This window comes from Enterococcus sp. SMC-9, from assembly GCF_021011285.1.
Classification (GTDB): Bacteria; Bacillota; Bacilli; order Lactobacillales; family Enterococcaceae; genus Enterococcus_C; species Enterococcus_C montenegrensis.
This window is the reverse complement of the sequence record NZ_JAILYE010000003.1, coordinates 57,672-173,014: the sequence shown is the minus strand read 5'-3', so window position 1 is coordinate 173,014 and position 115,343 is coordinate 57,672. Positions and strand designations below refer to the sequence as shown.

Sequence of the window (115,343 nt, the reverse complement as noted above, 5' to 3'; positions counted from 1 at the left end):
ACCGATGAGCAATTGGCTCAAGTCGTGACAAAAGTGGATGTTTTTGCCCGTACTACGCCTAATCACAAGTTGCGTATTGTCACGGCGTTACAAAATAATGGTGAAGTTGTGGGGATGACCGGTGACGGGGTGAATGACGCGCCGGCCTTAAAAAAAGCGGATATTGGGATTGCAATGGGGATCAAAGGAAGTGAAGTCACAAAGCAGGCCGCGGATATGGTTTTAGCAGATGATAATTTCCATACGATTGCCAAAGCAGTAAAAGAAGGACGCCGTATTTTTGATAACTTGAAAAAAACCATCAACTTTTTCTTACCATCGGCCTTATCACAAGGGTTGATCGTCGTCATTGCTTTATTATTAAATCAGCCGTTACCGCTGACACCCGTACAGATTTTATGGGTCAATATGGTGACAACCATCACCCTTTCGTATGCATTAGGTTTTGAAAAAGCCAGCAAAGACACGATGAATCGTCCGCCGCGAGCAGCAAATGAAGGCATCTTAAATGGTTACAGTCTGTTTCGAATTGTGTATGTTTCCTGCGTGATCGTCCTGCCAGCCTACTTTATTGCTTTGCAATTTGAAGGGACCGCATTACAGCAGACGATTTTATTACAAACGATTGTCATGTCACAGGCGGTATATATGTTAAATTGCCGCGAATTGTTAAATCCGGCCATTAATAAAAGTATGCTGCAAAATAAAGCGTTGTTTATTTCGCTAGCCCTCTTGTTGGTGTTGCAAACAACCGTGGTCTTTGCACCATTTGCGCAGAATTTAATCGGTACAACCAGCTTGAATTTAACCCAACAATTACTCGTCTTAACAAACGTCGCTGTTTTATTTGGGATTGTTGAAGTAGAAAAGTGGCTGACCAGGCGCTGGGTTAAAAGTTTCGCTGTTCAAGACGTAAGCTAACTATAAATAACTTTCATAAGTGAGCTCGGCTAATTGGCGGAGCTCATTTTTGGTTGGGGTAGTTGAGATATAAAAAACCGGCAGTGGCGCTTTATCTAAAGGAAAGTTAGAAACAATCAAATCTTTAATCCCAAAGTTTAAGATCTTTAAATCTGTTACTTCAATGGTCTTTAAAATAATACGCTTGCCTAAATAGTCATTGAGTTCTTGTTCCACAAAGGTTTTCCAAGCCGGCTCACTTTGGAAAAGAAAATAAAGCGTTCGCGTTTTTTTATCCAGTGAAAAAAGAGCCTGCTGTTGCAAAAGGGCCATTAAATGAAGCAGGTAGGCCGGTTCTTTTTTTGCGGGCAATCCATTTGTGTGTTGGTGTAGCAAAGCTAAATTTTCTTGGTACAAATTAGTAGTTGCTGTTATTTGTTTTGGCAGTGCCTTTTGATAATCTGATTCAAACTGAGCGGATAATTCAGGGGACTCATCATATTTTAAAAGCAATAGTAGCAAGTTTTCTGCTAATAAAGTATCTTTTAGGGATGGTTCTTGTAATTTTAAGGCTAATTGCTGCACGAATTCTTTTATAGTTGTTCTTAAATTCGCGTAGTTTTCTTGCAATGTTTTCTTTAGTTTCACACCAAAGGTATTGTTATAATTCCAGCTTTCCAAAAAGCAGAAAAAAGCAAAAAATAATTCATTTTGTTGCAAATAGACCCCTTCTTTTTGATAAAGATCTTTTAACAAGGGGATATAAAGGGAAAATAAGGGATCGGTTTGAAAAGAAATTTGATTAATGGCACAGCCCGCTTTATTGCGAATTGTGTTAATGAAAAACCAACAAACACCAAAAATTTCTTCTGTTTCAGCCTTGATCTGGGCTTTTGAAACGTGATTTAAAAAATCAAAATAATGACTTTCGTGGACAGCATAATCGACAAAGAAATAATTATTATGGGTAAAAGGGACTAAGAGACGGTGATAAAAAAGGCGAATACTACTTTCTGCTCCCAGAAAAGTGGCCTGTGTACTAGTCAATTTAATTTGTAAGTGATAATCCTTTAAAGCGGTGTTTACTTTACGCGTATGACGTTTTAGCGTTTCATAGGAGACACCGGTCTGGCGCAAAAAAGGTTTGACGGCTAAATCAGGCTGAAACAACAGTGCTTTAATGAATTGCACACTAATGGAATGGGGCAAGAAAACCTCCCACAGCTCATTAGTTAAGGCGTCTTTTTGAGGTTTTAAGGCGATGCCTGCACTATCTGTTTCAATTTGCCAATTGGCCGGTAAATTTTCCCGCATGATTTGTAAATCGGCAAAAACAGTTCGCTCAGTCGTGTCAATGTGATGTGCCAATTTTTTAGCAGTGACTTGCGGCTGCTGGAGTAACTGCTCCAATAGCCGAATTTGGCGGTGCAAGTCCTTTTCAGTAATAATCTTTTTTAACATCGAATACATTTTCTCCACCTCCTTTTTTAAGCATACGGAGAAAAAAATGCTGCGTCAAGGTAGAGCAAAGAGAAGTAAATACCGCAGGGAAATCATTGTATAAATCTTCACAAACAAAGAAGAAAATCACTTGTTTTTTTATTAGAAGAAAAAAAGTTTAATGAGATTTTTGCTATGTGTAATTAAGGGTAATTTTCTGAAAGTTTTCTAGGACAATGACGTAAACTGATTTACTTTAAAAAACAAAACCTAACATGGAAATGTCAGAAGCGCCTTGTTTTTCTGCCAAATAAGGGTAAAATCTTTTAAAAATCCCACGCACCTTCAGCCGTTTATGGCGCGGTAGAAAAATAATGATGTGAAAAAAATTGGCAGCGGTAAAACGCCACAAATTTTTTTTGCCCAAAATTCCTTCTACTGTCGTAAATAAATGCTAAATGTCAGCGTCGGATTTAAGAAAGGTGTTTTTTATGTCAAAATATCAACGAAAAGTATTGGTTTCTACCTCAGCGGGGATTGCCCTAGAAAACATGGATATCATGTTTTTATCCTTCTCCTTGTCGACTATGATTACAACTTTTGGCATCACAGGCACCCAAGCTGGCTTTATCTCTACGATTACCAATCTTGGTATGTTAGTAGGGGGCATTATTTTCGGTATTTTAGCCGACAAATTTGGTCGCGTTAAAGTTTTCTCGCAAACCGTCATTATTTTTTCATTAGCTTCGGTATTAATGTTTTTTGCTTCAAATATTTATCTCGTTTATCTTTTCCGTTTTATTGCCGGCATTGGTGCCGGTGGTGAATACGGCGCTTGTATGTCACTTATTTCAGAGACTTTTTCAAAGAAACATCTGGGACGCGCAACCTCAACAGCTGCAATTGGCGCGCAAGTAGGGGCTATTTTGGCCGCCGTTTTAGCTTCTCTTATCATTCCGCTACTAGGTTGGAAAATGCTATACGTGATTGGGGTTATCCCTGTTCTTTTGGTTTTGGATATTCGCAAAGGGCTAAAAGAACCAGAATCATTTGCGGCGAGTCACAAAGATAAAAGCGCAGGAAAATTCTCACTTCTTTTTGCTGACAAAGCAACAGCCTGGCAAACAGTTGGTTTAAGTTTAATGGTCACAGTACAAATTGCTGGTTATTTTGGTTTAATGAACTGGCTGCCTTCTATTATGCAAAAGCAGCTGCACTTGTCTGTTTCTGGTTCTTCTTTGTGGATGATTAGTACAATTTTAGGCATGTGTCTTGGGATGATGACCTTTGGCACGGTGATGGATAAATTAGGGCCGCGTTTAGCCTATGGTGTATTTTTGATTTGCTCGTCTGCTTCCGTCTTTTTAATTGTTTTAGCCCACGATAAATGGACGCTACTAGCAGCAGCGGTAATTGTCGGCTACTTCATTAATGGCATGTACGGCGGTTATGGAGCGATTATCAGTAGCTTATATCCGACCACGATTCGGGCGACAGCCAATAATTTCATCATGAATGTAGGGCGGGCAATTGGTGGTTTTTCATCGGTTGTAATTGGCTTTTTGATGGATCACTATTCCTTGGTGACCGTGATTATTTTCTTGTCGGTCATCTATTTGCTTAGTTTAGCCGTGATGCTGACGTTACCAGGCTTAAAAGTCATGCATTCACAAGCAACAGCACCAGAACATTAAAATAAATAGTCCGGCGTATCTGTCTACTTCAATAGTCAGCACGCCGGTTTTTTTATTCAGATTTTTTTTATTTTTTTAAAACGAAGCACAATTAAAGAACAAAAACTAATCGCGGCGACAATAAAGAAAATCGTTACCTGTTCCCTGTGACCGTGAAATGTAAAATACCAATCACTCCATTTAAAATGGAGGTCAAACCACCACCAAATCGTATCGAATACATAGCAGATAATTGTGACAGCTAATAAAAAGTAGTCTATTTTTTGAAAGGGAACTTTCCAGGTCAGTCCCAGTAAAAATCCCATTCCCACTAAAGTAATAAAAATCACAAATAGGCCTTCACTCACAGAATATGTCATTTTATTTCCTTTCTTATGCTTGTTAGTAAGAATTTGTTACGTTTAAGAGACAATGTTTCACATGAAACAATTGTAACCTCTTTTGTCTGCGATTACGAAAATTAGAAAAGATATCGGTATTATTTTTAAAATCTGATTAAAGAAATTTATTGCTGAATTTTATTTTGTTTGCGATTAAATCAATATTTTTTATTTTATTTAAAATTTTGACAGCTAACAAATGAATTTAAGATTAGAAAAAATCTAATCTTTTTGCTACAATAAATGAAGATGAATTTAAAAGTGAAAGGGGTGGTAGCATGAGTAAATTGTTAACGAGTTTTTTAGTGCTTTTCGCATTGAATATTGGTGGGAATTTTGTTATCCCAACCACACAAGTGCTACCACAAGCTACGGTGTTAAACAATACAGTAGAAAATACTACTAATCCGACACTTAAGACGCCACCGGTTTTATCCCCCCACGTTGAACCGAACCTAAATCAAAGAGCAGGCAGTAAATTTACGGGCAAAAGTTTGCGTAATATTTTTGCTTTTGGCTTAGGCAGCATTCTGGCATTATTAGCAATTTGGCGACAACGTAAAAACTAAATTTTACCCCAGCAAGGCAAAGAATTCGGGGGAAACAAGGCAGATACGTTATACTCTGGCTAAATAATATTGGCTTGAAGGGTTAGTTGGGTCAAATAGAAAAGAGCTGCTGAAATGGATACGTTATATCAAAAATTAATTCAAATTATTGAAGAAGAATTGCAAGAAAAAGGTAAAACATACACCGTGGGCAAGTTTACTGGTTTGGGCTGGCTATTTCCGCTAAAAGCTGATGGCGTACCTAAAGTTTCTTTAAAACAGTATGAAAAGACGGTAAATTTGTATTTATTCCCTAAAGAAGCGGGGGAACCCTTATTACCCAAATATGAGGATGTCTTTAAAAAAAGCAACATGGGTAAGAGTTGCTTGCGCTTAAAAAAATTGGATGCAAAAAAAATCGCAGCCATTCGTAGCTTGTTGCAAAAGGTTTAAGCTTGAATTTAAAAATTAAAAAACACGAAAAATTTGTATCATACCCGCAAAAATCAGCCTTTAAAGCTCACTTTTTGAAGGATAGTACAATTTTTTCGTGTTTTTTGTTGAAAGTCACAGGATTAAACTTAATACTTGCGGACTAAACGCGTTTGTCTTGCTTTCTGATATAGCTTTTCAAACGAACTTCCTGCGGCCTTAAGCTAAACACGTTTGAAAAGCTTTTTTATGTCTAGCAATACAAACTAGTCCTCTGCGGTATTAAGTCAAAATCTGAAGAAATCTGATAAGCGATTTATTCAGATTCTGCCTTAATACTTGCAGACTAAACGAGTTTGTCTTGCTTTTCTAATCTAGTTTTTTAAACGAACTCCCTACGGCATTAAGTTAAAATCCCAAGAAATTTGAAGAACAATTTATTGGAATTTCATCTTAATGCTTGGCAGTTAAGCACGTTTAAAAAGCTTTTTTTATTCCCGGATTTGGCCGTCGCCGTAGATGATGTATTTGGTAGAGGTTAACTCTTCTAAGCCCATTGGCCCGCGGGCGTGTAGTTTTTGGGTGGAAATGCCAATTTCAGCACCAAAGCCAAAGACAAAACCATCGGTAAAGCGGGTTGAAGCATTCACATAAACTGCGGCTGCGTCTACTTCGTTTAAGAATTTTTGGCTAGCGAAGTAATTATCCGTGATAATTGCTTCTGAGTGTTTGGTATTGTAGCGATTAATATGATCAATGGCTTCATCGATGGAATCTACGACTTTAACAGCCATAATGTAGTCCAAATATTCTGTTGACCAGTCTTCTTCTTTGGCCGCAACGGCTTGTGGTAAGTAGGCGATTGCTCTTTTATCAGCGTGTAACTCAACGTTATGTTCTGCTAATTTGGCCGCAATTTTTGGCAAAAATTCGGCGGCAACGTCCTGGTGAATTAGTAAGGTTTCAGCAGCGTTACAAACAGAAGGTCGTTGTGTTTTGGCGTTGTCGGTAATTTTTATCGCCATTTCCAATTGCGCATCTTTATCCACGTAGATATGATTGTTTCCAGTGCCAGTTTCGATTACGGGTACTGTTGCTGTTTCTTTGACGCGGCGAATGAGTCCTGCGCCGCCACGAGGAATCAAAACATCTAAGTATTCGGTTAGCCGCATCATTTGGTTGGCGACATCATGGCTTGTGTCAGAGACAAATTGCACTGCATTTTCATCAACGCCAGCACTTTTTAAGGCGTTTTGTAACACAGCTACTAAAATCTGGTTGGAATAAAAGGCTTCTTTGCCACCACGTAAAATCACAGCGTTGCCGGTTTTAAAACACAAACTCGCTGCATCGGTGGTCACATTTGGCCGTGATTCGTAAATGATGCCGATGACCCCTAAAGGCACTTTTTGACGCCCAATCATCAAACCATCCGTGTTTTTCCACATTTTTTCCACTTCACCAATTGGATCAGCCAATGAAATAACTTGGCGGATGCCGCTCGCCATTTCCTCAATACGCTGGCTAGTTAAGCGCAAGCGATCTTGCATCACAGCTGAGATACCGTTATCACTTGCGTTGTCCAAGTCTTTTTGATTGGCAGCTAAAATATCTGTCTTATTAGCCAAAAGCGCTTGTGCCATTAATTCCAATAATTCATTTTTGCGTGTTGTGGACATGAGTGCCAATTGCCGGGAACTTTTTTTAGCCTGTTGCCCTAAAACGGTTAAATCAAACATGTTTTTCCTCCTTTTAGCGTTTTTACAGCATGCCTTTTTATTTTTGTCACGTAGATAGTCAAACTGTTTACTCGGTTGCCATTATTATAGAACCTTTTATGCAAAATGCGAGCAAGTTTACTTGAAAGCTTAAGTTCTAGTAAAAAGAAAGTCGCAAAGGTAGTGTTACTAGCAGGATATTTTAGTTAGCCAATAAAGGTTAGGCCCGGCAAAAAAGCGTACCGATTTGCTTGCCGGCTAAAATATCGAAAATAACTTGTGGTTTCTGGCCATTAGCCAAAACCATGGCACTGTCAGTGGCTAAAATTCGCTTTGCAGCATTTAATTTACTGATCATACCGCCAGTGCCGAATTTCGAGCCCTTATCACCAGCGAAATCCCAAATTTCCGGTGTTATTTCGTGGATGGCATGAAATAAAATCGCGTTTTTATTTTTGGCAGGGTTGCCAGAATAAAATCCGTCAATATCAGACAGCATCACCAATAAGTCCCCTTTAACAAGCTGGGTTACAATGGCTGAAAGCTGGTCGTTATCGCCAAATTTGGTTTGATGATCCAATTCATCAATAGCGACAGTATCGTTTTCGTTGATGATGGGAATAATCCCCATTTTTAAGAGCTGTTCCAAGGTGTTGACCACATTTTTGCGACTTTCGGGAAATTCGACAATGTCTCGGGTTAGTAACACTTGGGCGGTCTGCTGGCTGTAGGTCAAAAAACGCTGATTGTAAATGTTCATCAATTCTGCTTGCCCCACCGCGGCTGCGGCCTGTTGTTCTGGAATTGTGGCGGGGCGTTCTTTTAGGTGAAGCTTATTCATCCCCACGCCGATTGCGCCAGAAGAAACCAAGACGACTTCTTTGTTTCTATTTTGTAAGTCCGTTAAAACAAAAGCCAATTGATCAATGCCAGCTAAATTAATATTGCCGTTGGGATAAATCAGGGAGCTGGTACCGATTTTAATGACAATCCGCTGAGCGGTTTTTAAAAATTCACGTTCCATATCATTACTCCTTGTGAAGTTGTAGGTAAAGGCAGTGTAGGAAAAAATTTTTGATGCGTCTGCGTTGCGCTCTTATTTTAGCAACAACCAATTGCAAGTAGACGTAAGTTTGATTTAAAATCCTAATTTACCGCTAGTTTTTATTCATTGTACTTGGTTTTGTTAAAAATTTCACCTGTTGTTTTCCTAAAACGATCGTCTTTATGGGTCGTTTTTGTTTTTTTCTCTCGGGATAAAAGTTAAATTTTACGATCTTAAAAAACGAATTTTTACGGATGAAAAATAAGAAAGAAATAAGTTTAAAGACTGATTTTTGAAGATTATATGGAATTTGCGAAATTTTTCGTATTATTGTTTTGAATTCATAAAAAAATGCGCTAATTATGCTAAAATAACGTTATGTAAAATAAGCAGATTTGCAAGAGGTTGGGACAGAAGGGTTCAGCTTTTAAACCAAGACGGGGGTTTTTCAAAAATTGTTCCACAAATTTTTGTGAAATTTCCTCTTGTTGCCAAAAAAGCTATTTCTGGACCACCGTTTATCCGTAAATAGGGGCTGTAATTATATTAATGTCACAGCTTCCTGTAAAGATTAAAAAAATATTTTTCATTTGATTGCAATTTTAGGAGGTACTCATTTGCGTACACGAGGTTTTGAAGTAGTTTCACATTTTTTAGATCAAGATATTTCCTTGCCAAAGCGGGCAACCAATCATGCGGCAGGTTATGATTTTGAAGCGGCCCAAGATGTTGTCATTCCAAGTATTTGGCACGAAGGTTTAGTAAGCGGGCTAAAAGCCTTGAAAGCTGCTAAAGATGGCGGCAAATTTTTGAAGCCTGTTTTAGTTCCGACCGGAATTAAGGCTTACATGGGACAAGAAGAATTTTTACAGTTGGCTAATCGTTCTAGCAATCCGTTAAAACGCTTTTTGGTTTTAACCAATGGTGTCGGGGTTATTGATAGTGATTACTATGATAATCCTGATAATGAAGGGCATATTATGTTTCAATTCACTAACTTTGGTCTATCAGATGTCGTGATTAAAAAAGGCGAGCGAATTGGGCAGGGGATTTTCTTGCCATTTCTAAAAGCTGACCAAGATGACACTGCAGCTGTGCGTACGGGTGGTTTTGGTTCATCAAATAAGTAAAAAGACACGTTTAGTACAGGGGGAATGCCTCTGGTATGCTAAAATAAAATGGAGGGATGATTGTGGCTAAAAAGCCAAAAGTCCAATTTGAATGTCAACATTGCGGCTATATCTCACCAAAATATCTCGGTAAATGTCCCAATTGCGGTAGTTGGAATTCAATGGTGGAAGTGGTCATCCAAGATACAACAGATCGCCGCGTACGTACCAGTTTAACTGGTGAGAAAACGAAACCTACGAAAATTGCCGATGTTATCCCGAAAAAAGAACCACGGGTTAAAACGAAATTAGCAGAATTAAACCGTGTTTTAGGTGGCGGTGTGGTGCCGGGCTCGATGGTGTTAATCGGCGGGGACCCCGGCATTGGGAAATCAACGTTGCTCTTGCAAGTTTCGCAGCAGTTGGCAGAATCAGGTGGAAAAGTGTTATATGTTTCCGGTGAAGAAAGTGCCGAGCAAATAAAAATGCGGGCCGAACGTTTGGGCTCCATTAACACCGAATTTTATTTGTACGCGGAAACAGATATGCACGAAATTTCCCGCGCGATTGAAAATTTAGCCCCAGATTATGTCATCATCGACTCGATTCAAACCATGACACAGCCCGACGTGACCAGCGTGGCCGGAAGTGTCTCACAAGTGCGGGAAACAACGGCTGAATTGTTAAAAATCGCCAAGTCCAATGGTATTGCTATTTTTATTGTTGGTCACGTGACAAAAGAAGGCTCCATTGCCGGGCCCAGAATGTTAGAGCATATGGTGGATACCGTTTTGTATTTTGAAGGCGAAAAGCATCACACGTTCCGCATTTTGCGGGCCGTAAAAAATCGTTTTGGTTCCACCAATGAAATTGGTATTTTTGAAATGCATGAAGATGGCTTGCATGAAGTGGCCAATCCTTCCCAAGTTTTCTTGGAGGAGCGTTTGGCGGGCGCCACAGGTTCTGCGATTGTGGTAGCGATGGAAGGCAGTCGCCCAATTTTAGTTGAAATTCAAGCACTGGTCACACCGACGATGTTTGGCAATGCCAAGCGCACCACTACCGGACTGGATTTCAATCGCGTTTCCTTAATCATGGCTGTTTTAGAAAAACGCGCCGGACTATTGTTGCAAAATCAAGATGCCTACTTGAAAGCCGCCGGTGGTGTGAAATTAAATGAACCAGCCATTGATTTGGCTGTTGCAGTAGCAATTGCATCTAGCTACAAGGAAAAAGGCACCAGCCCAACAGAATGTTTTATTGGTGAGATTGGTTTAACCGGTGAAATTAGACGGGTATCTAATATTGAACAGCGGGTCAAAGAAGTACAAAAGCTGGGCTTTACCAAAGTTTACTTGCCTAAAAATAATTTAAGCGGTTGGGATGCACCAAAAGGTATTCAAGTTGTCGGTGTTGCAACACTGGCAGAAACATTAAAAAAAGTTTTTAGTTAAAAATTGTTATATTCTTCTTTCTGGCTGCAAGTTAAGAAAGTCGCACTGATTTTGAAAAGGTAAGCAGATGAGATCGCTTTTTCATCTTTTTATCTTTTCTAATTCAGTAGCAAAAAAATCGGAGGAGTTTTGTTATGCAACGACGGATCATTATCTTATTAATGGTCGTAGCTGGCGCAAGTTTGGGAGCTTCATTTTTACCCATGGCGTGGGATACGATCGGAATGACCGGCAATCAGTGGCTAAACAATCCCTTTACCAACATTTTGATTGGCGCAATTATTTTCTTTTTATTCGCGTTGGTATTGGAGCGTTATATTTCTGCTGGCTTGTCTTATATTGAGAAAAAATTAAGTGAAATTAGTCTAACCTATCTGCTTTTTGGTGCGATTGGGACGATTATCGGCTTGATGATTGGGATGATTATTTCAATTCCTTTGTACAATTTGAACATTCCTTTTGTGACGAGTTTCTTGCCGTTTTTCGTGATGATTTTACTGGGCTATTTTGGTTTTCAAGTGGGGGTAACACGAATTGACGAGTGGAAGAAAATTTTCACACCGAAATCCAAGAAAACTGAAGAAACCCAACAACAAATTTTAGAACGTAAAGCAGGGGATACTTTTCACCGCTATAAGATTTTGGATACAAGTGTCATTATCGACGGTCGCATTTACGACATTGCCAAAACCGGCTTTTTAGAAGGGACACTTTTAATTCCTAATTTTGTTTTATACGAATTGCAATATATTGCCGACTCTGGTGATAGTCTAAAACGGGTGCGGGGACGCCGCGGCTTGGATATTTTGAATGCTTTACAAAAAGAAGAAGATATTTCAGTTGAGATGTATGATGGTGACTTTGAAGATATTCAAGAAGTTGACAGCAAATTGATTAAACTAGCTAAACTTTTGGATGGGGTCGTAGTCACAAATGATTACAACTTAAACAAAGTCGCTGAGTTTCAAAATGTGCCGGTTTTAAATATCAATGCGTTGGCCAATGCGGTTAAACCAGTCGTTATTCCTGGGGAAACAATGGATGTCTTGTTAGTTAAAGCCGGCACTGAGCGCCAACAAGGGGTTGCGTATTTAGATGACGGCACGATGGTTGTCGTAGAAGATGGCCAGCACTATATGAATGAACGAATCAAAGTCGTGGTCACAAGTGCCTTACAAACGGCCGCTGGTCGCATGATTTTTGCTAAACCGGCACATTCTGGTCGTGGTATTGATGACGTGAAGCCAGAAAATGCAGACGCGGCAGAAGATGCAGCTAATACGAATAACAATCCGACAAATAATGGCAATCAAAATCAAAACAGTCAAAATGGCAATCAAAAAAATCGGAATAAAGGCCGCAAAAATGCTTAGAATTGGGCAGGGGTATGATTTACATCCCTTGGTGAAAGGACGGCCGTTAATTTTAGGTGGTATCCAAATTACCCACCCGCAAAAGCTCGGTTTAGCTGGGGTGACCGATGGGGATTGTTTGACCCATGCGATTATTGACGCACTTTTAGGAGCGACAGGTTTAGGCGATATCGGTCAGATGTTTCCTGCTAGTGATCCTACAGTAAAAAATGCCGCTTCCACCAAACTATTGACGATAGTTTTGCAAAAAGCGTGGTCGCTTGGCTTTACTATTCACAATATTGATTGTACAATTCTAGCTGAACAGCCGAAACTTGCGGACTCTATTCCCCAAATGCGGCAAGTGCTTTGTGAAATTTGTCAGTTAGAAGAAAATCAGCTTAGTATTAAAGCCACAACAATGGAACAATTAGGGCCTGTTGGTCGCAATGAAGCGATTGCGGCGTTGGCTGTTACCCTACTTGAAAATAACTCGAAGGAAGCGATTAGATGACTAAAATCCGCGTGCGTTACGCACCAAGCCCAACTGGACACTTACACATTGGTAATGCCAGAACAGCGCTATTCAACTATTTATTTGCCCGCCATAATGGTGGAGACTTCATTATCCGCATTGAAGATACCGATACAAAGCGTAACATTGCAGACGGCGAAAAAAGCCAATTGGATAATTTAAAATGGTTGGGAATGAACTGGGATGAATCTCCAGCAAATCCGGGGGAATACGGCCCTTATCGTCAATCAGAAAGAGCCGATATTTACCAACCGCTAATTGATCAATTACTTGCTTCAAACCGGGCGTATAAATGTTACTGTACCCCTGAAGAATTAGAAGAAGAAAGAGAAGCGCAACGTGCTCGTGGCGAGATGCCTCACTACTCTGGTAAATGTGCAAACTTAACGCCAGAAGAACAAGCAAAAAAAGAAGCAGAAGGTTTAAAACCAGTTATTCGTTTCCGCGTACCAAAAAATACTGAATATCAATTTCACGATATGGTGAAAGGTGAAATCACTTTTGAATCGGATAATGTCGGCGGCGACTTTGTTATTCAAAAACGTGATGGCATGCCAACTTACAACTTTGCCGTTGCTGTGGATGATCATTTGATGAAAATCACCCACGTTTTACGGGGGGATGATCATATCGCCAACACACCAAAACAATTAATGATTTATGAAGCATTTGGCTGGAAAGCACCAGAATTTGGCCATATGACCTTAATTATTAATTCTGAAACTGGTAAAAAATTAAGCAAACGGGACGAATCGATTCTACAATTTATCGAACAATACCGTGAATTAGGCTACTTGCCAGAAGCTATGTTTAACTTTATTGCTTTATTAGGTTGGTCACCAGTAGGCGAAGATGAAATTTTTAGCCAAGACGAATTGATTAAAATGTTTGATCCAAATCGTTTGAGCAAATCGCCAGCAGCATTTGATGCCAAAAAATTAGAATGGGTCAACAACCACTACATTAAAGCAATGGACTTAGACGTTTTAACAGATATGTGCCTACCTTACCTTAAAAAAGCTGGACGTATAGCAGAAGATTTATCTGTTGAAGACATGGAACGGGTGAAAAAAATCGTAGCCTTGTATCAACCACAAATGAGTTATGCTGCGCAAATCGTTGAATTGTCTGAATTGTTCTTTACAGAACATCCTGTTTTAGACGATGCTGCAAAAGAAGTTTTAGCAGGAGAAACAGTACCACAAGTACTGACAGCCTTTAAAGCAAAACTTGAAGCAATGGCTACTGTGGATGCACCAAGTGTCAAAGCAGCAATTAAAGAAGTACAAAAAGAAACTGGTGTAAAAGGTAAAAATCTATTTATGCCAATCCGAGTTGCCGTTTCTGGTCAAACACATGGTCCAGAATTACCAGATACTGTTGAACTTTTAGGTAGAAAAAAAGCGCTAGCACATTTACAACAAGTTTTATAAAATAAACTTTTAGCCTGCGGGATGCAACTAGTTAATCCCAGGCAGGAAAGTGCTCGTTTCAGTTGAATAATAGTGCGTTGATCAGACGAAGTACTGCGGAATTTTCTAAAGAGAGGCTACAACTGGTGGAAAGTAGCTGAAATGAGGCAGGAAATGCACCTGGGAGCAAGCTTTAAGCCGTTTTGTGGACGTTACCCACCGATGAGGAACAAAGTGTAGGCATTCCTTTGTTCAAATGAAAGTGGAACCACGCCAAAAGCGTCTTTTAAGTAAGGAAACTTATTTAAAGGGCGCTTTTTTTACGATAAGAAAAGTATAAAAATTTCAGTTGGCTCATTTTCTAAACGAGCTATTAAAACATCTAACGAAAACGAGTTTTAAACAACCTGCCAGCTCGGCAGTAAGAAAAATAGTTTCAATGATAAAAAGCATCATTGCATCTATTTTGCCTTACTGCTCGCTAGCAAACCAGTTGTTTTAAACATCTTACAAGTCGAGTTTTAGCAGCTAGAAAAATCGACAACAAGAAAACAATCGCAAATGACAAAAAGCATCATTCACGTTTGTTTGCCTTGTTGCTCATTTTCTAAACGAGCTGCTAAAACATCTAAAAAACGAGTTCAAAATGATTTGATAGTTCGGCAATAAAAAAAGTGTCTTAAGTGACAAAATACGTCACTCAGCCTATTATCTTATTGCTCACTATCAGCCCAATCATTTTAAACATCTTAACGAAAACGAGTTTTAAACAACCTGCTAGCTCGGCAGTAAGAAAAATAGTTTCAATGATAAAGAGCATCATTGCATCTATTTTGCCTTACTGCTCGCTAGCAAACCGGTTGTTTTAAACATCTAAATTAGGAGGGAACATGATGGGGTGGGGGAGACGTGCGATTCAAGCGGCCAAGGAAAATGATCCGGCGGCCCGACACACATTGGAAATTATTTTGACATATCCTGGGATACATGCGCTGTTTTGGCATCGCTTTGAACATTTTTTGTACAATCACAAGCTGTTTTTATGGGCACGGCTAAGTTCTCAATTTCAGCGTTTTTTAACGGGGATTGAGATTCATCCAGGCGCTAAAATCGGTCAGGGTGTTTTCATCGATCATGGTATGGGCGTGGTGATTGGTGAAACAGCAGAAGTTGGCGATGATGTGGTATTGTTTCATGGTGTCACTTTAGGTGGTACAGGGAAACATGGTGGAAAAAGACACCCCACGGTAAAAACTGGTGCGATGATTTCCGCCAATGCTCAAATTTTAGGCCCGGTGACAATTGGTCAAAATGCAAAGATCGGTGCTGGTGCCGTCGTTTTAAAAGACATTCCAGATGAAGCAACAGCGGTCGGAGTCCCGGCCAAAGTTGTTCGAATTGCAGGAAAGAAGGTTGAAATATGATAAAGATTTACAATACAATGACGCGGGAAAAAGAGATATTTAAACCAATTGAAGCAGATAAGGTTCGTATGTATGTCTGCGGGCCAACGGTTTACAATTATATTCATATCGGCAATGCTAGAAGTACGATTGCTTTTGACACAATTCGCCGTTACTTTGAATACCGCGGCTTTCAGGTGAATTATGTGTCTAATTTTACAGACGTTGATGATAAAATTATTCGCGCGGCGAAAGAACTTGGGGTAACAGCACCAGCAGTGGCGGAGCGTTTTATTCACGCTTTTGAAGAAGATACCAATGCTTTAAATGTTAAGCCGGCAACGCTACATCCGCGGGTAATGGATCATATTGTTGACATCGTTGATTTTATTAGCGTCTTAATAGAAAAAGGCTACGCCTACGAAGCAGGTGGCGATGTGTATTATCGCACCCGTAAATTTGAAAATTACGGCAAGTTAAGTGATCAATCAATCGATGAATTAGAAGTAGGGGCGAGCCAACGAACGGGCACCGAACAAAATATTAAAGAAGATCCATTAGATTTTGCTTTATGGAAAAGTGCAAAGCCAGCAGAGATTTCTTGGGATTCACCATGGGGAGCTGGACGTCCGGGCTGGCATATTGAATGCTCTGTCATGGCCACCAAACACTTGGGTGATACCATTGATATTCACGGTGGTGGCCAAGATTTGGAATTTCCGCACCATGAAAATGAGATTGCGCAAAGTGAAGCAAAAACAGGCCATACCTTTGCAAATTATTGGATGCATAACGGTTATGTGACAATTGGTGAAGATGATGAAAAAATGAGTAAGTCACTAGGAAATTTTGTAACTGTTCATGATTTGATTCAAAAAGTTGAGCCCCAAGTTTTGCGTTTCTTTATGGCGACAACGCAATACCGCCGCCCGATTCGCTACAGTGAGCAAACTTTAAAAGATGCCGCTAATAATTTGCAACGCCTAAAAACAGCAAGTGAAAATGCGAATTTCCGTCTCAAAGCAGCACAAGACACCTTAGCAGATGATGACGTGAAATTAGCGGAGTTACAAGAGTTGGAAAAGCGGTTTGTCACTGAGATGGATGATGACTTTAATGCTGCTAACGGCATCACAGTCGTTTATGAATTAGCAAAATGGCTAAACACCTATGCCGAGCAAAGTGACGTTTCACAAGTTGTTTTACAGGCTGCGATTGAAAAATTCCAAGCGTGGTTGGCAGTCTTTGGGATTCATTTTATCAGTAATGAATTATTAGACGAAGAAATCGAAAAATTGATTGCCAAACGAATTGAAGCGCGTCAAAATAAAGATTTTGCCCGCAGTGATGAAATTCGCGATCAATTAAAAGAACAAGGGATTATTCTAGAAGATACCGCGCAAGGTACCCGTTGGAGACGAGAAGCATGAGAGATTACACACAATTAAATGGTTTGGCACTAGCTTATGTGGGAGATGCGATTTACGAAGTTTATATTCGTGATTATTTAGTGTCTACAGGTCAAAGTCGTCCTAATCAATTACACAAACAAGCAACCCACTACGTTTCAGCCAAGGCGCAAGCTTTTTTAATGAACGAAATGTTAGCTGCCAAAATTTTAACAGAAGAGGAAGAATTGTTCTATCGCCGTGGTCGCAATAGTAAAAGTCATACCAGTGCCAAAAACGCCGATGTTACCACGTATCGCATCGCGACAGGCTTTGAAGCATTGATGGGTTATCTTCATTTGCTAAATAAAAAAGAACGCTTAGAAGAGCTGATAGACTGGTGTATCAAGAAAGTAGGTGAAACAAATGGCAAATAAGCGAGATGACAAGCTGCAAAGAAATCAAAACCGCGCAAGTTATGGCACAAAAGATAAAAATAGACGTGGAAAAAACTTTGACGACAAAGGAAATTTCCGTCATAAAAAGTCAGCTAATTTTAAAGCAGATAAAAAACTCAGCGATGCAAATAACAGTCAAGAAACCGAGGTCAATGAAAATTTTGTCTTTGGTCATCATGCGGTAGTGGAAGCTTTAAAAGCTGGCCGCGGTAACAAATTATTTTTAGCAGAAGATGCTCGTGGGGATAAAATCGAAGGCTTAAAAACTTTGGCCACCGAACAAGCAGTCCCGGTTAAATGGGTGCCTAAAAATAAATTAGATACCATGAGTGACAGCGGGGTTCACCAAGGAATGGTGTTGGCGATTACACCTTATGAATATCTCTCCTTAGCTGAGTTGCTGGAAACAACAACGAAAGAAAATCCTTTTTATCTGATTTTGGATAATCTAGAAGATCCCCATAATTTTGGTTCGATTTTACGTACTGCCGATGCTGCCGGCGTTGATGGAGTCATTATTCCTAAACATCGCGCCGTGGGAATTACGCCGATTGTGGTGAAGACATCAACAGGAGCAGTAGAACATATGCCAATTGCCCGCGTGACCAATTTAAGTCAAGCTGTTCAGCAGTTAAAAGATGCTGGCTTTTGGATTTTTGGTACCGCCATGGAAGGCACAGATTATCGCAAGTGGAATGCCAAAGGGAAAATTGGTTTGATCATCGGCAATGAAGGCAAAGGGATGAGTGCCGGTTTGATGAAATCAGTGGACGAACTGCTGACCATTCCTATGGTCGGACACGTTCAAAGTTTAAATGCCAGCGTAGCCAGTGGCCTTTTGATGTATCAAGCCTTCAGCCAACGGGCAGGTGAATAGGGTGAAAAAACAACTATTAATTGTCGATGGCTATAACATGATTGGTGCTTGGCCAGAATTGGTTTCACTAAAAAAAGCCGAGAAATTAGAAGACGCAAGAGAAACACTGCTGAATTTGTTGTCAAATTATGCCAAATATGAGGGCTTAGAAATCATTGTCGTTTTTGATGCCCAATTTGTACCCGGTATTACCCAACGCTATACGAAATATCAACTGCAAGTAATTTTCACTGAAGAAGGGGAAACAGCCGATAGTTATATTGAGCGGGTTGCCGGCGAGTTAAATAATGCCTTAACCCAAGTCACAGTAGCTACGAGTGATTTGGCTGAGCAGTGGGTGGTATTCTCCCAAGGTGCGTTACGGACTTCTGCTCGTGAGTTGTACAAAGCAGTGCACAAAACCAACAAATTGATTTCAGAACACCAAGAAGATTTGAAATTTAGTAATTTTCGCCGCAATTCGCCTTGGAATGATCTGCAACTTTCCGAGTTGCAGCAAAAGTTACAAGAATTAAGCAAAAAGAATTAAAAATTCCCCAACGCTAGATTAGCCCGCCGGATGAAACTGGTCGGGCTTTTTTTCGTGGTACAGTCAAAAAGCAAGAGAATTTGGGAGGAGGCATTAAAATGATGAGAACAGATTTTAACCCCCAAGTAGTTTTGAGACACATGGAAGTTTTTGAAAAGCTCTTTTTTGATTATCGACCGGTTATTTATAAAGTGATGGGACGCTATTATTTGCGAGATTTCGATTACGACGATTGGTTACAAGAAGGGCGTATCAGTTTTTTTTATTCTTTATCTTGTTATGAAACGTGTCGTGGTGTTTCTTTTGGTACCTTTTTTAGAAACAACTTTGAAAATAAAATAAAAAGCGAGTTGCGAAAACAAGGTGCCTATAAAAGAAAGGGAATGGTAGAAGCCATCTCTTTAGAAGAAAAGATAGCAAAAGAAGGGGCAGACTTTTTAGTGGCCCATAATCAAAGTGTCGTTTTCGCCGAAGAACAACTATTATTAGAAGAGAAGTTGCGGGTGGCTTTTTGCTTATTATCAAGGTTGGAAGCGGATGTATTGCAGGCTTACTTAAGAGGAGAACAGGTGGAATATTATGCCTATCAACGTGCCATGAGTCAGCAAAAAATTGGGTGTGCCTTAGAACGGGCGCGCAGGAAAATCCGCAAGGAAATGAAAATGAGCTCTTGAAATTTTTTTGAAAATAGAACCTTTTAAAAAGGAAAAAAATAACGCGAAATTCAGTATTGAAACGACAAAAAATTTATGATAAACTTGAAATTTTCAGAAAAATGTGATAAGATGGCAAGCGAGGTGAACGCGATGCCAACAACTTTAGCTTCTATCAAAAAAGATTTAGAATGTCGCATTGGCAGTGAAATTATGCTGGTGGCTCAAACTGGTCGTAAACGTCAAACCGAACGCAAAGGGATTCTTACAGAAACATACCCTTCTGTCTTCGTAGTCGATTTAGATCCAGAAGAAAATTCTTTCGAACGAGTTTCCTACAGTTATTCCGATGTTTTAACTCGCACTGTCGAAATCGAATTTTTAGGTGATGCAATATAAAAAATTACGAAGGCTCAGCTGGGCTTTCGTATTTTTTTAATATTTAGCTAGAATTTACCACGTATTTATCGTTCAACCTGAGGAGGTAGAAATGGAATATATTGTAAAAAGTTTTGCTGAATTAACGACCAAAGAGTTTTATCAAGTGGCAAAAGAGCGGGTCGCAGTTTTTGTCGTAGAGCAGAATTGTCCCTATCAAGAAATTGATGAAACCGATGAAGTGGCACTACACACGTACTTTGTCACAGAAGATGGACAAATTGCGGCGTATACCCGAATTTATGAAGAAGCAAAAGCGGTGCATTTTGGCCGGGTGCTCGTGAACAAAAATTTCCGTGGCACAGGCTTAGGAAAGAAAGTTGTTGCCAAGACGCTTGCTGTTATCAAAGAAAGATTTCCGAGTAAAAAAATTGTCATTGGCGCTCAAGCTTATCTGCAAGATTTTTATGCCAGCTTTGGCTTTAAAGCCATTTCTGAAATCTATTTAGAAGACGATATTCCCCATATCGATATGCAGCAAGAAGCACTTTAAAGAGTCTCTTACACCAATTATTATAAGTTGGTGTAAGAGCTTTTTTTGTACTATCAGGACTAGAAATATATCGTACAAATCAAGAATGTAAAAAGAGCAGCCTTAAGTAAAAGAAGCCAAAAAAGACATTAGAAAAGTGAATTCTTTTATCTTTTTTTAGAAAATTAATTTTAAGGGAGGATTTTTACATTTTTTGCTGTATATATGTGTGAAGTGGAGGAGATAACTTGAAGGATAAAGAAATAGCTGCAGCTATTACACTTCGTGACGAAGTGGCCTTTAATCGACTGATCAAAGAATATTCGAAATTATTATGGGCGGTGGGTTGGTCGATTATCGGCAAACAAGGTTCAGCAGAAGATTTAGAAGAATTAGTGAGTGACGTCTTTTTACGTTTTTGGAATCAGCCAGAAAAATATGATGAAAAGAAAGGTTCGCTGAAAAATTATTTAGCATTAATGACAAAAAGCATGGCCTTGAATCGATTGAAAGCACAACAAAAAATAGTGGAGACCGATGATGCTTTTTTACTTGAGACAATCCCTGAAAAAGAGCAGGCAGACGACGCCATTTGGCGGGCTTTTTTTCAAGCGATTGAAACATTAAGCGAACCGACCCGAACCATTTGCTTTCAACGTTTCTTTTTAGAATGGAAGCCGGCATTTATCAGTGAAAGGTTACAGTTGAGTGTCGATGAGGTAAATCGGCGTTTGTATCGCGGGAAAAAGAAAATTCAAATTGTAATGGACAAATTACTTAAAGAAGGTGCAATAAATGACTAAAAAATACGAGAATAACCCCTTGTCCCATTTAGATGATGCGCAATTGACTAAATTATTGCAAGATACGGGGATGCCCTTTGATGACATCAAGCAAGAAAAAATTATTCGTAATATAAAGAAAAAGCAGCGGCCAACAAATAAAAACAAACGCTATAAAAAAATCTTAATGGGAATTGCCGCAGCAGCAATTCTAATTCCAACGAGCGCTTTTGCGGCCAATAAAATATGGGAAGTCACGACCAAAAAAGATGGCTTTTTAACGACACTATTTGTACAAAATGAAGCAGAGGACACAGCGTATTATCGTGTTGACGCAACCTATGTTCCCAAAGAACTTACGGCGATTCCCCAAACTCAGAATATGAAATATTGGCGAAAAGAAACTCGAGATGGTGGGTTTTCGCTAGCGCTTATTAAACCAGAAAAAAATCAAAAACTAACAGTCCCTAACGCAGTAGACACGGTAAAGTCAACCAGTGGGCAACATGATGTATATACAGTGAAAAGACAGGGAAATGGCAGCTCTTATGATACGGTTTCTTATTTGATGCTACCAGAAGAAAACCGCATTTTGCAGATTATGTTTGATCATACTGTAAATAAAGCACAGCAAGAAAAAATCATTGCGGGTTTGCGCTTGGAAAAGGTGACAGCCCAAAAAGCAACCCCCGTTACACCACTAAATCAAAATGAGGACAAAGCAAAAGAAAGTTATACGCCACTTCAGGAAAATCAAAAAACAATTTACCATGAAAATGAAGCCTTTCAAGCAAGTTTTGGTGATAAAAAAGACGCTTTGAAAATCCAAGTAAAAGAAAATGCGTCCCAAAAACAACTCCCAGATTACGCCAAACGTGCATATATCGGGCAGGTAGAAGAATTTGCCAAAGCCGGTCTAATTGATAAAGCTGGCAATCTAGGTACCTATGAAGGCAGTAGTTATCAACGTGGTGATGGCGTCAAGACGATCGATCAACTACTAGCCAAACAAAAAATTCAACCGCAGTATCGCGAAATGACCATCACCATCACCAATCAAACTGCAAAAAAAGTGAAGGACTTGTATTTTGCGCCACAATTACAATTAATGAACAAAGGAAAAGCTGGTTATCAGTTTGACGAGGCGACTTATTTACAACCTTTTGATCACGATGGGGAACCTGTTTTTATTAGTGAACATGGCGAAGGGAAAAGCTATTACAATATCGGAAATTTAGCTGCCCATGAAATGAAAAAAGTAACCATTGGTTATATCGTGATTAACCCAGCTAAAAAAGCAGAATTTTTACAATTCAACTTAACAGGAACAGGAAGTATGGACTTGAATAATTCTGCCTTTACGTGGGTTTTGCTAGATGAATAGTAGGTGAGATGATGAAAATCAAACGCATCTTCTTTGGTGTTCTTGTCTTAGGTGCATCTTTATTGGGCATTTCAACAGTCTATGCTAAAATGCAGCCGGTCTTAAACCAAAAAACCGTAACAATTCAAGTGCCCCTGGAAAATCAAAATGAAGAAAAAAAGCTCGGAAATGGCTGTGAAATTACGGCACTATCGATGCTGTTAAACTATTATGGCTATCAAACTACAAAAAATAAGTTAGCAGAAAAATTAACTTATGTTCCCGTTTGGGTCAACGACACGCTTCATGGCGATCCACAAGATGGATTTGTCGGGAACATCAATGGAGGATTAGAGGCGATGGGCGTTGGGGTTGAACCGGTGGCCCAAGTAGCACAACAGGTGGTGCAATCTGATGTTGCTGTTCATGCAAGCCGTAATTTGGATTTTGCTGAAATTGAGTCTTTAGTTAAGCAGGGGACACCTGTCTGGGTGGAAACAACAACAGACTTTAGACTGCCAGCTAAAGGTGAAATAAAAACGTGGCAAACGCAACATGGCACAATTAACGTAGTGACATTATGCCATGCCGTCGTGATTACAGGGATTAGCCAAGATTGGGTCTATGTTAATGATCCTTATGGCCACAAAGATCGGCAGGTGGAAAAAGCCCGCTTTATCAAGACCTACCAAATAATGGGAAGTCAGTCGCTGTATTTAGCGTAAAAAATATAATTAGCAAAAAAGAAGCTGAAAATACAAGTTAGCACATTTCTTTTAGTGCAGTAATTTCTGTATCTGTATCGCAAAAAGGCTCTGGGACAAAAGTCAATTGACGTTTATCCCAGAGTCTTTTTTAGTATTCTGAATTATTCAAATCTTCCCGTGCTTTTTTTGTGGCAGGTCCACTTTGTGCTTCCAACAAATCGCGAATATCTTTTAAGTAGTCTTCAGCTGTAATTTCTGGTTCTTCTTCGACTTCTTCTTTTTTGCGTAAATCTTTCGCGCGGTTGGCGAATTTTACGATGATGAATAGTACAAAACCAGTGATGATAAAGGTGATAATAGCACTTACGACATTGCCAAATTCAAATTTGACACCGTTAATTTTAACGTCCAAAACGTTCATGGCGGAATCTAAATCGCCTTTTTTAGTGAACAATGACACGATAAGTCCAATTAAAGGTGTGATCAAACCTTCCACCACTTGATTGACGATGCTCGTAAAAGCACCCCCGATAACAACCCCAACGGCTAGGTCTAAGACGCTACCCCGCATTAAAAACTCTTTAAATTCTTTAATCATTTTTTTTGCTCCTTTCTTTTATTTCCCGCATTGAAAATGAAAGTGAAAAACCTTCAGCTATCATGAAAAATCTGCATTAAAATGCGGATTGCTAAAAACAGTATAACGAAGATTTTTAAATATTTGAAATAATATGAAACAAAATCGCAAACAGGCGTAAAATCAATCTTTACTACAGGGCTATGCTATAATTAAAGTGATGTTGTTTTAAAATGAAAACGAGTGGCAAGTACACATAACGACAGGATTTAGCTTTAAAAATAAGAATTTTATCGCGCCTTTTCTTTATAGCCAAAAAGGGCGCGAAATTCTTCACGAGAAATTGTAATTTTACCAGCTTTTCTAAAGGCAATTTGCAAAGCTTTTCTGATAAAGCGGCGGTAAGATTCAAACTCTACTAGGAGCGCTAAGAGTGCCCAAATTTTTGCATAAAACGCATATGAAGTGCAATACAATTTATTGTAGCGACAACTTTTCTTTGAGAAGTTGAAATTATTTGATGAGGAGCATGTATATGTCAGTTGAATTAGGCCGTGGTATCAACCTTGAAGTAATACCCACCAAGAAATATAAGACAACGCGGATTTTAATCCGTTTTTCGGCCCGCCACAGTGAAAAAACGGCGGCGGCCCGCACGTTATTAACGAGTTTATTAGAAACAAATAGTTTGAATTTCCCCACTCAAAATGAGTTAAGTACCCGTTTAGCAGAACTTTACGGGGCAGGCTTTGGCGTTAGTGTTGCTAAAAAAGGCAATATCCACCAAGTCAACGTTGGGATGTCCATCGTCAATGGAAGCTATGTAGGTGAAGAAGATTTATTTGCACAAGCTGTCGCCTTTTTGCAAGAGATTTTATTTGCCCCTAATGTAAAAGACGGGGCCTTTGATGAAAAGACCTTTACGACTGAAAAAGAGAATTTAATCGCCTATTTAAAGAGCATGAAAGAAGATAAGCAGACTTTTGCCTCTTTACGCCTACAGGAATTGTTTTTCCAAAATTCTGCCGATCAAAAGGTGCCAAGTTTTGGTACTGTGGCGACAACAGAAGGTTTAACAGCCGAAGAATTGGTAGCTGTCTATCAAAAAATGATGACAGAAGATCACATTGACATTTTTGTTATTGGCGACGTTGAAGCCAAGCCGGTTAGTGAAATTTTGGCGCAATTACCTTTTGAAAAAGGTGAGCGGGTGAAACCAGAAATATTCTTTGCGCAAAATCACAGCAATATTATTAATGAGCAAGTGGAATACGACCAAGTGGTACAGGCTAAATTAAATTTAGCCTATCAAATGGATACCTATTACGGCGATGCCGACCGTTTTGCTTTACTTGTTTTCAATGGCCTATTTGGCGGTTTTCCTCATTCCAAGCTCTTTATGAATGTAAGGGAAAAAGAAAGTTTGGCCTATTATGCCTCTTCTTCTTTTGATTCTTTTCGCGGCATGTTAAAAGTGCAGACAGGTATCGACCAAGAAAAAAGAGAAGCTGTGTTGCGTTTGATTAACGAGCAGTTGGAGAGCTTAAGAAAAGGGGAAGTTTCTACCGAAGAGTTGGCACAAACCAAAGCGATGTTAAAAAATCAGTTTTTATTGTCTTTAGATAATCCCCAAGCCTTGATTGAAAATGCGTATTTAGACTTGTGGCTACCACAGACGAAAACATCTGAGGAAGCCTTTCTTAAAGGTGTTGACGCAGTAACAATCGACGCGGTGAAGAAAATGGCGTTATCAGTAGAATTAAAAGCCATTTACTGCTTGGAAAGGAGCGCCTCATAATGAAAAAAGTGTACGAAATGGTAAACGAAACCTTATACAGCGAAATTTTACCCAATGGCTTAACGGTCTACTTACTGCCAAAACCCGGGTTTCATAAAACTTATGGGTTATTTACAACCGATTATGGCTCCATTGACAATCGCTTTATTCCACTAGGGGAAAAAGAATTTATTACTGTGCCAGATGGAATTGCGCACTTTTTGGAACATAAAATGTTTGAAAAAGAAACAGGAGATGTTTTTCAAGATTTTGGCAAACAAGGCGCATCAGCCAATGCCTTTACCAGCTTTACGAAAACCAGTTACTTGTTTTCAGCAACGGATAATATCGATTTAAACGTGACGACTTTACTGGATTTTGTGCAAGCCCCATATTTCACAGCAGAAAGTGTGAATAAGGAAAAGGGAATTATCGGTCAAGAAATTCAAATGTATCAAGATGATCCGAATTGGCGGCAATTTTTTGGCATTATAAACAACTTATATCCAGAGCATCCCCTACACATTGATATTGCCGGAACGGTGGAAAGTATTGCTGAAATTACAGCTGAAGATTTATACACCTGCTACAACACTTTTTACCATCCTAGCAACATGAAATTATTTGTGGTGGGCAACATTGATCCAGATAATATGATGACGCTGATTAAAGAAAATCAAGCGGGCAAAAAATTTGCAACACCACAACCGATAAAACGCGAATTTCCCGCCGAAACGCTAACAGACATTAAAAAAGTCGATCACTTAGAAATGCCTGTGGCCCGGGCTAAAGGCATTTTGGGAATTAAAATGTTGACGGCGGATCTTCCGACAGACAACAAGGATTTATTACGTTTCAAAACAGCCGCTAGCTTGTTGTGGCAGCTGCTTTTAGGTACCACTTCTAAAAATTATTTGCGCCTGTATGATGAAGGGGTTATCGATGATACGTTTGGTTATGAGTTTAATTTGGATCGCACCTTTTGCTTTGCTGATTTTGGCGGCGACAGTGACAAGCCGGCTGAACTTACCAAAGCCGTAAAAGAAATCTTACTCCATTACGGTGAGGATGAAGAAATTAACGAAGCCAACTTATCTTTATTGAAAAAACGGATGCTAGGGAAATTCTTCCAGTCTTTGAATTCCTTAGAATATATTGCCAATCAATTCAACCAAAATTTATTTGGTGAATTGACGTTGTTTGATTTGCCCCAAATTATTCAGTCGATAACCTTAGAAGATATTTATACTTGTGGCCAGCGGTTAATAAATGCAGACGCTATGAGTGAATTTTTCATGTATCCTAAGGGGGAGTAAGCATGAAAAGTGCACTTGTAATGGGGGCTAGCGGCGATATTGGTGAAGCGATTTGTCGCGCTTTAGCCAAAGACGGCTGGTCGTTATATTGTCACTATCATCGCAATGAAGAAAAAGTATTAAAATTTGTTAGCGAGTTAAAGGAAACCTATCCCCAGCAAGATTTTTTTATGGTATGCTTAGATATGCTAGAAACCCCCGATATTCCGTCATTTTTGGCGGGTTTGTTTCAAGTGGATGGCATTGTTTTTGCCGCCGGTTTTACCAAATATGGTCTGCTTGGTGAACATACACAACAAGATATGCGGCGTCTGTGGCAGCTGCATTTGGAGACACCGCTGCTGATTTTGCAGGGCTTGGAGGAAAAATTGCGGCGTTCTAGCCAAGCAAGAATTGTTTTTGTCGGCTCTGTTTATGGTTTAAATGGTAGCAGCCTAGAAACTGTTTACAGTGCGGTTAAAGGCGGGCAGCAAAGTTTTGTCAACGCCTATGCAAAAGAAGTGGCCGCTAATGGCTGTACGGTTAATTGCATTGCACCAGGAGCAGTTGCTACGAAGATGAATGAAGATTTCACAGCAACTGAATTAAAACAATTAATAGAAGAAATCCCGCTAGGAAGACTAGCATACGCTAAGGAAATCGCGGCAGCTGTAGCCTTTTTATTTCAACAAGATGCGCAATATATTACCGGTGCGACAATTCCTGTGACAGGAGGCTGGCTGCATTAAAGACTGGAGAGAATGTGTAAGTGGCAAATGAAGCAACAACGATCGGCACAAGATTACGGCAAGCCCGTTTAAATAAAAATATTTCACTGGATGAATTACAACAAATTACCAAAATTCAAAAACGCTATTTAGAGGCAATCGAAAGCGGCGAATTAGATCTGTTGCCGGGTTCTTTTTACGTGCGGGCTTTTGTGAAGCAGTATGCCCAGGCAGTCGGAGAAGATGGAGACAAATTAGTCGCCGTATTAGCAGGCAAAGAAACGCTAACGCCGCCACCGCCAAAACGGCCGCAGCCAGAAACCATCCAAGGCTCTAGAAAATCGTTGCACGTAGAAGAAAAAACCGGCAACCCGGTTATGCGGTTGTTACCGGTCATTTTCTTTGGGTTGGTTGCGTTGGTTATCGTCGTGATTGTATTTTACATGACGTGGCAAGATCGCAATAATCAAACGCCAATGATTGCGGACAATTCTTCAGTGGTAGTGGATCAAGCAACAACTACCACGAGTAAAGTAGCTGAATCTTCCACCAAAGAATCAGAAGCAAAACCAGCAGAATCCACGAAAGAATCTGAGAAAAAAGAAAAAGAAATGGCGGTAAAACTAGATAGCAATACGCAAACAGAAGCTGTTTTTAGTTTGAGTGATGCCAAAGGTCCAATTAAATTGGATTTTGTTGGCAATACCAATGGTCCTTGTTGGATTGGGGTATTAGTTAATAATGGCTATGTTTACCAATATACATTGCAAGCAGGAGAAACACAGTCAACGACTTTACCTGAAGCTGTGACCAATGCGACCATCGTTTTAGGTGCAAGTGGCAACTTAAGTATCAAAGCCAATGGCAAAGACTTGAATTATACGGATCCTAATATTCCGGCTTTACGGAAAAATGTAACATTGGCAATTAATTATCAAACGGCTGAATAGACGGTTTTAAGTAGAAAAGGAGATTTTTTCAATTGAATTTACCCAATAAGTTGACGGTTATTCGAATCTGTATGATTCCACTTTTTATTTTGATTTTGGTGCTGCCTTTTAATTTTGGCACGCTAGTACTCGGAACAACTGAACTACCCATTACCCATTTAGTCGCAGCGATTATTTTTGCTGTCGCAAGTTTTACCGACTGGCTAGATGGTCATATCGCCCGTGCTCGCGGCTTAGTTACAAACTTTGGTAAATTTGCGGATCCACTAGCAGACAAAATGCTCGTTATGACAGCTTTTATCTTGTTGGTTGACTTGAACAAAGCTCCTGGTTGGGTTGTCGCAATTATCGTCTGTCGTGAATTAGCAGTAACAGGATTGCGTTTATTATTAGTCGAAGGCGGCGAAGTGATGGCTGCCGCATGGCCAGGCAAAGTAAAAACAGCTACTCAAATGCTTGCGATTATTTTCCTATTTTTAAACAATATGCCCTTTAACTTAATCGGGCTACCTGTTGATCAAATTTTACTTTATGCCTGCCTGATCTTCACGATTTACTCAGGTGTTGATTATTTTGCTAAAAATACCGCGGTCTTTAAAGGCTCGATGTAAAAATCAAGGCTTTTCACACTTGCTGTGAAGCGATTTATTCATGTGGAATTTTTATAGTTAAATAAAACAAGTGGGGATTTTTTACTTCATAACCCCAGCTAAGAAATGAGGTGCTGTAAAATGAAATTATTTTGCAGGACCTCATTGTTTTTTTTACAAAATGCGTATATGAAAGTGAGGAGCTAGTATGAAAGCAGAAATCATTGCAGTGGGAACAGAAATTCTATTAGGCCAAGTCGTCAATACGAACGCGACTTTTATCTCAGAAGAATTGGCGGACCTGGGAATTGAGGTCTATTATCATAGCGTGGTGGGGGATAATCCCGCCCGTTTAGAAAACTTGCTGCAGATAGCAGATGAGCGCAGTGATCTTGTGGTGTTATGTGGTGGTTTGGGTCCGACGACTGATGATTTAACAAAAGACGTGGTCGCAAAACACGTTGGTCAAAACTTAGTCGAAGATTACGCTGGTCGCAAAGAATTAGATGCTTTTTTTACGAAAGCCAAACGGGAAATGACACCGAATAATTTAAGACAGGTACTCATTTTTGAAGAGGGAATTGCCCTACCAAATGAAACGGGTCTTGCCATTGGCATTTTTTATCAAAGTGCAACGACAGCCTTCTTACTTTTGCCCGGCCCACCTTCAGAATTGCGTCCGATGTTTTTACACCACGCTAAACCGCTTTTAGAAGAAAAATTTTCTCAAACAGACCAACTGATTTCGCGGGTATTGCGATTTTACGGAATTGGGGAATCTAAATTGGTGAGCCAGTTAGCTGATTTAATTGAAAAACAAACAAACCCCACGATTGCGCCTTATGCCAAACCTAATGAAGTTACGCTGCGACTGACAGTTAAGGCATCTGATAAAGCAATGGGCATGAAATTATTAGATGAAACAGAAGCTGCAATCAAAAAGGAGGTGGGGGAATACTTTTACGGCTACGGTGAAGAAAATTCATTGGAAGCAGTGGTCGTAAAATTATTGCAGGAAAAAAATTGCAGTATAACAGCAGCGGAAAGTCTAACGGCAGGACAATTCCAAGCAACCCTCGCCAATATCAGCGGCGCTTCGAAAGTTTTTGCTGGTGGTTTTGTAACTTATGCAAAAGAGCAAAAAGAAAAACTCCTGCAAATTGATGCAGCGCTATTGCAAGAGTACGGTGTGGTCAGTGAAGCCTGCGCCAAAGCAATGGCTAAAAATGCCCGAAAAATTATTGGTGCGGACTACGCATTAAGTTTTACTGGTGTGGCAGGACCAGATGAGCTGGAAGGTCAGCCAGCTGGAACAGTTTGGATTGGTTTGGCAAGTGAAACAGAGGTTACGGCCCACTTGTATCACTTCACCCGTGATCGCGCCTATGTACGTCATAGTGCAGTTATGGCGGGCTTAGATTTATTGCGGCGTGCAGTTTTGTAAATAATTTGCCAAAAGCGAACAAAAGATTAATATCTTTTAACATGCGAAAATACGTTCGCTTTTTCTTGCTTTTTTAATTTAGAAAGGCTATTATTAAAGCTGTGATAAGGAGTTGTTTTTCCTTACCAGTTGCACAAGTTTTTATGTTTGGTTACAAGTTTCGCTTCAAAAGATGAAGCTTTTGGTAAATAGATGACAAGATAATGGAGGGAATTCATTTGGCAGACGATCGCAAAGCAGCCTTAGATGCTGCGTTAAAGAAAATTGAAAAAAACTACGGTAAAGGCGCCGTGATGAAATTAGGAGAAAAGGCAGATCAACAAGTTTCCACTATTCCAAGTGGTTCGCTGGCTTTAGATGTAGCCTTAGGTGTTGGCGGTTATCCTCGTGGCCGAATTGTTGAAATTTACGGTCCTGAAAGTTCTGGTAAAACAACCGTTGCGCTACACGCGATTGCGGAAGTGCAAAAAAATGGCGGGACAGCTGCTTTTATCGATGCAGAGCACGCGTTAGATCCGTTGTATGCACAAAAATTAGGCGTCAATATTGACGAGTTACTATTGTCACAACCAGATACAGGGGAACAAGGATTGGAAATTGCGGATGCTTTGGTTTCCAGTGGTGCCATTGACATTGTTGTTATCGACTCGGTGGCAGCTTTAGTACCCCGGGCAGAAATTGATGGTGAAATGGGGGATGCCCATGTTGGTTTGCAAGCGCGTTTGATGTCACAAGCATTGCGCAAACTTTCAGGCTCCATTAATAAAACCAAAACAATCGCAGTCTTTATTAACCAAATTCGTGAAAAAGTCGGCATTATGTTTGGTAACCCCGAAACAACACCAGGTGGACGGGCGTTGAAATTCTACGCAACGATTCGTTTAGAAGTTCGTCGTGCAGAACAATTAAAATCTGGGACAGATATTATTGGGAACCGGACGAAAATCAAAGTTGTTAAAAACAAAGTAGCGCCACCTTTTAAAATAGCTGAAGTCGACTTAATGTATGGTCAAGGTATCTCGCAAGAAGGAGAGCTTTTAGATATGGCGGTAGAACAAGATATCGTTGATAAAAGCGGTGCTTGGTATTCTTACAAGGGCGATCGTATCGGCCAAGGTCGTGATAATGCCAAAAACTACATGAAAGAACATCCTGAAATGAAAGCTGAAATCTCAACGCGTGTCAGAGAAGCATATGGCATCGGAGATGGTAGTGAAGTAACTGTTGAAGAAGCACAAGAAGAATTACCTTTAGATTAATTTAAACAGGACAAAATCCCCGCGAAAATTTTTTCGCGGGGATTTTTTGTCTTATCTCACCAAAACAGCAAGCCGGGAAACATTATAGGCTGTTTCAAAAGATTTTCCAGCAATCCAACCGGGGCCAAAAACAGGATCGACCACGTGATAAAAGCCATCTTTATAACCGTCTAATGTTACGACATGACGATTCCAAATGGCATCGCCCCAAAACATGCGTTTGTGTTCTGCTGGTGCAAAAGCATAGGTAACCCAGGTTACAACAGGATTGCCCTTGGCTATTTCACCTTTTAAAGTTTGAATAGTAGCACCGGAAATATTTGTGAGTTTGCCACCGTTTTGATTGCCCCATTTAACGACAGGACTTGGATTCATTCCTTGGTAAGTTCCGTTGACGTTATGGCGCCATTCACCAGAAAAGCCGTTATTGGGATTATTATTTGGTGATAAGGGCATCGATTTAACGAAGGTCATCAAATTTTGATTGGTTGCAATTTTTTTGTAATGGAGGGCTTGTAAAAGTGAAGTGCCTTCACATAACATCGTATTGCCTTGGCTAATAAAAGGCACACCTAACAAAATCGTTTTATTTGGTTTTGGTGCAGCACTAATTGCTGTAGCACCACTATTAATATAGCCCAACCAGGTTCCTTTTTGATTGTAAAGGGAGTAATAAGTAGCGCCGTTAAAATGTTTATAATAGCCCTTGGCTAAAATGGGTTGGTTGGCAATGCTTGTGGCAGAGCTTTTGAATTGCCAATTAAAATTTCGCCAGACCGACCAATTTTTTGTAATTTTAACGTATTTGTTAAAGTTGTGATAATAACCTTGGGCAGCGACTTCTTTTACCCCACCAGCATTCAAATAGCCAAGCCATTTGTTTTTATTATCATAAAGAGAATAATAAGTGGCGCCATTAAAGTGAGTGTAATAGCCGGTCACTTTAACTACCCGATCACTTAATGTTGCAGCTTTGTATTTTGCTTTGCCGGCAAAATTATTCCAAATAGTCCAAGTCGGTTGGGAAATGGTGACATATTTTTGAATTTGGTGCCAACTACCTTGAATGGGAGTTGTTTTAGTTGCTGCGGCATTTAAATAGCCCACCCATTTGTCTTGATTATTGTATAAAGAATAATAGTTCGCGCCATTTTGATGGGTGTAGATGACCTTTACGTGAAGTAATTTCATATAATAACGGGAACTAACAGCGCGCTGTTGCCAAGAAAAGTTTGACCAGATAGCGTAATTTTTATTGGTAATTTGAACGTAAAAATTTGCCCCTTTAGCTTTAACCGGACTAGCGACTGCTGGTTTTTGGCTAGCAGATTTTACAGGAGTCACTTGTTGTGAGGTACTTTTAATTTTAGCCGCTGTTTTTACTTGGGGCATAACTTGTTCTTTACTGATTGAATTTGGTGTAACTTGATTGGTGGTAGTGGTAGTAGTTTGCTCTGTGGAAATTGCAGCGCTATTTTTACTAGTTGAAACAGATTCAGACAGGACAGCAGTTTGACTACTATTTTCAGTAGAGGTCGGCATTGTCGTATCTGAACTATCCTGCGTAGCTGCGATTGTTTTTGCTTGTGTTGGGAGGCTGCCAATGCTTAAAGCTGCTAAAAGCGCTAAGCTTGCAAACACTATTTTTGTTTTCTTCATTTTCTTAACTCCAAACGTCACTTTATTTCTCAAACAGCTGTTATTATACACCAGTGGTAAAAATACTGGAAATAATAATTGTTATCTCTTAGTTATAAGTGCAGTTTAAAAGAATATATCTTTAATAGTAGACAAAGTAAAATTAAGGATAATTTTTGTTATCTTAAAATAAAAACAGGTCTGCAGTTAAGGTTCCTAGCATATTTTAAATGTGAACAAAATATGAAAAAAGATATACCATTTCTAAAATTTGTTGCATTTTATCTAAAGTTTGTTCCTTACCTCTTTGTTTTGAAAGCGGTATTATTACTACGTCAGGAAGGCCCGTAAGATTAAAAAGGCCGTGATGCAGAAAAATATAAGGAGGTTTAAAGATGAAGAAAAAGAAAAAAGCGAGCTTTTGGCAAAATGTGTGGCGCTATAAAGCTTTGATTTTAATGGCGTTACCAGGATTTGTCTGGTTTATCTTCTTCTTTTATATACCAGTATTTGCCAATGTGGTGGCTTTTAAAGATTTCCACATTTCGCCAAATGGTTTTATTGATAGCTTGATGACGAGTAAGTGGGTAGGCTTTGATAATTTCAAATTCTTATTTGCTTCAAAGGATGCTTGGTTAATTACCCGCAATACAATTGCCTATAATGTCGTTTTCTTAGCCTTTAACTTATTCTTTGCGATTGCTTTTGCAATTATTATGAGTGAATTACGCAACAAAAAATTGGTGAAAGTTTATCATACGATGTCACTTTTACCTTACTTTTTATCTTGGGTTGTAATCGGTTACTTTGTATATGCCTTCTTAAGCCCAGACAAAGGGATCTTCAACTTATGGTTAACCAATAACGGTAAAAATCCGATTAACTGGTATACCGATCCAACTTGGTGGCCGTTGATTTTTGTTGTGATGAACGTTTGGAAGAGCTTAGGTTACAACAGTATCATCTATTATGCTTCTGTCATGGGGATTGACCCAACATATTATGAAGCGGCAATGGTAGACGGTGCTTCAAAATGGCAACAAATTAAAAACGTCACGATTCCGCAAATCGTACCAATGATGATGGTCTTATTGATTTTAAACATCGGGGGGATTTTTAGAGCAGACTTTGGGATGTTCTACAACTTGCCACGTAATAATGGGGCCTTGTATCAAGTGACGTCTGTTTTAGATACGTATATTTATAACGGCTTAACGGCAACTGGTGATATCGGGATGTCTTCTGCTGCTAGTTTATACCAATCTGTTGTTGGGGCGATTTTATTATTAGGAACAAACTTCGTGGTTCGTCGGATCGAACCAGATTCAGCATTATTCTAAGGAGGAGCGACACATGCGTAAAAAAGAAAAAGTCTCAAAAGTGGAAATTCGTTCCTTTAGTCCCACTGTTAACATTATCTTCAATATCGTCATTGCATTATTTGCGATTTCGTGTGTACTACCATTTATCTTTGTGGTGATGATTTCTTTGACAGAGGAACATTCATTAGCGGAGTTGGGTTATCGTTTTTGGCCTAAAGAATTTTCAACGGCTGCTTATTCTTATATCTTTGCCGGTAAAATGAGTGGAAAAATCTTCCGCGCTTTTGGCGTAACGATTTTTGTAACGGTGTTAGGAACTGTGGTGAATGCGACGATGACATCGCTTTATGCGTATGTAATTTCTCGTTCTAACTTCCCATTTCGTCGCTTCTTTACTCTTTTTGCCTTAGTTACAATGTTATTTACCCCAGGGATGGTAGCAACTTATTTAATCGTCAGCAATATGCTTTATTTGAAAGATACAATTTGGGCGTTGATTTTGCCAATGGCATTGGGGCCGTTTAATATTTTAGTGATGCGAACCTTCTTTATTAAAACAGTACCAGATAGTATTATTGAGTCGGCTCGGATTGACGGTGCTACAGAACTACGGATTTTTACGAAAATCGTTTTACCTTTAGCAGTACCAGGGATTGCCACGATCAGTTTGTTTGCCGCATTAGGTTATTGGAACGACTGGTTTAATGCATTGCTTTATATTCAAAATGACAACTTGGTACCATTGCAATATTTATTGATGAAAATCCAAAGCAACTTGGATTTTCTAGCCAAAAATGCTGGGATGGGTGCGCAAATCCAAGGTGGACTTGCTGCGTTACCGTCTGAATCAGCTCGCATGGCAATCGTTGTGGTTTCAACATTACCGATCGCATTGACCTATCCGTTTTTCCAAAAATATTTTGTCGGCGGATTGACAATCGGCGGAGTGAAAGAATAAAAGAGTGGAGGAGAAGTAATGAAAACGTGGAAAAAAGTGCTAGGTGTTAGTGCATTGGCATTAATGACAGCAGGGTTAGCAGCTTGTGGCAACCAAAAAGAAGCTTCAAAAGACTCAGAAGCAAGCGGCGACTCAAAAACATTATTAATGTATCAAGTAGGGGACAAACCTGAAAATTACGATGAATTAATGAAAATCGCCAACAAACGCATTAAAGAAAAAATTGGTGTAACCATTGATTTACAATATATCGGTTGGGGTGACTGGGATAAGAAAATGCCAACCATCATCAACTCTGGTGAAAGCTATGATATTGCCTTTGCTTACCAATATGTGGCAAACGCACAAAAAGGTGCTTTTGCTGACTTGACTGAATTATCACAAAAATATGCCAAAGATTACATGGATCAACTACCTGAAATGTACAAAAAGGGAAATGAAGTTGATGGTAAATTATACGCTATCCCAGTTTACGGGAATGCTTGGGCACAACAAGTATTAACTTTCAACGATCAATACGTGAAAAAATACAACTTGGATATTTCAAAAGTTGACGGTTCTTATCAATCAGCGACCGAAGTTCTAAAACAATTCCATGAAAAAGAACCAAATATTGCTGCTTTTGCAATTGGTCAAAGTTTTAATGCTTCTTCTAATCTAGACTTCCCATTAGGAAAAGATTATCCTTTTGCAGTTCGTTTAGATACAGATGGCGCACCAAAAATCATCAACCAATACGAAGATAAAGAATTCCAAAACAACTTAAAAACATTGCATGAATGGTACAAAGAAGGTTTGATTCCAACGGATGCTGCAACCAACACAACTGGTTTCCCATTAGAAGGAAACACTTGGTTCATGCGTGAAGAAACACAAGGACCAATGGATTACGGCGATACAATTTTACGTAATGCAGCCCAACAAGATTTAACTTCTCGTCCGTTAACAAGCCAATTGAAAACAACTAGCCAAGCGCAAATGGCAAACTTTGTTGTTTCAAACACTTCAAAAAACAAAGAAAAAGCTGTTGAATTCTTGAACTTGTTAAACACGGATCCTGAATTATTAAATGGTTTAGTTTATGGTGTTGAAGGCAAAGCTTGGGAAAAAGTTGGCGACGATAAATTGAAATTACTAGATGGTTACAAACCAAATGAACACATGGCGGCTTGGAACACTGGTAACAACATGATCTTATACACTCAAGATACAATTACTGACGATCAAATCAAACAAAGAGATGAAAGCATTGAAAAAGCACAAACTTCTCCAATTTTAGGTTTCAATGCCAAAACAGATAATTTCAAAACACAATTATCTAGCATCATGAATGTAATGAATCGTTACAAAGCTAACTTAAATACTGGTTCAATCGATCCTGAAAAAACAGTTCCAGAATTAGTTTCAGAACTTAAAAAAGCTGGTTGGGACGATGCCCAAAAAGATATGCAAAAACAATTGGATCAATTTGTCAAAGACAATAAATAATTAATTGAAACGTATTCTCCTTTAGAAATCGTCAGTGGTGGTAATTATTTGCTACCACTGGCTTTTCTCTTAAGGGAAATGTGGTAAAATTTGGTGGTTAAAGCTGAGAGAAGAAGGAATTGTTTTTTCAGCTGTAAGTATCAAAGCAACCGAACTTTTAAGTTGAAAGATTTTTTACAGTATTTTATAAAGGAGTTTTTTAGATGGTAAGTAGTGGGATTCAGCGACTATTTTATGTAGTCTGGATGATTATTAAATTAAACTTATATTTTGTGTTGTTTACCTTGATGGGAGGCGTGATTTTTGGTGCAGGCCCAGCTTTTCAAACCATGACGGATTTATTGATGGAACACGGTATTGATTATCAACAAGTCACTTTCAAACGCTTCATGACCCATTGGAAAGCCAATTTTAAACGCAGCAATGTTCATTTTTTGATTTTTGCAGGCATCAGCTTTTTCTTAGGGTACAATTTGTATTTGTCAGCGCAAATTCAAGGCTTGTTATGGCTGGTTATTGATTTTATCTTAGCCTTTGTGTTGCTGTTAATTGCCGTGTTATACCTTTATGTGACCCAATATGAAACCAAGTATGAGATTTCCCATTTCAATTTGTTTAAATTAGCCTTTATCAGTGTCTTTTTAAACTTTGGCGCTTTTTTGAAAGTACTCTTTGGCTTAGTTTCGATCTTTGTTTTGACCTGGTTTTTCAAAGGGTTATTCCTTTTTGCTACGTTTTCGTTAATTGCCGTCTGGAGTGGTTTTGCTACCAAGGATAATCGCTTTATGGTGGCAGGAAAGCTGGCGAGACATGGCTAAATTTTTAGCACGCTTTTACAAAAGAAACTATTTAATGAATCGCTTGATGCAAATTTACAGCCTTCTGTTGGTGGGAGTTATCCTGCTGACGGTGGCTGCTTTGTGCGTTTATACGGCCGATAGCAATTACCGCAAAATGACGAGTGATTTAGCGGGATTGGAAAATCGAATTATGAATTCAGTGGAAGACAACAATGATACGCTGAGTTTTATCTATATGGAATTAGCTGGTTCCAATGCGGCCATTGATAATGTGCGGCAGTATTTGAATTTATCTGCGGCAGATTATTTTGAATACACGCAAGATTCCTGGCAAGCGTATCAGCGGGATACGCGTATTTCAGAGACCATCAATGGTTTTTTTAATGCCTTTAACGACTTGGATCAACTTTATGTCACCTTAGATGGTTCAAAAGACTATTTAATGGCGGATAGTTACAATCATAATGGTCGCAAGCTACAGGGCAAGATGCCTGCAAAAAGCGGCTTTGTGATTACGCGTCCGATTGTAGATCAATATGGTTCTCAAATGGTTGGCGAGATTTCAGCGGTCTTTTCTCGGGCGGCAGTGCTGGGAATGTTGGAAAATTCGATGGTGGAAGATGGCATGGATGCCTATATCTTTGATAATGCGAATAATCCGATGTTTACGACCCACAACCAGCTTAGCAATAAAGCGTATCAAAAGTTGGTGTATGCTATTGAAAATAAACAACCATTGCCTAAAAAAATCACAGATAAATACTATGTCCTACAAAAGAAAACGAGTCGGGATCTTTCGTATGTTTTATTAGCCAGCAAACAGGTTTTGTGGCAAAAAAATCTCCGAACCTTTGCAATTGCTATTTTGGTAGGCAGTGGGTTGGCGGCAATTTTGTTAATCACCTTGAATCGAACCTTTAAGCGTTATTTTCAGCAAATTGAAACCATTGTGGGCATCACCCATAGCGTAGCAGAAGGAAACTTGCAAGAGCGCATTGACGTCAATAAAGTCCAAGATGAATTGTACGACTTATCTGAAGCCATCAACTTTATGATTGCAAGTCTGGATCAATATATCCGCGATAATTACGAGCTGGAAATCAAGCAAAGAGATGCCCATATGCAGGCCTTACAGTCACAAATTAATCCCCACTTCTTGTACAATACGCTGGAATATATTCGCATGTACGCTTTAAGTAAGCAGCAAAAGGAATTGGCGGATGTCGTCTATGCTTTTTCTGCACTTTTGCGTAATAACACGACCCAAGAAAAAACAACGACGCTAAAAAAAGAACTTTCTTTTTGTGAGAAATATGTTTATTTGTACCAAATGCGTTACCCAGATCGCGTGGCCTATAATTTTGTTATTGCGCCGGAATTGGAAAATTTGATTATTCCCAAATTCACAATTCAGCCGCTAATTGAAAATTATTTTGTCCACGGAATTGATTATACGAGAAATGACAACGCGATTAGCGTGAAGGCCAATTTTGACGCGGATGCTATCGTGATTTCTGTTATTGATAATGGCAAAGGGATGACCCCAGAGCGCTTATCAGAAGTTAGGGACAAGTTGAAACAAACAGAAAATGAAGCGCAAAACTCAATTGGCCTGCATAATGTCTATGCGCGTCTGCAAAATACGTTTGGCGTAGGCTTTAGTATGACAGTAGCTTCCCAATTGGGTAAAGGCACCACTCTGACGATTAAAATCAAAGGAGGGCATAATTTTGTATAAAGTAATGTTAGTTGATGATGAATATATGATTTTAGAAGGCTTAAAACAAATTTTGCCTTGGGGTGATTTGGGTTTTGAAGTCGCAAAAACTGCCCGGACCGGCTTAGAGGCACTGGCTTATTTGAAAAACGAGTCGGTAGATTTGGTCATAAGCGACATTACCATGCCGGAAATGACCGGTATTGCGATGATTGATGCTGCTTATAAACGTGGGGATAAGTTTGCAGCAATTTTTTTATCAGGTTATCAAGAATTTGAATATGTTAAAGAAGGTATTCGGCTGGGGGTCAAAGATTATTTGGTAAAGCCGGTGGACCAAGAGGAGCTATTAGCCATAGTCAAAAAAATCAAAGAAGAATTAGATGAAGCCGCACATCGCCAAGAACAAGAGCAGCTGGTGTTGGAAAATAGCTTGAGCCGCTGGTTAAACGATGAGTTAAATGAATCGGACTTTTTTGAATTAATGGACCACTTTCAGACAAATCCAGCTGGCCCGTTTACGGTGATCAAAATTTTAAGTGATTCCGCTATTTTGTTAGAAATTGCAAAAGAAGCCAAAAAAAGTGGACAGCCCTTGTTGATTGCTGGCGGACCGCAACAACATCAGCAGATTACGTTGATTTTCACCGGGTTATCTGAGAAAGTATTACCTTTTTTGGCCTATTTAAAAAGACAGTATCCCGGCTTATTGAAAATATTTGTTGGCGAAACCATCAAAGAATGGGAAAATTTATACGAAAGCTATGAAAAAGTCTTGCAGATGGAAGAGTTAAATAATTTTTATCCGGATTTGTTGCCCACATCGCCGGTGGATTTGGCAGATGAATTAGGGGAAGGAGAATTTTCCTTTTTAGCTTTCAATAAATCATTAATGATTGGCGATCAAAAAACCATTCAACAGGAATTGGATGCTATTTTTGACGATGCAGTGGCACGCCAATTGCAGCCAGAAAACGCGCGTTACATTGCTTTTTTACTCTTTACCGATATTTCCCGGCAATATCCAACCGCAACCAAAGATATTTATGAAGCCACAATTGAAAAAATCCGTCATAGCCATACCGTCTACCAGCTTAAAGCGTTGTTAGAAGACGTTTTACAAATGGCAGATCGCCAACCGCTGGAAAAACAATTTTCCGAAATGACACAAAGAGTAATTGAGATCGTACAAAATAATTATCGGCAAGATTTAACTTTAAAATTAGTCGCCGACGAACTGCATTTAAACGCAGTGTATCTCGGTCAAGTATTTAAAAAAGAAATGCACAATAGTTTTTCCCAATACTTAAATCAAATTCGCATTAAACGCGCGCAACAATTACTGCTGCATAGTAATCTAAATATTAATGAGATCGCCGATGAGATTGGCTATAACAATACCAACTATTTTTCAAAAATGTTTAAAAAGTTAAATGGGATTACACCAAAAGAATTTCGGGAAGCCTATCACGGTGATTATTCTGATTTACAAAGTTAAGTAAAGTCGCAGCAGATGAAAGAAATTGTTTCATTTGCTACTTGCACCAAGCAAAATAAGGGGGAAAAGAATATGACAACAAAACAATTTCCAAAAGGTTTCTTATGGGGGGCGGCGACTAGTGCACCCCAGACAGAAGGCCATAGTTTAGAAAATGGAAAATCAAAAACAACGTGGGATTATTGGTATGAAACTTCACCAGAAAAATTTAATGATGCCCAAGGCCCAAAAAATACTTCTAATCTATATGAAATGTATGCTGAAGATTGTAAACGGATGCAAGAAATCGGGTTGAATTCTTACCGGACATCGATCGCTTGGGCCCGCTTATTGCCTGATGGGAAAACTGTGAATGAAGAAGCAGTTGCATTTTACCGGGACTATTTCAAAAAAATCAAAGAAAATGGAGTGGCACCCATTATCAATTTGTTCCACTTTGATATGCCAATGTGGTTAATGGAAAAAGGCGGCTGGGAAGCGCGCGAATCTGTGGCTGCTTTTGCCTTTTATGCTAAAACTGCCTTTGAATTATTTGGTGATTTGGTGACAGATTGGACAACCTTCAACGAACCGATCGTCCATGTGGAGATGGGGTATTTATACGGCTACCACTATCCGGCAATCGTTGATTTCAAAAAAGCTGTTCAAGTCGGGTATCATACGCTTTTGGCTCACGCGGCCGCAGTAAAAGAATTTCGAGCAGTTTTGCCAACCGGAAAAATTGGGATTATTTTAAACATTACGCCAACTTATACCCGCAGCACAGATTATGCAGATCAAAAAGCAGGTGTGGCTTCTGATTTATTAAACACGAAAAGTTTCTTAGATCCAGCAGTTCATGGTAAAGTTCCGCAAGAGCTGATTGATTTATTGGCTGAAAATCAATTGACACCAAAAACCAAAGAACATGATAAAGAACTGCTGCAAAATACGGTTGATTTTATCGGGCTGAATTATTACCATCCTCATCGCGTAAAAGCACCGCAAAATCCTGCCGTACCAGCTAAAATGCCAGAAGATTTATACGAACCTTACGACTGGCCAGAAAAACGAATTAATCCGTATCGCGGTTGGGAAATTTACCCAGAAGCTTTGTATGACGTGGCTATGATGATGAAAAACGAATACAACAATTTGCCGTGGTTTGTCTCTGAAAATGGAATGGGTGTCGCCGACGAAGAACGTTTCATGGATGAAAAGGGCATGATCCAAGATGACTACCGCATTGAATTTATGGTGGAACATTTAAATTATTTGCACAAAGGCATTGAAGCAGGTAGCAACTGCTTTGGCTATCATACCTGGACATTTATCGACTGCTGGTCATGGCTAAACGGCTATCGCAACCGCTACGGTTTTTACCGCGTTGATTTAGAAGATCACTACAAACGCAGCTTGAAAAAAAGCGGCCTGTGGTTTAAAGAAGTCAGTCAAAATAATGGTTACACAGATGCAAGTTCAACTTAATGGTATCTATTTAGTTGAACTGTATGCGAAGCAAAGCGGAGCTTTTGCCTTGTTGCTCATTTTCTAAACGAGCTGCTAAAACATCTTAATGAAAACGAGTTTTAAATGATTTGATAGTTCGGCAATAAGAAAAGTGTCTTAAGTGACAAAATACGTCACTCAGCCCCTTTATCTTATTGCTCACTATCAGCCCAATCATTTAAAACATCTAGCAAAACGAGTTTTAAACAACCTGCCAGCTCGGCAGTAAGAAAAATAGTTTCAATGATAAAGAACATCATTGCATCTATTTTGCCTTACTGCTCGCTAGCAAACCGGTCGTTTTAAACATCTAGCAAAACGAGTTTTAGCAGCTAGAAAAATCGACAATAAGAAAACAATCGCAAATGACAACAAGCGTCATTGCAAGTTCAACTTAATGGTATCTATTTAGTTGAACTGTATGCGAAGCAAAGCGGAGCTTTTGCCTTGTTGCTCATTTTCTAAACGAGCTGCTAAAACATCTTAAATAGGAGGTAAGGATATTATTATGGTACTTGCGGTTTTTGATATTGGTGGTTCTGCTGTGAAGTATGGAACGTGGAAAGAAAAGGCGTTATCCAATCAAGGAAGTTTTAAAACGCCAGCTACGTTTTCTGAAATGGTAGCAGAAATGAAAGGAGTTATTGCAACAATTGGGGCAATTGACGGGGTAGCAATTAGTTCGCCAGGGGCTGTGAATGTGGCAAAACGCCGAATTGACGGTATTAGCGCAGTGGAATATTTACACAATCGACCGATTTTTGATCAATTGGAAGCAGCGTTCGGTGTGCCCGTGACAATTGAAAATGATGCCAATTGTGCTGGTATTAGTGAAATTGAATTAGGAGCTGGGACAAAGGCGCAAAATGCAGTGTTTGTCGTGATTGGAACCGGGATTGGTGGTTCAATTTTTATTAATCGAAAAATTTATAAGGGCAGTCATTTGTTTGGTGGCGAATTTGGCTTAATGAAACCTTTTGGTAAAAGTATTTTAAGTCCGATTGGTACGGCGGTAAACAAAGCGCGGGAATTTTCTGAAGCGACAGGTCGTCAGGTAGATGGTCGCATGTTGTTTGAATTAGCAGATAATGGGGATGAAATGGCGCAAAACTATCTAGCCCAAATGTATGATGCATTGGCTCTTTCTTTATATGACATGCAAGTTTCTATTGATCCGGAAATTATTATCATTGGCGGCGGTATCTCGGTTAGATCAGACGTGATTGAAAATATTAAAGGGCGTATTTTTGATTTACTAAAATCAGAAGGCGTTGAAAGTATCATGCCAGAAGTTGTTGCTTGCGAATTTAAAAATGATGCCAATTTAATTGGTGCAGCTGCCAATTTTGAAGTTTTACAAGGCTAAAAAAAGGCCAATCAAGTACATTTAATGACTTGATTGGCCTTTTTTTTAGCTGTTTTCTCCGATGATTTCTTCATAAAATTCTTGTAATTCTTGGGCTTTTTCACTCATGCCAAATACGTTTAGTCCAGCGTAAAATTCAGTAAAATCGACTGTTGCCGCTTTTTTTGCATTGCGGGCTTGCAGTAGTTTTTCAAAATAAGTGGCCATCATTTTGGCGTACATGTATTTTGGTTTTTTTGCGACAGCCTGTAAGCCAGATAAAAATTGTACTAAAATATGATCATTTTTTCGTTGGAAACCAAGGATAATGCCATTAATAAAAAAAGTCGTCATCAGGGAAGTGTAGTAAGGGTTGGTGGCATTTTTAGTCAAGGTTTCTTTGGAGCTGTCAAAAAGAGCTAAAATCATTTCATCTGAAAAAGCGAACATTAAATTCATAAACGTCGTCAGCTCAAAGTGTTGCCAAACTTCCACTTTAAATAAATAGTCACAAATTTTAGTAATTTCTGCTTCATATTTTTTAGCGTCAAAGTGATTATTTTTATAAGCTAAAATCGTTTTTGTTTCAAACCACAAAATATAAAAATAGAAATCGTGACTTTCTAAATAAGCTTGCCAAATCTCTGCTTGTAAGCTGGGAGTGAAAGCGCCGGTATAGTATTCTTTGACAAATTGATCGGCCAATCGCCTTTTAGCAGAAATTTCCTGTTCCTCTAAAAGCAGCTGGTATTCCTCGACCCGCAAATTCATCCGGTCTAAATATTGAAATAAAATGCCACTTGAAAGCTCAGTTCCGCGATTTTCAAAGGAAGAAAGCGTCGTGCGGGAACTAATTCCTTCGCAAAGTTGCTTTTGCGTATAGCCTCTTTCGGTGCGTAATTTTTTGATTAAGTGTGCTTGGTCCATATCTACTCTCCTGTGACGCATTTTTGTACAAAGATATTATAGCCCGAAAAAAGTGATTATACTAGAGCAGTAAGAAAAAGCGAAATGAATTGTAGCTTAAAAGAGGAGTGACCGCGATGTATCCTAATTCACCATGGGAAGTCGAAGTGTTCTAATTAAAAATGAAAAAGTAGGGTTTTAAATCAGCAATGCAAAAGGGGAATGCAAATAAAGCTGATTCATTTTTTTAGCGGAAATAAAAATAAACGGACTTTTATTTTAGCGTGTCATTTGTGCTGACGGATTAAAGTAAAAGTCAAAATTTCATACATAAGGTTGCAAAATAGTTCGCCGTTTTGTCCATAGCGTCTTGCGCATTTGTCTTTTTTCTATATGAAAAAAGAGTTCAATAATAGCTCCCTTTATTTTGGAGTATTGTCTATATTTATAAAAACAAGCAACTTTAATCTTATGTCAGCATCTGCTTACAACAGGTCGCAAAAAGCCGTCCAATTTTGAAATACACTAGTTTTGGTGCAATTTCAAAAGACGGCTTTTTGCGATTTTTTAAGTTGGAAATAAAGTAGCAGGTGATCTTATTTTAATGCCAACCTCTTATTACCAATAATAGAAAAGCTAAACTATTTAGCAGCACTTAAGGAAAAAGGCAGTTTGTCTGGGGTATGTTCTTTTGGATTTGGAACAATTCCCAGCTTAAAGTCGATATTTCCGCCGGCTGCTAATTCCTCATGGGTGAAGAATAATTTTTCTTGTAGATTTTGATTTCGTGTTGTCTCTTGGACAAATAGCTGTTGCGGATGATTTGGTGTAGCGTTAATTGTCAGGGTGTTCCCACTGGATAATTTCAAAGTAGCTTTTTTCACCAGTGGCATACCAATGACGTATTCGCCAGTTCCCGGACTAACAGGATAAAAGCCTAAGGAGTTAAAGATATACCAACCCGCCATGCTGCCGTTATCCTCGTCACCAGGGTAACCATCAACAGCTGCAGTAAAGCATTCTGTCAGCAAGCTCTTAATTAACGGCTGCGCCATTTCTGGTTTGCCAAGATAGCTAAAGAGGTACGGATAATGGAAACTAGGTTGATTGGAAATCGCCAATTGGCCAAACTCAATGGCGGCCATTTCACTCATCTCATGAATTTCAAAACCATAGCCTTTGACATCAAAATCGGGTGCTTGGTTGCAAAGTTCAATTAATTTTTCCATAAAGGCTTTTCTGCCACCCATTTGGTTAATCAATCCTTGGAAATCTTGGTAGACAGCAAAACTACTTTGCCAGGTGCTCCCTTCGGCATAGTCTTTGCCCCAACGAATCGAAGAAAAATCTGCGCGGAAATCACCGTTAGTATCTTTTGCCCGCATAAAGCCAGTTTTTTCATCAAAAATATTTTGGTAATTTAACGCTTGCTGGCTATAATATGTCGCTGTTTTGTCATCGCCTAGAGTTTTGGCCACTTGGCTGATGCAAAAATCGCTATAGGCATAGTCTAATGTATGGTTGACGGATTCGTGATAGTTGCTTGGGACATAGCCGTATTTGAGATAATCTAATGTTCCTTGGCGACCATAATTTGATTTGTCACTTTGAACAGTAGCGCCTTTTTTCATAGCTTCTAAAAGACGCGGCATTAAATCTTTGCGGATACCTTTGACAGCAGCGTCGGCTACGACAGCGTCAATTAAGGTGCCCGGCATTAAGCCCCGCTCGTCTGGTGATAACCATTTTGGTAAAAAGCCGGTTTCTTCATAACTCGTTAAAAAGCCTTCCAGCATCTCTTCGTATTTTTCCTTGGCAACAAGAGAATAAAATGGATAGACCGTTTTATATGTGTCCCAAAATCCGTTGTTGGTGTATAAAATTCCTGGTTTTACGGCTTTATTATACGTATCGTAATGAATTTTTTCGCCATTTTCATTTAGTTCATAAAAAGTTTGTGGGAATAAGAAAATACGATACAAATTGTGATAAAAAGTTTTCGTATGTTCAGAATTTGTATGTTCTACTTGAACGCGGTCAAAATAGTCTTCCCAAGCACTTTGACTGGCGCTACGAAAATCAGCTACGCTCATAGCTTGTTCCCGGGTGCGATTTAAGTCGGCTTGGGAAAAGCTGATAAACGAGGTGCCTAAATGAAGCGTTTGCTTTTTCACGTTACCAAAATCTAACAATACAAAAGTTTTTTCCCCATCTACTTGTTTCAGATTGTGAATTGGGTTTTCAAAATGCAAAGACAGATAAAACGTGAAGTCATCGTCTTCTGCACCAGAAAAATTCACGACACTGACGTGTAATTCATGGTCGCTAATCTGGGTGATCTCTTTTGCGCCAGGCAATGTTAACATTAAGCCATTTTGGTCTTTTTCATAGTTTACTGCCAGAATACCGCCATACATGCTGGGAATTACAGTGGAGGAGATGTTGTAACGTAATTGCCGAATTGAAAGTTCATAAGGGCGGAAAATAGCTTCTTTAGGCCGATAAGAGCTTTGCGCATGGAATAACGAAATATCAGATAATTCACCACTAATTGGCGTAAAAAGAACGTGGGAGAAATCTCCCATCCACGGACTTGGTTGATGCGTAATGCGATAACCTTGGAAGGTGTGATCTTCAGGGTGGAACCACCAGCTGCCATGGGCGTCATTTGTTTGGGCTGCAAAATAGTTCATCCCAAAAGGTACGCCGGTATAAGGCAGGCAGTTTCCATTTGAAAAGCTGTGTTGATTTGCAGTACCGTGGCGTGTGTCGATTGTTTCAATCATGATTTAATCTCCTTTGTTGATTCCCGCACAAATAAAGTGACGGGAATTTTTTGACTGTTTGGTTTTTGACCAGTTTTTATCCAACTTAATAAAGCTTCACCGGCAGTTTCACCGATGGCTTTAAAGTTTTGCGAAATGGTGGTGAGGGGTGGATCAACGAGTGCTGCTGCTTGAATATTATCAAAGCCCACAACGGAAATATCTTGTGGGATGGCTAGACCAGCCTGGCGCAATGTTCGCATGGCTTGAATGGCGGTGATATCATTTTCGCAAACAAAAGCAGTAATTTGATTTTGCTTCACATAGCGTAATAAGTGGTCTTCGCTGGTTGTATCTTCTTCAAAAGAAGTATGAAAATCAATTTGATGTTCCATCAAACTTTGGATATAGCCTAAATAACGTTGGCGCGTCGATTGGGGATGATGACGGTCGCCAAATAAATACGCAATGCGTTTGTGCCCGGCTTTGACAAGATAATCACAGGCTTTTTTGCCCCCGGCTAAGTTATCAGATAAAAAAGAAGGCAAACTTAGATCAGGCACCTCTTTATCTAAAAGTACGATGGGAAAGTCCGCAAAAGATAATTCAAACAATAGATCCAAATGTTGATTTTCAGCTTCGGTGTAATAAATCAACCCATCAAACTCGGCTTTAATATCTTGGGGAGTGTGAGTATTTAAAAAGTCATAAGTGGCAATCATCAATTCATGCTGTGCATGTTGCATCACAGGTAAAACACTGCCAGATAGGTTTCCAATGGCGACATCGTCGGTAAAAGGCAATAAAATCAATACGCGATTTGTCGCAGCCGTAGTTTTTAATTTCCCCGTTACAAAACTACCCTTGCCACGAGTACGTTCAATCAAGCCTTTTTGTTCCAATTCATTTAGTGCCCGCTTTGAAGTGATGCGGCTAACGCTGTATTTTTCAGAAAGTTCTTTTTCAGTGGGTAATTGATCGCCGGCAGCTAATAAACCACTGGTAATATCGGCTTGTAAGTCCCGTAATATTTTTAAATATAAAGGTTCCATTTTTTTCTCCTTCAATTGGTATATCATATACAGTAGTTTATCACATATTTTGCTGCTGTAAATAAATAAAAAAACTTTTTTGAAAGCGTAGACATCTAGGTTAAAGTGCTATATAATCAAACAAGAATTAAAGATATATCATTTAGCGGAGGCGACGAGGGAAATGACTTATAAAGATATACCAAAATCAGTACAACAATTTATGGATGATATTACAGCAAAATGCGGGAGTGAACATGCCGACTGGGCAGAAAACTTTAACGCAGCTTTTGCCAATACTTTATTAACAACAGTAAAACGTCACGAAGACGGCACGACTTTTCTATTAACAGGTGATATTCCAGCCATGTGGTTGCGGGATTCAACCGCCCAAGTACGCCCGTATCTTGTCGTTGCCAAAGAAGACGAAGATTTAGCGGCGATGATTTCTGGCTTAGTCAAAAAACAATTTTACTATATTAATATCGATCCTTATGCCAATGCTTTTAACGAAGAAGCAAATGGTGCCGGTCATCAAAGTGACCACACAGAAATGAACCCGTGGATTTGGGAGCGAAAATATGAAATCGATTCCTTATGCTATCCAGTCCAATTGGCTTACTTGCTTTATAAAAACACTGGGAGAGCTGATCAATTTAACGAAGATTTCATTACAGGGGTTAAAAAGATTTTGACCGTCTTTACTACCGAGCAAAACCATAGCGCATCACCTTATACTTTTGTCCGGGATACCGATCGCTTGGAAGATACGTTAGTCCGTGAGGGTAAAGGGGCAGAAGTTGTGCCAACTGGGATGACCTGGTCTGGTTTTCGCCCAAGTGACGATGCATGTAAATATGGCTACTTGGTACCGTCCAACATGTTTGCCGTCGTTATTTTAGGTTATTTAGAAGAGATTTTTAGTAACGTTTTAAAAGATGAAGAGATTGTAGCAAGCGCTCACCGATTGAAAGTCGAAATCGAAGCAGGTATTAAAGAACACGGGCGTACAACTAATAAGGCAGGAGAAACGATTTTTGCCTATGAAGTTGACGGCAAAGGCAATGGGACAATTCAAGATGACAGCAATGTGCCTAACTTAATTTCAGCGCCTTATCTAGGCTATGGCAAGATGGATGACACCCAATATTTGGCAACCCGCAAAACCTTATTAAGCAAAGAAAATCCTTATTTTTACGAAGGTAAATTTGCTAAAGGTATCGGCTCTTCCCACACACCAGAAAATTATGTTTGGCCGATTGCGATGGCAATGGAAGGGATGACAACGGCTGATAAAAAAGAAAAAGAGCGCATTTTAAATCAATTGGTGGCAACAGACGCGGGAACGCATTTAATGCACGAAGGGTTTGATGTGGATGATCCCAACCAATATACAAGAGAGTGGTTTTCTTGGGCTAACATGATGTTTTGTGAGTTGGTTATGGACTACTTTGATATTCAAGTGAAAAAATAATAACAGCTTGGGGCAAGCTATAATGTATCGGTTGCCACAAGATTTATTTAGGAGACGACAAACATGAAGAAAAAAGTATATATTATTTCCCACAGTCATTGGGATCGCGAATGGTACATGGCCTATGAACAACACCATATGCGCCTTGTTACTTTGATGGATGACTTATTGGAATTGTTTGAAAAAGATCCAGATTTTAACAGCTTCCACTTGGACGGCCAAACGATTATTTTAGATGACTATCTTCAAGTTCGTCCGGAAAAACGTGAAGCCATTCAAAAGGCGATTGACGCTGGCAAACTACGAATTGGACCTTTTTATATTTTACAAGATGACTTTTTAACTAGTTCAGAGTCAAATGTGCGCAATATGCTGATTGGCATGGAAGACAGTAAAAAATGGGGCACACCGGTGATGTTGGGCTACTTCCCAGATACTTTTGGCAATATGGGACAAACCCCACAAATGATGAAGCAAGCCAATTTACAAGCAGCGGCTTTTGGTCGCGGTGTGAAACCAATTGGCTTTGACAATCAAGTTTTAGCCGATGACAATTACACTTCGCAATATTCTGAAATGAATTGGATTGGCCCAGATGGCACGGATATTTTTGGCTTGTTATTTGCTAACTGGTATTCAAACGGTAATGAAATTCCCGCTGAAGAAAAAGCAGCCCGCGCTTTTTGGGATCAAAAATTAGCGGATGCTGAAAAATTTGCCTCCACCAATCATTTGTTAATGATGAACGGCGTTGACCATCAACCTGTTCAAAAAGATGTTGCCAAAGCAATAAAATTAGCCAACGAACTATACCCAGATTATGAGTTTGTTCATTCTAACTTTACTGATTATTTAGCTGCGGTTCAAAATGACTTGCCAGCAGATTTAGGTGATGTAAATGGCGAATTGACCTCACAAGAAACAGACGGCTGGTTTACCTTAGCTAATACAGCTTCGGCGCGCGTATATTTAAAACAGTGGAATACGCGCGTTAGTCGCCAATTAGAAAATATAACCGAACCACTGGCGGCGATGGCGTATGAAGTTTCTGGCGAATATCCTTTTGATGAATTGGATTACGCTTGGAAAACATTGATGCAAAATCATCCCCATGACAGCATTTGCGGCTGTTCTGTCGATGAAGTCCATCGGGAAATGATGCCGCGTTTTGAAAAAGCCAATGAAGTCGGCAAGTACTTGGCTGATGAAGCGTGCGCGCAGCTAACAGCGGCTATTGACACGTCAAAATTTCCAGCAGATAGTTTTCCATTTGTCATCTTCAATACAGCCGGCACTAAAAAAAGTGGTGTCGCCCAAGTTGATATTGAAGTAAAACGGGTAACTTTTGCCGAGCTTTATCCTTCTGATGGTTATGACAAGCTAGCCGCAGAAGCTGCGCAAAGTTATTATGTTATCGATCAAAATGGCAAAGTGGTGCCAGCAGTAATTAGTGAAGAACAAATTCGTTTTGATTACGACTTACCAAAGGATCGTTTCCGTATTCCTTACATGGAAAAATACGTAACCGTAACAATCGACGTTGCCGCAATGGCAGGTTATGCCTGGGATAGCTTTGCTTTAGTGGTAGGAGAGGCAAAAGAGCTTCCGAATTCTTTAGTCGCTAAGCATGGCCGCATTTTGGAAAATGATTTTATTAAAGCTGAAATAACATCAGATGGTAGCTTAAGTGTCACCAACAAGGAAACCGGGAAAACATTAAACAATTTGCTTGTTTTTGAAGATGTGGGAGATATTGCCAATGAATATATCTTTAAACAACCTAAAGGTGATCACGCGATCTTATCAACGTTCTTTCCTCATCAAGTTGAAGTGTTAGAAGACAATGGCTTAGTGGCTAAAGTACGCTTAACTCATGAAATGGAAATTCCGAAGTCCGCTGAAGATCTACTGGATTTGGAACAAAAGAAAGTCGTGGACTTCCGCTTCCGTGACGCAAGTCGCAGTAAAGAAACAATTGCTTATCCAATCGTAACGGAGATCACTTTAAATAAAAATAGTAAAATGGTGGAATTTGCGACAACAGTCAATAACCAAGCCAAAGACCATCGCTTACGGGCGTTATTTCCAACAACTTTAGATGTGGCCACGCATGAAGCAGACAGTATTTATGAAACCGTGATCCGGCCAAACCAAGTTTCCAAACACTGGGAAAATCCAACGAATCCCCAGCATCAACACGCATTTGTCAATTTGCATGCGGAAGACTTTGGATTAACGGTATCTAACTATGGTTTAAACGAATATGAAATCGTCAATGATACCATTGCGTTAACTCTATTACGTTGTGTCGGCGAATTAGGGGACTGGGGCTACTTCCCAACACCAGAAGCACAGTGTCTGGGCGAGCATACGTTTAATTACGGCATTGAACTTCACGGTGAAAAAGAAACGCGTTTTGACAGCTACAAACGTGCCCACAGCGCGCAAGTCCCACTGAGCGTGAAGCAAACAGATATCCACCACGGCAAACTGGCCCCACAAGATGTTTTTGTAAAAATTACGGGTGAAAAATTTGAACCAACTGCCTTAAAACGTCGTAAAGACGACCAGGCGTTAATTCTAAGAGGGTATAACTTAAGTGGCGACAAAGATGCTTTGGTACTGAAAAAAGACGACCAGGCGCCAATTAAGACTTTAAATCTATTAGAAGAACCTTTAAAAGACTATGAAGATACATTACAACCTTACGAAATTCGCACAGTAGAATTTTAAAAAAGTAGACTTTACGGCAAGTAAATAAAGATACCCGAGCTTAGCATGCCTAATCCCAAATGCAGCCTTGTCGGCAGTTGGAATACGTCAGCTTAAGCTACGGGTATTTTGTTTTGAAAAAAAGGAGTTAATAAAATGACCGAAATTTTAATTGGCTTTCAAACAGCCACACCTAAAGCAGCACAAGTCGCAGAACAAGTAGCGCAATTATTCAAAGCATGCGGCTATGAATTTTCATCAGAAACTACACGTAAAATTGAACTGGTATTAGTGCCTTCTTTAATGCAGGAGTTTACTTATGAGGAAAATGAACATTCCCAACTTTTAGCAAAAAACGAGGCGGGACTGTTTTATGGCGCAGTTCAGTTGGTTTTACATGAACTTTTTAACGAAGAGTGGCGTATACAGTTACCACAAATGAAAGAACGCTGTTTAATGATTGATATTGGCCGCAAGTTCTATCCCTTAAAAGAATTAAAGCGTCTGGTACGCAGCATGGCTTTGTTTAATTTTACACACTTACAATTGCATTTTTCAGAAAATGAAGGCTTTCGGATCGAGTCAAAAAAACATCCGGAAATTGTTTCAAAACAACACTTAACCCAAGCAGAAGTAAAAGAGCTGATTGCGTATTGTCAAAACTTTTATATTGAAGTAATTCCAGATATTGACAGTCCTGGACACTTAGAGCGGGTGTTAGAAACTTATCCGGATTGGCGGTTAAAAAAATCCGTAGCAGGAAAACTAGTGGCGGATGTGCGGGCGCTTGATATTTTAAATCCGGCTGCGGTAGATTTCGTCTTTGAAATTTATCAAGAATACGCGACACTTTTTAAAAAAAGTCAGTATTTTCATATTGGCGCGGATGAATTCATTGATTTTGACCAAGTGGAAGTATATCCGACCTTGCAAAAAGCTGCCTTAGAAAAGTTTGGTCCAAAGGCGAGCGGAATTGAGATCTTTACTGACTATGTGAATAATTTAGTCGCAAAAATCAGTGACTTAGGCTTTGTCGTTCGCGTTTGGAATGATGGTTTTTATCGCTTGAATCGGCAAGAACAATTGACCCTTTCTAAAAATTGTCAGATTTCCTATTGGACCCGTTGGAATAAAAATATGGCGCCAGTGGAGACATTTTTTGAAGCGGGATATCAAGTTGTGAACCATAATGATAATTATTTTTATTATGTTTTAGGGGAGATGGCAGGATACAGCTATCCGACCTATGAAAAAATCCAACAAGGCTTTACATTGGACTTATTTGCCAACGATCAACTTGTTGCCGCAAAATATTTAGCCCAAACACCCGCTGTCGCCTTGGCGATTTGGGCCGATGATCCCAATGCTCAGACGGTAGCTGAGGTAATTGATGCCGTCTTTTACTTACAAGCAGCCTTAAATGAAAAAGTCAGTCAGCTAACTCGGACTAAAGCGCACTATCACACACTTTTTGAGCACTGGCAAAAATAAAAAGCGCGAGTATCTTGAAACTATGGCACCTAGGATACAAACACAACCTATTAAAAATGCGGGTAACCTATTGGTTGGCAGGACTTTTTATACTAGCGATAAAAAAGCACTACTAAATAGACTGAAATTTTTCCAAAAGTTACAGCCAACTCTTGATAGTTTCTGAAAATTTCACGCTTATTTTGGTGAAGACCCCTCATTTTTATCCGCTTTGCTCAGGTGAGTTTTACAAATAAAAAAACGAAATAAATTTGTTACTTCCCTGCAATTTTTTCAATAAAATTAGAAGAAAAATAACGCTCCTTTATAAGAAGTACTTTTAACTTTTATAAGTTGACAGCCCTTACGACAAACATTAGAATAAAGTTGTGTCTAAAACACATATGCATGTAGGCATATTGATAATTTCAGATTAAAGTTTATCAAAAAACTACGAACAATAATTGAATAAGATAGTACGGAGGTGGATCTATTGACTTTAATGTATATTCTCCTCGCTATCATCGGTTTAATTGTCGGTGTTTTATTAGGGCTATTCGTTGCTAAATCTCGTCACGAAAAAGAGATCGCAGGGGCGCAAAGTTCTGCTCAAGGGATTTTGACCAGTGCGCAAAAAGAAGCGGAAACTCTAAAAAAAGAAGCCTTGTTAGAAGCTAAGGAAGAAAATCAGAAGTATCGTGCAGAAATTGAAAGTGAGTTGAAGGAAAGCAAACTTGAATTAAAAACCCAAGAAAATCGCTTGCTCCAAAGAGAGCAGCTGCTTGATCGCAAAGACGACTCAATTGAAAAACGCGAAAACTCACTGGAAGAAAAAGAAACAAAACTTAGTGCGAAACAGCAATTAATTGACGAGCGAGAAAATGAAGTCGAAAAATTAATCGAAGGACAACAGCAAGAGCTTGAAAAAATCGCTGCTTTGTCCCGTGATGAAGCCAAAGAGATCATCATGAAATCAACAGAAGAAGAGTTGAATCATGAACTGACCTTAATGGTGAAAGAGTCTGAGCAAAGAGCCAAGGAAGAAGCGGACAGAAAAGCCAAGAACTTATTGTCCCTAGCCATCCAACGCTGTGCTGCAGATCAAGTTTCCGAGATGACAGTCTCTGTTGTTTCATTGCCAAACGATGAAATGAAAGGACGAATCATCGGTCGTGAAGGCCGCAATATTCGTACCTTAGAGACTTTGACAGGGATTGATTTGATTATCGATGACACACCAGAAGCAGTGGTATTGTCAGGGTTTGATCCAATCAGACGGGAAATTGCCCGCATGACATTGGAAAAACTAATCCAAGATGGTCGTATCCATCCAGCTCGTATTGAAGAAATGGTGGAGAAATCTCGTAAAGAAATGGATGAACGCATCCGTGAATACGGGGAAGAAGCCGCATTTGAAGTTGGCGCCCACACCTTGCATCCTGATTTAATTAAGATCTTAGGACGCTTACATTTCCGTACAAGTTATGGTCAAAATGTCTTGAACCACTCCATTGAAGTTGCCAAGTTATCTGGTATCTTAGCCGCTGAACTAGGTGAAGATGTACAACTTGCTAAACGAGCAGGTCTCCTTCACGATATCGGTAAAGCGCTAGATCATGAAATCGAAGGCTCTCACGTGGAAATCGGTGCGGAATTAGCCGCTAAGTACAAAGAAAACCCAGTTGTGATTAACGCCATTGCATCACACCATGGCGATACAGAAGCAACGTCAGTTATCTCCGTCTTAGTTGCGGCCGCAGATGCACTATCTGCTGCTCGCCCAGGTGCCCGCAGTGAATCATTAGAAAACTACATCAAACGGTTGGAAAACTTAGAGAATATCTCCAATAGTTTTTCTGGTGTAGAATCAAGCTTCGCTGTCCAAGCCGGTCGCGAAGTACGGGTAATGGTTAAACCAGAAGAAATCTCAGACTTAGAAGCGGTTCGCTTAGTGCGAGACATCCGCAAAAAAATTGAAGACGAACTGGACTATCCAGGCCATATCAAAGTAACTGTGATTCGGGAAACCCGCGCCACAGACTACGCCAAATAATTTTGAAATCAAACACCCCGCTGAATTTAGTCAGCGGGGTGTTTTTGAGTTAGGGGGAAAGGAAGAAATATAAATAAAACAATCGAAACTATTGCGTACATATCAAGTGAGTATCGCGTATAAACTTAAGCGAGATTATTAAATTATTTCTGTGTCTTGTTTGTAAAAAGCTTTATGTCTGACTTAAAATAATGTACTAACTTTTCAGAAATAAGCCAATAAAGCTGCCCAAGTTTGTCTAGCTTTTATAGTTGTCTAGCTATTCAAACTAGCTTTATCGGCAATAAGGCAAAATCTTGAGAAATTTGAGGAGCAATTTATCAAGATCCCGTCTTATTACTCAAAAGCTGCCCAAGTTTGTCTAGCTTTTATTATTGTCTAGCTATTCAAACTAGCCTGCTAAGAAATAAGGCAAAATTTTCAAAAATTTGAGGAACAATTTTCAAAAATCCTGCTCTTATTTTTTGCCGGCTCCCCAAGTTTGTCTAGCTTTTATTATTCCCAGTTGATTTTTAATAGTTCATTCATTTCGTGGTAGGCGGTTTCGATTCGTTGGCGTTTTGTTTGGGAGACGGTATGGGCGTATTTGCCTCCGGGCAGATAATTTTCGGCTAAAAAGACTTGGTAGTCTTGGGATTGGACGGTACCGTACTCGGGATGCTGATAGGTACGGCCGGCAATGGGTTCTTTGTCTACCCAAGTTGGGTGAGCTGTGACTTTTTCAATGACAGTTTTATCTTTTTCTTTTTTGATAGCGACTTCCATGACTACGCCTCGTTCGGTCCAGTAATTTTGTAAGGATTCGTAGCGTTGGTCTGAAATCAAGTTACCCATGGAATAAATAATGAATTTTTTATCGCCATCTTTTTTTATTGTCTCTGTCGGTTCTGCAACGTGGGGATGCCCACCAAAGATAATATCTGCCCCTAAATCGACCATTTGGCGGTATTTTGCTCGTTGTTCTTCAGTTGGTTCTAAAGCGTATTCCACGCCGTCTTGGGGCATGACGATCGTAATATCGGCAATTTTTTCTGCTTTTTTCAAATCGGCCGCGACTTTTTCCATATTTAAATCTTTTAAATGACTGTCATATTCTTCTTTGGTTAAACTGGCTTCGATGCCATTAAAGCCATAGGCATAAGCCAATAAAGCAATTTTAATCCCGTTTATTTCTTTGACTAGAATATCTTTGGTTGTCTTGGTTTTTACTCCGATTGTTTCCATCCCATTTTTTTGAAAAGCAGCAACAGTTGAATGTAAGCCTTCTAAGCCGGTGTCTAAGATATGATTGTGGGCCAAGTCGACAACATCAAAGCCCGCTTTTTTTATGCTGTCGGCTACTGCTTGTGGTGCATTGAAAATGGGATAGCCAGTTAGTTCGCGCTTTGGGTTGATTGTCCCTTCGAAATCTCCCAAGGAAAGATCTGCTTTTTTCAGTAATGGTGAAATTTGCGCGTAATCATTAGCCAGATCATACTTATTGCCATCATAAGCACTGCGGTACAAGATATCATGGTATAGCATATCACCACTGGCTGTAATCACAGCTTTTTTGATTGTAGTATCAGGTTTTGTTTTGTTTTGCTTTGGAGTCTTTTGTTTACTATGTACAGCTTGTTTTACTTGTGCTGTTTCCTGGCTATTTTTGGCTGCGGATTTTCCTGTAAACGCTTTTAAAAAGATGCAGCCAACAAGTGCTAGAAAAAGCAGACTCATCACTAAGATAAGGTGACGTTTTTGTGCGGCTTGTTTTTCTTTCATTTTTTCTAAGCGAGACTTGGTCATAATGCCCTCCTGAAAATAAAATTTGTATGACGTTTCTCTAATAGTTTACTTGCTTACGAAAAGAAAAGATAGTCGATTTCGCGGGAATTCACGTCTTTTTTGCCGCAAGTATTCTTATTTTCTAAATGTAGTAACATAGTTGGTAAAAAAACGCCATTTAGGCTACCATAAAACTAACTACATAAGTTAAAATCAGAAGTTGAAAACATTGGGAATAAAACAGCGTTCATTTTAGTGACAACAAGCAAATGATAGCAATAAAAGTGTGTTTAGCACTTGAGATAGGAGAAAACTTCATGAAAGAGAAACTAAAGGGATTCGTGGGTGTAATAAAAAACCACAGTCTCTTGTTACGCCTGATTTTCTTTGGCTCGATTTTAATTTTCGTTGCCAATCAAGTGGCCAATATTGCCCACGGCATGAGTTGGGCACAAGTGGCCCAAACAATGGGCAAGCAAGATACTAGTACACTGATTTTAATGGCATTGATGGGCTTTATCGGCGTTTTGCCGATGCTTGGTTATGACTGGGTAACAATTTCTGTATTAGAAAAATCAGGCAGAGAGAAGATGCCTCGCGGCAGTTGGTTTATTGCAGCGTGGACCACCAATACTATCAATAATTTAGCAGGTTTTGGGGGGATTGTTGGGGCCAGTCTGCGGAGTAATTTTTACGGGAAAGGTTTTGATCGTAAAAAAGTTTTAGCAACTGTTTCAAAAGTCGCCTTCTTTATGTTTAGCGGTTTATCCCTTTGGGCGTTGTGGTTATTAATCGACATTTTCCTCCTCCACAATGCCAGTCACTTCCGTCATTATTGGATTTGGCTGGTAGGCGGCAGTTTATATGCACCGGCACTATTCACATTAACGTATTTGCGACGTAAAAAACTGTTTGCAGATCTTTTTCCTAATCGGGTGATTCAACTGGCAATCACTTCTTTTTGTCAGTGGGGAGGAGCTTTGGCGGTCTTTTTAGGAATAGGTTATCTTATGCAGTTACAGGTTTCCTTTGAACAAGTTTATCCGATGTTTTTAATTGCTACATTAATCGGGATGCTGACGATGGTTCCAGGGGGCATGGGAACCTTTGATGTCTTGATGATTCTAGGAATGGGGCAAGTGGGCTTATCTCAAAATCAAACGGTAGTCTGGTTATTGTATTACCGTCTTTTTTATTATTTGATTCCCTTTTTAAGTGGTCTGATTTTATTTATTTCCCAAACAGGGGTGAAATTCAATCGCTTTTTTGATAACTTACCACGCCTTATTTTACAGCGAATTGCTCATTTAATTGTCGTAGTGGCAGTATATTTTGCCGGTATTATGATGGTACTGCTTTCGACGGTGACCAATTTATCAAATCTTAGCCAAATTTTTGAGTTTTTATTGCCATTTTCATTTAACTTTTTAGACCAAACCTTGAATTTACTAATTGGTTTTGTCTTATTAGGGCTCGCTCGTGGTCTATACGGCAAAGTGAAAAAAGCCTATGTTCCAACTTTATTTGTCTTAGTTTTTGGGATTGTAAATACGATTTCTCGGACCCAGTCACTACGCCTAATCATTGTTTATTGTTTGATTTTACTGGCAGTATGGTTATCTCGTAAAGAATTTTACCGGGAAAAATTTGTCTATTCTTGGGGTGCGATTATTTTTGATGTCGCTTTATTTGGAACGTTATTAATTGCTTACGCAATTGCCGGGTTCCACAGCGGCCAGTGGTGGAATACCAACTTAATGGGTGGACAGTTTGTTTTATTTCCTTCTGACGATGTATGGATCTCTGGCATGGTCGGCTTAGCGGTTGGCGCTTTGACGTTGTTGTCTTTGCAACAGTATTTAAGTCGTGGTCCTGCGCATTTGGGTGAGAATTTTGACCGGAGGCGTTTTGAAAAACTACTGACCCGCTACGGTGGAACCAAATCTAGTCACCGCCTAGAATTAGCAGGTTATCGTTATTATTACTATCAAGTCAATGGTCAAGATCGCGTTGTTTTTGGCTATCAGATAAAAAGCAATCGCTGCTTTGTTTTAGGAAATCCAATAGGAGATGAAACACTCTGGCAGACAGCAACGCTTTCTTTTATGAAAGCAGCCGATAAACTGGGCTATCAACTGGCGTTTTACAAAATCAGTGAAAAATATGTCGTCCAGTTACACGATTTGGGTTTCCAATTTGCCAAAATTGGTGAGACCGGTACCGCCTATCTAGACCACCAAGAAGACTATTTGCAACAAGAAGTTTATCGCAAATTAAGTGTGCAAGGTTATACGTTTAAAAAATATGAAACACTGCCGGCTGAGCTTTTGCCACAATTAGCTGCTGTTTCGCAAGACTGGTTAGATGGTAAAGGAGAAAAATATTTTGGCAATGGTCGTTTTGATGAAAGCTACATTCTAAACAGTCCCGTTGCAGTTGTGCGCAACAATGAAAATCAACTGGTGGGCTTTATCACAGAGCAGGCTATTTCGACTGAGTGGGTTTCTTATGACTTATTACGGATTAAATCAGATGCTCCCAAAGAATTAGCTAATTTTTTAGTCTTAGGGATGTTAGATAGTTGGAAAAAAGCAGGCTTTAAAAAAGTCGATTTGGGCATGGCGCCACTGGCTAAGGTGGGAGAAGGTCCGTTTGCTTTTTTTGAAGAACGGATTATGAACATCATTTACAATTATGGCAATGCAATTTATAACTTCCAAGATAATTTCAGTGGCAAACAAAAATACGTGACCCGCTGGGAAGGCTGTTATTTTGCTTATCTGAAAGGGAGCAGTTTTTATTTGGCTTCAGCCCAACTCCTGCGGCTAATTGGCCGCGGTAAAAACAAAGGGCCAACACTGGTAGAAGAAGTAATTTTGGAAGAGTAGGAAAAACGTAAAAAATAGGCTGCTATAAAAGTCATTCTAACTTTTATAGCAGCCTATTTTTAAACTGCAAGGAATAAAATTTTTCACTAAGCTTTTCGGCGCCGGGCGAATTCCAAGAAGCGAAATTTATCTAGTTTGTGGATGGATTCAGTGTACTCAAAGCAACGGGTATCTTCCAAAAATACTAAGCTGCGAACAAAGACCGCATGCTGTTCTTCCATGGATAATTCCATCAGTTCGCGGATTTCTTTGTCGACAGGTTCTACGGTAATCTCCTTTTGTGCATAGGCGATTACAAGCCCCAAGTCATTTTCTAAATAACCATAAAGCGAGTCTTCGGCTTTTTTAACTGGTAGTTCTGGAATAATAGTCATGGCTAAATAGTCTCGGTCCAAAATCGCAACTTCACCGTCGATTTTTCTTTGTCGCACGAGCTTCCAAGCTTCGCTTGCGACTGGCCAGTCAGTTTTTTGACTAAGGCTAGGAGAGACGGCAACTTTTTTTAGTTCCACAACTTTGGTTTCATTTGGAATGTGTTGCGCTTCTTGTAGCTCTTTAAAACTGGTTAGACCAGAAATAGGAAAGTCAAAGCGGTTAATGTCTAAGACGATTGAACCTTTCCCTTGTTTTTTTTGAATATAACCAGCATCTTTTAATAAATTTAATGCTTTGCGGACAGTTTCCCGTGAGACATTGTATACCTTAATCAGTTGATTTTCACTTGGTAACAATGATTGTGGGGGATATTCACCATTTAGAATCTTTTGTTCCAAGTCTAAAAAAATCTCCCGAAATTTATTCATTACGTCCCCTCCCAGTCCTCATTGTAAAAAGCATTTGTGTAAAAAGCAACTTACTTTCGCAAAATCTATCTGATTTGGCGTATATTTTCATGAAGTGCTAAAATTATCAGCGCTGGTAGGCACCCATTATTTTTGTAAGAGCTCATCGATGTTAAGTTCGGTTAATTCATGGCAAGTCAAGTCAGCACCGTGTAAAGGTTCACCGGATAAAACACCCACGGCGTACATACCACAAGCTTTAATTCCGTCAATACCAGCTTGAGCATCTTCAAAGCCGACTGCTTCTTCTGGTTTAATGTTTAAAAGTTCAGCTGCTTTAATGAAAATTTCTGGATCAGGTTTACCTTTGTGTAAAGTTGCTGGATCAACGATACCGGCAAATTGATCTTTCACTCCTAATTTTTCTAAAATAAAAGGTGCGTTCTTGGAAGCAGAAGCAATAGCACAGGGAATTTGTTTGGCATTGGCAGCGTCTAAAAATTCTTTGACACCTGGTAATAGGTCTTGTGGCGTTAAAGATTGCAATAGTTCAACATAATGAGTATTTTTCTTAGCGGCTAATGCTTCTTTTTGATCCATTGTAAAGTCGTTTTCTTTGCCACCGTGGGCCAAAATGCGGTCCAAAGAGTCCATCCGGCTGATTCCTTTTAACTGTTCATTGAATTTTAAATCAACGCCCACTCCAATTTCAGCACCTAAATCGCGCCAAGCAATAAAGTGATATTTTGCTGTGTCTGTAATAACGCCATCCAAATCAAAGATAAAACCTTTTTTCATAAAAACTTTCCTCATTTCCTTTTTTTGTTTGTAAAAAGCTGCAGGCTAAATCCCGTTTTTAGTTTTATGACCTACAGCTACGATTATTTAATATGAAACCGCTGTTTTCACGCCTGCCTCTAGTGTAACAGGTTTGCCGCAAACTTTAATTGTAATTGTCTCGTCAGCTGTAATAATAATTTTTCTGTGGGTTAAGGCAATAGCAAAGTGGACACCGCGAATTTTTAATTTATAGGAAAGGGATTCCCAAGCTTTTGGCAAGTTTGGTGTTAAGTTCAAGACTTCTTGACGAATATCCAAACCAGCAAAAGTAGTTAATGGAATATAAAGTGTGGCCGCCATCACGCCTGCGTGAATTCCTTCGGCAGTTGTACCACCTTGAATATCGCGATAATCAGAATAAAGTGCCTCTTTATACAGTTGCCAAGCTAAATCTTGGTCATCAACCATTGCCGCAAGCTGTGCGTGCACGACACGAGATAAAGTGGAACCATGGGAAGTTCGTGCTAAATAATAAGCCAGATTCTTCGTTACGTAATCAGCTGGCAAGTCATAGTTTAAGTCTTGTAAAATTTCATCCACTTTTTGTTGCGGAAAGTTATAGAAAATCATCAAACTGTCAGCTTGCTTAGCCACTTTGTATTCGTCAGCAGAATGGCCTTCTGCGTTTAAAATGCGATCCATGCGGTAAACATTGCCATATTTTTCTTGGTAATAATCCCAATCTAAATCCTTTAAATTAAAGTAGCCTTCAAATTGGGCAATAATCCCGTCTTCGTTAATTTCCAAGGCCAATTTATTTTTAATATCTTTCATTCGGTGCAATGTTTCAGCCGAGATGCCGGATTTTTCGACAGTTGCCGCAAAGTCGGTTGGCAAAACTTCTTGTAGTCGTGCAATTTCTTCAAACAGCCAAACGACCATCATATTCGTATAGGCGTTGTTTTTTAGACCGCCTTTTTCAGAATTGGGATAGCTTTCGTGAAACTCGTCAGGTCCCATGACATGATCAATGGAGTAGCGTTCTAATTTTTCATCCCAAATTGCAGCACTTTCCCAGAAGTGAGCAATTTCTAGCATCAATTCTAAACCGTATTGCTTCATAAAATCTTCGTCTTGGGCGTTATTAAAGTACTGCCAAATATTATAAGCAATAGCTAAAGAAACGTGGCGTTGCAAGCGACTGTGGTCTTCTTTCCATTTGCCGCTGATCGGATTTAAGTGTAGTTCTTGTGATTGTTCAGTGCCCTCTAAACCAGACTGCCATGGGAACATGGCCCCTTTATAGCCCGCTTTTTTGGCATCGATTTTAGCTGCTTTTAACCGACGGTAACGGTATAACAGAATTTCTCGCGCTGTTTTTGGAAAATGAATAATATAAAACGGTAAAATAAATAATTCATCCCAAAAAATATGACCGCGATAAGCTTCTCCGTGTAATCCCCGTGCGGTAATTGAAGCATCTAAGCCTTTATTTCCATTAGGTGACGCGGAACAGAGCAGGTGATACGTGTGGAGATTTAATAATTTTTGGCTCATTAAATCCCCGCTGACTGTAATGGCTGCTTTGTCCCACAAAATTTGCCAAGCGATAGCTGATTGCGCTGCACTGGTTTTAAAATCAGGTAGCGTAATTGTATTCAGATCAATTTCAAGAGGGGACTCTTCTTTACGGCGTTGGGCCACACTTACGGTTTTGTCCAAGCTGTACCAAGTATTTTTGGCAGCAGAAAAGGTAATTTTTTGACGGATCACTTTATCTGTCTGCGTATTTTCCAATTGCGTTAAATCAAGGGTATCACTGAAAAGTTCAGAATACTGAGTGACTGTAATCTCAGAAGCTTTTGTTTTAGCCACTAAGAGGGCTTTTTTGCCTGTTGCGTGAAGTCCCGTAATATCCAAATGGTCTTTGGTTAAACTGCGGTAACGGGCGACATTGTAGTTATAGACGTCGCCATCTGCTTCTGTTACGACCGTGACAGTACCAGAAAAGTTTAGCGGCATAAAAGCATAATGGATGCTGTATTGCGCTGTATGTTCCATGTTGGCGATTTTTTTGACTTTGATGGCAATATCTTTACCAGACTTTGTGGTCACGATGGCATTAGCGGTAAATAGACCGGTTTTCATATGCAATGTTCGCGTTAATTTTTTGATTTGATCTTTTTCAAAAGCAATTTTTTCATCGTCAACAATCAAGTAAATTTTCTGCAAGTTGGGCGCATTTACAAAATCTTCGTTATAAATTGTCTGATCTGCCACGATCGAAGCTGCAGTGTTATATAGGCTGGCTAAATAAGTAGCAGGGTAGTGGTCATCGCTAATTTCCATTTCCGGCATGGTTCCCCGCAATCCCATAAATCCATTGCCGACCGTTAAAAGTGATTCAACTGAATATTCGTCTTTTCCTGGACGATAGCCGTGATAAGTCACTTGCCATTTTAAGTCTTCGGCAGCTTTAGTAAAATTATCTGTTGCTAAAACAAAAGGTAAATTTAGTTTTTCTGTTAACCACTGACTTAGTTCGAAAATGCCATCAGGTTGATCTAGTATGACCTCATCTCCTGTGATCATTCCACCATTTATTGCTGTGTCAGTCAGGATAGCGACTAATTGCTGCGCTTTTTCGTTGACAGTTCCTGTTACAGTCAGTGTTTCTGTTGGTAAAGTCACTTGCCAATTTTTTTTGTGTGTATTTATTTCTGCCAGCTTCATAAAATGCTCCTCTCTGATACTTGTCTATACATGTATCTTGATTATAAGACAAGTTGATAACGATTTCAACTGTTAAAAGTAAATTTAAAATATAATGATAATAACAGTGGAATTTGAAATTGAAAAAAATTGCTATTTTTAAGTGTGATAATTTCACGCTTTATATAAGGTAAGTAATTTTTTTAAAATGAGAAAATTACGTTTTTTGTTAATAAAACGCTTGCAAAAAAATGGTATGCAAGGTATGATTGCTTTAGTTGATGAACTTATATATACAAGTTTTAAAAATGAAAGGGGTTTTAACAATGGGAAAATTCCAACAAGATGCTGAGCAATTGTTGAAAGAATTAGGCGGTAAAGAAAATATCGCTGCAGTTACCCACTGTGTTACACGGATGCGCTTTGTTTTAAATGATGATAGTAAAGCAAATGTACCGGCCATTGAAGATTTGTCGAGCGTCAAAGGCACATTTACAAACGCTGGACAATTTCAAGTTATCATCGGTAATGAAGTGCCAGATTTTTACAATGATTTTTCAGCAGTATCAGGAATTGAAGGCGTTTCAAAAGAGGCTAGTAAAGCTGCGGCTAAACAAAATCAAAACATTGCACAACGTTTAATTGGCGTTTTGGCAGAAATATTTACGCCATTATTACCGGCCATTATCGTTGGTGGTTTGATGCTAGGTTTCCGTAACTTTTTAGAAGGTGTGCCCCTAGAGATGCTGGGTGGTCAAACGATTACACAATCATCTGTTTTTTGGAATGGTGTTAATGGTTTCTTGTGGCTGCCTTGTGAAGCAATTTTCCACTTCTTACCTGTGGGTATCACATGGTCAATTACGCGTAAAATGGGAACAACACAAATTTTAGGGATTGTTTTAGGGATTACATTAGTTTCTCCGCAATTATTAAATGCTTATGCTGTAAATGGTACGAGTGCTGCTGATATCGCGAAAAATTGGACGTGGGATTTTGGTTTTTTCACCATTGAAAAAATCGGGTATCAAGCGCAAGTGATTCCAGCAATGTTGGCTGGTTTCATGTTGGTTTACTTGGAACGCTTCTTTAGAAAACACATTCCAGAAGCAGTTTCGATGATTTTTGTACCGCTGTTTTCATTATTACCAACAATTTTGGCTGCACATATGATTTTAGGTCCAATTGGCTGGCAGATTGGTTCAGGAATCTCTTACGTTGTAAACGCTGGTCTATCTTCATCTTTCAGCTGGTTGTTCAGTTTAGTCTTTGGTGGTTTGTATGCGCCGTTGGTTATTACCGGGCTGCACCACACCACATTAGCCATCGATTCACAATTAGTAGCTGATTTTGGATCAACAAACTTATGGCCAATGATTATGTTATCAAATATTGCGCAAGGTACAGCAGTATTAGCTGTTTACTTCCAACATCGCGGCAACAAAAAAGAAGAACAAATTTCTGTGCCGGCAACTATTTCTGCTTACCTTGGGGTAACAGAACCGGCAATGTTTGGGATTAACTTGAAGTATGTCTATCCATTTGTAGCTGCCATGGTGGGTTCTGCAATTGGAGGCATGTTGATTACCATTACCAATACTCGTGCTTTGGGAATTGGGGTCGGCGGTCTACCAGGCTTCTTGTCCTTTAAGATTGAAAATTATCCAATGGTATTTATTTCCATGCTGGTTACAATGGTAATTACTTTTGTAATGACCTTTGTCTTCCGTAAGGTTAAAGTTTTGAATAAATTGGAACCACAATTAGACGAAAGCGGCTTTGCTATGGCAACTGCTGGCGGACCAGCTGTTAGCGTGACTCATCCAGCTGAAGGAGCCAGTGTTTCAGATAACGCTCCGGGGGTTGTGACAAAAGAAGATATTTTTGCTCCGGTAGAAGGGGAAGTTATCGCTATCGGTCAGGTATCAGATCCAGTCTTTTCGCAAAAAATGATGGGTGACGGTTTTGCCGTTAAACCTAAGGCACAAGAAATTTATGCACCAGTGCATGGTAAAGTCATGAGTATTTTTGAAACAAAACACGCAATTGGCATTAAAACGCCAGGAGGTGCTGAAGTTTTAGTTCACATGGGCTTAGACACTGTGGAATTGAAAGGCGCACCATTTGAGGTGTTAGTTAAAGTTGGCGATACTGTTACGCCGGATACATTATTATCACTTATGAATTTAGAGGAAGTATTAGCTGCAGGTAAAAAAACAGACGTCGTCGTTGCCTTTACCAACACTGAAAAAATCGCCGGCTTCACCTTAAATAAAACCGGTGAGATTGCCCAACAAACTAAAATTGGTGAAGTTGAGGTAATGGAGTAGGATATTTAGTAAATAATATAAGCCCGCACTGTTATGGTGTTGGGCTTATTTTTTTAATTAAAAATTATCTAATCATAAAATCTGGTAAGGTAGAAGAATAATTCTTCTACCTTACTTTTTCGTCCGATGGTTAAAGTTATTATTAAGGCGTGACAAGAGATAATTTAATGTGTGACAAATTCTGATATGAAAGCGTGAACAAAGTGACTTGAAAAGATTTTATAATGAAAAGTGCCAGGAGGTAATACAAATGAATGAACGTATCCGGAAAATTCTTTCTTTATTGATTCGCAATCCTGAGTTAAAAATGAATGATTTAACAACAAAGTTAAGTTTAACTAAGCGTCAAATTAACTATGCTATCAATACTTTTAATAGTGAATTGGAATTGAAAAAAATTCCAAAGATTAAACGAAACCATAGTGGAGATTTTGAAATTCCATTAGAAGTTATTCAAATGCTGACAGTTGAAGAAAATAAGCAGAATTTTTATAGCATCGCTGATGGTTTATCTGAAAGTGATCGGGCCGCTTTGATCTTAATGCTTTTAGTAACAGATACTGGCTATGTTGGATTGGATCATTTTATAGATTTGTTAGATGTTAGTAAAAGTACAATTATTGAAGATTTAAAGAAGTCAGAATGGTTGGCATCCAAATATGAGTTGGAGTTAGTTTACGATCGAATAAATGGATACAGTTTAAAGGGGTCAGAACACCGCCTTTTGCAACTAATGTCTGATATGGTTCACCAGCATCCTATTTTTCAAGAGGACAAGGTGCGTGATTTTTTAGCAACAAATGTTAGCGAAGAAGAAATTATCCATCTTATTCATGGTATGGAACAAATGCTGCACTTGAGTTACTCAGACGAATCGGTAGACTACTTGCAATCGGCAGCGCGCTTTTTAATTAGTCGTGGTTTACGAGAAAAAAGTAATTCAGACTTTTTACAAGAACGCGTCAGCCAAACCCCTGAATTCAAGTTGCTACAAATATTAGTGAGTGAAACAAGTTGGCAGTTAAATCAAAAATACTTGGAGTGGCTAACATTATTATTTTTAACTTCCAATATTTTTGAGAAAAAAACAACGCAAGATTTTGATTCCGACTTACAACTACGACGTCTTATTCACCAAATGGTAGAAATATTTCAAAATCAGACATTAATTGTGATAGAAGACAGAGAAAGTTTTGAACGGAGAATTTTGAATCATTTACGACCTGCCTGTTTCAGGATTCGATATAACTTGAGTCTAGGTGTATATTCGTTAGAAAATTTAATCCAAGATAGTAATCATGGGATTTTAGTGGAATTGATGAAAGAACTGATTACACCGATTGAAAAATGGTTGGGCAAAGCCTTTCCTGAGGATGAACTAAACTTATTGTCTTACTATTTTGGCTTCCAGTTAACAAGTCATAGCAAACATCAAAAGCAAAAACCCAGAGCTGTTGTTGTTTGTACGAATGGTGTAATGGTTTCAAAGTTGATGCGAGAAAGTTTAAAACAGTTGTTTCCAGAGATCCATTTTCTAGCTTCATTTTCTGTTAGAGATTTTTATCATTTTGAAGAAGATTATGATTTGGTTTTTACCACGACACCGTTAAAAACTAATTTAGTCCAATTCATTATTGATCCGATTATGTCGTATAAAGAGCAGATTAGTTTACGTTATCGTGTACTAAGCGATTTGGGAATTGATCAGATGGATCAGGCAGTGGATGAGCTAATTGGAATTATTCAAAAACATGCCAAAATTAGCAGTCTACGTAATCTAAAAGAAGAATTGCAATATTTTCTATTGCAAGCGAATAACAATACGTCTTTAGAAAACCATAAAGTGTTACCAGCTTTAACACATTATTTGAAGCCTAATTTTATCACCGTTATAAATCAGCCAGTTATATGGCAAGATGCAGTGAAAATCGCGTGTCAGCCTTTACTGGAAAGTCGCATTATTGATGAGCGATTTTATGAGGATTGTATCCGTCAAATTAAGGATGTAAATTACTCTGGTTATCTTGGAAGTCAAACCTGTATTCCTCACACAACCACAGATCATGGTGTTTTAAGAGATGGTGTAAGTTTGTTGATTAGTCCAGAACCAATAGAATTTCCTGGCGGGCATCAAGTGTCTTTGGTTATGCCACTTGCTTTTTATGATTTAACAAGACATCTGCGTGCAATTAATCAAATTGCGGCCATTAGTGAAAATGATGAATTGATTCAAAATTTGAAACAATCCGACGAAGTCACGAGTTATCAATTAATCCGACAACATACGTAACGAAGTAATTGAAAGGAGAAAAAATGAAATTAGAAGAGTATCCCAAATTGACTATTATTATGCGAGGTTATTCTTTTGAACAAGCCGAGGCGATTTTAAAAGCAATGAACGGTTTTGAAAAAGATTATGCCGTAGAGATGACCTTGAATACAGAAAATGCATTGGAAAATATTAAACGGTTAAACGCCCAATTTGGTGACAAAATAAAGATTGGTGCTGGAACTGTTCGAACAATTGAAGATGCTAAAGCAGCCTATGCAGCAGGTGCAAAATTCCTTTTGGGACCACATGTGTTTACAAAAGAAATGTTAGCGTTTGCTAATGAAAAAAATATCTTGGCAGTTCCAGCGGCAATGACGCCTTCTGAAATTGATGAGATGTTTAAGAATGGTGCTGACATTGTTAAAGTTTTTCCGGCAGCGGTTGTGACTCCGCGTTTCTTTAAAGATGTTCAAGCACCTTTGGGAAAATTACCATTGATGGGTGTCGGCGGAGTGAGTACAGATAATGCAAGAGCATTTTTTGAAAATCAGGCCAGTTATTTAGGACTTGGTTCGGGCATGTTTAACAAAGAAGATTTAAAAGAGTTAAATATCCCCAATTTAGCAAAATCGCTGCAATTATTATTGGAAAGGATAAAATAATAAATTTTCAGGTGAGCTTTGAGGAGGAAAACAGATGGAAGTATATCTTCATGAAGAATTAGTCTTTCGTGATCTTGACGTAAAGGATGCAGATGATGCTTTGGGTTATTTAGCAGAGCAATTATTTGAAAAAGGTTATGTAAAAGAAAAATATATTGTAGCAATTAAGGAAAGAGAAAAGGAATATCCAACTGGATTGCCTTCAACCCAACCAGCTGTGGCAATTCCACATGCGAATTATGAGTTGGTAGAAAAAACAACCTTAGCTATTGCAACATTAAAAGAACCAATTGAATTTCACAATATGGAAGAAAATGCAGCGACACTACCTGTTCAAATTATTATCATGATGGCGATTGGCGAGCCCCATGGTCAAGTAGAGATGTTACAAAAAATTGTGGGTTTAATTCAAGATGAACCATTAAGACAAGAAATGGTCAATGCTCGTAATGATCAAGAGTTATTAAAACTAGTAGAAACAGCAATTAATTAAAAAAATAAATTGGAGGAATTTATTATGAAAAGAATTTTAGTAGCTTGTGGAAATGGAATTGCAACATCAACAGTAGTCGCTTCAAAGGTCAAAGATTATTTAACGGAACATGGTGTACAGGTTGAAACGACACAGACAAAATTAATGGAAGTGCCTGGAAAAGTTCAAGGCTACGATTTGTTAGTAACGACAGGTCAATTTGATGGGCAAACAGGAGATGTTCCTGTGGTTAAAGGCATGCCAATCTTAACGGGAATTGGCGCAGATAAAACGATGGAAGAAATCTTAGCAAAACTACAAGACTAATCAATAAATCGGAGGTAGAAGACTAACATGAATATTATTATGAGTGTATTTAATTTCTTCATTGACGCTGGTCCAACCGTAATGTTGCCGGTAATTATTACAATTATTGGATTGATTTTTGGATTGAAAATTACCCGAGCATTCAAGTCAGGGTTGACGCTAGCAATTGGTTTTGCAGGTATCAAATTGATTTTAGACTTTATGACCACCAATGTTGGACCAGCTGCAAAAGCGATGGTAGAACGAACAGGTGTAAAACTAGATGCTTTAGATGTCGGGTGGGGATCAATTGCCGCGGTAACGTGGGCATCTCCTATTATTGCCGTTTTAATTTTTGCAATTTTAATCGTTAATATTGTGTTATTGATCTTGAAAAAGACTCAAACATTAGATGTCGATATTTGGAATTATCATCACATGGCAATTGTTGGGGTTATGGTGTACTTCGTAACAAAAAATGTATTTCTTGGCGTGGGCGCATCTGTTGTAATGGCAGTTATTACCTTTAAAATGTCTGACTGGTCACAGCCGTTAGTAGAAGATTTCTTTGGGATACCAGGAGTATCTTTACCAACCGTGTCGGCATTGTCTTCACTTGTAATTGCATGGCCACTAAATTGGCTGTTGGATAAAATTCCTTTTTTCCGCAAATCAAAATTCACTATTAAAGACGCACAAAAATACTTGGGATTTTTTGGTGATTCAATGATTATGGGCTTGGTTATCGGCTTAGTGATTGGTTTTCTAGCTGGATATGACATTAAAGCTGTATTGCAATTAGGTGTTAGTATGTCGGCAGTTTTGGTTTTAATTCCAAAAATGACAGCGCTATTTATGGAAGGCTTAATGCCAATTTCTGATGCAGCACAAAAATGGTCACAAGAAAAATTCAAAGGTCGTCGCTTATTTATTGGTTTGGATGCTGCAGTAGTTGTCGGCAATCCCGACGTTATTACGACGGCATTGATCATTATTCCATTAACAATTGCAATGGCTTTAGTGTTACCTGGAAATCGCGTATTGCCGTTTGCTGATTTAGCAGTAGTGCCTTTTCGCGTAGCGATGGTTGTTGCTTTAACACGAGGCAACTTATTGAAAAATATCGTGATTGGGCTAGTTGTAACAGCGTCATTGCTGTGGTGCGGCACTGCAACTTCTCCAATTTTAACGGCGATTGCAAAACAAGTAGGCATTGATCTAGGTTCAAGTTCGATGCTGATTTCATCATTTGCTGCAACCTCAATGATTCAAAGCTATTTAGTATTCTTAGCATTTTCTTACCAACCACTTATTGGTATTCCGATTTTACTTATCGTATTTGCCGCAGCTTGGTATTACTTTGATAAAGTAAAACACATCAATAAAGAAACAGAAGAGCCTGTTACAGAATAAGATGAGTAAAATTTCAAAAAATTTCATGCTATTCAGACTGTTAGAAATTAACAGTCTGAATAAAGGAGCGAAGATACTGTGAAAATATCAAATATTACCGTATACAAAGTGAAACCACGTTGGATTTTTGTAAAAGTTTCGACAGATGAGGGAATTGATGGTTGGGGGGAAATGATTTCTGGTACCAAAACAGAAACTGTCGTAGCAGGTGCTTACGAAATTGGAAATCGCTTGATTGGCCGTAATCCTTTTGAAATTGAACGATTATTTCAAGAAATGCACCGTTCCTTTTTCCGTGGTGGCCCAATTAATGGCACGATTGTTTCTGGATTAGAAATGGCATTATGGGATATTAAAGGGAAAGCTTTCAATGTTCCTGTCTATGAATTGTTAGGCGGCGCTGCCAGAGATAAAATAAAAGTCTATTCATGGATTGGCGGCGATCGCCCTAGCGAGGTTGTGGAACAGGCGCAAGATCGGTTTGATCGCGGCTTTACTGCGGTAAAAATGAACGCAACAGAAGAGTTACACTACATTGATTCTTATGAAAAAGTTGATGAGGTCGTTGAACGCGTGGCATCTATTCGTGAAAGATTTGGGGATAAGATGGCGATTGGTGTTGATTTCCACGGTCGGGTTCACAAACCGATGGCTAAGGTGTTGGCAAGAGCTTTAGAACCTTATCATCCAATGTTCCTAGAAGAAGTTGTGTTACCAGAAAATGAAGAACATTTCAAAGAAGTCGCTAATTCAGTTGCCGTACCATTAGCAACGGGCGAACGATTGTATACGCGTTGGCAATTTAAGAATATTTTCAAGCAAGGTGCTATTGATATTATCCAGCCAGACGTTGCTTTGTGTGGCGGGATTTTAGAAACACGGAAAATTGCTGCTATGGCGGAAGCTTATGACATGGCCGTTGCACCTCATGCACCATATGGACCGGTAGCATTAGCGGCAACATTGCAAGTAGATGCCTGCACACCGAATGTTTTCATTCAAGAACAAAGTCTGGGTATTCACTACAATAAAGGGTTTGACTTATTAGATTTTGTCAAAAATAAAGAGGTTTTCCAATATAAGGATGGTTTCGTTGATTTGCCGGATAAACCTGGCTTGGGTTTAATTATGGATGAAGATAAAATCAAAGAAATTGCACAAGAAGGTTTAGTTTGGACGAACCCACAATGGAAAAACTATGATGGTACCATAGCGGAATGGTAGTCATGAGTAGCAAAATAGTTTTATCTTAGGTTTAATAGGAAAGGTAGTTGATTGAAATGGCTGAAGCCATTGTTATCGGAGCTTTTTTGGTGATACTTCTTTTCATTCAAATTAGAGATCAAAAAGAAGTAGTCATTTTAGCAAAACGTAATTTTATCAAAGTCGGCTTAATGTTAACCTTGGCAGTCAGTGTTTTAATTATCTTTTGGCCACAACAATTAGCTGATCAAATCAAACTGGGCATTTTTGCTATTATGATTGCTTCAATCGGTTTATTAAGAGAAGGATTGACACAAAAGCGCTTAATCAAATTTGGTATTCTCACAGGTGATTATCAACAATTTGAAGCAATTCAGTTAGAAGATAGCCGTTTAGGTGAAACTTTTGTCACGTTTTACAAAGGAAAGAATTCCCACTTTTCTACCTTGTTTAGTCAAGATTTAAAGTCAATTGAAAAATTTTTAAGTCAAAATGGCTTGGAAAATAAATTAGTGATTGGTGAAATGCCGGAGGAAAAAGTAACATCTGATCCAAAGAAGAAACAGTCGAAATCTCCAGCAAAAAGACTAAGGAGTACTAAATTATGATTTATCTTGCACGTCATGGTCAAACACAATGGAATGTAGAAAAGAGAATTTGCGGTCGTGCAGATGTTCCATTGACGCCAGTAGGGTACCAACAGGCAGAAAATTTAGCACAAAAAATAGTGGATGAAAAAATTAATCTTAATAAGATTATTGTCTCGCCCTTAAGCCGAGCCCAAGATACGGCAAAAGTTGTAAATGAAAAGTTAAAGCTGCCTATAATAACAGATAAAAGGTTGACTGAAATGGATTTTGGTATTTATGATGGTCAGGCTATTGCAAATGTAGAATTTCAAAAAGTTAGAGTAGAATTGTCACTGCCATTTCCTAATGGTGAATCTGTTTTAGATGTTGCGGGTAGGATTTATCCACTTTTAATTGAATTAGAAGCAGCTAAAGAAGATGTTCTTCTCATCTGTCATAATGCAGTTAGTCGCGTGGTGGACAATTATTTTTACGGAAAAAGCATGAAGGATTTTTTAGATTTCAATTTGGTTAACACAGAAATTAAACAATACAGTGTAGGCTAATTTCAATCTAGGGAGGATGAGCAGATTTTTTCTGCTCATTTTTTTTATCAAAAAGCCCCGCAACGAAATTCCAAATTTGCGGGGCTAAAAATTTTTAAATGTAGTGAACTGACTTACTGGATTGGAATATCTTTACCGTGAATTTCTTTGACGACTTTTTTTGGTAATTCCAAGGTTAATACACCATTTTCAAAGGAAGCTTTGATGTTTTCTTCATCGATATCTTTCATCGCAAAGCTACGTTCATAAGTGCTGCTGGTACGTTCGCGACGTAAATAATGACCGTCATCATCTTTTTCTTCACTATTAGCGGTGTGTTTGGCACGAATTGTCAACGTATCGTTTGCGTAAGTAACTTTGATGTCCTCTTTTTTTATGCCAGGAAGATCTGCTTTCACTTCATAATAACTGTCAAATTCTTTAATATCAGTAGCCAAGGAACGATCTTGCCAGAAATTATTCATTAAGCGGCCAATCATTTCTTCACCATCCGAAAAGCTACGGGGAAATAAGTCTGCCATTTTTTATCACACCTTTCTTTTGCTACTTACATTGTAGGTCCAACTTCATTTTTCTTCAAATATTTTGAATAGTATTATCAATTTATCGTAAAAAGGAAAAATATCATTAAAATAGTGTTTTCAAAGGTTTTTTCTTAAACTATACAATTATCTTCTGCTATGATAGAATACACAACGATTGTGGCAGTTTTTGCGTAAATTGCCAAAAAGAGAAAGGTAGGTGGAAAGATGGAGATCATTGAAAAAGCACCTGCAAAAATCAATTTAGGCTTGGACGTTTTGTACAAACGAGAAGATGGCTATCATGAATTGGAGATGGTCATGGCGAGTGTTGATTTAGCAGATCGGCTGACAATAGAAGAATTGCCAGAAGATCAGATCATCATTGAAACCAATAAAGCCTTTTTACCAGTTGATAAACGGAATAATGTTTATCAAGCCGCACAATTATTAAAAGAACGCTACGGTGTAGAAAAGGGCGTTAAAATTGCGATTCAAAAACAAATTCCGGTAGCAGCGGGACTAGGTGGTGGGAGTAGTGACACTGCGGCTGCGCTTAGAGGGATGAATCGACTTTGGAACTTGGGCCTTTCAACTGACGAGCTGATTGAAATTGGCGTTAAAATTGGGACGGATGTTCCCTATTGCCTGTATGGTACAACTTCTTTTGTCGGCGGAAAAGGTGAAATTGTTGCACCGATTAAACCGATGCCTCCTTGTTGGGTAGTCTTAGTCAAACCACGCATCAGTGTTTCTACGCGGACGGTTTTTCCTAAAGTAGATGTAGATAAAATTCATCATCCGAATATTGCAGCTTTGAAGGCGGCGATTGCAGAAAATGATTATGAACAGATGATTGCCAACATGGGGAATAGTTTGGAAGATATTACGATTGAACGTCATCCTGTTATTCAACAAATCAAAGATCGAATGGTAAAATACGGAGCGGACGTGGCCTTAATGAGCGGTAGTGGCCCGACTTGCTTTGCCCTGTGTCAAAAACATTCCCGTGCGCAGCGAGTTTATAATGCACTAAAGGGTTTTTGTGACGAGGTCTATTTAGTTCGGACATTAAGTTAATAAAGCTTCACCACTTTTTAAACGAGCATTCCTGAAATTGTCGCAAATATACACCCTCAGCGTTGCAGTATACAACGGGAATTTTGTAGAAAAAAGAGCACCGCTTCATTTTCTTCACAATCAAAAAGGCACTTTCTCATTACGAGAAGGTGTCTTTTTTTGTTGTCAGGCTACATACCTTACCTTATGCCAAAATTTCAGGCAACTTTCGTATCAAAAATTGCTCAGCTTCGGTTAAATAAGCATTTTTTCGGTGGCAACAGTACAGTTCGCGCTTTAGTGGATAGTCGGTGATTTGAACATAAAAGTTGTTGTCTTTATTGGGAAAACTATCGCGTAAAAAAATGGCTGGAACAAAGGTGAACCCTTTGCCTAAACTGACCAGATTACTTGCGAGGTGAATATTTTCAGTCTCTAAGATTTTGTTTGGTACAAGCTGGAAGGTTTCAAAAAAGCGATCGGCGATTTCACGCAGTTCGCGTCCTTTTTTCAGTAAGATCATCGGCTGGTTGGCCAAAGAAGCTGCTGAAATTAAGGCGAAAGTTTCAATTGTATTTCTCATTTCATTTTTTGTTGCAAAGGTAGGGGGAACTTGGATATAGATTGGGTTTTCGTAAATAAAATGATAGTTTAAGGCGGAATCATAGTTTTGATAAACCAGTGCCATATCTACGTCTCCTTTTTTTACTAAGTCATACAAAACGCTCATTCGTTCTTCTTTCAAGGTTAATTCAACATGGGGGAATGCTTGTTCAAATGCGTCTAAAATGGCGGGAAAAACGAATTCGCCGGTCAAGGATGTAACCCCAAGTGTGATTTTGCCAGTGTGACTATGGGTTAATTCCGCGATTTCTTTTGTAACAGATTGAAAAATCTGCTGTACATCTTGACAGCCCCTTAAGTAAATCTCGCCAGCTTTACTGAGATGGAGATTGCCGCGATTGCGGATGAAAAGAGAGGTGCCAAGGGTGCGTTCTATATCTAGGATAAAGCGGCTAAGAGCAGGCTGTGAAATAAAGAGTTTTTTGGCGGCGGCTGTGATACTGTGTTCTTCTGCCACCGTCATTAAATAGTGAATTTGCTTTTCGTTAATCATAATATTTCTCCTATCTGAAAGCAGTAAGGAAGTTGCAAGCAGCATGTTCATAACATTGAAGTTATAAAATAATACAAAAATAAGAATTTTACATTATTGTATGCGCTACCTATAATAAAGTAAAGTAAAAAAAGTAGGCCAGCTGTAATGGGCTAAAAATTATCAGCTGATTTTGGAGGGATTAACAATGGAGAGTGTGAAAGTCTTTGTTCCATACGGAGCGGTGGGTTTGAACTGTACAGAGGAGGCTTTTGAAGCGGGGCTTTTGATGAAACCAGATATTATTTCAAGTGATGCGGGTTCTACTGATTCTGGACCGTACTATTTAGGATCTGGTCATGGCAAGTATGCTATTAAAGATGTGAAACGTGATTTAAAACGGATGGTGTTAGGGGCAGACAAGCTAAAAATTCCCATGACAATTGGGACAGCTGGTACTTGTGGGTCTGATGAAGGCGTGGACACCGTTTATGAGCTGATTGTTGAGATATGTAAAGAAGCTGGTATTCACAAAAAAATTGCTAAAATTTATTCCCAACAAGACCGCGAAATCATCAAACAAAAATATCGTACTGGTCAAATTCAAGCACTTCATGGTGCACCCGCTATCACGGAAGAAACTTTTGATGAGTGTGATACGATTGTGGCTTTACTAGGTTCAGAACCATATGAAGAAGCCTTTAAAAATGGCGCAGATATTATTATTGGCGGGCGTTCAACGGATACTGCTGTGATTGCTGCGTATCCATTACTAAAAGGCTGCGATCCTGCGGCTTGTTGGCATGCCGCGAAAACAGTAGAATGTGGCGGCGTATGTACTAGTGCTGGATTACAGGGTGGCGTTTTTATGGAGGTCGATGATAAAGGCTTTACCATTCGTGCCGTTCAGCCGGGAAGTACCGTTTCTCCTTATTCAGTATCGGCCCATTTACTTTATGAAAATGCTAATCCTGTCCAACTGACAGAACCGGGCATTCGAATTGATACGAAAGATGCTAAATATTCTGCACTTTCAGAAACAGCCGTGCGGGTTGAAGGTACAACAATTGAATATCTTCCCTATACGATGAAATTGGAAGGATCTGGTGTAGCTGGTTTTCAAACCGTAAGTATGGCAGGTATTCGCGATCGTAAAATTATGAAGGAACCGATGCAATGGATTGACGCAGTAGCAAAAGCTGGGGTAGAAAAACTAGAGAAAGCTGGCATTTCAAAAGATAGTTATGATTTCTGGTTACGGCCTTATGGATACAACGGTGTTTCCGGAATGGCTGTACCGGAAAATTATGTGCCAAACGAAATTTTGATGATGTTAACAGTGACAGCAGCGACGCAGGAATTGGCGACGCAGATTGCCAAAGCATTTAACCCACTATTACTTCACTATAATATGTTTGAAGGAAAACAAATGCCTTCTTTTGGCTTTATTTTTTCACCGGCGGAAATGGAACGCGGAGCTATCTATGAATTCAAACTGTACCATACAGTGTCACTAGATGATCCGAATGAATTGTGCCGCATTGCCTACGCGACGATTTAATGAAGAAAGGTGGAGGACTAAGATGAAAACAGTTGAAGAAATTGTAAAATATATTCGAAGTAAGAACGCAGGTCCATTTTGGCTTACGATTGATGCTTTTTGCGATAACGTGGCGGATACAGAAAAAATCGTCACCGCATTTGAAAGAGAACGAAAATTGATTGCAAAATCCTTTCAAGTGAAACCAGAAGATTTAGAAATCTATTGTCTAAAAGATATTCACGTTGCCAAAATAAGTTTACCGCGAGTTCCGGTTGAAGGCAGTCGCAATGAACGTGATATGCACGGTGGTCAGCAATATGTGTCGTTGCTGGATATTGTGTGTGAATAGTTCTTTTAAAATTTAGATGTTATTGATGTATTCATTACCAAGGGAACTAAAAGTAGCTAAAACAAACGTCATCGCCTATTAGGTGATGACGTTTATTTTTTTGACTTTTCAACATCTTGCTTATAATTTCACAAATAAATATTTTTTAATCAAGTGGAAAAAATCTATAATTACTATTCCCAAAATTGAAAATTATTCTAGCTGAAAATCGATAGTAAAAACATTTTAAAGTGTCGTATTCAATATTCAAAAAAGTTTTCTTTAAATAAGAAGATTAAAAGCATGTGATTTCTCTGATAATATCTCATAAAATCAAATTATTTTAAGGTTACGTGATTATAGAAATAACTTTATTGATTATATCACAAACATAAAAAAATAAAGGCGGAACCAATTGACGGACCGAACCCTTTTTTTACCTTATAAAATAGCAGGATTATTAAAATAACTAAAGTTCTTAAAAACGATGTTTTTTAAATAGTTCAAAAATATTCTCATGAATTTTGAAAACATATCTAAAACGTGATAAAAAAATGATGATAAGTGGTATAAACCATTTGTTTGGCTTTAGAAAGGTACCTATACTGAATAAGGATGATTCAAAAATTAGAATTATTATTATTTAAAAGGGGTAATAAAATGAAAAATGACAAAATAAGACAGCGCATAATTTACTGTTTGATGACAGTAATTTTGTTGGTGCAAGCTTTTATGCCGCTAACAGCAGTCGCACAAATGTTGCCAACAGACTGGATGTTAGGGACATTGAGCCAAAAAGATGATCAGTTGCTGCTAAAAATTAGTGGCGCAAATGAGAAGCAAGCAACGCTTCACTACTCAAATGAGCTTAATTTGACAGCGGTAAAATGGCAATCTGGGAAAACAGAGCCAGCTTTAACGCTCGATAATAGCAAAAAAGAAATTATAATTGCACCATCTACAGCAGATTATGCCGATACTTTGATTATGACGGGAACACCAAATTTCATTTCGGCGTTGAAATCAGAAGTCGCATTTTCTTATGGCAATCAAAAGGCAACGCTGCCTCTAACAGATGAGACGCAAGCTACAAGTTCTTCTGCTAGTTTTACAACCACAGAAACATCACAGACCACGACGCCTGCCAGTACAGCCGCTGATAAAACAAATTCGTCTACCACAGCAGATACTAAAGAAAATACCAAGCCAACTACTAGTCAGCCGACAGCATCTAAGAGTAACAGGATGCGTGCTGCTGTAAATAATGATATTCGGACATATTTTCCTTCAGGTAGTGGCACAATTATAACGGACAGCCATATTTTATATACCGATCAAGATGGGCAACCGCTAGAACCGCCGATTCCAGCCGATGCAACGGTTCGTTTGACCTACGATTGGGCGATTCCAGAAGATGTGCGTCAGCAGATCAAAGCAGGAGATTTCTTTGAATTTCATTTGCCAGCAGAGCTTGTTCCAAATCGGGAGATGTCTGGGGAGTTAAAAGACAGTGATGGAACAACGTACGCTACTTATTTCGTTGGCAAAGACGGGACAGTTCGGTTTACTTTTACAGAAGATGTAACAAAAGCGAGTGATATTACGGGGGATTTCTATTTTGAAAGCCATTTTGAAACCAGCCATATTGATGGACCAGGTGATATTACCATTCACTATCCTACAGAAGATAATTTACCACCAGTGGATGTTATCATTCGCCCCGCGACTGAAACAGAAATTGATAAACAAGGGCATTTTGATCGCACGCCAAATCCTAGTAAAGTGCAATGGACAGTTGATATCAATCACGCTATGAAAGAAAATACCAATTTGACCGTTACAGAAAAATGGCCGACTGATATTGCGTATGATTCGGTAACAGTCCATGAATTGGTGATGAATTTAGATGGGACTGTTAAAGAAGTCGGGCGCACATTAGCTCCTAGTGAGTACACAGTCGATAAGAATGGAAATGTAACCGTAAATGGTAAAACTAACAAAGCGTATCGTCTTACCTATCAAAGTACAATTGAAGAAAGTGCAATTCCAGATAAAGGTGGCAAAGTCCACTTTGAAAATGAAGCTATTTTAACGAGTGATGAATTACCTGATGAAATTTCAGCTAAGGCGACGGTGACGAACAACTACGGTAAATTAATTGAAAAAAATCAAGCGGGCTATGATGCCGCAAAGCAAGAGTTTTCTTGGAATATTAAATACAATTATGGTGAAAAAAATATTGCAAAAGATTCAGCCGTCTTGACCGACACGATGAGTGATAATTTGACTTTAGATGAGGATTCTTTAGTAGTCCATCGCATTTTGTTTGATAAGAATGGTAAAGAAATCATCGGCGCGACCTTGGTATCACCAACGGATTATACCGTCGTCTATGACAAGGCTAAAAATCAGTTTGTCTTGCAATTTGCCCATGATTTGAACTATGCAGTAAAAATTGATTATAAAACAAAGGTAAATGGATTGGTGACAGAAAATACAGCTGTCGATAATAAAGTAGTGGTCGATACAGGTGGTGATGGCCAAGAAGGTGGGGATGATGGTACTGCGCTACAACAAAATATCATCAAGAACTTAGGGAAAGTTGATTATGCCAATAAGACAGTCGATTGGTCACTAGAAGTAAATAAAAATAATTATGATCTGAAAAATGCCGTCATAACCGATACATTTAATCCCGCGCCAGGACTATTATTACAACGCGATCATACGACAGAAACAGGCTATAAGTTAACTATCGAGACAACAGAGGGGAAACATTTATTTGCAACAGAAGACTATGAGTTGAAAATTCAAAAAAATGAGCACAATCAACAAACTGGCTTCACTATTGCTTTAAAAGGGGCATATGCTCAAACAAATGATGCCTTCATTATTCGCTATACGACGGAGTTTGATGTTTCAGACCTAGATCCAGATGGTCAGACAGGACCAGATTCGTTTTTAAACCATGCCGGTATTGATTGGCAAGATAAATGGGATAATGCTCATCATTCGGAGGATGAAAAGCCATTTAGACCCCACGATCCGTTTTCCTTAAATGCTGAAAAAAGTGGTACGTACAATGCACTGACTAAAGAAATTACCTGGACAATTGCTGTTAATCTAAGTGCCAATCAGCTACAAGATGCCCAATTACAAGATAAAATTTTGGCCAATCAAAATTATATTAAAGGCAGTGTCGCTGTTTATAATGCGCAAACAGAGCCAGATGGCACCGTCCATATTGATGAAAAAAATGATGTCACAAAAGAACTAGCTGTAACAGAACCTACAGAGAAAAACGATCAAACTTTGACTGTTAAATTTCCACAAGGGGTAGCTCAAACGTATGCAATTCGTTTTAAAACTTCTTTAGCTAACCAAGTAATTGATGAACAAAAGGAATATGATAATGTTGCAGAATATATAAATCACGGGGATAAACGAGATGTTACCGGTCAAGTTGCCATTCAACATGGCGGCGAGTCTGTAAAAAAAGATGGTTTGCAAGATCCAGATGATCCGAATTATGTTTTGTGGCATTTAATGATTAACGGTGCCCAATCGACCTTAGATGATGTCACAATCACAGACGAACCGTCAATTAATCAAGTGCTAGATGAAGATTCTGTCGCTGTTTATCAAACTAAAGTTGCTGCAGACGGTACAATTGTACCTGATAAAAGTCAGCCGCTAACAGTTGATAAAGATTATACAGTTACAATTACAACAGATAATGAAACTGGACAGCAAAAATTAGTTGTCCAAATGAAACATATCGAAACAGCCTATTATATGGAATATCGTAGCTTGATTTTATCAAGCGCGACTGGCAATGAAGACAAAGTTTCTAATCATGTCGCAATTAAAGGAACCGGTAGTAAAGTAGTTGATGGCGGTGACGGAGCAGATGTAACAGTTAAAGTGGATAATAGCGGAGGCAATGCTTCAGGCAAGCGTGGTCGCATTGTCATTCAAAAGACCAAAGCTGACGGGAGTACACCGTTAGCTGGTGCACATTTCCAACTTTGGGATGTAAAAAAAGAACATGTTTTACGGGAAGGAACAGTTGATGAACATGGACAAATTATTTTTGGCGGTTTACCATACGGCGATTACAAATTAGTAGAAACCAAAGCGCCAAAAGGCTACACCATAGCAGACGAATTTGTCACTGGCAAGTTAATCAAAATTTCAGCGGCAACAACAGCTGCAGATGCAAAACCACTCGTTGTAGTAAACGAACCAAACAAGGTTATATTGAAAAAAGTGGATGAACAAGGCAACCTCTTGGCCGGGGCCCGTTTTAAACTAGAGAAACTATCCACGGAAATTAACGGATCATCTTTCTGGCAAGATGTACCGTTATTGATCGATCAAACCAACGAACAAGGCATTTTAGAAGTGGATAGTTTGGCAAGTGGAATGTATCGATTTGTGGAAACCTTTGCTCCGGCAGGCGTTATTCGCAACGACTCTCCCCATGTCTTTTTAGTCTATCAACAACATGATGGACAAATTCCAGAAGTCCATGTGACGATGACGAATTATCGTGGTCGTGCTAGCTTAGTGAAAAAAGATGAGCAAGGTAATCCTCTTTTTAAAGCAACCTTTAAAGTTGTGGATGAAAACGGCAAAGATGTTGCGGGACAAAGTGATTTGATCAGTGATGATAAAGGTGTTGTAACGGCCACAAACTTAGCACCAGGAAAATATCAGTTCATTGAAACTAAGGCACCAGCAGGGTATATTTTAAATACTACCCCCGTTGACTTTGTTATTGAACCAAATCACGACGGAAAACCTGAAGTCGTGAATGCAAGCGACAATTTTATCAACTATAAGGGCTCCGCTCAATTGCAAAAAAAAGATGCTAAAGGCAATCCATTAGCACAAGCGATATTTAAAGTTGTTGATGCTAAAGGGAATACGGTAGCGCGCAATCTTGTTTCCAATGCCAAAGGTGTCGTGACCGTAACGAACCTAGCACCCGGTAACTATCAATTTGTGGAAACCAAGGCACCAGATGGTTTCTTACTTAATGATCAAACCGTACCTTTTAAAATTAGTGAAAAGCAGCAGGGTAAACCACATGTTGTTGTCGCTAGTGCTGATTTTATTAACTATCAAGGTGCTTTTAAAATTCGAAAAGTAAATAGTAGTAAAAAAGTACTAAAAGGTGCTGAATTTACGTTATATGATAGTCAAAAACAAAAATTAACCCAAGGGACAAGTGATGAAAATGGGCAGGTGCAATTTAATAAATTAGCACCAGGAACCTATTATTTCCAAGAAACCAAAGCGCCACAAAATGATGAAGGCAATCCGTATGTTTTAAACCCGGCGTTGGTAAAAGTGGAAATTCCAACCCACTATACGGGCAATCCGCAAGTTATTAACTTCGGTGATTTCCAAAACTTTAAAGGAAAAGCTGTAATTAAAAAAGTTGGCTCAGGCGGTTCTATTGCGGGGACGACATTTGATTTATTCCGCATGGAAGATGGAGAAGAAAACTTGGAGCGAAGAATCGTAGTTCCCGATAGCGGTGAACTTGATTTAGATAATTTAGGTGTCGGCAGCTACAAATTAGTAGAAACCAAAGCTGCGCCAGGTTATGTGATTAATAATCAGCCCATTTATTTTGTTGTACAAAAGGAAGGGGAAAACGATCAGATAGATCAGCTGGATTTTGAAAATTATCAAGCAGAGTTTATTGCGCATAAACAAAACGAAGCAAAAGAATTACTTGCCGGCGCGACATTTGCCGTTTTTGCGGCAAAAGATAAACAACCGATCGGTGAAGCCTTGCCGATTTTTGATCACAACGGCAATGAAATTCATGAAATCACCACTGATGAAACAGGAGAAATTTATGGTAAAGGTTTGCCAGCTGGCGATTACGTTTTAATCGAAACCAAAGCACCACAAGGGTACATGAAAGATACGACGCCAAAACCCTTCACCATTTCAGATCAACAAGGAAAGCCTGAAATTCTTGAATTAGGTGACGTTATCAATTATAAAGGTTCCGCCTTACTTGAAAAAGTCGATGAACAAGGAGAGCCACTAGCGGATGCAGTATTTGCGGTAAAAGATGCAGCCGGAAAAACTGTAGCCAAAGATTTAGTTACAGATAAAAAAGGTCAGATACAAGTGAAGGACTTAGTGCCAGGTAACTATCAATTTATTGAAACGAAATCACCAAAAGGCTATCTATTAAACACGACAGCTACAGCCTTTACTATTTCAGCTGAAAATGCTGGACAACCTAGCTTGGTTAAAGTGACAATGAAAAATTATAAAGGAAGTGTCGCTTGGCAAAAAACAGATGAACACGGTCATGCTTTAAGTGGCGCGGTCTTTAATATTTTCAATGAAGATGGAGCTAAGCTGATTGCTACTGCTGATAAAAATGGTAAAGTTGCCCTTACAAACTTAGCACCTGGCAACTACACGATTAAAGAAACCCAAGCACCAAAGGGTTATCAATTAAGCGAAAAAACCTATTCATTTGTTATTCCAGATAAAGCCGCTGGAAAACCAGAAACTGTTAAATTAGCGGCAATTATTAACCATAAATTGCCACCAAAACCAAATAATAAAGAACCAAACACCAAAGAGACACCACCAAAAAATAACGGAAAAATTCGTTATCCAAAAACAAACGATCAGCATAATCAGTCCTTGGTTATTATTGGACTTATCATTTTAGGTGCTGTGGCAGTTTATTTCTGGAAAAGAAAGAAATAAAAGTAAGCTGAATAATCGCGGTCGCTACCAATAAGTAAAGTAGCCGACCGTGATTTTTTAGTTCTGCGTCAAATAATAATGGCAAGCATAAAAATTAAAAAATTCACAAATTAGTTGCTGGTAAGGAACACTAAAACATGACTTTCTGATATTTTTTTCAAAGAGCTGCCAAGTACGCTCAGATTTTCTAGCTGTCTAGCCTTTGAAACTAACTCGTTGTAACAATAAGTCAAAATTTCAAGAAATTTGGAAAACAATTTATTGAAATTTCACCTTATTGCTAGCAGTTGAAGGAGTTTCCTCGGCTCTTCTAGCTGTCTAGCCTTTGAAACTAACTCGCTGTAACAATAAGACAAAATTTCAAGAAATTTGGGAAACAATTTATTAAAAATTCACCTTATTGCTAGCAGTTGAAGGAGTTTCCTCGGCTTTTCTAGCTGTCTAGCTTCACGTACTAGCCCTCAGCTTTTCTTATAATATTATTGTAAAGTGATAAAAATCAGACTTAAGTATGAGGTAGGTGGTAGCCTTAATGGTACAATAAGCTAAAGCCACTGGCGGATGGGAACCGCACTTTTAAGTGGAGGAAAAGAGGAAATGAAATGAAGAAAAGTACTATAACAGTTATTGGTGTAATTGGTATTATTGTAATCGGGATTGTAGGCTATTTTATTGCCACCTACAATAGTTTGGCAAGTGCCGAAAACAGTGTCGATGCAAAGTGGTCACAAGTAGAAAATGTGATGCAGCGTAGAGCAGATTTAATTCCCAATTTGGTGAACAGCGTCAAGGGGAGTATGAAGCATGAAACGGAAATTTTCACTGCGATTACACAAGCCAGAAAAGAATACAATCAGGCTTCAACACCAGAAGAAAAAGTTGCAGCTGACAATAAAATCGATCAAAGTGTCGGTACAATGGTTAGTGTAATTAAAGAAAGCTATCCACAATTAGCATCGAACGAAAATGTAAAAACCTTAATGACACAACTAGAAGGAACCGAAAATCGCATTGCAGTGGAACGCCGTAACTACATTACAGAAGTTCAAAGTTACAATCAAAATTTAGTCCGCTTTCCTAAAAATATCGTAGCGAAAATGCTCGGTTTTGAAAAGAAAGCTAACTTTAAAGCTGACGCTGGTGCTGAAAAAGTTCCAGATGTAAGTTTTGAGTAAAGGTGGTGGGGCAGATGAACAAGCAAAGCCCAACCAGTTTAACTGCTAAAACGGATCAAAAAATTCGTCATTTCTACCAAGATGTCATGAAACGTAACCGTATCATGGGGATGGTCTTCTTTATTGTCGCGTTGCTTTTTGGTATCGGATTAGTTGGCTCTATTTTAGACAACCATACTTTTGTTGAAAAAAAACAACATTATGATACACAATTAAATGATTTGCAAACGCAACGAGAAGATATTTTGTCCGGTAAGATTGAACCACCACAAAAATCTTTTGATGAAGTATTAAAAGACAATCTGGCCCAGTTGGAAGATTATCCAAGTCAAGCGGATAATTATCAAGTTGCAATTAAAGACAGCAACAGCAAAATTACAATTAACAAAAATAACATTTTTGTCTCAGATAATGCCAAGATTATCGATGCTGCGACAAAGAAGAAAATTTACAACTTGAATAAGCAATTAGCGGCAAGTACCCAAGGTGCGCAACTAGAAGTCGTGACGGTAAAAGAGCTACCCGGTGGCGAAGATATTGAATCTTATGCAAATAAGATTTTTAATCAGCTGGGAATTGGGGACAAAACGCAAAACAATGGGGTTTTGTATCTGATTGCTTTAGAAGATCGAAAATTTCGTCTGGAAGTGGGATATGGTTTAGAAGGTTTAATTCCAGATGCGACAGCAGACGATATTATTAATGACGATGATGTCGTCGACTGGTTTAAAGACGAAAACTACAGCAAAGCGATCAATCAAGTTGTAGGAGAAGTCTTTAACTTAATGAATACCAAAACAGCCTTAGTGGACTCACGAATTGCACAAGTAAAGGTGCAAAAAAGTAGACTTAATTTATTTTATTGGGGACTGCGGATTTTCTTTGTGGTGATGATTTTGGTGGCGATTGTGTTCATTATTAGTTTAATTAACGGACGTCGCTATTTAAAAGGGATTTACCAAAAATATCAAGAAACGAGCAATCAGTTGCCGCAAATGTTCACCGATGAAAAAAGTGCCAACACGACCTTGAAACAAACCGAATTGTACTATGTGATGTTGAGTGGATTGTTTGTCGCTGCCACAGTGAGTGGTGTCAAGCGGTCTGTCATTCAAGGAAGACTGTTAAAACAACCCAATGCTAAGAAAATGGGCATGGGGCGTGTTTTAATTGGCGATACGTTATATGGTGGCTATGGTCAAGTTTTGACGTATAGTTATTTGTCTTCTAATTACAATTCTGCTAATCATAACTCTTCTAGTGGTGGTAGCGGCGGCTCTTGGGGTTCTTTTGGCGGGGGGGCTTCTGGCGGCGGCGGAGCCTCCGGTGGCTGGTAAAAAAAATGAAGAAAACTTGCATAGTTAGTGAAGATAGCTCACTTTCTTTGCAAGTTTTCTTTTTTAGCTGATTTATTATATCGTAAAATTTTTTTCTTTTTAGGAAATGAATAAGTTGCGACGACAGTCGGTTTTTAGATTATTTGCAAACAAAAATAAAAAATGTTAGTATATTTACAAATAAATATAATTTTTGTTGAGGTGAATAAGGTGGAAGATGTAGTGATTCAAGAGTATCTACGAGGCTTTAGCCGGCACAAAGAGTACCAATGCCTATATTGTGAAACGACTGCTGAAATTGGTTGTGTGTATCCCTATGGAAAAAAATTTTTGACAGCCGAAAAATACATGGAAGTTCATGTAATGGATGCCCATCAAGGCCCCTTAGCGGCTTTATTACAATTACCCAAAGAGACAACAGGACTTAGTGAAACACAGCAGGAAATTTTGATGTTATTTGCACAAAATGTGGAAGACAAATTTATTGCACAGCGCTTAGGCGTGACAGCTTCAACAGTCCGCAACCATCGTTTTAAATTGAAGGAAAAGCAAAAACAGTCCCAAGTATTTCTTAGTATCATGACGTTATTGGCGCAACCAGATGTCATTTTGCCCCATCAAAATGCAAAAATGTTGGATGATCGCTACAATATTACGCCTGAAGAACAAGAAAAAGTTTTGACAACTTATCGCGATGCATCGGGCTACATTAAAACTTTTCCAGCCAAAGAAAAACGGAAACTTATCTTATTAGCCGACATCGTGACCCACTTTGAATGTGACAAGAATTATCATGAATCCAGCTTAAATGATATTTTAAAACAATATGTCGCTGATTTTGCCACGGTTCGGCGTTACTTAATCGAGTATGGCTTTATGCACCGCACGCAAGATGGTAGTAGCTACTGGCGAGCAAAATAAAAGAAATTCCATTGTGTCGGCGTTTTTGATGCAGTGGAATTTTTTATGAAATCATATAATTTTTGTGGCACGCAAATTCAATCAACAAATCAAAGGATGAAGTTTACTCTTTTGGTTTGTTTTAGTTGCCAAAAAGTGAAAAGCGGTTTATAGTTCATGTAGTTAGCCGGCTAATTATTTGAAAGAGGACATTTAAAATGGAAAAATTTACATTTAAAGATCGCCCCGATGTGCAACGTTTTAAGGCGACGCTAGGAAAGTATCCTGGTTTAACGAGTCCCAAGGTAGCCCATGGGTTTATTACGTTACAATGGACGTATCGCGAAATGCAAAAGAGCTACGATAAGTTACTTGCAAAATACGACTTATCTGAATCTAAGTTTATTATTTTAATGTTTTTGAAGCAGGCGGAAAACCAGCAATTGTTACCGTCAGAAATTGCCGATAAGTTGGGCGCTTCTCGCGCTACTGTCACAAAGATGTTGAATAAAATGAATTCAGATAATTGGATCAGAAAACAAGAGCAGCTAAATGATAGGCGTGCGGTTGCAATCAAGTTGCTGCCGAAGGGAAATAAAATCGTTGAAAAATTTTTGCCGGCAAATTTTAAAGCAGTGGAAATTTTATTTTCAGAGCTCTCTTCTGAAGAGTTAGAACAATTTTTATACCTATTAAATAAGGTTCAATTAGGCACAAAAAAATTAGTTGATGAAATGGAGACTTTATCATGAATAACAACACAGCAGAAAAAATCGATTTATTAAAAACCTATCTAAGTTTATATATCAATCACTTTAAAATTTTAGATACATTAGGAAAAGAAGATTCCCCTTACGTTGTCCTTGATGTTCGCAATGCACCAGCAGCGGTCAAAAAAGATCAAATAAAAGGGGCAATTGCTCTACCAGCTAAAGATTTAGCAAATCATTTGGAAACATTGGATAAAAATAAAATTTACGTTGTTTATGATTGGACCGGCGGCACAACACTGGGAAAAGAAGCACTATTAATTTTATTATCCAATGGTTTTGAAGCCTATGAACTTGCTGGGGCGATGGAAGGTTGGAAAGGCATGAACTTGCCGGTTGAAACAATAGCACAGTAACATTAAGTGAGCGAAAACTTGTCACAAAAGTGGCAAGTTTTTTATATAGCAAAAATTTAGGAAAAGAAGGCTAGAAAAAATCGAGTTAAGGTAACAAATTATTATTTTATCGGAAAAAGCCCATACATTTTTCAAGGGTCATATGAATGAAAAGTCCTTTGTTACGGTTTAGAGGGAGATTTATCGTTTAAATCGTAACTTATACGTTTTATCTTGACGGGTTATTTTTTGTCTGTTAAATTAATTGTCGTGGCAAATCGGAAAATTACGATTTGATTTCAACGTGATAAATTTAGGAGGCACAATTAATGAAGAAATATTTACTAGGCCTTGGTGTTTTACTAAGCGTGGTTTTACTAAGTGCTTGTGGTGATAGCAATGCAAATAATGGCAAAAATAACGACGGCAAAATTAAAGCAATCGCAACTTTTTATCCTATGTATGAATTTACCAAAGAAGTAGTTGGCGATGAAGGTAGTGTAGAGCTTTTAATTCCGGCGGGCACAGAACCCCACGACTATGAGCCAAGTGCTAAAGATATTGCAAAAATTTCTGAGGCAGACGCTTTTGTCTACAACAGTGAAGAGATGGAAACATGGGTGGATAAAATCGCAGACAATATCGATGACAAAAAGACAAAGATGATTGAAGCTGCCGATGAGATTGACTTATTGGAAGCGACAAGTGACGGTCACGATCACGCCCATCATGATTCTGACAGCGATACTCATGATTCTGACAGTGACGAGCACGATCACGAGGAAGACCATGCCCATTCAAAAGATCCCCATGTTTGGACAGATCCAGTAATGGCAGTAAAAGAAGTGAAAGAAATCCAAAAAGAATTGTCGGAAAAATATCCGGCTAAAAAAGCGCAGTTTGAAAAAAATGCCAACACTTACATTGCAAAACTAAATGAGCTAGATCAAGAATATAAGACAGCCTTTGCAAACGCAAAAAATAAAACATTTGTGGTTCAACATGCGGCCTTTGGCTATCTAGCCAACCAATACGGCCTAACGCAAGAGTCTATTTCGGGAATTTCCCCCGATCAAGAGCCTTCACCAAGTCGTTTAGCGCAATTAAAACATTTTGTGGAAGATCATGGCACAAAAGTTATTTACTTTGAAGAAAATGCTAATTCAAAAGTAGCAGAAACATTAGCCAAAGAAACAGGTGTGAAGATGGCTGTCTTAAATCCATTGGAAAGTTTGACACAAAAACAAATGGATGACGGGGAAACGTATCTTACTGTCATGCAGCAAAATTTGAAGGCTTTGCAAGAAAGCATTAAGTAAGGTATTGTAAAGTGCGTATCAATTTTGTCTTACTACTAGCGAGTTTTCGAGTTTGTTCAACTTTTCTTGATCCAGTGTAACAAACTAACTCTCTTCGACAATAAGCCAAAAACTTGAGAAATTTGCAGAACAATTTATCAACTTTTCGTCTTATTACTTGCGAGTTTTCGAGTTTGTTCAACTTTTCTTGATCCGGTGTAACAAACTAACTCTCTTCGACAATAAGCCAAAAACTTGAGAAATTTGCAGAACAATTTATCAACTTTTCGTCTTACTGCTTGCGAGTTTTCAAGTTTGTTCAACTTTTCTAGCTATTTAGTAACTTGATTTTAAAAGAAGAGGAGGCGCAGCTTTGCGCTATATTGATGTTAAAGATTTAACGTTTTATTACGATGATGAACCTGTTTTGGAAGATATTTCGTATCATGTTGAGGATGGGGAATTTGTCATTTTGACTGGTGAAAATGGCGCGGCCAAATCAACTTTAATTAAAGCGACGTTGGGACTTTTGAAGCCCAGTAAAGGCACCGTGACATTAGCCAAAGAAAATGCAGCTGGTGAAAAAATTAGTATTGGTTATATTCCGCAGCAAGTAGCTTCTTTTAATGCGGGATTTCCTAGTACAGTGGAAGAGCTGGTGCGTTCTGGACGTTATCCGCGGGGACGTTGGTTTAAGACCTTGACTAAAAAAGATCACGAACATGTGCAAAAAGCATTAGAGGCTGTAGGAATGTGGGAAATGCGCCATAAAAAAATTGGCGAGTTGTCCGGGGGACAAAAGCAGCGTATTAGTTTAGCGCGAATTTTTGCAACGGATCCGGATCTATTTATTTTAGATGAGCCAACAACGGGAATGGATGAACAGTCTCGTAATGAATTTTACCGTCTGTTACGCCACAGTGCCCATCAGCATGATAAAGCAATTTTAATGATTACCCATGATCATGAAGATATTAAGCAATATGCCGATCGTCAAATCCGCCTCGTGCGCAAAGAAGATTCACCGTGGCGTTGTTTTCATATTGATCGTTAACACAGCTTTTTTTATTAGACTCAAATTGTTTTAGTGAAAATAAACGTGTGGATGTTAACAAAAAGGAGATTTTATTTTTGAGCTTACTAAATTATGAATTTATGCAGCGGGCGATTTTGGCAGCTATTTTTATTGCGGGCATTGCACCGATGTTAGGGGTCTTTTTAGTGATTCGTCGTCAATCACTAATGGCAGATACCTTGTCTCATGTTTCTTTAGCCGGTGTTGCACTTGGCTTTTTCTTAAATTTAAATCCGAATTTAACTACGATGTTGGTGGTTGTGGTAGCGGCAGTTATTTTGGAGTATTTACGGTCGATTTACCGCACGTATTCGGAAATTTCGATTGCGATCTTAATGGCGGGTGGGTTAGCGCTGGCGCTAGTTTTAATGAATTTATCCGGAGGAAACTCTGCCACCAGTATTCAGTCTTACCTGTTTGGTTCAATTGTGACGATTACTAGCGGTCAAGTGATTTTCTTAGGCGTTTTATTTGTTATCGTGCGGGTATTGTTTGCACTGTTTAAACGCCCAATGTATGTTTTAACCTTTGATGAGGATACCGCCCATGTGGATGGATTGCCAGTCCATTTGATGTCGATGGCATTTAATGTTTTAACCGGTGTGGCGATTGCAGTTATGATTCCGATTGCCGGCGCCTTGCTTATTTCTGCGATTATGGTCTTGCCAGCAGCGATTTCAATGCGTTTAGGAAAAAGTTTTGATATCGTTATTTGGATTGCAACTTTTGTTGGTCTTTTCGGAATGTTGAGTGGTTTGACGAGTTCGTTTTACTTAGATACACCACCTGGGGCTACCATTACGTTAGTTTTTATCGGTTTGTTTTTAGTTGTGAACATCATAAAACGCCTTTTTGTCGCAGTCCAGCGCGCTAAAAATAAAAAAGTTTCACAATAAAAATGGCTGTGTTATAAATTTGTAAAAAGAGGAATCAGATGGCGGTGGACTTTCTGATTCCTCTTTTTGAAATTATAGAAAAAAGATAAAAATTTTCAGTGAACAACTTACAAAAATTCCCTGCTTATTTTTTAGAACTGGCAAATGTTATGCGCCCTTTTTATTTTCAATCGTTAGATATTTACCGCACTATTTACAATAATGATTAAGAAAGCGTTCACGTTTTACGAACTATTTTGCATTTTTTTCAGTTAATGCTCGCTTTTTTTGTAATAAGCCCTTATAATAAGGCGAGAAATTTATCAGGAGAGTGAACAGTGTGAAAGTACGTCGTAGTGAACGATTAATCGATATGACGCATTATTTATTGGAACATCCTCACGAGTTGATTCCATTAACTTTTTTTGCGAAACGTTACGAATCGGCTAAATCTTCCATTAGTGAAGACTTAGCGATCGTTAAAAAAACATTTAAAGAGCGGGGAACCGGGATTTTAGATACCATTCCTGGCGCTGCCGGCGGCGTATTATTCGTGCCAGAAATTCCTTACGAAGATGCGAGAAAATATATTACCGACCTAGCAGAGCGCTTGTCTGAACAAGATCGGCTACTACCAGGCGGCTATGTTTATTTATCTGATTTATTAGGAGAACCAGAATTATTGCGCCAAGTGGGAAGAATTATCGCTTCAAAATATTTGGGACAAAAAATTGACGCTGTTATGACAGTAGCAACAAAAGGTGTGCCAATTGCCCAAGCCGTATCTTCTTATTTGAATGTACCCTTTGTAATTGTGCGACGGGATTCAAAAATTACCGAAGGCTCAACCGTTAGTGTGAATTACGTTTCCGGTTCTTCTGAGCGCATCGAAAAAATGGAATTATCAAAACGCAGCTTAAAGCGTGGTTCTCGCGTTTTAGTGGTGGACGATTTCATGAAAGGCGGCGGTACAGTCAACGGTATGAAGAGTTTGATTGAAGAATTCGAATGTGAGCTCGTTGGCGTAACCGTTTTTGCTGAAACTAAATTTAAAGGCATCAAAGCAATTAAAGACTACACTTCTTTACTTTATGTAGAAGATGTCGATACGAAAACCAAAACAATTTCTGTTGTACCGGGAAATTATTTTACAGCTTAAATGTGACGGCGCAAGAAAAAATGGTTTTTTAAGTAATACGTAAAAAAGAAGAACGCATATTTTAAGCATATCCTTTATGAAAGGAGTCAGGACAAATTTTGTTCTGGCTCTTTTTTTGTCTGAATAAAAGATATAAATGAAGCATTTTGACCTGTCAACTGACAAAATTAACAATTTGCTGGTTGGCAAAAGAGCGCTTTATTTGTATAGTGGAGATGAATTTAAAATGCAAAAAGTGAGGCTAGAAAGTGGATACATATAAAATTAATACGGATAATGGGACAAAATTAGATTTACTTGTTTTAAGTCCCACAAAGCCCAAAGCAATTGTTCAAATTATTCATGGCGCACTAGAATATAAAGAACGTTATCTGCCGTTTGCTGAATTTTTACAAGCCCATGATTTTGTGGTTGTTTTGTCTGACAATCGAGGTCACGGAGAGTCAGTATCTGCGGCTGATCCTTTTGGCGTAATGGAAAGTTTCTCGCAGTTAGTAGAAGATCAAGTTATTATCAGCGATTTTATCCAAACGAAGTATCCAAATTTACCACTTTCATTATTTGGGCACTCTTTTGGTTCGATTATTGCCCGCAATTATTTGCAGAAAAATGATCAGCGTTTAGAAAAAGTAGTCTTAACCGGTACGGCAAATTATGTACCCGTAGTTTTCTTAGGAATTGCGGCTGGCAAGTTGTTTTTACGCTTTAATGATAAGCAAAAACAAAATAAATTACTAAATTGGCTTTCTGGAAATATGGGGGTCGAACACGATTGGCTTAGCAACAATCCGGCTAATAATCTGCGTTGTCAGCAGGATAAAAAAATGGTTCCAATCTACCCAGTTAGAAGTTTACTGACGATCTGGGAGGGAGATTACCAATTAAAAAATTACGCTGCTTATACGTGTCAGAATCCGCAGCTGCCCATACTAAGTGTGGTAGGTTCAGAGGATGTTAAAATCACAGGTGGTAAAAAAGGCTTGGCAGATACGGTTGCGACTTTAAATAAAATCGGCTATAAAAATGTGCAGAGTATTGAAATGCCTGGTATGAAGCATGAAGTTTTAAATGAGATTAAATGTAAAGATGTTTATGATGTGCTAGTGGAATTTTTAGCGAAGGAATAAGTTCTCATAACATTATATATCGTTTTATTAATATTCACTAAAAAATGGTGGGAGCCGGTTAATTTCCCACCATTTTTTATGCTACAGTATGGCTAAAACTGGAAACGTTTTTAACAACAAAATAGTAAATACTAAGTGAGGATAACGATGAAAGAAGAATTATTGACATATTTAGAAAATCAAACGGCTTTTATTGATCTTCACCATTTAAGTGAAGTTTTTACCGCGCAAAAATTAGCTGAATTTTTTGACGTGAAACGTAATACCATTAGTCACTATCTCAATCAATTAAATGAAACAGGCTTACTGGTGAAAATCAATTCACGCCCGGTTTATTATTTTCATAAAGAAGCTTTTGAAAAAGAGTTTTTCTTGTTGCGGGATAATTTCTATCAAAGTAGCGAAGAAATTTTGAAAGAGCAACCCTTATTTGAACAGCAAAAAGATTTATTCTCCCTATTTATTGGTCACGACAAGAGTTTGCGTCGTGCAGTAGAACAAATCAAAACGGCGCTGTATTACCCAGATAACGGTTTACCAACGTTAATCACCGGTGAAAGTGGGACGGGTAAGAGTTTTTTGGTCCGATTAATTCATAAATACTGTTTGGAAAATGAACTGATTAAAGAAGATGCGCCATTGATTACGTTAAATTGTGCCCAATACGCTAACAATCCCGAACTTTTAACCAGTAATTTATTTGGCCATGTAAAAGGTGCATATACAGGAGCTGAAAGTGATAAAGTTGGCGCTTTTGAGGCTGCAGATGGGGGGATTTTGTTTTTAGATGAAGTCCACCGTCTTAATGCCGAAGGGCAAGAAAAGCTGTTTACGTATTTGGATCAAGGAATTATTTATCCCATGGGGGCGACGAATCAAGCAATTAAAGTGAAGACACGCCTATTTTTTGCCACTACCGAAGATTTGGAAAGTAGTTTTTTAACCACTTTTATGCGACGAATTCCAATCCAAGTGACGCTACCTCCCATTAATGCCCGCAGTCGCAACGAACGATTGGAGCTGGTGTATTCGTTTTTACTAAGTGAGGTGCGTAAAATTAAACGTCCGCTAAAAGTCAGTGGGCAAGTTCTAACCCTCTTAACCGCAAGCAGCTTTAAAGGAAACATTGGCGAGTTGAAAAATACGGTGAAAGTAACGGTCGCCAAGGCTTTTGCAGAACAAAAAAATGCAGCCGACATTGACGTAAGCATTTATCAACTGCCGGAAAAATTATTAGTACCAACGACAGGGAATTTACAAAGTGTTCTACAAAAAGACACCTTAATTACGGAAAATACGACGATTCCCCAATTATTGGAAAAAAATCATCCGCAACAACAAAGGGTCATCACCACATTCGAGCGCATGATTACCGAATTTTCCAAACAACAGCAACTATCAAAGTGTGAAGAGCAATTAAAGCAAGAAGTAGAAAACTTATTTGATTTTTTGTTATTTGAAACCGATCGCCAGCAAAAGCAGGAGCTGTTGATCTATTTGACCCAGTACATTCGAGATACGTTTAAGCAAATGGAAAGTGCGTATCAAATCAAATTTAACGGCAATGCTGTTTATGCGATTAGCTACTATTTATTTCAAAGAGGCGCAGGAAAATGGTATCCAGAAGATACCAACGTCTTAGGCTTAATTAAAGAATTGGAACAGCAGATTGCCAGTGAATATGCAGCTAGTTATCAGTACGTCAAACGCCTGTTAGAATTATGTCAGCCCAAATTGGATTTAGAAATTTCAGAGATGGACTGTATTTTACTGACGATCTATTTGAATCGTGCCGATTGGCAAAAAGAATTGGGAATTCCAAGAGGGATTATCGTAGCCCATGGTTATGCGACAGCTAGTAGTATTGCCAATGTTGCCAACCGCTTGTTGGGCAAAGATATTTTTGCTTCCTTTGATATGCCACTGGACGTTACCCCAAAACAGATCGCCGAGGAAATTCTAGATTATAGTGAAAATCATGATGTTTCCAATGGCTTGGTCATTTTGGTGGATATGGGGTCTTTAAAAGAGATTTATCAATTTTTCCCAAAACAAATTACAGCACCTGTGGTTATTATGAATAATGTGACAACACCATTGGCCATTGCGATTGGTGAGAACTTGCAAAAATCTTTGCCTTTACAGGAAATGATTGAAAAAGCAGCGGCGCAGGCTCAATTGGATTGGGAGATTATTTATCCAGCTGAAAATAAAATGAAGGCTTTAATCACCACCTGTCAGACAGGAATTGGGACAGCGACACAAATTAGTCAATTGTTAGAAAAAAGTTTACCAGCTTCAGTGGCGCTGAAGATCTTTCCTTATGAATACGATATATTAAAAGAGCAAAAACAAAATGAAACGATTTTTTCTATGTACGATGTTTTGGGCATCATCGGCACAGCTGATCCAGGTATTTCTGACATGCCTTATTTATCCTTAGAAGAATTGATTTCTGGTGATGAAAATCAACTTTTATCCGCATGGTTAAGTACGTGTTTAACGCCAGCGGAAAATGCGACCTTCAATACCAATGTTATTCGTAATTTTTCACTGGAAAAAGTGATTGATTCGGTTACGATTTTAGATACAGAAAAAGTCATGGGGGAAATTGAAGTCTTTATGCGAGAGTTAGAAGCCTATAGCGGTCTTGTCATCAGTAATGCTAAAAAACTGGCATTGTATGTTCATGTTAGTTGTTTGATTGAGCGTTTGATTCGCAATATTCCTATTGATACGTATGCAGGTTACGAAGATTTATATCAGTGTCAAAAGTTGGCCTTGTCGCAAATCAAAAATGCTTTTAGTGTCATAGAAAACGATTACAGTGTCAAAATTCCCGATTCAGAGATTGCTTATATTTATGACATTCTTTACCAAAACATTGATAATACACCACTAGATGAAGATTTTTAACCAAAGCAAGTTGTTTGCCACTAAAGTTGGCACGCAACTTGCTTTTATTTTGGTGTAGGAAATGAGGTGAAGGAAATGGAAAGAAAGATGATTTTAGCTTCCCATGGAAAATTTGCTTCGGGTATTTTGAGCTCGTTGGAATTGATCTGTGGTAAAAACGCTAATATTCAAACATTGGATTGTTACATAACAGAAGACTTCGATTTAACAAAAGCTGTGGATGCATTAATGCAGCAAAATGAAGATGCCGAAGTGGTGGTGGTGACAGATTTATTTGGCGGTAGTGTCAATAATGAATTTTTACGTTACATCAACAAAGAGCATTTTTACTTAGTAGCGGGTATGAATTTGCCGTTTCTAATTGAGTTTGCCACGCAGTTTACGTTTGCATCTGACTTAAAAGAGACAATTGCTATGGTGTTGAACAGTTCAAAAGAAGCCATTCAGTTTTGTAATTTAACTTATAGCACCACTATTGCAGAAGAAGATTTTTAATAAGGAGAGAAAAACTATGATTATTTTAACTCGTGTCGATCACCGTCTATTACACGGACAAGTCGCATTTTCCTGGACCCAAAGCTTAGGTGCGGACTGCATTTTAATTGCCAACGACGATGTACCCAACAATGAAGTACGTAAAACAACAATTAAATTAGCCAAGCCACAAGGTGTGAAATTAGTAATTAAAAATATTGAAGATTCTATCGCGGCATTAAAAAGTGGCGTAACGGATAAATACAAACTATTTATTGTAGTGGAATCAGTCGGGGATGCTTACAAACTAGCAGAAGCCTATACCGAAATCACTAAAATTAATCTTGGGGGGACAAAAGTAAAAGAAGGTACCCGCAGTATCGGCAAAGCTGTAAATGTGTTGCCGGCAGAAGAAGAGCTTTTGAAAAAATTGGTGGATAAAGGTGTTGAAGTCGAAATTCGCCAAGTACCAAATGATAAAAAGGTGAATGTTACTGAGGTTTTGTAAAAGAAAGGTAGTGAAGAAATGATTGTACAAGCAATTTTACTAGGCATTGTCGCGTTTATTGCACAATCAGAATACGCATTGGGGACTTCCCTTTTGTCACGTCCGATTGTGACAGGACTATTTACCGGGATTGTATTAGGTGATGTGAAAACCGGCGTTATTATGGGGGCAACACTTGAATTAGCATTTATTGGCTCATTTTCTGTAGGCGCTTCAATTCCACCAGACGTTGTAACTGGCGGTATTTTAGGAACAGCTTTTGCAATTACAGCAGGTGCTGGTACAGAAACGGCACTATTACTTGGCTTACCAATTGCCACTTTGACTTTGATTTTGAAAAATATCTACTTGGGACTTTTGATTCCGATTATGAACCACAAAGCTGATGATTTCGCTGCTGATGGAAATTACAAAGGCGTGGAACGGATGCATTTATTGGCCGGGTTTGGTTTATCGTTGATGCTAGGATTAATCGTCATGATTTCCTTTATGGTAGGAAGTAAAACGATTGGCAATTTACTTGCGATGATTCCAGAATTCGTACAACACGGTTTAGCGGTTGCCACTGGTTTAATTCCTGCACTAGGTTTTGCAATGTTGGCACGCTTATTGATTAACAAAAAAGTAGCACCGTATTTCTTCTTGGGCTTTGCATTGGCGGCGTATTTAGAAATTCCGGTTACAGGAATTGCCATTTTTGGTGCAATTGTCGCAGTTGTTGTAGTTAATATTATGAATGTTCGCAATAACCAAGGTCCACAAGTTCAAGCCACGACTGGGGAGGTAGTTGACGATGACGAAGACTTCTAATACTGAATTAAAAATTACAAAAAAAGATCTAAGTAAAGTATTTTGGCGCTCATTTCAAATGGAATTTTCCTGGAACTATGAACGCCAAATGAACATGGCCTATGCCTATGCGATGATTCCGATTTTGAAAAAACTATATCAAACAAAAGAACAAATGGCAGATGCCTTAAAACGTCACTTGGAATTTTTCAATACGACGCCACATATTGTGACCCTAATTTTAGGGATTAATGCTGCGATGGAAGAAGAAAATGTGAATGATCCTGAATTTGATACTTCTGCGATCGATAGTATTAAAACGTCTTTGATGGGACCTTTAGCAGGGATCGGCGATTCATTTTTCTGGGGCACGCTACGTTTGATTGCTACTGGTGTCGGAACATCACTGGCTTTACAAGGAAATATTTTAGGACCAATCTTGTTTTTGTTAATTTTCAATATTCCCCATATCTTATTTCGCTATCTTGCGACGAGCTGGGGTTATAAACTAGGGACGGGCTTTTTGAAGAAAATTCAAGCAAATGGCATGATGGAAAGCTTAACTTTAGGTGCTTCAATTATCGGGTTGATGGTCGTTGGTGGGATGACTGCCACCATGATCGACATCAATTTGCCAATGAAAATCGGTTCAGGTGAAAATGCAGTTACTGTCCAAAGTATTTTTGATGATATTGTACCGAAAATTTTATGCCTTGGTGTATTTGGAGCTGTCTTTTACCTGCTGAAAAAAGAAGTAAAACCTTTGACCATTTTGTTAGGGTTAGCTGTAGTGGGGATCTTAGGTTCCTTAGTTGGAATTTTCTAGGAGGCTAGCAAATGGAAACGATGTTGGATTATATCAACGAAGAAGAAGTAACGTTAAAAAATATTTTAGATAAATTTACGCTAAAAAAAGTTTCAGGTTTTGAAAAAATCAACAATCTTTTGATTTTGGCGACAGGCTCTTCTTACAATGCCTGTCTGGCTGCCAAAGTCACACTAGAAAAGTTTGCTAATATCTCTGTCACTATCGAAGAACCGTATAATTTTAATCACTATGGTCGCGTGAGTGCTGCAGTCGATGCTGTTTTAGCAGTTTCGCAAAGTGGCAAGAGTGCCTCAACCATCGATGCAATCGCTAAATTAAAAAAAGAAGGTTTGTTTACTTTAGCGCTAACCAGTGACATCACGAGCCCAATTGCAGGAGCGGTCGATGAGGTTATTGATCTTGAAATGGGGATTGAAAAAGTTGGTTTTGTCACGAAAGGTTATGTGACAACTGTCTTGCAGTTATTCTTGCTAGGGTTAACAATTGGTCACAATAAAGGGACATTGACACCAAAACAAGCTGATTTTTATTGCGACGAGTTGGACAAAGTTATCACGGCCATTCCGGCTGTGATTGCAAAAACAAATGATTTCTTTACGTTGCATGAAGACATCTTTAAGTTAGGAACGCGGTTTGTTGCAATTGGTTATGGGCCAAATTGGGGCACAGCAAAAGAATTTGAAACAAAATTTACTGAAACAGTTCGTAAACCTTCACAAGGCTTTGAACTAGAAGCCTATATGCATGGCCCTTATTTAGAAGCAGATAGTGAGCATATATTATTCTTTATTGAAACAAAAAGTGTCAATGAAGCCCGTTCACACGCTTTGAAGTCCTATATGGCGCCATATGTTGGGAAAACGTTAACGATCACAACACAAACAACAAAAGCTCCAGAAAAATTAGGGCTGGAAATAGAATGTGATGAACTTGTTTCATCTTTAGCGCTTGTAATTCCATTCCAAATTTTGGCTTATAAAATTGCAACAGCTAAAGGAATTAATTTAAGTCAACGAATTTTCGATGATTTTGATCGCGTATTAAAAAGTAAAGTATAAAAGTAAATGACAGAGGTGGAAAAAATGTTAAAATTCAACGAACAAAAACAAATTGATGATATTCAAGGTGCATTAGCATTACGACCAGAAGTAGAAAAAATTGTGGATAACGTGTGGGAAAAGGGTTTTGATAATTTGTATTATTTAGGCATTGGCGGAACGTATGCTTCTGCAATGCAGGCAGTGACATATATAAATGGCAAAAGTAATTTACCCGCATACGTGCAACATGCAGCAGAATATTACACAACGGGCAATAAACGTTTAACCAAAGATTCAGTCGTCATTTTATCTTCTGTGACCGGAACTACCCAAGAAGTAGTCAAAGCAGTTGATGAAATTAAAGAAGTAGGCGCAACCTTGATTGGCTTTATTGATACTGCAGATAGCCCATTAGCAAAAAAATGCGATCATGTAATCACTTATCCAGCACCGGGTACAGAACAAATTAAATTCTTTATGGTAGCAGATCGGCTGATGAAAAATAATGGTGAATTTAACGATTATGAAGCATATTATAAAGAACTGGATGCTAGTCTAGCAAAAGGATTAGTCGAAGCGGAAAAACAAGCAGACGCTTTTGGCTTAGAGTTTGCTGAAAAACATCGTCATGATGCAATGCATTACTTCATTGGGGCAGGTAACCAATGGGGAGCAGTCTATTCTTATGCAATGTGTTATTGGGAAGAACAAAGCTGGTTGCGTTCAAAATCAATCCACGCCGCAGAATTTTTACACGGTACTTTAGAAATTGTGGATGAAACGACACCTGTGACCCTTTTCTTAGGTGAAGATGAACAACGACCATTGGCAGAGCGAGTGAAAAACTTATTACCACGTATTTGTGCAAACTATACCTTCATTGATTCAAAAGATTACGCAGTTGAAGGAATCAGCGAAAAATATCGCGGTCGCGTATTATCATTTCTATTGATGCATTGCGTGACGCAACGAATTGATGCACATGTGGAAAAATTAAATTGCCACCCACTAGAAATCCGTCGCTATTACCGTCAATTTGACTATTAAAAAGTATTTGAAAAACCCCTTGTCAAAAACAGTGGCAAGGGGCTTTTTGCACAGGAAAATAAAGATAAATCAAAATTACTTTTCCACAGTGGATAACTTTTTGACAGTCCAATAAAATTTGACGATGTTTTGTGGACAGTGGGGAAAACTTTGTTATTTCGCCTGTATCGGCGTAAAGCAGCTATTTTAAATTGGTCTATCTCGCTTTTCCTTGATTTGCTTGAAATGAGACGGTGATTGGGATAAACTAAAACGGAAGTTAAAAACTTGAAATGAGGGAAACACATGACAGAGCGTTACGGGATTATTCTAGCGGCGGGCAAAGGCACGCGCATGAAATCAAAATTATATAAAGTTTTACATCCAGTTTGTGGAAAACCAATGGTGGAACACATTATTAACCGGGTGGAAGAAACTAAACCAAAAGAAATTATCACAATTGTTGGTCATGGCGCTGAAATGGTGAAGGAACAATTAGGCGATCGCAGTGAATATGCCTTACAAGCAGAACAACTTGGTACCGGTCATGCGGTGATGCAAGCAGCGCAATTTTTGGAAGGTAAAAAAGGCACAACCTTGGTAATTAGTGGCGATACACCACTTTTAACAACGGCGACGTTGAATAATTTATTTGAATACCACCAAGGGAAAAATGCTAGTGCGACGATTTTAACAGCGCAAGCGCCAAACCCAACCGGTTACGGTCGTATTATTCGCGATCACGTTGGTATTGTGGAAAAAATTGTGGAACAAAAAGATGCCTCCCCGGAAGAAGTACGGGTAAAAGAAATTAACACTGGCACTTATTGTTTTGATAATGAATTACTTTTTGATGCATTAAGTAAATTAAACACCGATAATGCGCAAGGAGAATATTACTTAACAGATATTATTGAAATTTTGAAATCAGAAGGCAAAATTGTGGCGGCCTATCAAACAGAAGATTTCGATGAATCACTGGGCGTTAACGATCGTGTGGCGTTAGCCCAAGCGAATCGGATCATGCGCAATCGCATTAATCACCAACACATGCTGAATGGAGTCAGCTTCATTAATCCTGAGGCAACTTATATCGATGCCGGTGTTAAAATCGGAGCTGAAACAGTGATTGAACCTGGTGTTTATCTAAAAGGTCAAACAGTTATTGGCAGTGAATGTCTTATTACAGCTGGCTCTGAAATTGTGGATAGCCAAATTGGCGATCACGTGATTGTGAAGTCTTCTTGTATTGAAGAAAGCATTGTACACAACCATGTGGATATCGGTCCATTTGCCCACTTACGGCCAAAAGCTGAAATTAAAGAAACTGCTCATATTGGCAACTTTGTCGAAGTGAAAAATGCCAAAGTAGGTGAAGGGACAAAAGTTGGTCATTTAACCTATGTGGGCGACGCAACTTTAGGCAAAGAAATTAACGTAGGTTGTGGCGTTGTTTTTGTCAACTACGACGGTAAAAACAAACACCATACCAATGTGGGGGACAACGCCTTTATTGGCTCGGCTTCTAATTTGGTTGCGCCAATTACTGTAGGGGATGGTGCCTTTATCGCAGCGGGTTCAACGATTAATCAAGACGTGCCAAAAGATGCGATGGGAATTGCTAGAGCACGACAAGTTAACAAAGAAAATTATGCAAAAAAATTACCCTATCATAAATAAAATGCAGCAGTAATTAACCAGTGCTAAAAAAATTCGGAGTATACCTACTTTTATAAAGTCGGCATATTCCGAATTTTTTCATTCTTATTGTTGGCGAGTAAAACGAGCTCGAAAAGCTTTTTTAACTGTCTAGCTTCACAAATCACCCCTTCAGCCATAAGCAAAAATTTACGAAAATGGAAAAGCCATTTTAGCAAATTTTGATCTTATGTCTCAGAGGTGACCGATTTGTTCAGCTTTTCAAACTGTCTAGCTTCACAAATCACCCCTTCAGCCATAAGCAAAAATTTACGAAAATGAAAAAGCCATTTTAGCAAATTTTGATCTTATGTCTCAGAGGTGACCGATTTGTTCAGCTTTTCAAACTGTCTAGCATTGCGAAGTAACTTGCTGTGACAATAAGTCAACATTTCAAGAAATTTAAGGAAGAATTTTCAGAAATCCCGTACTTTTTTTGGCGGGCTGTGGGAATTTGCCCAGTCTTTCTCATGGAATTCACTTTGAAAACACTTTCCTACTTGATTTATTAGGCAAAAATGACTACTATTTACTAGGAAGACCAGACAAAAGTAGTTTTAATTGCAGAAGAAAGCGGAGGTTCTCATGTCAAATCATTATTTCGATCCAAGATTGAAGATTTTTGCCTTGAATTCAAATCGTCCTTTGGCGGAAAAAATCGCGGAGGCGGTCGGTGTCGAATTAGGAAAATGCTCAGTAAACCAATTTAGTGATGGCGAAATTCAAGTCAACATTGAAGAAAGTATTCGGGGTGCTCATGTTTATGTAATTCAGTCCACATCAAGTCCTGTTAATGACAATTTGATGGAATTACTAATTATGATTGATGCCTTGAAACGAGCAAGTGCCAAAACAATTAACGTGGTAATGCCTTATTACGGGTATGCCCGTCAAGATAGAAAGGCACGTTCAAGAGAACCAATTACTGCAAAATTAGTTGCAAACATGATTGAAAAAGCAGGTGCAAACCGCGTCTTAACTTTGGATTTACATGCGGCTCAAATCCAAGGATTCTTTGATATTCCAGTGGATCACTTAATGGGCGCACCATTAATTGCCAATTATTTCTTAGAAAAAGGAATTTCAGGGGATGATGTTGTTGTCGTTTCTCCTGACCACGGTGGCGTAACACGGGCGCGTAAATTGGCTGAATTTTTAAAAGCACCAATTGCTATCATCGACAAACGTCGTCCAAAAGCAAACGTGGCTGAAGTTATGAACATTATTGGGCATGTGGAAGGTAAAGTATGTGTGTTAATTGATGATATGATCGACACTGCAGGCACGATTACTCTTGCAGCCAATGCTTTAAAAGAAGCAGGGGCAAAAAGTGTTTATGCATCATGTACCCACCCAGTATTATCTGGCCCGGCAATGCAAAGAATTCAAGATTCAGCGATTGAACGTTGTGTCGTAACAGATTCCATTAACTTGCCTGAAGATCGTCGGATTGAAAAAATTGATGAAATCTCTGTAGGTCCTTTAATGGGAGAAGCAATCAAACGTATTCACGAAAATAAACCCGTTAGTCCGTTGTTTGAAACAAAACAACCAACCAAATAAAGCAACATTTGACTCCTGCCATTTTGGTAGGAGTTTTTTTATAAAGTAAGCATAAATTTCTCAAAGGGATTCCTTTGGCTTTTCTTATTTTAAAGATCGGATTGTTTTTTTGTTAGTTTAGCAACGTTAGCGCTGCTGTTTTAAAAGTTGCAAACAGTTTTTGCGGCCTGTCTGATTGTGTTGTGGGTAAAAATTAAACGTGGAAAAGAACTTATGCTAAAATTAAATAAAAAGCATAAGGAGCATTTATGAACAGGTATATAAAATTTTTTGGTTTCCTTTTTTTGGCACTAGGACTAGGCGGCTGTCAAAAAGTAGATGAAGCCAAAAACACGATTACAAGCATTGCCCAACAACAAGCAAGCATAGAACAAGCAGATAAAAATAAGACGGAGACCACGACAGCAACAAGCCAAACAAAAGAGGACCCACTAGCTTTTTCACAAGATGATTTGGTTCACAAAGTTTTCAGCGGTAAAGCCCAAAAAAAAGATAATCAAACCGTAGAATTTCAGATGAACTTTAATTTGATGCAAATAAAAGATGCCTTAAATCCCACTGCACCGACGCAAAATAATGTTTTATTAGCCGATGCACAGGGCAATAGCATTATTGGAAATGGGAAATTTGAACAAATCAATCCTCAAACTGTAAAATTAAGTGGCCGCAACTGGACGACTTATGAACAAGCTGCCATTACCATTACGCAAATTAAAAAAGGGCAGTGGCAAGTGACGCTCAATGAATCGGGTCTGCCGTATACTACGGCGACTGTCAGCTATGATAAAGAAAAAACAGCACAAGCATTAAAAGATGCAAGTAATTATGGTCAACGAATGACACCCTATGGATTTGCCAGCACTCAGCTTTTCACCGAGCCTGTGAAAACAATCGAAGCAGCAAGTAAAGCTGTGGAAAAAGTCTATGCTTTAAAAGAAGATGAATTAACAGGGGAAGAAAAAACTGTGGATAACCAAGAAACCTTCGTCTTTACTGTGGGTAAACAAATTAACGGCAAAATGGTACAAGAAGTTGTGGTGATACCTGCAACCGGAGAATATTATACGCGGTAAAACGGCAGTTAATTTTTAGTAGATCTTACTAGCATGACAGCTTTAAGCTGTTCTTTCCACAAATAACATAAAATATGCTATGCTGAGTACGTAAAAAAACAAAATAGAATTCGTTCACAAAGGGGAGCCGCTTGGCTGAGATTGTAAGTCTACTAAACCCTTCGTACCTGTATCGATCATTCGAGCGTAGGAATTGTGACAAGTTTGAAGTGCTACTTCTCCTTTGTCCCGAATAGAAGTTTGCGGCGTTTTTGCCGGTCGTAAACTTTGCGTGACGGTTCTTAAAGGAGGATTTTTTTTATGGCAAAAAGACTAGAATTACAAGTATGGGTGGAAGGAACGGTAATTGCTGCAGCGGCAATGGTGCTATCTTTTATTCCGATTCAAACTGCAAATTCGGCCTTTGATCTATCATTGGGGATGGTACCACTTGTTTTATACTCCTACCGGCGGGGCCTTATACCAGGACTAACAGCTGGTTTTGTTTGGGGGCTGTTAAGCATTGTCATTGGGACAGCAATGAAAAATTTTGTTTCAGTACCACAAATAATTTTTGAATATCCCTTTGCTTTTGCATTTGGTGGTTTTGGCGGAATTTTTGCTAAAAAAATCCAGACAGCAGTGGAACACCGGCGTAATACCGCGGTCTTATATGTTGTTTTAGGGGGCGTAGTGGCTGCCTTTGCCCGTTGGTTTTGGCATTTTTGGGCAGGTGTTTTCGTTTGGGGCGCCTACGCACCAGAAGGGATGAACCCTTACTTGTATTCCTTTATCTTAAATGGTGCTTCAGCTTTGGCAAATGCGATTTATGTGGCGGTGGTGTTAGGTATTTTGGTGAAAGTAGCACCACAACTGTTTATTCCAAAACGCAGCCATTTCATTTCAGCGGCGAAATCAAAATAAAAAATAAGGCTTGTGGCAAAAGATTTGTCGCAGGCCTTATTTTAATAAAGGTATTATCAGTAAAATATTTAGTGATTGCTGAAAGATCTGGCGATAACTAGCAGATCTGTTGTAACGTAAGTACCAAATTGGTTTTTGCAGTCAATGGTGTGGGTGGTTTAATTTGGCATTAACAATAAATCGTTGTCTTCATGTTTTAAGTACCAATTTCGTTCTGCTTTACTGTAAATTAAAGTAGCCACCAGCATTTCTGGTTTATCATAGCCGAAAGTGACGCTTTGGCGTAAGCCGCTTTCTTCAACTAAATAAATCGGAATGTGAAATTCTTTATTAACGACTTCACTGCTTTTTAGACAGAAGATAACTCCTTCTTGAAAGAGTCCCTTCATTTCTTTTAAAAGATTTAAATCAAGTTTTTCCACAGGGGTTGCTTTTCTGAAAAAACTGCGACGATCATTTAATTTACCTAATGCAACGCGGGTAATTTTGTCAGCTAAAATACGATAAAATTCGTCTAAATAGCGATAGTAAATTCGCGTTAGGCCATCTTTTAAATCAAAGAAGACAAAATTGTTTTGCAACTTATAAAAAAACGGTGAATGAAGATGCGTTTTCATGTGGCCAAAATATAACAGCTCAGAAATTTCTAGCGGCGTTAATTCTTTTAGCATGGCTGCATCGCTAAAATCAATCCACTTTAAATCTTCGGTAATGCGCCCTTTGCGTACTTCGTCAAAAAAGCGATCAACACTTTCGTTGCCTCGAATAATCTTCATACCGGTATGTGCTTCAAATTCACCGTAGTTTGAGGAAGGATCTAATAAAAGTAAATTACTAGGATAATGCACAATGCCATGAACAAAATCCGCCGGTGTGATTCCGCGGGCCAAAATGGCATTACTCGTTGTATCAATATGTACATAGACCATTTCTGGCATTTTGCCCACTCCTCCTTTATATCACTTTAAGTTATTTTACAATAAACAGTGAGAAAATGCTTGTATCTTTTCTTTTAAGATTATGTTACAACAAGAACACGTTTTTGCAATTATTTCAAACCAATTGTAATAATTTTGCGCTGTGTTCAAGTTGGATTTTCAAATTTTTATGGTAGGTTTATTGAAAAGAAGGGCAAAGTATAAAACACGAGCTAAATATGCTAAAATGACAGTAACAAATAAAAAATTTAACACGAAAATATTTGGTCAGTAAAACCAAATGGGATGTAGTAAGTGAAAGTGGTAGAAAAAATTGCGAAATCAAGGAGAAAAATAACATGAAAAAAAAGTCGCGCCTAAAAAATTGGCTGATTAATTTGTTGTTATTATTATTACTTTTAGTGGGATTGGGTTTAACTTTTAACAATCAAATTAAAAACTTTCTAATTGAGAAAAACGGTGAAAAATATGCCGTATCTGAAGTCACGGCGGCAGAAATTGAAAAAAATCAAAATAAACCAGCTTCCTTTGATTTTGATGCGGTGGTACCTTCTAGCAGTCAGGCAGTCTTTAAAGCACAATTTACTAATCGTAATTTACCAACAATTGGTGGGGTTGCGGTCCCTAAAGTTGGCATTAATCTACCAATCTTTAAAGGGTTAGCAAATGAAGCCTTGTTGTGGGGAGCGGGAACTTTAGAACCCAATCAAAAAATGGGGGAAGGCAACTATGCGTTAGCTTCTCATCGCGCCTATGAGCCAGATTTATTATTCACACCATTAGAGAAAGTGAAAAAAGGTGATACCATTTATTTAACGGATTTAAAAAATATTTACACCTATGAAACAAAAATCATTGTCCGAGTACAACCGACAGAAGTGCAATATTTAGATGTCATTAAGGGAAAAAAACTCGTCACCTTAATTACCTGTGGGGAAATTGAAGGGATAACACGAACGATTGTGCAAGGTGAATTAAAAGAAGTAACACCAGTGAAAGAGGCAACAAAAGAAATGCGGGATGCCTTTGCTTTGAAATCAAAAACTTATTAAATATAAAACAGGTCGCAAGTCTTTGTTGGTTTTTTTATGAAAGCCAAGTAAAGAGATGTGACCTTTTTTCTATTTTCAGACATGAGATTCATAGCAAGAGGCAGTTAGGTTAACTTTTGTTATACTAAAAATAAGCAGGTTTCGTAAATTTTGCAGCATATTTAAGTAAAAGAGGTGAAATAATGCAGACGATAAAACTATATCCCTCTGATTTTATTGACTACCAACCCGTTTTCAAACGTAGTTGTCAACTCTTCTTCTTTTTTGCCAGTAATAGCGCAGCTAGAGCAGATATGAAGCAAAAAGTAAAAGCGGAAACCGTCTGGCAGTTAAGAAAAAAAGATCTGACTGTTTATTTAACTGGTAAGTTGGCAGCTGATAATTTTTTTGATTTGACCAATTTTTTATGGGACAGCGAGCAAAATGGTAGTCGCAAAGGATTGTTGCAATTAGTAGACAATTTTTGTCGCATGAATTTTTTTTCAGGCCTACGCTTTGAACTTGATCCTAAAAGAATTTCAACTGAAGTTTTTAACTGGCTGATAGCTAATGATTTTCACGTAGAAAAAGGAGTCTTTAGCCGCCGCTGTCAGTATCAAACGGCGCTAGTTTTAGGCGGTGGTGGAGCCAGAGGAGCCTATCAAATTGGCGTGTGGCGGGCATTACAAGAGCTAAAAATTAATTTTTCCATTGTAACAGGAACTTCTGTGGGCGCGTTAAATGGCGGTTTGATTTTATTAAATGACTTAAAGGCAGCTAGCCAACTTTGGGAAAGTTTAAGTACCGATCAAGTATTGCAATTCCCCGCGGCCACAGCAGATACTCACGCCTTAAATTTATTATTGCGCCAAGTTCGCTCCCTTACCTTTACTGCTTTGCGGGAAAATGGTGCGAGTACGGAACCGTTAAGTCGTTTAATGCAAAAAATTTTTGATGGAAAGAAAATGTTACAAAGTAAAAAGCAGTTATATGTTTGTACCACGCGACTGTCAGATTTTAGTGAGCATGTGTATCACTTTAAAAAAGAACAATTAAAAACAGCGCTCCAGTGGTTAGGCGCCTCTGCGTCTTTTTATCCGGCGATGAAAGCTACTGAGATTGCGGGGGATTTTTATATCGACGGGGGGTATCGTAATAATGTACCTGTTGATGTTGCTGTGGCAAAGGGGGCAACAGAATGCATTGTAGTCGATGTAAAAGGTCCTGGTTTCACTAAAAATTATCAACCCCCATCAAATGTGGCTACGATTTCGTTATCTTCACCTTGGACATTGGGGAGTTTTTTGGTTTTTGATCCGCAGCGTTCCAAGTACAATTTACGGCTAGGCTATTTGGAGACGCTGAAATATTTTCAGCGGTATACCGGTTTTTGGTATACTTTTGTAAAAGAAGATTTCAATGGATTATGGCAGCAATTTTGCAAGCAATTACGAAAGCAACAGCATCCACTATGGCAAATTATTAAAGCGCCTTATTTTTGGCGTAAGTTAAAAAATGCTTATGGGAAAAAAGTTTCCTTTGAAACTGCCGGCTTAGCCATAGCAGAACTTAGTGGCGTTTGGTTAAATGTCTTGCCAGATGAAATTTATCAACAAGAGTTTTTTATAACCCAAGTAAAACAGGCTTGTGCAGGCCAAATGGGGGAATTTAACGCCACCTTATCTGTAGCAGAGTGGCTGCATTTATACCGAGAACGATTAGTTGCATGGTCAGATTCCCGGTTGTTTTTATCTTTTTTTCAATTAAAAGAATACCCGTTTAATTTCCCACAAACTTTACTGGAAAATTTAGCCATCAGCATTGTTACCGCTGAATTTAGCAAGTACGTGTTTTGTGAGTATCCAGAAGCTTTGTAAAAGAGGTGATGCAGCAGATTTCTTAGCGGCTATTTGCTGATTATCAGGAGTAAGGCTGCCTCATTGCGCTATTAAAATGAAAGGTAACGAAGCTATCGCTAGTGAGAAGGAAACTAGCGGGATTTATCGTGAAAGGAAATAGTTTGTTAGGAAATTACGTATTATAATAAAGAAGAAATACTGGGAGGAAGACAAATGGCACAAGAATTTTCATATGAAATTTTAGAAGAAATTGCCGTCTTATCTGAAAACGATAAAGGCTGGCGCAAAGAATTAAATATTGTGAGTTGGAACGGGCGAGCGCCTAAATTTGATTTGCGGGACTGGGGTCCAGATCATGAAAAAATGGGAAAAGGTATCACCTTAAGTAATGAAGAATTTTCAGCTTTACAACAAGCGTTAAAATCGATGGAGTAGGAGCCAAAAAATATGAAGAGTATGACAGGTTTTGGTAAAGCCAGCGTAGAAAGTTCAGCTTACCAAGTGGAAGTCGAAATAAAAAGTGTCAATCATCGTTTTTTAGATTTGCAAATTCGCAACCCAAAACAAATTAATGAATTGGAAAATAGTATTCGCCAAACCGTGAAAAAATCGGTCCAAAGAGGGCGAGTAGAGGTCTTTGTCACCATTAATGAACTGGGTGATACCAATAAAGAGGTGATGATTCATTGGCCGCTTGTAGACAAACTGGTGAATGAATTGCAAAGAGAAGCGGCTGCTCGTTATGGAGAACCGCAAGTATCGGTGGCCAGAATTTTAGAGCAAGTCATAACGCTGCCTGATTATGTGGAAGTAAAGCAAGATAAAGCAGATAATACGCAATTAGAATCCTTCGTGGTGGCAGCCGTAAGTCAAGCGACTGAGGCATTAAATACTAGCCGTCAACAAGAAGGAGCAGCTATTTTAGCGATTTTAACAGAAAACGCACAGGCACTTTCAGGACAATTGGAGCTGTTAAAACAATTTAATAAAACCTTCGAAGAGACCTTTAAAACACGTTTCGAGCAAAAATTGCAAGAATATCTTGGGAATCAAGTCGATCAAGAACGGTTATTAACCGAGATGGCGTTATTAATTGAACGAGGGGACATCCATGAAGAATTGGATCGCTTGGCGATTCATTTGCAAAAATTTGCTGCTATTTTACAAAAAGAAGAGGCCGTAGGAAGAGAATTAGATTTTCTTATTCAAGAAATGAATCGCGAGATCAATACTATTGGCTCCAAAAGTTCGGCAATTGAAATTAAGGAATTTGTCGTACAAATGAAAACAATCGTGGAGAAAATTCGTGAACAGGTGCAAAATATTGAATAACAGTATGTGATACCAAAATAAGTTAAATAAAAAAATTGGTTTAGAAAGGATGAATTAAAATGAAATATTATGATATTACTTTCCATGAAGTTTCCGGTCGCGCTGTCATAAAACGAGGGGTGCCTTCTGAACAAGCGCCTTTTGACGCATGGAAAGATGCTTGTGTCAAAGTTACACCTGAACAATTATTTTTGATGGTAAATGAAACGAATGTCATTTTGGAGCGAAAATTTATTACGCGAACGGATGTTGAAGAAGTCGCTGATCCAATCGATACAAATCAAAAACGTAAAGATGAGTTTACGACGATTGTTAATACATTATCCAATATGGGATTTTAAATTATTTTTAAAGGATAAGGAAAATAACGAGTTTTCAAAAATCAGCCCCTGATGGCACAAAAGCTAAGGAAATTTGCCAAGGTTTTTTACTCAAAATAAGCTTTTTATTCAAAGGTAGCAATTTTGGACATTTGCGTCTATAATAGAATCACTGTTAAAATTTGCGTAAAGTAAAAGTTGACCAGCAAACAAGAAGTGAAAGGACGTCAGTATGTCAGAGCGAGGCTTATTAATTGTATTATCAGGGCCTTCAGGTGTTGGTAAGGGGACTGTGCGAAAGGCAATTTTTGAAAGTGATGATAATGACTTTCAATATTCCATTTCCATGACTACCCGTGCAATGCGAGAAGGAGAAGTTGATGGGGTCGATTATTATTTTCGTACCCGGGAAGAATTTGAAGAATTAATCGAAGCTGGGCAAATGCTAGAGTATGCGGAATATGTCGGCAACTACTACGGCACCCCTCTTTCTTATGTTGAAAAAACATTAGATGAAGGCAAAGATGTATTTCTTGAAATTGAGGTCCAAGGAGCCCGCCAAGTGAAAGAAAAAGTGCCAGATGGCGTTTTTATCTTCCTGAC

General features: G+C 38.7%; 95 protein-coding genes, 1 pseudogene, 1 riboswitch and 1 other annotated feature (2 of these 98 cut by a window edge). Of the genes and pseudogenes, 80 read left to right on the top strand and 16 right to left on the bottom strand.

Annotation, left to right across the window (positions count from 1 at the left end; genetic code table 11):
* Nucleotides 1–921, top strand: partial view of an HAD-IC family P-type ATPase gene (locus tag K4422_RS05580; RefSeq protein WP_230709667.1) — the 3' portion only. Its footprint begins 1,623 nt before the window's first position; only the last 921 of its 2,544 coding nucleotides appear in the window; its start codon lies off the left edge, out of view; it ends in the stop codon at nt 919–921.
* On the opposite strand, the gene K4422_RS05575 is transcribed toward K4422_RS05580, so the two are convergent.
* A complete protein-coding gene (locus K4422_RS05575; RefSeq protein WP_230709921.1) occupies nt 922–2,361 on the bottom strand; it encodes a helix-turn-helix domain-containing protein in 1,440 nt (479 codons plus the stop codon).
* A gap of 470 nt (nt 2,362–2,831) precedes the next feature.
* On the opposite strand from K4422_RS05575, the gene K4422_RS05570 reads away from it, so the two are divergent.
* Nucleotides 2,832–4,034, top strand: coding sequence for an MFS transporter (locus K4422_RS05570; protein ID WP_230709666.1), 1,203 nt, complete (start codon nt 2,832–2,834; stop codon nt 4,032–4,034).
* 56 nt (nt 4,035–4,090) lie between these two features.
* Here K4422_RS05570 and K4422_RS05565 read toward each other — a convergent pair whose 3' ends face one another.
* Nucleotides 4,091–4,393: a hypothetical protein gene (locus tag K4422_RS05565; protein WP_230709665.1), complete on the bottom strand. Its 303-nt coding sequence runs from the start codon at nt 4,391–4,393 to the stop codon at nt 4,091–4,093.
* Nucleotides 4,394–4,692: 299 nt separating this feature from the next.
* On the opposite strand from K4422_RS05565, the gene K4422_RS05560 reads away from it, so the two are divergent.
* Together K4422_RS05560 and K4422_RS05555 are read left to right on the top strand one after the other, a co-directional pair.
* A complete protein-coding gene (locus tag K4422_RS05560; RefSeq protein ID WP_230709663.1) occupies nt 4,693–4,983 on the top strand; it encodes a hypothetical protein in 291 nt (96 codons plus the stop codon).
* A gap of 114 nt (nt 4,984–5,097) precedes the next feature.
* A complete protein-coding gene (locus K4422_RS05555) occupies nt 5,098–5,415 on the top strand; it encodes a hypothetical protein (protein ID WP_206903049.1) in 318 nt (105 codons plus the stop codon).
* A gap of 470 nt (nt 5,416–5,885) precedes the next feature.
* Here K4422_RS05555 and K4422_RS05550 read toward each other — a convergent pair.
* Together K4422_RS05550 and proB are read right to left on the bottom strand one after the other, a co-directional pair.
* A pseudogene (locus K4422_RS05550) lies at nt 5,886–7,160 on the bottom strand (glutamate-5-semialdehyde dehydrogenase); the annotation flags it as partial.
* Nucleotides 7,161–7,332: 172 nt separating this feature from the next.
* Nucleotides 7,333–8,136, bottom strand: coding sequence for a glutamate 5-kinase (gene proB, locus K4422_RS05545; RefSeq protein ID WP_230709661.1), 804 nt, complete (start codon nt 8,134–8,136; stop codon nt 7,333–7,335).
* Between the two features lie 638 nt (nt 8,137–8,774).
* On the opposite strand from proB, the gene K4422_RS05540 reads away from it, so the two are divergent.
* The 16 genes from K4422_RS05540 to K4422_RS05465 all read left to right on the top strand — a co-directional run bounded on the left by K4422_RS05540 (nt 8,775) and on the right by K4422_RS05465 (nt 23,107).
* On the top strand, nt 8,775–9,287 hold the full coding sequence (locus K4422_RS05540) for a dUTP diphosphatase (protein ID WP_230709659.1): 513 nt from the start codon (nt 8,775–8,777) through the stop codon (nt 9,285–9,287).
* A gap of 62 nt (nt 9,288–9,349) precedes the next feature.
* Nucleotides 9,350–10,720 carry a DNA repair protein RadA gene (radA, locus tag K4422_RS05535; protein WP_206903053.1) on the top strand — a complete coding sequence of 457 codons (1,371 nt, stop codon included), beginning with the start codon at nt 9,350–9,352 and terminating at the stop codon, nt 10,718–10,720.
* Nucleotides 10,721–10,854: 134 nt separating this feature from the next.
* Nucleotides 10,855–12,093: a PIN/TRAM domain-containing protein gene (locus K4422_RS05530; protein WP_230709657.1), complete on the top strand. Its 1,239-nt coding sequence runs from the start codon at nt 10,855–10,857 to the stop codon at nt 12,091–12,093.
* Nucleotides 12,086–12,586 (top strand): 2-C-methyl-D-erythritol 2,4-cyclodiphosphate synthase, encoded by a 501-nt coding sequence (gene ispF, locus K4422_RS05525; RefSeq protein WP_230709919.1) that lies wholly within the window; start codon nt 12,086–12,088, stop codon nt 12,584–12,586. The genes K4422_RS05530 and ispF overlap by 8 nt, the downstream gene beginning before the upstream one ends.
* The gene (gltX, locus tag K4422_RS05520; protein ID WP_230709655.1) at nt 12,583–14,040 is read left to right on the top strand and encodes a glutamate--tRNA ligase; all 1,458 of its coding nucleotides are present in this window, start codon (nt 12,583–12,585) and stop codon (nt 14,038–14,040) included. Before ispF ends, gltX begins: the two co-directional genes overlap by 4 nt.
* Nucleotides 14,041–14,108: 68 nt before the next feature.
* Nucleotides 14,109–14,309: a binding site (T-box leader), on the top strand.
* A 603-nt stretch (nt 14,310–14,912) separates the two neighbouring features.
* Nucleotides 14,913–15,443: a serine O-acetyltransferase EpsC gene (epsC, locus tag K4422_RS05515; RefSeq protein ID WP_206902664.1), complete on the top strand. Its 531-nt coding sequence runs from the start codon at nt 14,913–14,915 to the stop codon at nt 15,441–15,443.
* Nucleotides 15,440–16,852, top strand: coding sequence for a cysteine--tRNA ligase (cysS, locus tag K4422_RS05510; RefSeq protein WP_206902663.1), 1,413 nt, complete (start codon nt 15,440–15,442; stop codon nt 16,850–16,852). The genes epsC and cysS overlap by 4 nt, the downstream gene beginning before the upstream one ends.
* Complete coding sequence (locus K4422_RS05505) at nt 16,849–17,247, top strand: Mini-ribonuclease 3 (protein WP_206902662.1); 399 nt, start codon at nt 16,849–16,851, stop codon at nt 17,245–17,247. Before cysS ends, K4422_RS05505 begins: the two co-directional genes overlap by 4 nt.
* The gene (gene rlmB / locus K4422_RS05500) at nt 17,237–18,145 is read left to right on the top strand and encodes a 23S rRNA (guanosine(2251)-2'-O)-methyltransferase RlmB (RefSeq protein ID WP_230709649.1); all 909 of its coding nucleotides are present in this window, start codon (nt 17,237–17,239) and stop codon (nt 18,143–18,145) included. Before K4422_RS05505 ends, rlmB begins: the two co-directional genes overlap by 11 nt.
* 1 nt (nt 18,146) lies before the next feature.
* Nucleotides 18,147–18,674 (top strand): NYN domain-containing protein, encoded by a 528-nt coding sequence (locus tag K4422_RS05495; RefSeq protein WP_206902660.1) that lies wholly within the window; start codon nt 18,147–18,149, stop codon nt 18,672–18,674.
* A gap of 98 nt (nt 18,675–18,772) precedes the next feature.
* Nucleotides 18,773–19,348 carry a sigma-70 family RNA polymerase sigma factor gene (locus K4422_RS05490; protein WP_230709646.1) on the top strand — a complete coding sequence of 192 codons (576 nt, stop codon included), beginning with the start codon at nt 18,773–18,775 and terminating at the stop codon, nt 19,346–19,348.
* A gap of 75 nt (nt 19,349–19,423) precedes the next feature.
* Nucleotides 19,424–19,726, top strand: a complete 303-nt coding sequence (locus tag K4422_RS05485) for a Veg family protein (protein WP_396139821.1) — start codon at nt 19,424–19,426, stop codon at nt 19,724–19,726.
* A gap of 91 nt (nt 19,727–19,817) precedes the next feature.
* Nucleotides 19,818–20,258, top strand: coding sequence for a GNAT family N-acetyltransferase (locus K4422_RS05480; RefSeq protein ID WP_230709644.1), 441 nt, complete (start codon nt 19,818–19,820; stop codon nt 20,256–20,258).
* 227 nt (nt 20,259–20,485) lie between these two features.
* Entirely contained in the window at nt 20,486–21,040 is a 555-nt protein-coding gene (locus tag K4422_RS05475; protein ID WP_230709642.1) for an RNA polymerase sigma factor, read from the top strand.
* Nucleotides 21,033–22,403: a hypothetical protein gene (locus K4422_RS05470; RefSeq protein WP_230709640.1), complete on the top strand. Its 1,371-nt coding sequence runs from the start codon at nt 21,033–21,035 to the stop codon at nt 22,401–22,403. The genes K4422_RS05475 and K4422_RS05470 overlap by 8 nt, the downstream gene beginning before the upstream one ends.
* 11 nt (nt 22,404–22,414) lie before the next feature.
* Nucleotides 22,415–23,107 (top strand): C39 family peptidase, encoded by a 693-nt coding sequence (locus tag K4422_RS05465; protein WP_230709638.1) that lies wholly within the window; start codon nt 22,415–22,417, stop codon nt 23,105–23,107.
* 130 nt (nt 23,108–23,237) lie between these two features.
* Here the strand turns inward: K4422_RS05465 and mscL are convergent, their stop codons facing one another.
* Nucleotides 23,238–23,687: a large conductance mechanosensitive channel protein MscL gene (gene mscL, locus K4422_RS05460; protein ID WP_206902654.1), complete on the bottom strand. Its 450-nt coding sequence runs from the start codon at nt 23,685–23,687 to the stop codon at nt 23,238–23,240.
* 514 nt (nt 23,688–24,201) lie between these two features.
* Here mscL and yfmF point away from each other — a divergent pair.
* From yfmF to recA, 7 genes are all read left to right on the top strand, one after another.
* Nucleotides 24,202–25,464 carry an EF-P 5-aminopentanol modification-associated protein YfmF gene (gene yfmF / locus K4422_RS05455; RefSeq protein WP_230709636.1) on the top strand — a complete coding sequence of 421 codons (1,263 nt, stop codon included), beginning with the start codon at nt 24,202–24,204 and terminating at the stop codon, nt 25,462–25,464.
* A complete protein-coding gene (yfmH, locus tag K4422_RS05450; RefSeq protein WP_230709917.1) occupies nt 25,461–26,759 on the top strand; it encodes an EF-P 5-aminopentanol modification-associated protein YfmH in 1,299 nt (432 codons plus the stop codon). The genes yfmF and yfmH overlap by 4 nt, the downstream gene beginning before the upstream one ends.
* Before the next feature lie 2 nt (nt 26,760–26,761).
* Entirely contained in the window at nt 26,762–27,487 is a 726-nt protein-coding gene (gene ymfI, locus K4422_RS05445) for an elongation factor P 5-aminopentanone reductase (RefSeq protein WP_206902652.1), read from the top strand.
* A 20-nt stretch (nt 27,488–27,507) separates the two neighbouring features.
* Nucleotides 27,508–28,416: a helix-turn-helix domain-containing protein gene (locus K4422_RS05440; protein WP_230709634.1), complete on the top strand. Its 909-nt coding sequence runs from the start codon at nt 27,508–27,510 to the stop codon at nt 28,414–28,416.
* 32 nt (nt 28,417–28,448) lie between these two features.
* Nucleotides 28,449–29,027 carry a CDP-diacylglycerol--glycerol-3-phosphate 3-phosphatidyltransferase gene (gene pgsA, locus K4422_RS05435; RefSeq protein ID WP_206902650.1) on the top strand — a complete coding sequence of 193 codons (579 nt, stop codon included), beginning with the start codon at nt 28,449–28,451 and terminating at the stop codon, nt 29,025–29,027.
* Between the two features lie 187 nt (nt 29,028–29,214).
* The gene (locus K4422_RS05430; protein WP_230709632.1) at nt 29,215–30,450 is read left to right on the top strand and encodes a competence/damage-inducible protein A; all 1,236 of its coding nucleotides are present in this window, start codon (nt 29,215–29,217) and stop codon (nt 30,448–30,450) included.
* A gap of 218 nt (nt 30,451–30,668) precedes the next feature.
* Nucleotides 30,669–31,709, top strand: coding sequence for a recombinase RecA (recA, locus tag K4422_RS05425; protein ID WP_206902671.1), 1,041 nt, complete (start codon nt 30,669–30,671; stop codon nt 31,707–31,709).
* A gap of 51 nt (nt 31,710–31,760) precedes the next feature.
* On the opposite strand, the gene K4422_RS05420 is transcribed toward recA, so the two are convergent.
* The gene (locus tag K4422_RS05420) at nt 31,761–33,368 is read right to left on the bottom strand and encodes a C39 family peptidase (RefSeq protein ID WP_230709628.1); all 1,608 of its coding nucleotides are present in this window, start codon (nt 33,366–33,368) and stop codon (nt 31,761–31,763) included.
* 374 nt (nt 33,369–33,742) lie between these two features.
* On the opposite strand from K4422_RS05420, the gene K4422_RS05415 reads away from it, so the two are divergent.
* The 8 genes from K4422_RS05415 (at nt 33,743) to K4422_RS05380 (ending at nt 43,984) form a co-directional block, all read left to right on the top strand.
* Complete coding sequence (locus K4422_RS05415) at nt 33,743–34,687, top strand: ABC transporter permease (protein WP_206902647.1); 945 nt, start codon at nt 33,743–33,745, stop codon at nt 34,685–34,687.
* A gap of 13 nt (nt 34,688–34,700) precedes the next feature.
* Complete coding sequence (locus K4422_RS05410; RefSeq protein ID WP_206902646.1) at nt 34,701–35,627, top strand: carbohydrate ABC transporter permease; 927 nt, start codon at nt 34,701–34,703, stop codon at nt 35,625–35,627.
* A gap of 18 nt (nt 35,628–35,645) precedes the next feature.
* Nucleotides 35,646–37,115, top strand: coding sequence for an ABC transporter substrate-binding protein (locus K4422_RS05405; protein WP_206902645.1), 1,470 nt, complete (start codon nt 35,646–35,648; stop codon nt 37,113–37,115).
* Nucleotides 37,116–37,318: 203 nt separating this feature from the next.
* Nucleotides 37,319–37,933: a YesL family protein gene (locus tag K4422_RS05400; protein WP_206902644.1), complete on the top strand. Its 615-nt coding sequence runs from the start codon at nt 37,319–37,321 to the stop codon at nt 37,931–37,933.
* Nucleotides 37,926–39,653 (top strand): sensor histidine kinase, encoded by a 1,728-nt coding sequence (locus K4422_RS05395; protein ID WP_206902643.1) that lies wholly within the window; start codon nt 37,926–37,928, stop codon nt 39,651–39,653. Before K4422_RS05400 ends, K4422_RS05395 begins: the two co-directional genes overlap by 8 nt.
* Nucleotides 39,646–41,130 (top strand): response regulator transcription factor, encoded by a 1,485-nt coding sequence (locus tag K4422_RS05390; protein ID WP_230709625.1) that lies wholly within the window; start codon nt 39,646–39,648, stop codon nt 41,128–41,130. Before K4422_RS05395 ends, K4422_RS05390 begins: the two co-directional genes overlap by 8 nt.
* Before the next feature lie 72 nt (nt 41,131–41,202).
* A complete protein-coding gene (locus K4422_RS05385; protein WP_230709624.1) occupies nt 41,203–42,597 on the top strand; it encodes a glycoside hydrolase family 1 protein in 1,395 nt (464 codons plus the stop codon).
* Nucleotides 42,598–43,126: 529 nt separating this feature from the next.
* On the top strand, nt 43,127–43,984 hold the full coding sequence (locus K4422_RS05380; protein ID WP_230709623.1) for an ROK family protein: 858 nt from the start codon (nt 43,127–43,129) through the stop codon (nt 43,982–43,984).
* 45 nt (nt 43,985–44,029) lie between these two features.
* Here the strand turns inward: K4422_RS05380 and K4422_RS05375 are convergent, their stop codons facing one another.
* The 3 genes from K4422_RS05375 to K4422_RS05365 form a co-directional block, all read right to left on the bottom strand.
* On the bottom strand, nt 44,030–44,890 hold the full coding sequence (locus tag K4422_RS05375) for a helix-turn-helix domain-containing protein (RefSeq protein WP_230709622.1): 861 nt from the start codon (nt 44,888–44,890) through the stop codon (nt 44,030–44,032).
* A 620-nt stretch (nt 44,891–45,510) separates the two neighbouring features.
* The gene (locus K4422_RS05370; RefSeq protein WP_268990994.1) at nt 45,511–47,655 is read right to left on the bottom strand and encodes a GH92 family glycosyl hydrolase; all 2,145 of its coding nucleotides are present in this window, start codon (nt 47,653–47,655) and stop codon (nt 45,511–45,513) included.
* Nucleotides 47,652–48,686 (bottom strand): GntR family transcriptional regulator, encoded by a 1,035-nt coding sequence (locus K4422_RS05365; RefSeq protein WP_230709620.1) that lies wholly within the window; start codon nt 48,684–48,686, stop codon nt 47,652–47,654. The genes K4422_RS05370 and K4422_RS05365 overlap by 4 nt, the downstream gene beginning before the upstream one ends.
* Before the next feature lie 163 nt (nt 48,687–48,849).
* On the opposite strand from K4422_RS05365, the gene K4422_RS05360 reads away from it, so the two are divergent.
* From K4422_RS05360 to rny, 4 genes are all read left to right on the top strand, one after another.
* Nucleotides 48,850–50,139 (top strand): glycoside hydrolase family 125 protein, encoded by a 1,290-nt coding sequence (locus K4422_RS05360; protein WP_230709618.1) that lies wholly within the window; start codon nt 48,850–48,852, stop codon nt 50,137–50,139.
* Between the two features lie 63 nt (nt 50,140–50,202).
* Entirely contained in the window at nt 50,203–52,872 is a 2,670-nt protein-coding gene (locus tag K4422_RS05355; protein WP_230709616.1) for an alpha-mannosidase, read from the top strand.
* Between the two features lie 135 nt (nt 52,873–53,007).
* Entirely contained in the window at nt 53,008–54,342 is a 1,335-nt protein-coding gene (locus K4422_RS05350) for a family 20 glycosylhydrolase (protein ID WP_230709614.1), read from the top strand.
* 481 nt (nt 54,343–54,823) lie between these two features.
* Complete coding sequence (gene rny, locus K4422_RS05345) at nt 54,824–56,374, top strand: ribonuclease Y (protein ID WP_206902669.1); 1,551 nt, start codon at nt 54,824–54,826, stop codon at nt 56,372–56,374.
* 495 nt (nt 56,375–56,869) lie between these two features.
* Here rny and K4422_RS05340 read toward each other — a convergent pair whose 3' ends face one another.
* Nucleotides 56,870–58,159 (bottom strand): CapA family protein, encoded by a 1,290-nt coding sequence (locus K4422_RS05340; RefSeq protein ID WP_230709612.1) that lies wholly within the window; start codon nt 58,157–58,159, stop codon nt 56,870–56,872.
* A 296-nt stretch (nt 58,160–58,455) separates the two neighbouring features.
* Between K4422_RS05340 and mprF the strand changes: the two genes are divergently transcribed.
* On the top strand, nt 58,456–61,026 hold the full coding sequence (gene mprF, locus K4422_RS05335; RefSeq protein WP_230709610.1) for a bifunctional lysylphosphatidylglycerol flippase/synthetase MprF: 2,571 nt from the start codon (nt 58,456–58,458) through the stop codon (nt 61,024–61,026).
* A gap of 86 nt (nt 61,027–61,112) precedes the next feature.
* On the opposite strand, the gene treR is transcribed toward mprF, so the two are convergent.
* The 3 genes from treR to K4422_RS05320 all read right to left on the bottom strand — a co-directional run bounded on the left by treR (nt 61,113) and on the right by K4422_RS05320 (nt 65,321).
* Nucleotides 61,113–61,829: a trehalose operon repressor gene (treR, locus tag K4422_RS05330; RefSeq protein WP_206902632.1), complete on the bottom strand. Its 717-nt coding sequence runs from the start codon at nt 61,827–61,829 to the stop codon at nt 61,113–61,115.
* 126 nt (nt 61,830–61,955) lie between these two features.
* On the bottom strand, nt 61,956–62,606 hold the full coding sequence (gene pgmB, locus K4422_RS05325; RefSeq protein ID WP_230709608.1) for a beta-phosphoglucomutase: 651 nt from the start codon (nt 62,604–62,606) through the stop codon (nt 61,956–61,958).
* 87 nt (nt 62,607–62,693) lie between these two features.
* Nucleotides 62,694–65,321, bottom strand: coding sequence for a glycoside hydrolase family 65 protein (locus K4422_RS05320; protein WP_230709606.1), 2,628 nt, complete (start codon nt 65,319–65,321; stop codon nt 62,694–62,696).
* A gap of 305 nt (nt 65,322–65,626) precedes the next feature.
* Between K4422_RS05320 and treP the strand changes: the two genes are divergently transcribed.
* From treP to K4422_RS05275, 9 genes are all read left to right on the top strand, one after another.
* Nucleotides 65,627–67,630 (top strand): PTS system trehalose-specific EIIBC component, encoded by a 2,004-nt coding sequence (gene treP / locus K4422_RS05315; RefSeq protein ID WP_206902628.1) that lies wholly within the window; start codon nt 65,627–65,629, stop codon nt 67,628–67,630.
* Between the two features lie 250 nt (nt 67,631–67,880).
* Entirely contained in the window at nt 67,881–69,920 is a 2,040-nt protein-coding gene (locus K4422_RS05310; RefSeq protein WP_230709604.1) for a BglG family transcription antiterminator, read from the top strand.
* Between the two features lie 23 nt (nt 69,921–69,943).
* A complete protein-coding gene (locus K4422_RS05305; protein WP_206902626.1) occupies nt 69,944–70,564 on the top strand; it encodes a bifunctional 4-hydroxy-2-oxoglutarate aldolase/2-dehydro-3-deoxy-phosphogluconate aldolase in 621 nt (206 codons plus the stop codon).
* 34 nt (nt 70,565–70,598) lie between these two features.
* Complete coding sequence (locus tag K4422_RS05300; protein ID WP_230709602.1) at nt 70,599–71,057, top strand: PTS sugar transporter subunit IIA; 459 nt, start codon at nt 70,599–70,601, stop codon at nt 71,055–71,057.
* 24 nt (nt 71,058–71,081) lie between these two features.
* The gene (locus tag K4422_RS05295; RefSeq protein WP_206902624.1) at nt 71,082–71,363 is read left to right on the top strand and encodes a PTS sugar transporter subunit IIB; all 282 of its coding nucleotides are present in this window, start codon (nt 71,082–71,084) and stop codon (nt 71,361–71,363) included.
* Nucleotides 71,364–71,390: 27 nt separating this feature from the next.
* On the top strand, nt 71,391–72,755 hold the full coding sequence (locus K4422_RS05290) for a PTS galactitol transporter subunit IIC (protein WP_206902623.1): 1,365 nt from the start codon (nt 71,391–71,393) through the stop codon (nt 72,753–72,755).
* A 78-nt stretch (nt 72,756–72,833) separates the two neighbouring features.
* Nucleotides 72,834–73,979: a galactonate dehydratase gene (gene dgoD / locus K4422_RS05285; protein WP_230709600.1), complete on the top strand. Its 1,146-nt coding sequence runs from the start codon at nt 72,834–72,836 to the stop codon at nt 73,977–73,979.
* Between the two features lie 56 nt (nt 73,980–74,035).
* Entirely contained in the window at nt 74,036–74,566 is a 531-nt protein-coding gene (locus K4422_RS05280) for a hypothetical protein (RefSeq protein ID WP_230709598.1), read from the top strand.
* Nucleotides 74,563–75,093, top strand: a complete 531-nt coding sequence (locus K4422_RS05275; RefSeq protein WP_206902620.1) for a histidine phosphatase family protein — start codon at nt 74,563–74,565, stop codon at nt 75,091–75,093. Before K4422_RS05280 ends, K4422_RS05275 begins: the two co-directional genes overlap by 4 nt.
* A 113-nt stretch (nt 75,094–75,206) precedes the next feature.
* Here K4422_RS05275 and K4422_RS05270 read toward each other — a convergent pair whose 3' ends face one another.
* On the bottom strand, nt 75,207–75,614 hold the full coding sequence (locus K4422_RS05270; RefSeq protein ID WP_206902619.1) for an Hsp20/alpha crystallin family protein: 408 nt from the start codon (nt 75,612–75,614) through the stop codon (nt 75,207–75,209).
* A 228-nt stretch (nt 75,615–75,842) separates the two neighbouring features.
* Here K4422_RS05270 and ispE point away from each other — a divergent pair, with 228 nt between their 5' ends.
* Nucleotides 75,843–76,694, top strand: a complete 852-nt coding sequence (gene ispE / locus K4422_RS05265; protein WP_230709596.1) for a 4-(cytidine 5'-diphospho)-2-C-methyl-D-erythritol kinase — start codon at nt 75,843–75,845, stop codon at nt 76,692–76,694.
* Nucleotides 76,695–76,878: 184 nt separating this feature from the next.
* Here the strand turns inward: ispE and K4422_RS05260 are convergent, their stop codons facing one another.
* On the bottom strand, nt 76,879–77,790 hold the full coding sequence (locus K4422_RS05260) for a LysR family transcriptional regulator (protein ID WP_230709595.1): 912 nt from the start codon (nt 77,788–77,790) through the stop codon (nt 76,879–76,881).
* Between the two features lie 187 nt (nt 77,791–77,977).
* Here K4422_RS05260 and K4422_RS05255 point away from each other — a divergent pair, with 187 nt between their 5' ends.
* From K4422_RS05255 to thiT, 24 genes are all read left to right on the top strand, one after another.
* On the top strand, nt 77,978–79,330 hold the full coding sequence (locus K4422_RS05255; protein WP_230709594.1) for an acyclic terpene utilization AtuA family protein: 1,353 nt from the start codon (nt 77,978–77,980) through the stop codon (nt 79,328–79,330).
* 22 nt (nt 79,331–79,352) lie between these two features.
* A complete protein-coding gene (locus K4422_RS05250; RefSeq protein WP_230709593.1) occupies nt 79,353–79,661 on the top strand; it encodes a DUF4387 family protein in 309 nt (102 codons plus the stop codon).
* A gap of 639 nt (nt 79,662–80,300) precedes the next feature.
* Nucleotides 80,301–86,390 carry a SpaA isopeptide-forming pilin-related protein gene (locus K4422_RS05245; RefSeq protein WP_230709592.1) on the top strand — a complete coding sequence of 2,030 codons (6,090 nt, stop codon included), beginning with the start codon at nt 80,301–80,303 and terminating at the stop codon, nt 86,388–86,390.
* A 602-nt stretch (nt 86,391–86,992) separates the two neighbouring features.
* Complete coding sequence (locus tag K4422_RS05240) at nt 86,993–87,565, top strand: LemA family protein (RefSeq protein ID WP_230709591.1); 573 nt, start codon at nt 86,993–86,995, stop codon at nt 87,563–87,565.
* Between the two features lie 14 nt (nt 87,566–87,579).
* A complete protein-coding gene (locus tag K4422_RS05235; protein ID WP_230709590.1) occupies nt 87,580–88,902 on the top strand; it encodes a TPM domain-containing protein in 1,323 nt (440 codons plus the stop codon).
* Nucleotides 88,903–89,064: 162 nt separating this feature from the next.
* Entirely contained in the window at nt 89,065–89,823 is a 759-nt protein-coding gene (locus tag K4422_RS05230; RefSeq protein ID WP_230709589.1) for a DUF2087 domain-containing protein, read from the top strand.
* A 197-nt stretch (nt 89,824–90,020) separates the two neighbouring features.
* On the top strand, nt 90,021–90,554 hold the full coding sequence (locus K4422_RS05225) for a MarR family winged helix-turn-helix transcriptional regulator (protein ID WP_230709588.1): 534 nt from the start codon (nt 90,021–90,023) through the stop codon (nt 90,552–90,554).
* A complete protein-coding gene (locus tag K4422_RS05220; RefSeq protein ID WP_206902591.1) occupies nt 90,551–90,928 on the top strand; it encodes a rhodanese-like domain-containing protein in 378 nt (125 codons plus the stop codon). The genes K4422_RS05225 and K4422_RS05220 overlap by 4 nt, the downstream gene beginning before the upstream one ends.
* Nucleotides 90,929–91,236: 308 nt before the next feature.
* Entirely contained in the window at nt 91,237–92,226 is a 990-nt protein-coding gene (locus K4422_RS05215) for a metal ABC transporter substrate-binding protein (protein ID WP_230709587.1), read from the top strand.
* A gap of 352 nt (nt 92,227–92,578) precedes the next feature.
* Nucleotides 92,579–93,259, top strand: a complete 681-nt coding sequence (locus tag K4422_RS05210; RefSeq protein ID WP_206902589.1) for a metal ABC transporter ATP-binding protein — start codon at nt 92,579–92,581, stop codon at nt 93,257–93,259.
* A gap of 77 nt (nt 93,260–93,336) precedes the next feature.
* A complete protein-coding gene (locus K4422_RS05205) occupies nt 93,337–94,176 on the top strand; it encodes a metal ABC transporter permease (protein ID WP_206902588.1) in 840 nt (279 codons plus the stop codon).
* A gap of 319 nt (nt 94,177–94,495) precedes the next feature.
* Entirely contained in the window at nt 94,496–95,314 is an 819-nt protein-coding gene (gene purR, locus K4422_RS05200; protein WP_206902587.1) for a pur operon repressor, read from the top strand.
* A gap of 248 nt (nt 95,315–95,562) precedes the next feature.
* Nucleotides 95,563–96,441 carry an alpha/beta fold hydrolase gene (locus K4422_RS05195; RefSeq protein ID WP_206902586.1) on the top strand — a complete coding sequence of 293 codons (879 nt, stop codon included), beginning with the start codon at nt 95,563–95,565 and terminating at the stop codon, nt 96,439–96,441.
* Nucleotides 96,442–96,588: 147 nt separating this feature from the next.
* Nucleotides 96,589–99,357 carry a sigma 54-interacting transcriptional regulator gene (locus K4422_RS05190; RefSeq protein ID WP_230709585.1) on the top strand — a complete coding sequence of 923 codons (2,769 nt, stop codon included), beginning with the start codon at nt 96,589–96,591 and terminating at the stop codon, nt 99,355–99,357.
* A gap of 75 nt (nt 99,358–99,432) precedes the next feature.
* Entirely contained in the window at nt 99,433–99,852 is a 420-nt protein-coding gene (locus tag K4422_RS05185) for a PTS sugar transporter subunit IIA (protein ID WP_230709583.1), read from the top strand.
* A 16-nt stretch (nt 99,853–99,868) separates the two neighbouring features.
* Nucleotides 99,869–100,339 carry a PTS sugar transporter subunit IIB gene (locus tag K4422_RS05180; protein ID WP_230709582.1) on the top strand — a complete coding sequence of 157 codons (471 nt, stop codon included), beginning with the start codon at nt 99,869–99,871 and terminating at the stop codon, nt 100,337–100,339.
* Nucleotides 100,340–100,357: 18 nt separating this feature from the next.
* On the top strand, nt 100,358–101,149 hold the full coding sequence (locus K4422_RS05175; RefSeq protein ID WP_206902582.1) for a PTS mannose/fructose/sorbose/N-acetylgalactosamine transporter subunit IIC: 792 nt from the start codon (nt 100,358–100,360) through the stop codon (nt 101,147–101,149).
* Entirely contained in the window at nt 101,133–101,954 is an 822-nt protein-coding gene (locus K4422_RS05170) for a PTS system mannose/fructose/sorbose family transporter subunit IID (RefSeq protein ID WP_206902581.1), read from the top strand. Before K4422_RS05175 ends, K4422_RS05170 begins: the two co-directional genes overlap by 17 nt.
* A gap of 11 nt (nt 101,955–101,965) precedes the next feature.
* On the top strand, nt 101,966–103,015 hold the full coding sequence (locus K4422_RS05165) for an SIS domain-containing protein (protein ID WP_230709580.1): 1,050 nt from the start codon (nt 101,966–101,968) through the stop codon (nt 103,013–103,015).
* 24 nt (nt 103,016–103,039) lie between these two features.
* Nucleotides 103,040–104,044 carry an SIS domain-containing protein gene (locus tag K4422_RS05160; protein ID WP_206902579.1) on the top strand — a complete coding sequence of 335 codons (1,005 nt, stop codon included), beginning with the start codon at nt 103,040–103,042 and terminating at the stop codon, nt 104,042–104,044.
* Between the two features lie 285 nt (nt 104,045–104,329).
* A complete protein-coding gene (gene glmU, locus K4422_RS05155; RefSeq protein ID WP_230709577.1) occupies nt 104,330–105,703 on the top strand; it encodes a bifunctional UDP-N-acetylglucosamine diphosphorylase/glucosamine-1-phosphate N-acetyltransferase GlmU in 1,374 nt (457 codons plus the stop codon).
* 603 nt (nt 105,704–106,306) lie between these two features.
* Nucleotides 106,307–107,284 (top strand): ribose-phosphate diphosphokinase, encoded by a 978-nt coding sequence (locus tag K4422_RS05150; RefSeq protein ID WP_206902577.1) that lies wholly within the window; start codon nt 106,307–106,309, stop codon nt 107,282–107,284.
* A gap of 248 nt (nt 107,285–107,532) precedes the next feature.
* Nucleotides 107,533–108,357, top strand: a complete 825-nt coding sequence (locus tag K4422_RS05145; protein ID WP_230709575.1) for a hypothetical protein — start codon at nt 107,533–107,535, stop codon at nt 108,355–108,357.
* A gap of 110 nt (nt 108,358–108,467) precedes the next feature.
* Nucleotides 108,468–108,567: riboswitch (TPP riboswitch) on the top strand.
* 90 nt (nt 108,568–108,657) lie between these two features.
* Nucleotides 108,658–109,260, top strand: a complete 603-nt coding sequence (gene thiT, locus K4422_RS05140; RefSeq protein ID WP_230709573.1) for an energy-coupled thiamine transporter ThiT — start codon at nt 108,658–108,660, stop codon at nt 109,258–109,260.
* 158 nt (nt 109,261–109,418) lie between these two features.
* On the opposite strand, the gene K4422_RS05135 is transcribed toward thiT, so the two are convergent.
* Complete coding sequence (locus K4422_RS05135) at nt 109,419–110,198, bottom strand: hypothetical protein (protein WP_206902574.1); 780 nt, start codon at nt 110,196–110,198, stop codon at nt 109,419–109,421.
* A 338-nt stretch (nt 110,199–110,536) separates the two neighbouring features.
* Here K4422_RS05135 and K4422_RS05130 point away from each other — a divergent pair, with 338 nt between their 5' ends.
* From K4422_RS05130 to gmk, 6 genes are all read left to right on the top strand, one after another.
* Nucleotides 110,537–111,250, top strand: a complete 714-nt coding sequence (locus K4422_RS05130) for a class A sortase (protein ID WP_206902573.1) — start codon at nt 110,537–110,539, stop codon at nt 111,248–111,250.
* A gap of 182 nt (nt 111,251–111,432) precedes the next feature.
* Nucleotides 111,433–113,106 (top strand): patatin-like phospholipase family protein, encoded by a 1,674-nt coding sequence (locus K4422_RS05125; protein ID WP_230709571.1) that lies wholly within the window; start codon nt 111,433–111,435, stop codon nt 113,104–113,106.
* 195 nt (nt 113,107–113,301) lie between these two features.
* Entirely contained in the window at nt 113,302–113,523 is a 222-nt protein-coding gene (locus K4422_RS05120) for a YdbC family protein (protein WP_206902571.1), read from the top strand.
* Nucleotides 113,524–113,535: 12 nt separating this feature from the next.
* Complete coding sequence (locus tag K4422_RS05115; protein ID WP_230709569.1) at nt 113,536–114,420, top strand: YicC/YloC family endoribonuclease; 885 nt, start codon at nt 113,536–113,538, stop codon at nt 114,418–114,420.
* Nucleotides 114,421–114,479: 59 nt separating this feature from the next.
* Nucleotides 114,480–114,761, top strand: coding sequence for a hypothetical protein (locus tag K4422_RS05110; protein WP_230709567.1), 282 nt, complete (start codon nt 114,480–114,482; stop codon nt 114,759–114,761).
* Between the two features lie 211 nt (nt 114,762–114,972).
* Nucleotides 114,973–115,343 carry the 5' portion of a guanylate kinase gene (gene gmk, locus K4422_RS05105; RefSeq protein ID WP_206902568.1) on the top strand. Its footprint extends 244 nt past the window's final position, so the window shows 371 of its 615 coding nt (coding positions 1–371); it begins with the start codon at nt 114,973–114,975; the stop codon falls past the right edge of the window.

Coding starts and splice junctions, on each gene's coding strand:
- K4422_RS05110 (WP_230709567.1), top strand. CDS start 114,480: ATGAAATATTATGATATTACTTTCCATGAAGTTTCCGGTCGCGCTGTC.
- rny (WP_206902669.1), top strand. CDS start 54,824: ATGTATATTCTCCTCGCTATCATCGGTTTAATTGTCGGTGTTTTATTA.
- K4422_RS05480 (WP_230709644.1), top strand. CDS start 19,818: ATGGAATATATTGTAAAAAGTTTTGCTGAATTAACGACCAAAGAGTTT.
- K4422_RS05300 (WP_230709602.1), top strand. CDS start 70,599: ATGGAAGTATATCTTCATGAAGAATTAGTCTTTCGTGATCTTGACGTA.
- K4422_RS05175 (WP_206902582.1), top strand. CDS start 100,358: ATGATTGTACAAGCAATTTTACTAGGCATTGTCGCGTTTATTGCACAA.
- K4422_RS05555 (WP_206903049.1), top strand. CDS start 5,098: ATGGATACGTTATATCAAAAATTAATTCAAATTATTGAAGAAGAATTG.
- K4422_RS05320 (WP_230709606.1), bottom strand. CDS start 65,321: ATGAAGCTGGCAGAAATAAATACACACAAAAAAAATTGGCAAGTGACT.
- K4422_RS05570 (WP_230709666.1), top strand. CDS start 2,832: ATGTCAAAATATCAACGAAAAGTATTGGTTTCTACCTCAGCGGGGATT.
- K4422_RS05235 (WP_230709590.1), top strand. CDS start 87,580: ATGAACAAGCAAAGCCCAACCAGTTTAACTGCTAAAACGGATCAAAAA.
- pgmB (WP_230709608.1), bottom strand. CDS start 62,606: ATGAAAAAAGGTTTTATCTTTGATTTGGATGGCGTTATTACAGACACA.
- rlmB (WP_230709649.1), top strand. CDS start 17,237: ATGGCAAATAAGCGAGATGACAAGCTGCAAAGAAATCAAAACCGCGCA.
- K4422_RS05380 (WP_230709623.1), top strand. CDS start 43,127: ATGGTACTTGCGGTTTTTGATATTGGTGGTTCTGCTGTGAAGTATGGA.
- K4422_RS05115 (WP_230709569.1), top strand. CDS start 113,536: ATGAAGAGTATGACAGGTTTTGGTAAAGCCAGCGTAGAAAGTTCAGCT.
- K4422_RS05400 (WP_206902644.1), top strand. CDS start 37,319: ATGGTAAGTAGTGGGATTCAGCGACTATTTTATGTAGTCTGGATGATT.
- K4422_RS05375 (WP_230709622.1), bottom strand. CDS start 44,890: ATGGACCAAGCACACTTAATCAAAAAATTACGCACCGAAAGAGGCTAT.
- K4422_RS05565 (WP_230709665.1), bottom strand. CDS start 4,393: ATGACATATTCTGTGAGTGAAGGCCTATTTGTGATTTTTATTACTTTA.
- K4422_RS05125 (WP_230709571.1), top strand. CDS start 111,433: ATGCAGACGATAAAACTATATCCCTCTGATTTTATTGACTACCAACCC.
- K4422_RS05170 (WP_206902581.1), top strand. CDS start 101,133: ATGACGAAGACTTCTAATACTGAATTAAAAATTACAAAAAAAGATCTA.
- K4422_RS05260 (WP_230709595.1), bottom strand. CDS start 77,790: ATGATTAACGAAAAGCAAATTCACTATTTAATGACGGTGGCAGAAGAA.
- K4422_RS05575 (WP_230709921.1), bottom strand. CDS start 2,361: ATGTTAAAAAAGATTATTACTGAAAAGGACTTGCACCGCCAAATTCGG.
- K4422_RS05160 (WP_206902579.1), top strand. CDS start 103,040: ATGTTAAAATTCAACGAACAAAAACAAATTGATGATATTCAAGGTGCA.
- K4422_RS05560 (WP_230709663.1), top strand. CDS start 4,693: ATGAGTAAATTGTTAACGAGTTTTTTAGTGCTTTTCGCATTGAATATT.
- K4422_RS05245 (WP_230709592.1), top strand. CDS start 80,301: ATGAAAAATGACAAAATAAGACAGCGCATAATTTACTGTTTGATGACA.
- K4422_RS05295 (WP_206902624.1), top strand. CDS start 71,082: ATGAAAAGAATTTTAGTAGCTTGTGGAAATGGAATTGCAACATCAACA.
- gltX (WP_230709655.1), top strand. CDS start 12,583: ATGACTAAAATCCGCGTGCGTTACGCACCAAGCCCAACTGGACACTTA.
- glmU (WP_230709577.1), top strand. CDS start 104,330: ATGACAGAGCGTTACGGGATTATTCTAGCGGCGGGCAAAGGCACGCGC.
- K4422_RS05275 (WP_206902620.1), top strand. CDS start 74,563: ATGATTTATCTTGCACGTCATGGTCAAACACAATGGAATGTAGAAAAG.
- cysS (WP_206902663.1), top strand. CDS start 15,440: ATGATAAAGATTTACAATACAATGACGCGGGAAAAAGAGATATTTAAA.
- ispE (WP_230709596.1), top strand. CDS start 75,843: ATGGAGATCATTGAAAAAGCACCTGCAAAAATCAATTTAGGCTTGGAC.
- K4422_RS05250 (WP_230709593.1), top strand. CDS start 79,353: ATGAAAACAGTTGAAGAAATTGTAAAATATATTCGAAGTAAGAACGCA.
- proB (WP_230709661.1), bottom strand. CDS start 8,136: ATGGAACGTGAATTTTTAAAAACCGCTCAGCGGATTGTCATTAAAATC.
- K4422_RS05130 (WP_206902573.1), top strand. CDS start 110,537: ATGAAAAAAAAGTCGCGCCTAAAAAATTGGCTGATTAATTTGTTGTTA.
- K4422_RS05270 (WP_206902619.1), bottom strand. CDS start 75,614: ATGGCAGACTTATTTCCCCGTAGCTTTTCGGATGGTGAAGAAATGATT.
- mscL (WP_206902654.1), bottom strand. CDS start 23,687: ATGATTAAAGAATTTAAAGAGTTTTTAATGCGGGGTAGCGTCTTAGAC.
- K4422_RS05135 (WP_206902574.1), bottom strand. CDS start 110,198: ATGCCAGAAATGGTCTATGTACATATTGATACAACGAGTAATGCCATT.
- K4422_RS05185 (WP_230709583.1), top strand. CDS start 99,433: ATGGAAAGAAAGATGATTTTAGCTTCCCATGGAAAATTTGCTTCGGGT.
- K4422_RS05290 (WP_206902623.1), top strand. CDS start 71,391: ATGAATATTATTATGAGTGTATTTAATTTCTTCATTGACGCTGGTCCA.
- K4422_RS05230 (WP_230709589.1), top strand. CDS start 89,065: ATGTTAGTATATTTACAAATAAATATAATTTTTGTTGAGGTGAATAAG.
- K4422_RS05215 (WP_230709587.1), top strand. CDS start 91,237: ATGAAGAAATATTTACTAGGCCTTGGTGTTTTACTAAGCGTGGTTTTA.
- yfmF (WP_230709636.1), top strand. CDS start 24,202: ATGTCAGTTGAATTAGGCCGTGGTATCAACCTTGAAGTAATACCCACC.
- K4422_RS05280 (WP_230709598.1), top strand. CDS start 74,036: ATGGCTGAAGCCATTGTTATCGGAGCTTTTTTGGTGATACTTCTTTTC.
- K4422_RS05415 (WP_206902647.1), top strand. CDS start 33,743: ATGAAGAAAAAGAAAAAAGCGAGCTTTTGGCAAAATGTGTGGCGCTAT.
- K4422_RS05120 (WP_206902571.1), top strand. CDS start 113,302: ATGGCACAAGAATTTTCATATGAAATTTTAGAAGAAATTGCCGTCTTA.
- K4422_RS05465 (WP_230709638.1), top strand. CDS start 22,415: ATGAAAATCAAACGCATCTTCTTTGGTGTTCTTGTCTTAGGTGCATCT.
- K4422_RS05225 (WP_230709588.1), top strand. CDS start 90,021: ATGGAAAAATTTACATTTAAAGATCGCCCCGATGTGCAACGTTTTAAG.
- K4422_RS05395 (WP_206902643.1), top strand. CDS start 37,926: ATGGCTAAATTTTTAGCACGCTTTTACAAAAGAAACTATTTAATGAAT.
- K4422_RS05180 (WP_230709582.1), top strand. CDS start 99,869: ATGATTATTTTAACTCGTGTCGATCACCGTCTATTACACGGACAAGTC.
- K4422_RS05355 (WP_230709616.1), top strand. CDS start 50,203: ATGAAGAAAAAAGTATATATTATTTCCCACAGTCATTGGGATCGCGAA.
- K4422_RS05470 (WP_230709640.1), top strand. CDS start 21,033: ATGACTAAAAAATACGAGAATAACCCCTTGTCCCATTTAGATGATGCG.
- epsC (WP_206902664.1), top strand. CDS start 14,913: ATGGGGTGGGGGAGACGTGCGATTCAAGCGGCCAAGGAAAATGATCCG.
- K4422_RS05305 (WP_206902626.1), top strand. CDS start 69,944: ATGAAATTAGAAGAGTATCCCAAATTGACTATTATTATGCGAGGTTAT.
- K4422_RS05505 (WP_206902662.1), top strand. CDS start 16,849: ATGAGAGATTACACACAATTAAATGGTTTGGCACTAGCTTATGTGGGA.
- K4422_RS05410 (WP_206902646.1), top strand. CDS start 34,701: ATGCGTAAAAAAGAAAAAGTCTCAAAAGTGGAAATTCGTTCCTTTAGT.
- treR (WP_206902632.1), bottom strand. CDS start 61,829: ATGAATAAATTTCGGGAGATTTTTTTAGACTTGGAACAAAAGATTCTA.
- K4422_RS05190 (WP_230709585.1), top strand. CDS start 96,589: ATGAAAGAAGAATTATTGACATATTTAGAAAATCAAACGGCTTTTATT.
- K4422_RS05370 (WP_268990994.1), bottom strand. CDS start 47,655: ATGATTGAAACAATCGACACACGCCACGGTACTGCAAATCAACACAGC.
- K4422_RS05220 (WP_206902591.1), top strand. CDS start 90,551: ATGAATAACAACACAGCAGAAAAAATCGATTTATTAAAAACCTATCTA.
- K4422_RS05420 (WP_230709628.1), bottom strand. CDS start 33,368: ATGAAGAAAACAAAAATAGTGTTTGCAAGCTTAGCGCTTTTAGCAGCT.
- K4422_RS05340 (WP_230709612.1), bottom strand. CDS start 58,159: ATGACCAAGTCTCGCTTAGAAAAAATGAAAGAAAAACAAGCCGCACAA.
- treP (WP_206902628.1), top strand. CDS start 65,627: ATGGGAAAATTCCAACAAGATGCTGAGCAATTGTTGAAAGAATTAGGC.
- K4422_RS05310 (WP_230709604.1), top strand. CDS start 67,881: ATGAATGAACGTATCCGGAAAATTCTTTCTTTATTGATTCGCAATCCT.
- K4422_RS05360 (WP_230709618.1), top strand. CDS start 48,850: ATGACTTATAAAGATATACCAAAATCAGTACAACAATTTATGGATGAT.
- K4422_RS05165 (WP_230709580.1), top strand. CDS start 101,966: ATGGAAACGATGTTGGATTATATCAACGAAGAAGAAGTAACGTTAAAA.
- K4422_RS05385 (WP_230709624.1), top strand. CDS start 41,203: ATGACAACAAAACAATTTCCAAAAGGTTTCTTATGGGGGGCGGCGACT.
- mprF (WP_230709610.1), top strand. CDS start 58,456: ATGAAAGAGAAACTAAAGGGATTCGTGGGTGTAATAAAAAACCACAGT.
- K4422_RS05365 (WP_230709620.1), bottom strand. CDS start 48,686: ATGGAACCTTTATATTTAAAAATATTACGGGACTTACAAGCCGATATT.
- K4422_RS05350 (WP_230709614.1), top strand. CDS start 53,008: ATGACCGAAATTTTAATTGGCTTTCAAACAGCCACACCTAAAGCAGCA.
- K4422_RS05145 (WP_230709575.1), top strand. CDS start 107,533: ATGAACAGGTATATAAAATTTTTTGGTTTCCTTTTTTTGGCACTAGGA.
- K4422_RS05530 (WP_230709657.1), top strand. CDS start 10,855: ATGCAACGACGGATCATTATCTTATTAATGGTCGTAGCTGGCGCAAGT.
- ispF (WP_230709919.1), top strand. CDS start 12,086: ATGCTTAGAATTGGGCAGGGGTATGATTTACATCCCTTGGTGAAAGGA.
- K4422_RS05405 (WP_206902645.1), top strand. CDS start 35,646: ATGAAAACGTGGAAAAAAGTGCTAGGTGTTAGTGCATTGGCATTAATG.
- K4422_RS05430 (WP_230709632.1), top strand. CDS start 29,215: ATGAAAGCAGAAATCATTGCAGTGGGAACAGAAATTCTATTAGGCCAA.
- K4422_RS05255 (WP_230709594.1), top strand. CDS start 77,978: ATGGAGAGTGTGAAAGTCTTTGTTCCATACGGAGCGGTGGGTTTGAAC.
- ymfI (WP_206902652.1), top strand. CDS start 26,762: ATGAAAAGTGCACTTGTAATGGGGGCTAGCGGCGATATTGGTGAAGCG.
- thiT (WP_230709573.1), top strand. CDS start 108,658: ATGGCAAAAAGACTAGAATTACAAGTATGGGTGGAAGGAACGGTAATT.
- K4422_RS05485 (WP_396139821.1), top strand. CDS start 19,424: ATGATAAACTTGAAATTTTCAGAAAAATGTGATAAGATGGCAAGCGAG.
- K4422_RS05240 (WP_230709591.1), top strand. CDS start 86,993: ATGAAGAAAAGTACTATAACAGTTATTGGTGTAATTGGTATTATTGTA.
- K4422_RS05490 (WP_230709646.1), top strand. CDS start 18,773: ATGATGAGAACAGATTTTAACCCCCAAGTAGTTTTGAGACACATGGAA.
- K4422_RS05150 (WP_206902577.1), top strand. CDS start 106,307: ATGTCAAATCATTATTTCGATCCAAGATTGAAGATTTTTGCCTTGAAT.